The organism is Duganella sp. CT11-25 (assembly GCF_047302815.1).
Classification (GTDB): domain Bacteria; phylum Pseudomonadota; class Gammaproteobacteria; order Burkholderiales; family Burkholderiaceae_D; genus Rugamonas.
The window spans coordinates 4502872-4618214 of record NZ_JBKBFD010000001.1 but is presented as its reverse complement, the minus strand read 5'-3'; the positions used below and the strand labels follow the sequence as shown (position 1 = coordinate 4618214).

99 protein-coding genes and 1 tRNA gene (2 of these 100 only partly in view) are annotated in these 115343 nt (G+C 64.7%); 42 read left to right on the top strand and 58 right to left on the bottom strand.

The window, feature by feature from the left end; all coding sequences use genetic code 11:
* A protein-coding gene (locus ACEN9F_RS19800; RefSeq protein WP_413422546.1) for a DUF4214 domain-containing protein crosses the window boundary here: on the top strand, nt 1-757 show its 3' portion. It extends 740 nt beyond the left edge of the window; 757 of the gene's 1497 nt are visible here — the last part of the coding sequence; its start codon lies beyond the left edge, outside the window; its stop codon occupies nt 755-757.
* Here the strand turns inward: ACEN9F_RS19800 and ACEN9F_RS19795 are convergent.
* Genes ACEN9F_RS19795 through ACEN9F_RS19780 form a run of 4 tightly spaced genes read right to left on the bottom strand, consistent with a single transcriptional unit; the run spans nt 748 to nt 4605 of the window.
* Nucleotides 748-1041, bottom strand: coding sequence for a 2Fe-2S iron-sulfur cluster-binding protein (locus ACEN9F_RS19795; RefSeq protein WP_413422544.1), 294 nt, complete (start codon nt 1039-1041; stop codon nt 748-750). The two genes, ACEN9F_RS19800 and ACEN9F_RS19795, sit on opposite strands and share 10 nt — an antisense overlap.
* Nucleotides 1042-1050: 9 nt before the next feature.
* Nucleotides 1051-1977, bottom strand: coding sequence for an ABC transporter permease (locus ACEN9F_RS19790; RefSeq protein WP_413422542.1), 927 nt, complete (start codon nt 1975-1977; stop codon nt 1051-1053).
* On the bottom strand, nt 1974-3065 hold the full coding sequence (locus ACEN9F_RS19785; protein WP_413422540.1) for an ABC transporter permease: 1092 nt from the start codon (nt 3063-3065) through the stop codon (nt 1974-1976). The genes ACEN9F_RS19790 and ACEN9F_RS19785 overlap by 4 nt, the downstream gene beginning before the upstream one ends.
* Nucleotides 3052-4605: an ABC transporter ATP-binding protein gene (locus tag ACEN9F_RS19780; protein WP_413422538.1), complete on the bottom strand. Its 1554-nt coding sequence runs from the start codon at nt 4603-4605 to the stop codon at nt 3052-3054. The genes ACEN9F_RS19785 and ACEN9F_RS19780 overlap by 14 nt, the downstream gene beginning before the upstream one ends.
* Before the next feature lie 271 nt (nt 4606-4876).
* Between ACEN9F_RS19780 and ACEN9F_RS19775 the strand changes: the two genes are divergently transcribed.
* The 7 genes from ACEN9F_RS19775 (at nt 4877) to ACEN9F_RS19745 (ending at nt 11279) form a co-directional block, all read left to right on the top strand.
* The gene (locus ACEN9F_RS19775; protein WP_413422536.1) at nt 4877-5641 is read left to right on the top strand and encodes a GntR family transcriptional regulator; all 765 of its coding nucleotides are present in this window, start codon (nt 4877-4879) and stop codon (nt 5639-5641) included.
* Between the two features lie 134 nt (nt 5642-5775).
* A complete protein-coding gene (locus tag ACEN9F_RS19770) occupies nt 5776-6630 on the top strand; it encodes an outer envelope protein (protein WP_413422534.1) in 855 nt (284 codons plus the stop codon).
* A gap of 29 nt (nt 6631-6659) precedes the next feature.
* Complete coding sequence (locus tag ACEN9F_RS19765) at nt 6660-7736, top strand: BMP family ABC transporter substrate-binding protein (RefSeq protein ID WP_413422532.1); 1077 nt, start codon at nt 6660-6662, stop codon at nt 7734-7736.
* Between the two features lie 2 nt (nt 7737-7738).
* Nucleotides 7739-8731 (top strand): Rieske 2Fe-2S domain-containing protein, encoded by a 993-nt coding sequence (locus tag ACEN9F_RS19760; protein ID WP_413422530.1) that lies wholly within the window; start codon nt 7739-7741, stop codon nt 8729-8731.
* Nucleotides 8728-9204 carry a nucleoside deaminase gene (locus ACEN9F_RS19755; RefSeq protein WP_413422529.1) on the top strand — a complete coding sequence of 159 codons (477 nt, stop codon included), beginning with the start codon at nt 8728-8730 and terminating at the stop codon, nt 9202-9204. Before ACEN9F_RS19760 ends, ACEN9F_RS19755 begins: the two co-directional genes overlap by 4 nt.
* A 58-nt stretch (nt 9205-9262) precedes the next feature.
* Nucleotides 9263-10846 (top strand): S10 family peptidase, encoded by a 1584-nt coding sequence (locus ACEN9F_RS19750; protein ID WP_413422527.1) that lies wholly within the window; start codon nt 9263-9265, stop codon nt 10844-10846.
* A gap of 40 nt (nt 10847-10886) precedes the next feature.
* Nucleotides 10887-11279 (top strand): EF-hand domain-containing protein, encoded by a 393-nt coding sequence (locus ACEN9F_RS19745; protein ID WP_413422525.1) that lies wholly within the window; start codon nt 10887-10889, stop codon nt 11277-11279.
* Nucleotides 11280-11294: 15 nt separating this feature from the next.
* Here ACEN9F_RS19745 and ACEN9F_RS19740 read toward each other — a convergent pair whose 3' ends face one another.
* From ACEN9F_RS19740 to ACEN9F_RS19725, 4 genes are read right to left on the bottom strand one after another with little or no spacing between them, the layout of a single operon-like run.
* Nucleotides 11295-12494 carry an ATP-binding protein gene (locus tag ACEN9F_RS19740; protein WP_413422523.1) on the bottom strand — a complete coding sequence of 400 codons (1200 nt, stop codon included), beginning with the start codon at nt 12492-12494 and terminating at the stop codon, nt 11295-11297.
* On the bottom strand, nt 12494-13096 hold the full coding sequence (locus tag ACEN9F_RS19735; protein WP_413422521.1) for a chemotaxis protein CheB: 603 nt from the start codon (nt 13094-13096) through the stop codon (nt 12494-12496). Before ACEN9F_RS19735 ends, ACEN9F_RS19740 begins: the two co-directional genes overlap by 1 nt.
* Nucleotides 13097-13098: 2 nt before the next feature.
* A complete protein-coding gene (locus ACEN9F_RS19730; protein ID WP_413422519.1) occupies nt 13099-13917 on the bottom strand; it encodes a CheR family methyltransferase in 819 nt (272 codons plus the stop codon).
* Nucleotides 13918-13935: 18 nt separating this feature from the next.
* Complete coding sequence (locus ACEN9F_RS19725) at nt 13936-17442, bottom strand: response regulator (protein ID WP_413422517.1); 3507 nt, start codon at nt 17440-17442, stop codon at nt 13936-13938.
* 310 nt (nt 17443-17752) lie between these two features.
* On the opposite strand from ACEN9F_RS19725, the gene ACEN9F_RS19720 reads away from it, so the two are divergent.
* Nucleotides 17753-18037 (top strand): LysR substrate-binding domain-containing protein, encoded by a 285-nt coding sequence (locus ACEN9F_RS19720; protein ID WP_413422515.1) that lies wholly within the window; start codon nt 17753-17755, stop codon nt 18035-18037.
* A gap of 19 nt (nt 18038-18056) precedes the next feature.
* Here the strand turns inward: ACEN9F_RS19720 and ACEN9F_RS19715 are convergent, their stop codons facing one another.
* From ACEN9F_RS19715 to ACEN9F_RS19680, 8 genes are all read right to left on the bottom strand, one after another.
* Nucleotides 18057-19400: a cytochrome c gene (locus tag ACEN9F_RS19715; RefSeq protein ID WP_413422513.1), complete on the bottom strand. Its 1344-nt coding sequence runs from the start codon at nt 19398-19400 to the stop codon at nt 18057-18059.
* Between the two features lie 9 nt (nt 19401-19409).
* On the bottom strand, nt 19410-21185 hold the full coding sequence (locus tag ACEN9F_RS19710; RefSeq protein WP_413422511.1) for a GMC family oxidoreductase: 1776 nt from the start codon (nt 21183-21185) through the stop codon (nt 19410-19412).
* Between the two features lie 5 nt (nt 21186-21190).
* Complete coding sequence (locus ACEN9F_RS19705; protein WP_413422509.1) at nt 21191-21925, bottom strand: gluconate 2-dehydrogenase subunit 3 family protein; 735 nt, start codon at nt 21923-21925, stop codon at nt 21191-21193.
* 30 nt (nt 21926-21955) lie between these two features.
* Nucleotides 21956-22636, bottom strand: a complete 681-nt coding sequence (locus ACEN9F_RS19700; protein ID WP_413422508.1) for a response regulator — start codon at nt 22634-22636, stop codon at nt 21956-21958.
* Nucleotides 22633-24036: an ATP-binding protein gene (locus ACEN9F_RS19695; RefSeq protein WP_413422506.1), complete on the bottom strand. Its 1404-nt coding sequence runs from the start codon at nt 24034-24036 to the stop codon at nt 22633-22635. Before ACEN9F_RS19695 ends, ACEN9F_RS19700 begins: the two co-directional genes overlap by 4 nt.
* A 119-nt stretch (nt 24037-24155) precedes the next feature.
* Entirely contained in the window at nt 24156-26879 is a 2724-nt protein-coding gene (locus tag ACEN9F_RS19690) for a TonB-dependent receptor (RefSeq protein ID WP_413422504.1), read from the bottom strand.
* 54 nt (nt 26880-26933) lie between these two features.
* Nucleotides 26934-28301: a glycoside hydrolase family 5 protein gene (locus tag ACEN9F_RS19685; RefSeq protein WP_413422502.1), complete on the bottom strand. Its 1368-nt coding sequence runs from the start codon at nt 28299-28301 to the stop codon at nt 26934-26936.
* Nucleotides 28302-28385: 84 nt separating this feature from the next.
* Complete coding sequence (locus ACEN9F_RS19680; protein ID WP_413422500.1) at nt 28386-29780, bottom strand: glycoside hydrolase family 30 protein; 1395 nt, start codon at nt 29778-29780, stop codon at nt 28386-28388.
* A 390-nt stretch (nt 29781-30170) separates the two neighbouring features.
* Between ACEN9F_RS19680 and ACEN9F_RS19675 the strand changes: the two genes are divergently transcribed.
* Nucleotides 30171-30806, top strand: a complete 636-nt coding sequence (locus ACEN9F_RS19675; RefSeq protein ID WP_413422498.1) for a hypothetical protein — start codon at nt 30171-30173, stop codon at nt 30804-30806.
* 12 nt (nt 30807-30818) lie between these two features.
* Nucleotides 30819-31685, top strand: a complete 867-nt coding sequence (locus tag ACEN9F_RS19670; RefSeq protein ID WP_413422496.1) for a hypothetical protein — start codon at nt 30819-30821, stop codon at nt 31683-31685.
* Nucleotides 31686-31698: 13 nt separating this feature from the next.
* Here the strand turns inward: ACEN9F_RS19670 and rtcR are convergent, their stop codons facing one another.
* A complete protein-coding gene (gene rtcR, locus ACEN9F_RS19665; protein WP_413427115.1) occupies nt 31699-33303 on the bottom strand; it encodes an RNA repair transcriptional activator RtcR in 1605 nt (534 codons plus the stop codon).
* Between the two features lie 185 nt (nt 33304-33488).
* Between rtcR and ACEN9F_RS19660 the strand changes: the two genes are divergently transcribed.
* The 4 genes from ACEN9F_RS19660 (at nt 33489) to rtcA (ending at nt 37793) form a co-directional block, all read left to right on the top strand.
* The gene (locus ACEN9F_RS19660; protein ID WP_413422494.1) at nt 33489-35027 is read left to right on the top strand and encodes a vWA domain-containing protein; all 1539 of its coding nucleotides are present in this window, start codon (nt 33489-33491) and stop codon (nt 35025-35027) included.
* Between the two features lie 9 nt (nt 35028-35036).
* Nucleotides 35037-35237, top strand: coding sequence for a hypothetical protein (locus ACEN9F_RS19655; protein ID WP_413422492.1), 201 nt, complete (start codon nt 35037-35039; stop codon nt 35235-35237).
* A 289-nt stretch (nt 35238-35526) separates the two neighbouring features.
* Nucleotides 35527-36762, top strand: coding sequence for an RtcB family protein (locus ACEN9F_RS19650; protein ID WP_413422490.1), 1236 nt, complete (start codon nt 35527-35529; stop codon nt 36760-36762).
* A gap of 5 nt (nt 36763-36767) precedes the next feature.
* Entirely contained in the window at nt 36768-37793 is a 1026-nt protein-coding gene (gene rtcA / locus ACEN9F_RS19645) for an RNA 3'-terminal phosphate cyclase (RefSeq protein WP_413422488.1), read from the top strand.
* Between the two features lies 1 nt (nt 37794).
* Here the strand turns inward: rtcA and ACEN9F_RS19640 are convergent, their stop codons facing one another.
* The 4 genes from ACEN9F_RS19640 to ACEN9F_RS19625 form a co-directional block, all read right to left on the bottom strand.
* A complete protein-coding gene (locus ACEN9F_RS19640; RefSeq protein ID WP_413422486.1) occupies nt 37795-39192 on the bottom strand; it encodes an efflux transporter outer membrane subunit in 1398 nt (465 codons plus the stop codon).
* Nucleotides 39189-42485: an efflux RND transporter permease subunit gene (locus ACEN9F_RS19635; RefSeq protein ID WP_413422484.1), complete on the bottom strand. Its 3297-nt coding sequence runs from the start codon at nt 42483-42485 to the stop codon at nt 39189-39191. Before ACEN9F_RS19635 ends, ACEN9F_RS19640 begins: the two co-directional genes overlap by 4 nt.
* 10 nt (nt 42486-42495) lie before the next feature.
* Entirely contained in the window at nt 42496-43704 is a 1209-nt protein-coding gene (locus ACEN9F_RS19630; RefSeq protein ID WP_413422482.1) for an efflux RND transporter periplasmic adaptor subunit, read from the bottom strand.
* A 431-nt stretch (nt 43705-44135) separates the two neighbouring features.
* A tRNA-Arg gene (locus tag ACEN9F_RS19625) sits at nt 44136-44211 on the bottom strand.
* A gap of 203 nt (nt 44212-44414) precedes the next feature.
* On the opposite strand from ACEN9F_RS19625, the gene ACEN9F_RS19620 reads away from it, so the two are divergent.
* Nucleotides 44415-44966 (top strand): c-type cytochrome, encoded by a 552-nt coding sequence (locus tag ACEN9F_RS19620; protein ID WP_413422481.1) that lies wholly within the window; start codon nt 44415-44417, stop codon nt 44964-44966.
* 73 nt (nt 44967-45039) lie between these two features.
* On the opposite strand, the gene ACEN9F_RS19615 is transcribed toward ACEN9F_RS19620, so the two are convergent.
* The 6 genes from ACEN9F_RS19615 to ACEN9F_RS19590 form a co-directional block, all read right to left on the bottom strand.
* Nucleotides 45040-46365, bottom strand: coding sequence for a sigma-54-dependent transcriptional regulator (locus tag ACEN9F_RS19615; protein WP_413422479.1), 1326 nt, complete (start codon nt 46363-46365; stop codon nt 45040-45042).
* Nucleotide 46366: 1 nt separating this feature from the next.
* Nucleotides 46367-48142: a sensor histidine kinase gene (locus tag ACEN9F_RS19610; RefSeq protein WP_413422477.1), complete on the bottom strand. Its 1776-nt coding sequence runs from the start codon at nt 48140-48142 to the stop codon at nt 46367-46369.
* A 33-nt stretch (nt 48143-48175) separates the two neighbouring features.
* Entirely contained in the window at nt 48176-48973 is a 798-nt protein-coding gene (locus ACEN9F_RS19605; protein WP_413422475.1) for an ABC transporter ATP-binding protein, read from the bottom strand.
* A 1-nt stretch (nt 48974) separates the two neighbouring features.
* On the bottom strand, nt 48975-49796 hold the full coding sequence (locus tag ACEN9F_RS19600; protein WP_413422473.1) for an ABC transporter permease: 822 nt from the start codon (nt 49794-49796) through the stop codon (nt 48975-48977).
* A 28-nt stretch (nt 49797-49824) separates the two neighbouring features.
* Nucleotides 49825-50799, bottom strand: coding sequence for an ABC transporter substrate-binding protein (locus ACEN9F_RS19595; RefSeq protein WP_413422471.1), 975 nt, complete (start codon nt 50797-50799; stop codon nt 49825-49827).
* A 162-nt stretch (nt 50800-50961) separates the two neighbouring features.
* Nucleotides 50962-51519 (bottom strand): hypothetical protein, encoded by a 558-nt coding sequence (locus tag ACEN9F_RS19590; RefSeq protein WP_413422469.1) that lies wholly within the window; start codon nt 51517-51519, stop codon nt 50962-50964.
* 129 nt (nt 51520-51648) lie between these two features.
* Between ACEN9F_RS19590 and ACEN9F_RS19585 the strand changes: the two genes are divergently transcribed.
* Both ACEN9F_RS19585 and ACEN9F_RS19580 read left to right on the top strand, forming a co-directional pair.
* A complete protein-coding gene (locus ACEN9F_RS19585; RefSeq protein WP_413422467.1) occupies nt 51649-51858 on the top strand; it encodes a hypothetical protein in 210 nt (69 codons plus the stop codon).
* A gap of 115 nt (nt 51859-51973) precedes the next feature.
* A complete protein-coding gene (locus tag ACEN9F_RS19580; protein ID WP_413422465.1) occupies nt 51974-52420 on the top strand; it encodes a PIN domain-containing protein in 447 nt (148 codons plus the stop codon).
* Nucleotides 52421-52458: 38 nt separating this feature from the next.
* On the opposite strand, the gene ACEN9F_RS19575 is transcribed toward ACEN9F_RS19580, so the two are convergent.
* The 4 genes from ACEN9F_RS19575 to ACEN9F_RS19560 form a co-directional block, all read right to left on the bottom strand.
* Nucleotides 52459-54555: a M13 family metallopeptidase gene (locus ACEN9F_RS19575; protein WP_413422463.1), complete on the bottom strand. Its 2097-nt coding sequence runs from the start codon at nt 54553-54555 to the stop codon at nt 52459-52461.
* Nucleotides 54556-54602: 47 nt separating this feature from the next.
* Nucleotides 54603-56603, bottom strand: coding sequence for a M13 family metallopeptidase (locus tag ACEN9F_RS19570; RefSeq protein ID WP_413427113.1), 2001 nt, complete (start codon nt 56601-56603; stop codon nt 54603-54605).
* A 112-nt stretch (nt 56604-56715) separates the two neighbouring features.
* Entirely contained in the window at nt 56716-58707 is a 1992-nt protein-coding gene (locus ACEN9F_RS19565; RefSeq protein WP_413427111.1) for a M13 family metallopeptidase, read from the bottom strand.
* A 159-nt stretch (nt 58708-58866) separates the two neighbouring features.
* A complete protein-coding gene (locus ACEN9F_RS19560) occupies nt 58867-59472 on the bottom strand; it encodes a hypothetical protein (RefSeq protein WP_413422462.1) in 606 nt (201 codons plus the stop codon).
* 354 nt (nt 59473-59826) lie between these two features.
* Between ACEN9F_RS19560 and ACEN9F_RS19555 the strand changes: the two genes are divergently transcribed.
* Nucleotides 59827-61272, top strand: a complete 1446-nt coding sequence (locus ACEN9F_RS19555) for a S41 family peptidase (RefSeq protein ID WP_413422460.1) — start codon at nt 59827-59829, stop codon at nt 61270-61272.
* 139 nt (nt 61273-61411) lie between these two features.
* Complete coding sequence (locus ACEN9F_RS19550; RefSeq protein WP_413422458.1) at nt 61412-62533, top strand: beta-ketoacyl-ACP synthase III; 1122 nt, start codon at nt 61412-61414, stop codon at nt 62531-62533.
* Here ACEN9F_RS19550 and ACEN9F_RS19545 read toward each other — a convergent pair.
* Both ACEN9F_RS19545 and ACEN9F_RS19540 read right to left on the bottom strand, forming a co-directional pair.
* Nucleotides 62530-63141, bottom strand: a complete 612-nt coding sequence (locus ACEN9F_RS19545; RefSeq protein ID WP_413422456.1) for an FMN-dependent NADH-azoreductase — start codon at nt 63139-63141, stop codon at nt 62530-62532. The two genes, ACEN9F_RS19550 and ACEN9F_RS19545, sit on opposite strands and share 4 nt — an antisense overlap.
* Complete coding sequence (locus ACEN9F_RS19540; protein WP_413422454.1) at nt 63138-63593, bottom strand: GNAT family N-acetyltransferase; 456 nt, start codon at nt 63591-63593, stop codon at nt 63138-63140. The genes ACEN9F_RS19545 and ACEN9F_RS19540 overlap by 4 nt, the downstream gene beginning before the upstream one ends.
* A gap of 82 nt (nt 63594-63675) precedes the next feature.
* On the opposite strand from ACEN9F_RS19540, the gene ACEN9F_RS19535 reads away from it, so the two are divergent.
* Nucleotides 63676-65088, top strand: a complete 1413-nt coding sequence (locus ACEN9F_RS19535) for a PLP-dependent aminotransferase family protein (RefSeq protein WP_413422452.1) — start codon at nt 63676-63678, stop codon at nt 65086-65088.
* Nucleotides 65089-65154: 66 nt separating this feature from the next.
* Nucleotides 65155-66885 carry a YbaL family putative K(+) efflux transporter gene (gene ybaL / locus ACEN9F_RS19530; protein WP_413422450.1) on the top strand — a complete coding sequence of 577 codons (1731 nt, stop codon included), beginning with the start codon at nt 65155-65157 and terminating at the stop codon, nt 66883-66885.
* Nucleotides 66886-66887: 2 nt separating this feature from the next.
* Here ybaL and ACEN9F_RS19525 read toward each other — a convergent pair whose 3' ends face one another.
* On the bottom strand, nt 66888-68933 hold the full coding sequence (locus ACEN9F_RS19525) for an FAD-dependent oxidoreductase (RefSeq protein WP_413422448.1): 2046 nt from the start codon (nt 68931-68933) through the stop codon (nt 66888-66890).
* A gap of 161 nt (nt 68934-69094) precedes the next feature.
* Between ACEN9F_RS19525 and ACEN9F_RS19520 the strand changes: the two genes are divergently transcribed.
* Nucleotides 69095-69691, top strand: a complete 597-nt coding sequence (locus ACEN9F_RS19520) for an SRPBCC family protein (protein WP_413422446.1) — start codon at nt 69095-69097, stop codon at nt 69689-69691.
* Between the two features lie 28 nt (nt 69692-69719).
* On the opposite strand, the gene ACEN9F_RS19515 is transcribed toward ACEN9F_RS19520, so the two are convergent.
* From ACEN9F_RS19515 to ACEN9F_RS19490, 6 genes are all read right to left on the bottom strand, one after another.
* Nucleotides 69720-70172 carry a hypothetical protein gene (locus tag ACEN9F_RS19515; protein WP_413422444.1) on the bottom strand — a complete coding sequence of 151 codons (453 nt, stop codon included), beginning with the start codon at nt 70170-70172 and terminating at the stop codon, nt 69720-69722.
* Between the two features lie 22 nt (nt 70173-70194).
* Entirely contained in the window at nt 70195-70638 is a 444-nt protein-coding gene (locus tag ACEN9F_RS19510; protein ID WP_413422442.1) for a DUF2721 domain-containing protein, read from the bottom strand.
* A gap of 87 nt (nt 70639-70725) precedes the next feature.
* Nucleotides 70726-71682: a prolyl aminopeptidase gene (gene pip, locus ACEN9F_RS19505; protein ID WP_413422440.1), complete on the bottom strand. Its 957-nt coding sequence runs from the start codon at nt 71680-71682 to the stop codon at nt 70726-70728.
* A gap of 90 nt (nt 71683-71772) precedes the next feature.
* On the bottom strand, nt 71773-72513 hold the full coding sequence (gene phbB / locus ACEN9F_RS19500; protein WP_413422438.1) for an acetoacetyl-CoA reductase: 741 nt from the start codon (nt 72511-72513) through the stop codon (nt 71773-71775).
* A 78-nt stretch (nt 72514-72591) separates the two neighbouring features.
* On the bottom strand, nt 72592-73770 hold the full coding sequence (locus tag ACEN9F_RS19495; RefSeq protein ID WP_413422436.1) for an acetyl-CoA C-acetyltransferase: 1179 nt from the start codon (nt 73768-73770) through the stop codon (nt 72592-72594).
* A 254-nt stretch (nt 73771-74024) separates the two neighbouring features.
* Entirely contained in the window at nt 74025-74933 is a 909-nt protein-coding gene (locus ACEN9F_RS19490; protein ID WP_413422434.1) for a LysR family transcriptional regulator, read from the bottom strand.
* A gap of 107 nt (nt 74934-75040) precedes the next feature.
* On the opposite strand from ACEN9F_RS19490, the gene metE reads away from it, so the two are divergent.
* The 4 genes from metE (at nt 75041) to minE (ending at nt 79410) form a co-directional block, all read left to right on the top strand.
* Complete coding sequence (metE, locus tag ACEN9F_RS19485; RefSeq protein ID WP_413422432.1) at nt 75041-77395, top strand: 5-methyltetrahydropteroyltriglutamate--homocysteine S-methyltransferase; 2355 nt, start codon at nt 75041-75043, stop codon at nt 77393-77395.
* A gap of 151 nt (nt 77396-77546) precedes the next feature.
* Nucleotides 77547-78314, top strand: coding sequence for a septum site-determining protein MinC (minC, locus tag ACEN9F_RS19480; protein WP_413422429.1), 768 nt, complete (start codon nt 77547-77549; stop codon nt 78312-78314).
* 26 nt (nt 78315-78340) lie between these two features.
* Nucleotides 78341-79156, top strand: coding sequence for a septum site-determining protein MinD (gene minD / locus ACEN9F_RS19475; RefSeq protein ID WP_413422427.1), 816 nt, complete (start codon nt 78341-78343; stop codon nt 79154-79156).
* Between the two features lie 2 nt (nt 79157-79158).
* Entirely contained in the window at nt 79159-79410 is a 252-nt protein-coding gene (minE, locus tag ACEN9F_RS19470; RefSeq protein ID WP_166098948.1) for a cell division topological specificity factor MinE, read from the top strand.
* A 75-nt stretch (nt 79411-79485) separates the two neighbouring features.
* Here minE and ACEN9F_RS19465 read toward each other — a convergent pair whose 3' ends face one another.
* Entirely contained in the window at nt 79486-80007 is a 522-nt protein-coding gene (locus ACEN9F_RS19465) for a hypothetical protein (RefSeq protein ID WP_413422425.1), read from the bottom strand.
* 235 nt (nt 80008-80242) lie between these two features.
* Between ACEN9F_RS19465 and ACEN9F_RS19460 the strand changes: the two genes are divergently transcribed.
* The 7 genes from ACEN9F_RS19460 (at nt 80243) to ACEN9F_RS19430 (ending at nt 87733) form a co-directional block, all read left to right on the top strand.
* On the top strand, nt 80243-80932 hold the full coding sequence (locus ACEN9F_RS19460) for a response regulator transcription factor (RefSeq protein ID WP_413422423.1): 690 nt from the start codon (nt 80243-80245) through the stop codon (nt 80930-80932).
* 104 nt (nt 80933-81036) lie between these two features.
* On the top strand, nt 81037-82311 hold the full coding sequence (gene hemA / locus ACEN9F_RS19455; protein ID WP_413422421.1) for a glutamyl-tRNA reductase: 1275 nt from the start codon (nt 81037-81039) through the stop codon (nt 82309-82311).
* Between the two features lie 74 nt (nt 82312-82385).
* Complete coding sequence (gene prfA, locus ACEN9F_RS19450; RefSeq protein WP_413422418.1) at nt 82386-83462, top strand: peptide chain release factor 1; 1077 nt, start codon at nt 82386-82388, stop codon at nt 83460-83462.
* A 113-nt stretch (nt 83463-83575) separates the two neighbouring features.
* A complete protein-coding gene (locus ACEN9F_RS19445; protein WP_413422416.1) occupies nt 83576-84046 on the top strand; it encodes a disulfide bond formation protein B in 471 nt (156 codons plus the stop codon).
* Nucleotides 84043-84888, top strand: coding sequence for a peptide chain release factor N(5)-glutamine methyltransferase (gene prmC / locus ACEN9F_RS19440; protein ID WP_413422414.1), 846 nt, complete (start codon nt 84043-84045; stop codon nt 84886-84888). The genes ACEN9F_RS19445 and prmC overlap by 4 nt, the downstream gene beginning before the upstream one ends.
* 170 nt (nt 84889-85058) lie before the next feature.
* A complete protein-coding gene (gene gshA / locus ACEN9F_RS19435) occupies nt 85059-86657 on the top strand; it encodes a glutamate--cysteine ligase (RefSeq protein ID WP_413422412.1) in 1599 nt (532 codons plus the stop codon).
* Between the two features lie 32 nt (nt 86658-86689).
* Nucleotides 86690-87733, top strand: coding sequence for a histone deacetylase family protein (locus ACEN9F_RS19430; protein ID WP_413422411.1), 1044 nt, complete (start codon nt 86690-86692; stop codon nt 87731-87733).
* Nucleotide 87734: 1 nt separating this feature from the next.
* On the opposite strand, the gene ACEN9F_RS19425 is transcribed toward ACEN9F_RS19430, so the two are convergent.
* The 3 genes from ACEN9F_RS19425 to ACEN9F_RS19415 are packed head-to-tail and all read right to left on the bottom strand — an operon-like array spanning nt 87735 to nt 93336.
* The gene (locus ACEN9F_RS19425; RefSeq protein ID WP_413422410.1) at nt 87735-88823 is read right to left on the bottom strand and encodes a serine hydrolase domain-containing protein; all 1089 of its coding nucleotides are present in this window, start codon (nt 88821-88823) and stop codon (nt 87735-87737) included.
* Nucleotides 88824-88849: 26 nt separating this feature from the next.
* A complete protein-coding gene (locus ACEN9F_RS19420; RefSeq protein WP_413422408.1) occupies nt 88850-91249 on the bottom strand; it encodes a PepSY domain-containing protein in 2400 nt (799 codons plus the stop codon).
* On the bottom strand, nt 91246-93336 hold the full coding sequence (locus ACEN9F_RS19415) for a TonB-dependent siderophore receptor (RefSeq protein WP_413422406.1): 2091 nt from the start codon (nt 93334-93336) through the stop codon (nt 91246-91248). Before ACEN9F_RS19415 ends, ACEN9F_RS19420 begins: the two co-directional genes overlap by 4 nt.
* Before the next feature lie 253 nt (nt 93337-93589).
* On the opposite strand from ACEN9F_RS19415, the gene ACEN9F_RS19410 reads away from it, so the two are divergent.
* Both ACEN9F_RS19410 and ACEN9F_RS19405 read left to right on the top strand, forming a co-directional pair.
* A complete protein-coding gene (locus ACEN9F_RS19410) occupies nt 93590-94015 on the top strand; it encodes an organic hydroperoxide resistance protein (RefSeq protein WP_413422404.1) in 426 nt (141 codons plus the stop codon).
* 95 nt (nt 94016-94110) lie between these two features.
* Entirely contained in the window at nt 94111-94563 is a 453-nt protein-coding gene (locus tag ACEN9F_RS19405; RefSeq protein WP_413422402.1) for a GNAT family N-acetyltransferase, read from the top strand.
* Here the strand turns inward: ACEN9F_RS19405 and ACEN9F_RS19400 are convergent.
* Nucleotides 94560-95822 carry a sensor histidine kinase gene (locus tag ACEN9F_RS19400; RefSeq protein WP_413422400.1) on the bottom strand — a complete coding sequence of 421 codons (1263 nt, stop codon included), beginning with the start codon at nt 95820-95822 and terminating at the stop codon, nt 94560-94562. The two genes, ACEN9F_RS19405 and ACEN9F_RS19400, sit on opposite strands and share 4 nt — an antisense overlap.
* Nucleotides 95812-97173 carry a sigma-54-dependent transcriptional regulator gene (locus ACEN9F_RS19395; protein WP_413422398.1) on the bottom strand — a complete coding sequence of 454 codons (1362 nt, stop codon included), beginning with the start codon at nt 97171-97173 and terminating at the stop codon, nt 95812-95814. The genes ACEN9F_RS19400 and ACEN9F_RS19395 overlap by 11 nt, the downstream gene beginning before the upstream one ends.
* A gap of 169 nt (nt 97174-97342) precedes the next feature.
* Between ACEN9F_RS19395 and ACEN9F_RS19390 the strand changes: the two genes are divergently transcribed.
* Genes ACEN9F_RS19390 through ACEN9F_RS19380 form a run of 3 tightly spaced genes read left to right on the top strand, consistent with a single transcriptional unit; the run spans nt 97343 to nt 101758 of the window.
* On the top strand, nt 97343-98626 hold the full coding sequence (locus ACEN9F_RS19390) for an efflux RND transporter periplasmic adaptor subunit (RefSeq protein WP_413422396.1): 1284 nt from the start codon (nt 97343-97345) through the stop codon (nt 98624-98626).
* 29 nt (nt 98627-98655) lie between these two features.
* Nucleotides 98656-99336 carry an ABC transporter ATP-binding protein gene (locus ACEN9F_RS19385; protein ID WP_413422394.1) on the top strand — a complete coding sequence of 227 codons (681 nt, stop codon included), beginning with the start codon at nt 98656-98658 and terminating at the stop codon, nt 99334-99336.
* A gap of 7 nt (nt 99337-99343) precedes the next feature.
* A complete protein-coding gene (locus tag ACEN9F_RS19380) occupies nt 99344-101758 on the top strand; it encodes an ABC transporter permease (RefSeq protein ID WP_413422392.1) in 2415 nt (804 codons plus the stop codon).
* 42 nt (nt 101759-101800) lie between these two features.
* Here the strand turns inward: ACEN9F_RS19380 and ACEN9F_RS19375 are convergent, their stop codons facing one another.
* Both ACEN9F_RS19375 and ACEN9F_RS19370 read right to left on the bottom strand, forming a co-directional pair.
* Nucleotides 101801-102643, bottom strand: a complete 843-nt coding sequence (locus ACEN9F_RS19375; RefSeq protein ID WP_413422390.1) for an FKBP-type peptidyl-prolyl cis-trans isomerase — start codon at nt 102641-102643, stop codon at nt 101801-101803.
* A gap of 129 nt (nt 102644-102772) precedes the next feature.
* Complete coding sequence (locus ACEN9F_RS19370; protein ID WP_413422388.1) at nt 102773-104653, bottom strand: potassium transporter Kup; 1881 nt, start codon at nt 104651-104653, stop codon at nt 102773-102775.
* Between the two features lie 197 nt (nt 104654-104850).
* On the opposite strand from ACEN9F_RS19370, the gene rarD reads away from it, so the two are divergent.
* A complete protein-coding gene (gene rarD, locus ACEN9F_RS19365) occupies nt 104851-105726 on the top strand; it encodes an EamA family transporter RarD (protein WP_413422386.1) in 876 nt (291 codons plus the stop codon).
* A gap of 82 nt (nt 105727-105808) precedes the next feature.
* Entirely contained in the window at nt 105809-107476 is a 1668-nt protein-coding gene (gene ettA, locus ACEN9F_RS19360) for an energy-dependent translational throttle protein EttA (protein ID WP_413422384.1), read from the top strand.
* Between the two features lie 35 nt (nt 107477-107511).
* Here ettA and ACEN9F_RS19355 read toward each other — a convergent pair whose 3' ends face one another.
* From ACEN9F_RS19355 to ACEN9F_RS19345, 3 genes are all read right to left on the bottom strand, one after another.
* Entirely contained in the window at nt 107512-108165 is a 654-nt protein-coding gene (locus ACEN9F_RS19355) for a hydrolase (RefSeq protein WP_413422382.1), read from the bottom strand.
* A gap of 200 nt (nt 108166-108365) precedes the next feature.
* Nucleotides 108366-108956 (bottom strand): outer membrane beta-barrel protein, encoded by a 591-nt coding sequence (locus ACEN9F_RS19350; RefSeq protein WP_413422380.1) that lies wholly within the window; start codon nt 108954-108956, stop codon nt 108366-108368.
* Nucleotides 108957-109142: 186 nt separating this feature from the next.
* The gene (locus ACEN9F_RS19345) at nt 109143-109748 is read right to left on the bottom strand and encodes an alpha-ketoglutarate-dependent dioxygenase AlkB family protein (protein ID WP_413422378.1); all 606 of its coding nucleotides are present in this window, start codon (nt 109746-109748) and stop codon (nt 109143-109145) included.
* A gap of 43 nt (nt 109749-109791) precedes the next feature.
* On the opposite strand from ACEN9F_RS19345, the gene ACEN9F_RS19340 reads away from it, so the two are divergent.
* Nucleotides 109792-110373, top strand: coding sequence for a molybdopterin-dependent oxidoreductase (locus ACEN9F_RS19340; protein ID WP_413422376.1), 582 nt, complete (start codon nt 109792-109794; stop codon nt 110371-110373).
* 1 nt (nt 110374) lies between these two features.
* Here ACEN9F_RS19340 and ACEN9F_RS19335 read toward each other — a convergent pair whose 3' ends face one another.
* The 7 genes from ACEN9F_RS19335 to ACEN9F_RS19305 form a co-directional block, all read right to left on the bottom strand.
* Complete coding sequence (locus ACEN9F_RS19335) at nt 110375-110737, bottom strand: hypothetical protein (protein ID WP_413422374.1); 363 nt, start codon at nt 110735-110737, stop codon at nt 110375-110377.
* Between the two features lie 238 nt (nt 110738-110975).
* A complete protein-coding gene (locus tag ACEN9F_RS19330) occupies nt 110976-111803 on the bottom strand; it encodes a Rossmann-like and DUF2520 domain-containing protein (RefSeq protein WP_413422372.1) in 828 nt (275 codons plus the stop codon).
* Nucleotides 111803-112414 (bottom strand): DUF924 family protein, encoded by a 612-nt coding sequence (locus tag ACEN9F_RS19325; RefSeq protein ID WP_413422370.1) that lies wholly within the window; start codon nt 112412-112414, stop codon nt 111803-111805. The genes ACEN9F_RS19330 and ACEN9F_RS19325 overlap by 1 nt, the downstream gene beginning before the upstream one ends.
* A 4-nt stretch (nt 112415-112418) precedes the next feature.
* Nucleotides 112419-113165, bottom strand: coding sequence for an MgtC/SapB family protein (locus ACEN9F_RS19320; protein WP_413422368.1), 747 nt, complete (start codon nt 113163-113165; stop codon nt 112419-112421).
* A 13-nt stretch (nt 113166-113178) separates the two neighbouring features.
* Entirely contained in the window at nt 113179-113430 is a 252-nt protein-coding gene (locus tag ACEN9F_RS19315; protein WP_413422366.1) for a hypothetical protein, read from the bottom strand.
* Complete coding sequence (locus ACEN9F_RS19310; RefSeq protein WP_413422364.1) at nt 113427-115241, bottom strand: aminopeptidase P family protein; 1815 nt, start codon at nt 115239-115241, stop codon at nt 113427-113429. Before ACEN9F_RS19310 ends, ACEN9F_RS19315 begins: the two co-directional genes overlap by 4 nt.
* A 65-nt stretch (nt 115242-115306) precedes the next feature.
* Nucleotides 115307-115343: the 3' portion of a hypothetical protein gene (locus ACEN9F_RS19305; protein WP_413422362.1), read on the bottom strand. 701 nt of this gene lie beyond the right edge of the window; only the last 37 of its 738 coding nucleotides appear in the window; its start codon lies off the right edge, out of view — the gene reads right to left on this strand; its stop codon occupies nt 115307-115309.

The window sequence follows — 115343 nt, the reverse complement described above, 5'->3', positions numbered from 1 at the left end:
CGACGGCGCCAACCTGCCATCCGACGACATCATCAACATCACGCTGGCGACCAGCCTGGCCACGCCGTGGGCGCTGGCCAGCGGCGCCGGCAACGACTCGGTGATGATCACCGGCGGCGGCGCCACGCTGTCGGTCAACGCCGGCACAGGCAACGACTTCATCAGGCTAGGCGACGACGGCCACAGCGTCGACGGCGGCGAAGGCATCGACACGATGCAATTCAGCGGCGGCCGCGCCGCCTACAAGCTGACCAAGGCCGGCGCCGGCTACACTCTGCAGGACCAGGCACCGGGCGGTGCTGTGGACACGCTGGTCAACGTGGAGCGCCTGAAGTTTATCGACAGCATCTCCGTGGCGCTGGATACCGGCGGCGACGGCATCGCCGGCCAGGCTTACCGGCTGTACCAGGCCGCGTTCAACCGTACCCCGGACGCCGAGGGCGTGGGCTTCTGGATGCACTATATGGACGGCGGCATGTCGCTCAACCAGGTGGCCGGTTTCTTCGTCACCAGTCCGGAATTCATCGGATTGTACGGCGCCAACCTGAGCAACGCCGACATGATCGACAAGCTGTATCACAACGTGCTGCACCGCGCCGGCGATGCAGACGGCGTCAAATTCTGGACCCACTATATGGAAGTGGATGGCGGCACGCAGGCCAAGATGCTGGCCTTCTTCGGCCAAAGCCCGGAAAACCAGGCCGCCCTGGTCGGCGTCATCGGCAACGGCTTCGAATACATTCCGTCTCAGGGCTGAATGAGTTTGGCGGCCGGGACCGCGATGACGAGATCGGATTCGGCGATGGCCACGCAGGGCAGGATGTAGCCCTCGCGCTTTTCGTCCAGGCTCAGGCCCGGCCACTCGATCTTGTAGCGCACCGTGCCGCTGGTCTTCATGCAGATGCAGGTGCGGCAGGTGCCGTTGCGGCAGGAACTGGGCAGCGACACGCCGCCCTGCTCCGCGGCCGCCAGCAGCGTTTGCGAACCATCGGCCGCAAACGACAGTCCCTTGGGTTCCACACGCACGCTGAAATTTGTCATGCGCGTATTTTAATCCGGCTTGAAGTTCTGCCCCAGCGACATCGGCTTGTTCAGCAAAATCGTCTGCGGATTGCGGCAGATAATCACCAGCACCACGATCGTGGCGACATACGGCAGCATCGACAGGAACTCCGACGGTATCGCCAGCCCCATGCCCTGGCCGTGGAACTGCAGCACCGTCACGCCGCCGAACAGATACGCGCCGACCAGCACGCCGCGCGGCTTCCACGTCGCGAACACCACCTGCGCCAGCGCGATCCAGCCGCGTCCCGCCGTCATTCCCTCGACCCACATCGGCGTCAGCGCCAGCGACAGGTAGGCGCCGCCCAGGCCGGCCAGCGCGCCGCCGAACAGCACCGTGCCGTAGCGCAGCGCGATCACCGGAAAGCCGATCGCATGGGCGCTGTGCGGCGACTCGCCGACCGCGCGTATCACCAGTCCCAGGCGCGTGCGCGCCAGCATCCAGCCGATCGCCAGCACCAGCGCCACCGACGCATACACCATCGCATCGAAGCGGAACAGCAGCGGCCCGATGAACGGAATGTCGGACAGCAGCGGGAAGCTCAGGTTCGGCATGCGCTCCACCGTCTGGCCGACAAAGCCGCGCCCCAGGAAGGCGGAGACGCCGATGCCGAACAAGGTCAGCGCCAGCCCGGTCGCGACCTGGTTGGTCTGCAGCGTCAGCACCAGGAAGCCGAAGATCAGCGACATCAGCATCCCCGCCACCATCGCCGCCAACAGCCCAAGCCACATCTGCCCGGTGCCCAGCGTGACGCCGAAGCCGACCACCGCGCCCACCAGCATCATGCCCTCCATGCCGAGATTGAGCACGCCGGAGCGCTCGGTCACCAGCTCCCCCATCGAGGCCACCACCAGCGGCGTGGCGGCGCCCGCCGTGCTGGCGAGGAAGGCGATCAACAGTTCGGTGGTCATCATGCGGCGGCTCCTGCGGCAAGGTCGCGAACCGCGCGCTTGCGCGGCTTGAATCGATAGTGGATAAACAGGTCGGCGGCCAGCAGGTAGAACAGCAGCAGCCCCTGGAACATGCCGGTGATCGCCGACGGCACCTGCAGTTCGATCTGCGCGGTCTCGCCGCCGATGTACAGCAGCGACATCAGCACGGCCGACAGCACCACGCCCAGCGGATGCAGGCGTCCGACATAGGCGACGATGATGGCGGCAAAGCCGTAGCCGGCCGACACCGAAGGCTGCATCTGTCCCAGCGGACCGGCCACTTCGCCGACGCCGGCGACGCCCGCCAGCGCGCCGCTGACCATGAAGGCCAGCCACACGTTGCGCGGTTCGCTGAAGCCCGCGTACAGCGCGGCGGCCGGCGCCATGCCGCTGACCTGCATGCGGTAGCCGGCGAAGGTGTGCCGGCAAAAGAACCAAGCGGCGGCGGCGAACAGCAGCGACAGGATCAGCGCGGCGTTGACGCGCAAGCCCTCCACCAGCAGCGGCAAGGTGGCCGACTCGCTGAACATCTTCGATTGCGGGAAGTTGAAGCCGTCCGGATCGCGCATCGGCCCGTGCACCAGGTAGCTCAGCAGATGGTACGCGACATACACCAGCATCAGGCTGACCAGGATTTCGCTGGTGTTGAAGCGCGTGCGCAGCAGCGCGGGAATCGCCGCCCACAGCATGCCGCCGACGGCGCCGGCCAGCAGCATCAGCGGCAGCACCCACCACGCCTGCACTTCCTGGAAGTACAGCGCCACGGCGCCGCCGGCGATCGCGCCTATCGTCAGCTGGCCGTCGGCGCCGATGTTGTTGACGTTGGCGCGGAAGCCGATCGCCAGGCCGACGCCGCACAGTATCAGCGGCGTCGCCTTCAGCAGCAGCTCGCCGACGCCGTACAGCGTGGTCCAGGGCTTGATGAAATACACATGGAAGGCATGCAGCGGCTCCTGCCCCAGGAAGAAGAACAGCACGGAGCCGGTCAGCAGCATGGCCAGCGCCGCGATCAGCGGCGACGCCAGCATCATGCGGCGCGAAGGTTCGGGACGTCGTTCAAGCCGTGACATGGTCTGCTGCTCCGTGTTTGCTGGTGGATGCGAAATCGCCGCTCATCCACACGCCGATCTGGTTGATGCTGGTGCCGGCCGCCTGCACGGCGCGCGACAGGCGGCCATCCGCCAGCACGGCGATGCGGTCGCTCATCATGAACAACTCGTCGAGTTCCTCCGACAGCACCAGCACCGCCACGCCCTGGTCGCGCATGTCGATGATGGCCTGGCGTATCAGCATGGCGGCGCCGATGTCCACGCCCCATGTCGGCTGCGCGAACACCATCACCTTGGGCGCCAGCGCGATCTCGCGGCCGACGATGAATTTTTGCAGATTGCCGCCGGACAGGCTGGCCGCCGCCGACTGTTCGCCGCCGCACTTGACGTTGAAGCGTTCGATCACCTTGCGCGCAAACGCGCCCACCGCGCCGCGCCGTATCAGGCCGTTCCCGACCATGCCGGTATTGGCGGCGGGCAGGTAGCCGGTCAGCAGCGCGTTATCCGCCAGCGACAGGTCGGGCACGGCGCCGCGTCCAAGCCGTTCTTCCGGCACGAAGCCCAGCCCCAGCTGGCGCCGCTGCGCCGCATCCAGCGCGCCCACGTCCTGCTTGCAGAGGTGGATCGCGCCGTCGCGCGCGCCCAGCGGCCGCTCGCCAGAAATCGCCTTCAACAACTCCTGCTGGCCGTTGCCGGAAATGCCGGCGATGCCGACGATCTCGCCGCTGCGCAGCGCCAGGCTGACGTCCTTCAACCGGGTGCCGAACGGATCGTCGCTTTGCACATTCAGCTTGTCCAGCGACAGCAGCACTTCGCCCGGCTCGCGCGGCTGGTGCACGCACACAGGCAGCTCGCGGCCTATCATCAGCTCCGCCAGCGACCTGGCGCTTTCCTGTTTCGGGTTCGCGGTGCCGGACACGCGCCCGCCGCGCAGCACCGTGGCCTTGTCGCACAGCGACTGGATCTCATCGAGCTTGTGGCTGATATATAGGATGCTGACGCCTTCCGACGCCAGCCGCCGGAGCGATTCGAACAGCTTGAGCACCGCATCGGGCGTCAGCACCGAGGTCGGCTCGTCCATGATCAGCAGGCGCGGCGACTGCAGCAGGCAGCGCACGATCTCCACGCGCTGGCGCTCGCCCACCGACATGCTGTGCACCAGCCGCTGCGGATCGAGCGGCAGTCCGTATTGTTCGGACACGGCGCGGATGCGCGGCGCCAGTTGGGCCGGCGAGATCTTCTCGTCCAGCGCCAGCGCGATGTTCTCCGCCACCGTCAGCGTCTCGAACAGCGCGAAGTGCTGGAACACCATGCCGATGCCCAGCTTGCGCGCATCGTGCGGCGAGTGGATGTGGACCTGCTTCCCTTCCCACATCACCTGGCCCTCGTCCGGCTTGACGACGCCGTAGATGATCTTCATCAGCGTGCTCTTGCCGGCGCCGTTCTCACCCAGCACGGCGTGTATCTCGCCGGGCATCACGGTCAGGTCGACGTCGGCGTTGGCCACCACGGAAGGGTAGATCTTGGAGATGCCGAGCATCTGCAAACGCGGTTCCTTCATCAGCGCATTCCTTCATCGTATACAAATTTGATGGAAAAACAGACGCAATTAGCATGCCACGCAAGCACCGCCATAGGTGCGATGTTTTGGCGGTGCCACGCACCAAATATGACACAGGTGCTCACCAAAGACGTGCAAACCGCTCGAAAATGAAGACAAAACAAAGTGGTTTCGTACACAATAAGCATCAGCCTTAAGGTATCCGCCGTGTACACGAGTTAGCACGCTTCCTGCTAGAGAAGACAGCACCACTCAAACGGAGAACCAAACAATGCCATCCACTGGTCCCGCGCGCCCACAAGGCAAGCGCACATCCATCAGCAAGGCCGAACCTGCCGGCCAGCCCGCCGCCGCGCTGAAACGCGGCACCACCGCGGTCGACCTGCGCATCTACCGCGCCGTCGTCAACGCCGTCATGAGCCACCGCCTGCCGCCCGGCACCCACTTGGGCGAGGCCGATTTCTGCGAGCTGTACCAGGTCAGCCGCACCACCGTGCGCAAGGCGCTGCAACGGCTCGCGCACGACCACATCATCGAGCTGCGGCCCAATCGCGGCGCGGTCATCGCCTCGCCCACGCCGGAGGAAGCGCGCGATATTTTCGCCGCGCGCCGCGCCATCGAACGGGAGATCGTGCCGCTGGTGATACGCAACGCCACGCCGGCGTCGCTGCAGCAGATCCGCGCCGCGCTGGAAGCCGAGGACCAGGCGCGCCGCACCGGCGACCGCGCCGGCTGGATACGATTGGGCGGCGAGTTCCACATCCTGCTGGCGGAGCTGGCCGGCAACCAGGTGCTGCAGCGCTTCATGGCGGAGCTGGTGTCGCGCTGCTCGCTGATCATCGCGCTGTACGAGACGCCCGGTTCCGCCATGTGCGAGAACGACGAGCACCAGGACCTGGCCACGCTGATCGAGCAAGGCAAGGTGGCCGAAGCCACGCATCTGATCGAACACCACCTGCTGGAAATCGAGGCGCGCCTGCGTCTCGGCGACCAGGACAGGAAAGTCAACCTGGCGGAAGCCTTGTCCGGGTTTTAGGCCTTGGCCCCGGGTTGGCCCGCTACTTGCTAGAGATGTGACCGAGATTGAATCCAATCGACAAACAGGATTGGATACAAAAGAAGTTCTTTCATACCGTGCAGTCCCCTCATCCAACCGACTGGAGTTCGCATATGCCACATCTCGTACGCCGTACCGCCGCCCTTGCCGTTCTCGCCTGCTGCGCTTGCGCATCCCAGGCCGCCGACTGGAGCGACACCTCGCTCAGCTACCGCTACGGCACCAAGTTCGCCGAGCCGTTCAACGACAACGACATCACCAAGAACATCGTCAACCTGAGCAGCGTGTCCGGCTACAAGTACGGCAAGAACTTCTTCAGCGTCGACCTGCTGATGTCGTCCGAGCTCGATCCTTCGGCGGCCGGCTCCAACAGCGGCGCGCACGAAGCCTATGTGGTGTACCGCCACACGCTGGACCTGGGCAAGGTCACCGGCGGCAACTTCGCCTTCGGCCCGGTGCGCGGCCTGGGCGCCACGCTGGGCTTCGACTACAACAGCAAGACCGACGCCGGCTACAACTCCAAGAAGCGCATGGTGGTGGCCGGCCCGACGCTGATGCTGGACGTGCCTGGCTTCCTCGACGTCAGCCTGCTGGCCCTGTGGGAATCGAACGCGCCGTACAACACCTTCACCAACCAGGCCACGCCGCGCTACTCGTACAAGACGCACGCGATGCTGACCGCCGCCTGGGGCATCCCCTTCAACCTCGGCATCCCGCTGTCGTTCGAGGGTTACGCCAACTTCATCACGGCCAAGGGCACCAATGAATTCGGCGGCGGCACCGCGCCGGAAACCAACATCGACATGCAGGTCATGTACGACTTGAGCGGCGCCGTCGGCGCGCAAAAGAACACCTTCAAGGTCGGCGTCGAATACCAGTACTGGAAAAACAAGTTCGGCAACTCCGACAAGAACAACCCCGGCGCGACGGCGAAGACGCCGATGCTGCGCGCTGAATACCACTTCTGATCCGCTGCTTACCTTTAAAGGAAAACCGTATGATGAATCGTCGTAAAGTACTGGCCCTGTCCGCACTGGCCGCCATCCTCGCCGCCGCTCCTTCGTTTGCAGCGGACCCGCTGAAGATCGGCTTCGTCTACGTCGGCCCGGTCGGCGACGCCGGCTGGACCTACGCCCACGACCAGGCCCGCCTGGCGATGGAGAAGGAGCTCGGCGCGAAAGTAAAAACCACCTATGTCGAAAACGTGCCGGAAGGCGCGGACGCCGAGCGCGTGATCCGCAAGCTGGTCGCCGAAGGCAACAAGCTGATTTTCACCACTTCGTTCGGCTACATGAATCCGACCGAAAAGGTCGCCAAGACCACGCCCGGCGTGACCTTCCTGCACGCCACCGGCTTCAAGACCGGCAAGAACCTGGGCACCTATGAATCGCGCTTGTACGAAGGCGCCTACCTGAACGGCATCCTGGCCGGCAAGATGACCAAGTCGAACACGCTGGGCTTCATCGCCTCCTTCCCGGTGCCCGAGGTGATCCGCAACATCAACGCCTACACGCTCGGCGCGCAAAGCGTGAACCCGAAGATCAAGACCAAGGTGATCTGGGTGAACTCGTGGTACGACCCGGCCAAGGAACGCCAGGCGGCGGAAACCCTGGTGGCGCAAGGCGCCGACGTGATGGCGCAGAACACCGACTCGCCGGCCACGCTGCAAGTGGCGCAGGAAAAAGGCGTGTACGCGTTCGGCTGGGATTCGGACATGTCCAAGTTCGCGCCGAAGGCGCACCTGACCGCCGCCACCAACGACTGGTCCGGCTACTACACCGACACCGCCAAGGCCGTTCTGGCCGGCACCTGGAAAACCGGCGACTACCGCGGCGGCCTGAAGGAAGGCATGGTCAAGATGTCGAAGGTGAACGCGGTGGTGCCGGCCGACGCGGCCAAGGTCTTTGACGAGAAGAAGGCCGCGCTCACCGCCGGCACCTTCGCGCCGTTCACCGGCCCGATCAAGGACCAGTCGGGCGCCGTCAAGTACGCGGCCGGCGTCGCCGTGCCGCTGAAAGACCTGCTGTCGATGAACTTCTACGTGCAGGGCGTGGAAGGCACGATTCCAAAGTGAGCATGGATCCAGTCCTGCTGAACGACTGGCACCCGGTCGCGATCTCGCAGCGGATCGCGGCCGGAGCGATGCTGGCCGCCGACCTGCTGGACACGCGCCTGGTGCTGTGGCGCGACAGCGGCGGCGCGCTGCACGCGTGGGAGGACCGCTGCCCGCATCGCGGCACGCGGCTGTCGATGGGCGCGCTGCAGGGCGATACGCTGCGCTGCGCCTATCACGGCTGGACCTTCGGCAGCGATGGCCGCTGCAAGCACATCCCCGCCCTGCCGGCGCTGGGCGCGGCCAAGCTGAAGGCGCAGGTCGCCGTCTACCGCGTGCAGGAGCGCTACGGCATGGCGTGGGTCTGCCTCGGCACGCCGGGAGAGGCCGGGCCGCCGCGCTTTCCCGAGTTTGCCAACCAGGCCCTGCGCAAAGTCTGGTGCGGTCACTACGACGTGCAAAGCAGCGCGCCGCGCATCGTCGAGAACTTCCTCGACATGGCGCACTTCGCCTTTGTGCACGAGGGCGTACTGGGCGTGCAGGAGCACGCGGCGATACCCGACTACACGGTCGAGACCTTCGACGATGCCGAATACGGCAGCGGGGTCTGGGCCAGGCAATGCCGCGCATGGCAGCCGCAGGCCAGCAAGGCCGCCACCTCCGGCAGCGACATCGAATACACCTACCGCGTGGTGCGGCCATTGACGGCGATACTGACCAAGCATCCGCCGGGCGCGGTGCGCGAGGCGATCGCGCTGTTCCTGCAGCCGCTGACCGAAACCACCACCCGCGTGCGCATCATCATGGCGCTGGACGATTTCACGTCCAGCGACGAATCGCTGCGCGCCTTCCAGGACACGATCTTCCTGCAGGACCTGCCGATACTGGAAAGCCAGCATCCGGCGCGCCTGCCGCTGATCCCCGGCGCCGAAGTCTCGGTGGCCTGCGACCGCATGTCGCTGGCCTATCGCGCCTATCTGAAACAGCAAAACCTGCACTACGGAGTCATACGATGAGCGCCACCCCGCAAGACCACGAATTCCTCACCCGCGTGCTGGCGCTGGCGCAGCGCTCGCGCGACGAAGGCCACCATCCGTTCGCCGCGATGGTGGTCGCCGCCGACGGCACCGTCATTGCCGAGGCGATGAACGCATCGAGCAGCGACCGCACCGCGCACGCCGAGATGAACGCGCTGCGCAAGGCCTCGCAAAGCTACAGCCCGGAGCAACTGGCCGGCGCCACGCTGTACGCCAACGCCGAGCCGTGCGCCATGTGCTCGGGCGGCACCTACTGGAGCGGCGTGGGACGGGTGGTGTATGCGATGTCCGAAGCCAGCCTGCTGGAGCTGACCGGCAGCGATCCCGAAAACCCGACGCTGTCGCTGCCCTGCCGCGACGTCTTCGCGCGCGGCCAGCGTCCGACCGAGGTCATCGGCCCGTTGCGCGAAGACGAGGCCCGACTCGCGCACGCTGGCTTTTGGCGCAAATAGACAGTGCAATCCGGGCTGGACGGGATCATAATCATGACTCATCCTCACGGAGTGCGGCGTGGCATTTTGCATAAAATTGCAATGGCGGCGAACTGACTGGCGCGGCGCGCTTGCCGCCGCCTGCGTATCGCTACTGGCCGCGTGCGGCGGCGGAGGAGGTGGCGGCGGCACCGCCGCCGTGCCGCCGACCACACCCACGACGCCGACCACGCCCCCGGTGGCCGGATCGTATGCCGATACCCTGGCCTATTCCAGCGCCGCCACCGGCTCCCTGACCACGCCGAACGAAAACGCCGCCGTCATCGCCAGCCATATCCAGCTGAACGGCCAGCAGTTCAACTACACCGCCACCACCGGCCACCTGACAGCGACCGACGCCAGGACCGGCCAGGCCAGCGCTTCGTTCTTCTATGTCGCCTACACCCTGCCCGGCGCCGACCTGGCCAAGCGCCCGGTCACCTTCTTCTACAACGGCGGCCCGGGATCGGCATCGACCTACCTGCACCTCGGTTCCTTCGGGCCGCGCCGGCTGGTCAGCGCCATCCCCAGTGCCACCATCCCCGCGGTGCAGCTGGTGGACAACCAGGAAACCTTGCTCGCGACCTCGGACCTGGTCTTCGTGGACGCCATCGGCACCGGCTACTCGCAAGCCATCGCGCCCAACGCTAACCAGGACTTCTGGGGCGTGGACCGGGACGCCGCCGCCTTCCGCGACTTCGTGCAGCGCTACGTCGCCGTGAACCAGCGCGCCGCCTCGCCCAAGTTCCTGTTCGGCGAATCCTACGGCGCGCCGCGCACGGCGGTGCTGGCCAACCTGCTGGAGACGGCCGGCGTGCAGATCGCCGGCCTGGTGCTGCAATCAGCCATCATGGACTACAACAGCAACTGCGGCGTGCTCGATCCGGGCACCGTCAGTTGCGAAGGCTATATACCGACCTACGCCGCCACCAGCGCCTACCACCAGCGCGCCGCGCCGGCGCCGGTCGACCAGGTGCGCGGCTTCGCCGCCGGCGCCTACCGCAGCGCCATCGCCGCCTGGCTGGCCGGCAACGTGGCGCCGCCGCAGGCCGTGCTGTCGCAGCTGTCCGCCTATACCGGCCTGGCGACGCTGACCTGGCAGCAGAACTTCAACATGGGGCCGGGCTACTACCAGCAGAACGCCGTGCCCGGCCAGCTGGTGGGCCGCTACGACGCGCGCGTGATCGCGCCCGCCGGCAGCGCGCTGACGGTGGACGGCGATCCGTCGCTGACGGTGGTCAACGCCGCCTTCTCCAGCAGCATCGTCAGCTACATGGCGGGCGAGTTGCACTACAGCGCCCGTTCGGCCTATGCCAGCTTCATCGACATCGTCAACCGCTGGAACTTCAGCCATGACGGCAAGCAGCTGCCGGACACCATCCCGGACTTGGCCGCCGCCATGACGCTGAACCCGAGTCTGAAGATATTGGCCATCAACGGCTACCACGACCTGGCCACGCCGTTCCACCAGACCGAGCTGGATCTGGCCCGCCTTGGTGAGAATCAATCAATCATATTGAAATATTACGCAAGTGGCCATATGACGTATCTGGACGACACCGCGCGCCGCGCGCAGCAAATGGATTTGATTAATTTCTACAATGGGATCACAGTGTCACACTAAGCCGTGCATCGGGCTCAAATGCGGTGCGGGGGAGACAACCATGAAGATGTTTGCCGTATTGGCCGCCGTGGCGGCCATGAGCACCGCCGGCGCCCAGGCGCCGCAGCCTGAATCGGCCACGCCGCCCGCCGTGCGGTCGGCCCCCGCGCATCCCGAACCCTACGTGCCGCCGTCCTTGCGCAGGCCGCTGCGCGACGCCTCGTCCGGCCCCATCCTGCTGCGCTACCAGGCCATGCAAAAACTCAAGAAGCGCTTCGACGACGCCGACCTCGACGGCAGCGGCACGCTGAGCCGCGACGAGGCGCGCAAGGCCGGCCTCGGCTTCATCGACAAGAATTTCGACCACATCGACAGCGCCCAGCGCGGCAGCGTCAATTTCGAAGACCTGAAAGCCTGGCTGATCCAGCGCCGCGAAGAAGCGCGCTCGCGCTAGCATCGACGCCAGCAACTACATCGGCGGCGCGTCGCGGCGCGGCAGCGCCAGGCTGAACACCGCGCCCTCGCCCGGCATGCTGCGCAGCGTCAGGCTGCCCTCGTGCACCTCGGCCAGCTGGCGCGAGATATACAAGCCCAGGCCCAGCCCGGACGGCACCTCGTTGCCGACGCCCCGTTCATACGGCTCGAAGATCTTGTCCTGCTGCTCGGGCGCGATGCCCGGCCCATGGTCGCGCACCTCGATGCGCACCCAGTCCTGCTCCACCACCAGCGCCACCTCGACCGGCTGCTGGCCGCCGTAGCGCAACGCGTTGGTCAGCAGGTTGACGACGATCTGCTCGATGCGGAACTCGTCCCACCAGCCGCTGACCGGCGTGCTGGCGTCCAGCGCCAGGGTGCTGCCGGCGGTGGTCGCCTGCGGCGTCAGGTCGTGCACCAGCCGGCGCAACAGGCCGGACAGCTCGACCCAACCCGGCCGCAGGGACAGCTTGCCGCTGCGGATGCGCGACACGTCCAGCATGTCGTCGATCAGGCGGATGATGCTCTGGATCTGGCGGTCGTCGCGCGCCACCATGCGCTGCAGCTGCTCGGCGCCGAAGGCCGCCATGTTGCCTCGCTCCAGCTGCATCTTGCGCAGCTGGGTTTCCAGGTACAAGGTATTGAGCGGCGTGCGCATCTCGTGCGACACCATCGACATGAATTCGTCGCGCATCGCCAGCGCCCGCTGCAGCTCGGCCTGCGCCGCGTTCAGCTCGGCCAGCGTGGCTTCCTGCTGCTGGCGCGCCAGCTCCAGCGCCTCGAGCTGGCGCCGCGTCGCCTCGCGCTGCTCGTACAGCGCGACGAACACCTGCACCTTGCCCTTGACGGCGCGCGCATCGAGCGGCTTGTACAGCACGTCGACCGCGCCCGCCTCGTAACCCTTGAACGAGTAATTGAGTTCCTTGCCGGCCGCCGTCACAAACACGATGGGAATCTGGCGCGTCTTGTCGGTGCCGCGCATCAGCTCGGCCAGCTCGAAGCCGTCCATGCCCGGCATCTGCACGTCGAGGAAGGCCATCGCGAAGTCGTGCTGCAGCAGCAAGGCCAGCGCCTCCTCGCCGGAACCGGCCTGGAATACCTCGCGGCCCTCGCCGCGTATCACCGCGTTGAGCGCTTGCAGGTTTTCCGGCAGATCGTCGACGATCAGCAGTTTGGTGGGGTGCTCGACTTGCATTAATTATTCTCCAGCATCAACAGCAGTGTGTGTATGTCGTCCAGCGGCAGGATCAGATCCGGCGTCCGCAAGTGGATCGCCTCGCGCGGCATGGTGGCCACTTCCGCCTCGTCCGGGTCCTGCACCACGGTCAACCCGCCGGCCGCGCCGATGGCGGCCAGGCCGGCCGCGCCGTCCTGGTTGGCGCCGGTCAGCAGGATGCCCAGCAGCCCCGGCCCGTAGGCGTCGGCCGCCGATTCCATCAGGTAATCAATTGCCGGCCTGGCAAAATGCAGCGGCGCCTCGCAACTCAGCGAAAAACTACGATCCTGCTCTACAGACAAATGGTAGCCGGAACCGGCAAAATACAGCGTTCCGGATGACACGGGTTCCTTGTCCTCCGCCTCGCGCACCGGCAAGCCCATGCGCTGCCGGAACACATCGGCCAGCTGGCTCTGGCGCCCCTCCGGCAGGTGCAGCAGCGCCACCACGGCGCGGCCGTAGCCGGACGGCAGGCCGGGCAGCAAACGCAGCAGCGCGCCGACGCCGCCGGCCGAGGCGCCGATCACCACCGCCTCGATGCTGCGGCCGGCCAGCGCCGCCTGGATACGGGACAGGTTCATGGTCAGCGCTTGCGGAACAGGCGGTCGCGCTTGGCCACCGCTTCGAAGCTCGGCGCATAGGCGGAAAAATCGATGCTCTCCTTGCTGCCCAGTCCGAGGAAGCCGCGATGGCACAGCGATTCATGGAACAGGCCGAAGGCGCGCTCCTGCAGCTTCTTCTTAAAATAGATCATCACGTTGCGGCAGCTGATCAGATGCGTCTCGGCGAACACGGCGTCGGTGGCCAGGCTGTGGTCGGCGAAGGTGACGTTGTCGCACAGCGCGCGCTCGAACAGCGCGGCGTTGTAGGCCGCCGTGTAGTAGTCGGAAAAGCTGCGCGTGCCGCCGGCCAGCTGGTAGTTTTCCGTGTACTCGCGCATCGCCTCCAGCGGGAACACGCCCTTGCGTGCCTTCTCCAGCGATTGCGGATTGATGTCGGTGGCGTAGATCATCGTGCGTTCCAGCAAACCCTCTTCCTTGAGCAGGATCGCCATCGAATACACTTCCTCGCCGGTGCTGCAGCCGGCGATCCAGATCTTCAGCGACGGGTAGGTGCGCAGCACCGGCACCACGTGCTCGCGCAGCGCCTTGAAGTAGCTCGGGTCGCGGAACATCGACGTCACCGGGATCGTCAGGTATTGCAGCAGCTGGCTGAAGGCCGCCGGCTCGTGCATGATGCGCGCCTGCAGCGCCGAGATGCTGTCGCAGTCCATCTCGCGCACCGCGTGCATCACGCGGCGCTTTTGCGAGGCGCCGGTGTAGTCGCGGAAATCGTAGCTGTACTTCAGGTAGATGGCTTCCATCAGCATCTTCAGCTCGATGTCGGTATCGCTATGCTGCATGCTTTATTCCTTGCATCCTTAGCTCCGTTCGCCGTTCGGCATCCACACCCGCAGCAGCGAGTACAGGCGCGACAGGTCGATCGGCTTGGCCAGGTAATCGCTGGCGCCGGCCGCCAGGCATTGCTCCTGGTCGTCCTTCATCGCCTTGGCGGTGATGGCGATGATGGGCAGGCGGGTGAAGCGGGCGTCGGCGCGGATGCGGCGGGTCGCTTCCAGGCCGTCCATGCCCGGCATCATCACGTCCATCAGCACCAGGTCGATGTCGGCCACGGCGTCCAGTTTTTCCAGCGCTTCGAAGCCGTTGCGGCCCACTTCCACCAGCACGCCCTTCTGCTCCAGCGCGCTGGTCAGCGCGAAGATGTTGCGCACGTCGTCGTCCACCAGCAGGATGCGGCGGCCTTCGAACACACGGTCGCGCGAGCGCACCGTCTTCAGCATGCGCTGGCGCTCGCTCGACAGGTCGGCTTCCACCTTGTGCAGGAACAGCGTCACTTCATCCAGCAGGCGTTCCGGCGAGCGCGCGCCCTTGATGATGATGGAGCGCGAATACTTGTGCAGGTCGGCCTCCTCGGCGCGCGACAGGTTGCGGCCGGTGTAGACGATCACCGGCGGGAACGCCGCCAGCGATTCGCCGGCCATGCGCTGCAGCAGCTCGTTGCCCTGCATGTCGGGCAGCTTGAGGTCGATGATCATGCAATCGAAGACGGTGGTGCGCAGCAGCGCCAACGCTTCCTCGCCGCTGCCGACCGCGACGATCTCGACATCGTCGTCGGAGATCAGCTGCACCACGCTGTCGCGCTGGCGGTCGTCGTCCTCCACCAGCAGCACGCGCTTGATCTTCTGCGTCAACTTGGTCTCGATGCGGCGGAACACTTCCATCAGCTGCTCGCGCGTGGTCGGCTTCAGCGCGAAGCCGATCGCGCCCAGGTGCAGCGCCGCCTCGCCGTTGTCGGAGCCGGACACCACGTGCACCGGGATGTGGCGGGTGCCGGCATCGTCCTTCAGCAGCTGCAGCACCGACAGGCCGGAACGGTCCGGCAGGCGGATGTCGAGCAGCACGGCGTCGGGGCGGAACTCGCGCGCCAGCGCCAGCCCCTCGTCGGCGTCGAAGGCGACCAGGCAGCGGTATTGTTTTTCGTGCGCCAGCTCGTACAGGATGCGCGCAAACGCCGCATCGTCCTCGACCACCAGCACCAGGCGGCGGCGGGCGCCGTCGTCGGTGCCGAGCAGGTCGCGGTCGTCGGCGAAGGCGCGCACGCGCGGCGCGGCCGGCGGCGGCGCCGGGATGGGGGCCGGCACGATATGCGCCAGGCCCAGCGGCGCGGCGTTGCCGGCAGGCGCAGGCGCGCTGGCGCTGCCGGCGCGCGGCCCCGGCTCCGGCGCGCTCCAGGCCAGCGGCAGCGTCAATGTAAAGCAGCTTCCCTTGCCCGGTTCGCTGACCAGGCTGATGGCGCCGCCCAGCAACTGCGCCAGGTCGCGCGAGATCGACAGGCCCAGGCCGGTGCCGCCGTACTTGCGGCTGGTGGTGCCGTCGGCCTGCTGGAAGGCGTTGAAGATGCCCTGCTGGTCTTCCGGGCGGATGCCGATGCCGGTATCCTGCACCGAGAAGCTGACCGCGTCCGCCCCGGCGGCCTGCGCGGCCAGCACGATCTGGCCGCCGCTGGTGAACTTGAGCGCGTTGGACAGCAGGTTCTTGAGGATCTGCTCCAGGCGCTGGCGGTCGGTGACCAGGTGCGACGCCAGGTCGTCGGCGATCCGCACCTGGAACGCCAGTTTCTTTTGCTGGGCCAGCGGCTCGAACACCATCGCCATGCCCTCGACCAGATGGCGCACCGGCAGCTGTTCCGGCACCAGGTCCAGCTTGCCGGCCTCGACCTTGGAGATATCGAGGATGTCGTTGATCAGGTTCAGCAGGTCGTTGCCGGCCGAGTAAATCGTGTTGGCGAAGCGCACCTGCTCTTCGTTCAGGTTGCCGGGCGCGTTTTCCGACAGCAGCTTGGCCAGGATCAGCGAGCTGTTGAGCGGCGTGCGCAGCTCGTGCGACATATTCGCCAGGAACTGCGACTTGTACTGGCTGGCGCGCTCCAGCTGGCCGGCGCGCTCTTCCAGTTCCTGTTGCGCCTGGCTCAGCGCGGCGTTCTTCTGGTCCAGCGCGTTGCCCTGCTCGGCCAGCTGCTCGTTGGTCTGCTCCAGCTCGGCCTTCTGGTTTTCCAGGCTGGCCTGCGATTCTTCCAGCACGCGCGACTGTTCTTCCAGTTCCTCGTTGGCGGTGCGCAGTTCCTCCTGCTGCACCTGCAGTTCCTCGTTGAGCTGCTGGGTCTCGGCCAGCACTTCCTGCAGGCGCTGGCGCGACGCACTGGCTTCGATGGCGTTGCCGATATTGCCCTTCACCAGCGTCAGGAAATCGAGATCGCGCTGCACGATCGGGCGCAGCAGGCCCAGTTCGATGACGCCGTTGATCTCGCCGTCGTTGTCGAGCGGCGCCAGCATCACGCTGGCCGGCGTGCCGGCGCCCAGGCCGGAGGCGACCTGGATGTAGTCGGCCGGCACCCGGTCCAGGCGGATCAGGCGCCGTTCCAGCGCGGCCTGGGCCACCAGGCTCTCGGCCGGCTTCAACTGCTGGTCGCGCTGCTCCCACGCCGCACTGAAGCCGTAGGACGCCACGCGGCGGAAGCTGCCGTCGGGATTGCGCAGGTACAGCGCGCCGACCACCGCGTCGAGGTAGCGCGCCATGAATTGCAGCAAAGCCGAAGACAGGCGCGGCAGCGCCAGCTGGCCGATGCCCTGCTGTGCCAGTTCGCTCTGGCCGGTGCGCAGCCACGCCTGCTGCGCCAGGATCTCGGCGTGTTCGGTATGCTGGCGCAGCACCGCGTTATAAACGCCGGACAGGCCCAGCAGCTCGCGCCGGCCGAACCAGGCCAGCGCGCCGCCCACGCCCAGCGTCAGGATCAGGTAGATCACCGCCACCCAGGTCGTCACGCTGCGGGCGTCGGCATTGCGCTCCTGGCGCATGCGCATTTCATAGGTGACAAAGTCCTCCAGCTGGCGCCGGACTTCGTCGAACTGCGTCTTGCCGCGCCCCGTCTTGACCGCTCCGGTGACGTCGCCGTTGGCGGCGCGCAGCTTGATCATTTCCTGCGCATAGAGGTCCCACTGCAATTGCTGGGCCTGGATATTGTGCAGGCGGCCGACCTGCAGCGGGCTGTCCTCGACCAGTTTCACCAGCGAGGCCAGTCCTGCGGCGACCTTGGGCTTGGACAACACGTACGGTTCCAGGAAGGACTCGTCGCCGGCCAGCATATAGCCGCGCATGCCGGTTTCCATGTCGACCATCTGCTTGCTGATCTCGTTGGCGCTGCCGATCACGCGCTCGCTGTGCTCGACCCAGTTCATAGTGTTGATCAGGTAGGCCAGGAGGACGACGAACACACCCGCGCTGACCACCCCGGCGGCCAGCGGCAAGGTAATGTTGCGCAACAAGATGCGGCGGAAACCGCTGTCGTCCATCGACGATTGAATAGGCATGGTGCGGGCCAAGGTAGCTTGAGAAGCAAGAAGTTTAGCTCAATTACAAGCTTTACAAGCCCACCAGATCAATCGTGCGTTAGGGAAATAACATATTCTCTCTAGGCAAATGGCGGCCGGCCCGATGCCGCCGACGCGAGATTGCCTCCGGAGTAACTATCGACCACCGCATCCCCCCGGGTAAAGACATAGGTGCCCTTGTTGAGCAGGTCACCTCCGGGGTTAAATTCGTAAGCCCGATTAAATAGATCATACTGATCCCTTGCGAGTTCCGCTTCCCGTTTAGCAAGTTGCGCTTCCAAGTCGCGGGGTGGACGACGGACTGGCGCAAGAAATCGAGGTGCGCGGCAAGCTGCATGTGAACAACGCGGAGATGTTGCGCCAGGCGGCGCTGGGTGGAATGGGACTGGCGTTGCTGCCGGGCTGGCTGGTGCAGCAGGACCTGGACGCCGGCGCGCTGGTGCCGGTGCTGGACGGCTATCAAGCCAATCCGGGGGAGATGGATGTGGGAATTTACGCGGTGTATGCGGCCAACCGGCGCGGATCGTCAAAGATCCGCGCCCTCACCGATATGCTGGCGGAGGCGCTCGGCTAGCACCGGGCGCCCCGGAGGCTTAGTGCGCCTCAGCCTTCACTAGCTTGCGGATCTTGGCCACCTGGCCGGCATCGGCGGCCGAGGCCTGGTTGCCCCAGCTCTGGCGCACGAAAGTCACCAGCTGCGCTGCTTCCTCGTCCGACAGGCGCCATGCGAAGCCCGGCATGCCGAGATTCGACGGCGCCGCCTTGGTCGACGGCAGCGAGCTGCCTTCCAGCACCAGGCGGATCAGCGAGGTCGGGTCGTCCGACAGCACGCTTGGATTGCCCGCCAGCGCAGGGAACACCTTGCCGTTGGAATGCGCATCCGAGCGGTGGCAGGCGGCGCAGTTGTCCAGGTACAGCTGCGCGCCGCGCCCATCCTCATGCCCCGCCTTCAGCGCCTTGGCCGTCGCATCGTTGACGGCATAGCGCGATTTCTCCTCCGCGCCCGGCGTCAGCGATTTCAGGTAGACGGCGATGGCTTTCAGGTCGTCCGGCGTCATGTCCTGCGTGCTGTGCTTGACCACGTCGGCCATCGGACTGCCGACCACCGCCGAATGCGCATTGCGTGCCTTGCTCAGCGTATCGACGATGTCCTGCTCCGACCAGCGACCGAGGCCGCCCGCCGGATTGCCGCGCAGGTTGACCGCCAGCCAGCCGTCGATCACCGGACCGCCGCCCAGGAAGGCCGGATGCGATTCATCCTGCGCCAGTTCCTGCATGGTGGCCGCGCGTGGCGTGTGGCAGGCGCCGCAGTGGCCCAGGCCTTGCACCAGGTAGGCGCCGCGCGCCAGCGCCGCGCTCTGGTACTTGCTCAGCACCAGCGGTTCGACCGCCGGCGCGTACGTCTTGCGCCAGATCGCCAGCGGCCAGTTCATCGACAGCGGCCAGTGGATGTCGCTGGCCCGGTCGGCCTGCGACACCGGCTCGACGCCATGCATGAAGTAGGCGTACAGCGCGCGCATGTCGTCGTCGGTGATCTTGGCGTAGGACGGATACGGCATCGCCGGATACAGCGTGTCGCCGTTCTTGCGGATGCCGTGGCGCACCGCGCGGTCGAAGTCGTTCAGGCTGTAGTTGCCGATGCCTGTCGCCTGGTCCGGCGTGATGTTCGAACTGTACAAAGCGCCGATCGGCGTCGCCATCGACAGGCCGCCGGCGAACGCCTTGCCGCCGCCGGTCGAGTGGCAGGCGATGCAGTCGGACGCGGTCGCGATGTAGCGGCCCTTCTCGATCAGCGCCGCGCCCGGCGCCGCCAGGTTTTCGGCGCCGGGGCCGATGTCCCTGGTGGCGGTCGCTTGCGATGCGTAGGCGAACGCGCCCACGACACCGGCCACCGCAACGCCGGCGACGACCAGGATTGCTTTTTTCAGATTGCTCATATCGTCTCCTTAAGCCTGGACCAGCGGGCCGGGGTTCTTCAAATACAGCTCGCGGATGGCTTTCGCGGTCCAGTAGGTCAGCGCGCCGACCATGCCGGTCGGGTTGTAGCCGTTGTTTTGCGGGAAGGCGTTGGCGCCCGGCGCGAACACGTTCGACACATCCCACGACTGCAGGTAGCGGTTCAGCGCCGAGGTCTTCGGATCGCTGCCCATGATGGCGCCGCCGCAGGTGTGGGTCGACTGGTACTGGGTCACGTTGTAATGGTCGCCGTCCTTCTTGGCGTCGCCCTTCATGGCCTTGGGACCGAGCACCTTGCACATATCGGTGGCTTTCTCGACCAGGTACTGCGAGGCCTTGATCTCGTTGTCGTGCCAGTCGAAGGTCATGCGCAGCAGCGGACGGCCGAAGGCGTCCTGGTAGGTCGGGTCCAGGCTCAGGTAGGCGTCCTGGTAGGACATGCACGAACCCTGCACCTCGTAGTAGAACGAATGGCGGAAGGCTTCCTTGACGCCCTTCTTCCATGCGCTGCCCCAGTTCGGCACGCCCGGCGGCGTGGCGATGCCGCGCACCGGACCGCCGCCCGGCTGGCGCGCCCAGACCAGGCCGCCGCCGATGTAGCCGGACTTGGTGCTGTCGTTGCGGTTGCCGTTCAGGTCGTCGATGGTGGTGCCGCCGCCGCCGATGCCCATGAACTGGTTGGCGTGCACGGTTTCATCGAAGAACAGCGAGACGCGGTTCAGGTTCTGGTACGAGTAATTGCGACCGATGGTGCCGGTGTTGCCGACCGGGTCATACGGCACGCCGATGCCGGACAACAGCATCAAATGCACATTGAACAGCGAGAACGCGCACAGCAGCACGATGTCGGCCGGCTGCTCGGTCTCGCGGCCCTGGGCGTCGAGGTAGGTGACGCCGGTGGCCTTCTTCTTGTCGGCGCTCAGGTTCACCTTCAGCACCTGCGCCAGCGTGCGCAGCTCGAAACCCTTGCGGCCGCGCAGCACCGGCATGATGCAGGCGTTCGGACTGGCCTTGGAATAGTTCAGGCAACCATAATCGCTGCAAAAGCCGCAGAAGTTGCACGGCCCCATCTGGCAGCCATACGGGTTGGTGTAGGGCGCGGACGCGTTCGAGGCCGGAATCGGATACGGGTGGTAACCCATCTCGCGCGCGGCCTTGTAGAACAGTTCGCCGCCCAGGTAGTTGGGATTCGGCGCCAGCGCGAATTCGCGCGAGCGCGAACCCTCGAACGGATTGCCGCCTTCGACCACCTTGCCGTTGAGGACGCCGGCCTTGCCGGAGGTGCCGCAAACGTATTCGAAATGGTCGAAGTGCGGTTCCAGGTCTTCATACGAGATCGGGAAATCCTGGATCGTCATGTCCTTCGGGATGAACTTCTTGCCGTAGCGTTGCTCGACATTGCTGCGCACCTTGAAGTCTTCCGGCAGCGCGCGGAAGTGGCAGCCCGACCAGTGGCTGCCGGCGCCGCCGACGCCGGTGCCCGGCTTGAACGAGCCCATCTGGCGATACGGCACGGCGTTGTCGTTGACGCCGTGACGGATGGTCACGGTTTCCTTCGACAGCGCCTGCAGGTATTTGCGGTGCACCGAGCCTTCCAGCTCGTCGACCACGCGCGGGTAGGAAAAATCGGGTTGCGTGTCGCGGTCCGGGCCGCGTTCCAGGCACACCACGTTGAGGCCGGCGTCGGTCAATTCCTTGGCCATGATGGCGCCGGTCCAGCCCATGCCGACAATCACGGCGTCTACTTTGTTTTTTACGATAGTCATTATTGTTATCCTCTGCGTCCGGCCAGATCGACGGGGCCGATCGGGTACGGTTTGTCGCGAACTTCCACCCAGTCCAGGTAATCGGCGCGCATGCCGGGGTAGCCGATCATCTTCCATGCGCCCATGCCCTTGTTGCCGCCGTGCTTGGGGTCGGCGAAGTAGCCGTTGCGCACTTCGTTCAGCAGGTTGGTGAAGAACAGCTTGGCCGAGATATCGTCCAGCTTGAGTTTGCCGCCTTCGGCCGCCTTCAGCAGTTCTTCCTGCTTCTTGTGGTCCAGGTCGGCGAACAGCTTGCCGCCGAACTGGCTGGCGCAGTACGCGTCCAGGTTCTTGATGCCGACGCGCAGGATGTCGCGCAGCGCCAGCTTGCCCTGGTAGCCGAACTCCGGCGCGGCGCTGACGAACGGTCCCTGCATGTACCAGATGTCGCCGGCCGCGAACGGCGTCTGCATGTGGCGGTCGAGGAACTCCAGCACGCCCAGCTCGACGGCGCCCGGACCATGCTCGTCGTGCGGGATCAGGCGGTCGACCGCGAAGGTCAGGAAGCGCCATTCGGCGGCGTTGAAGAAGGCCGGCGCGTAGGCGTCCGGCTTGCCTTCCGGCGCGGCGGCGTCGGCGGCGTTGGCTTGCGACGGCTGCAGGGCGCGCACCGCGCCCGCCGCACCGGCGACGCCGATCGGGATGAACACCATGCTTTTGATAATGCTCCGCCGCGACGGCGATTGTGTGTCGTCAGACATTTCTTTCTCCTTGTTTGACTGCTTGACTGCTCAGGGTTGCTGCGCGCTGCGCGCCTCCCAGCGGTAGCCGACCCCGTAGACGGCTGAAATCGCTTCAGCCAGGCCAGCCTCTTCCAGTTTCCGGCGCAGGTTCTTCACATGCGTATCGATCGTGCGGTCATGCACGATGCGCCGGTCCTCATACACCCAGGTGCGCAAGTCATCGCGTGACAAGGCCTTGCCGGGTGCGTCGCGCAATATCTTGAGCAGGCGGAACTCGACCGGCGTCAACGCCAGCTCCCTGCCGTGGACGAAAGCGCGCAAGCCCTGGTCGTCGATCTGCAAGCCCGGCTGCGGCGTGCCGGCCGGGCGCCGGCGCAGCACGGCGCGCACCCTGGCCACCACTTCGCGCGGGCTGAAGGGCTTGCAGATGTAATCGTCGGCGCCGCTGTCCAGGCCGTCGAGACGGTCTTCCTCCTGGGCGCGGGCGGTCATCATGATGATCGGGATGTCGCCGCCGGCGCGCAGCGCGCGGCACAGCGTCAGGCCATCCATGCCGGGCAGCATCCAGTCCAGCAGGATCAGGTCGACATCCCCCGCCGCCACGGTGGATTGCACCGCCAGGCCGTCATGCTGGGCGCTGGCGCGGTAGCCGGCCGCCTTCAGATAGCTGACCAGCAGGCGCGCCAGGCGCTGCTCGTCCTCCACCACCAGGATGTGCGGCGTCGTCATGCGTCGCCCCCCAGCACCGGCAGCGTCAGCAGCACGGACAGGCCGTTCGGTTCCGCGTGGCTGGCGCTGATGGCGCCGCCGTGCGCCTCGGCGATGCTGCGGCAGATCGCCAGGCCCAGGCCGCTGCCGCCGGTGGCGCGGCTGCGCGCGCGGTCGCCGCGCCAGAAGCGGTCGAACAACATGGGCAGGGCGGCGTCGGCCACGCCGTTGCCGTTGTCGGTGACGGTCAGCGCGACATGCTGCTGATGCACCTGCAGCCGCACGTTGAGCGCGCTCGCGCCGTCCGCATGGCGCAGCACGTTGTTGAACAGGTTGCGCAGCAGCTGGCGCAAACGCACCGTGTCGCCCTCCACCGTCAGCGCCGCCGGGCTGTCGAGCCGCAGCGCGACGCCGACCTGCGCCAGCGGCTCGCGCCACTTGTTCGCTTCGCTGGCCAGCAGGACCGCCAGGTCCAGCGCCTCGCGCCGGTAATCGAAGGCGCCCACTTCGGACAGCGTGATCTGGCGCATGTCCTCGACCAGGCGGCTCAAGGTCGCCACCTCGTCCATCAGCAGGGTCAGGCTGTTGGCGTCGGTCGGCTCGATGCCGTCCTCCATCGCCTCCAGCTGCGCCTGCAGCACGGACAGCGGCGTGCGCAACTCGTGCGAGATGTCGGCCATGAAATGGCGGCGCAGCGCCTCGTTGCTCTCCAGCGTGGCGGCCATGATGTTGAAGTTGTGCGCCAGCGCGCCGAGTTCGTCGCGATGGCCGTGCGGCACGCGCACGCCGTAGTCGCCGGCCGCCACTTTCGCGGCGGCGGCGATCAGGCGCCGGGTCGGCGCCACGAAGCTGCGCGCCAGCAGCATCGCCGCCAGCGCGGCCAGCACCAGCGTCGCCAGGCCGATGCCCAGGCTGTCGCGCTGCTGCTGCAGCTGGAAGCCCTGCTCCGCCTCTTCCTGCAGGCCGCGCAACGGCGCGCCGCTCAGGGTGCCGACCACGACGCCGTCGACCACGATTTGCTGATACCGCAGGTCCGGGCCGTCCTGCAGGTTGCCGGCCAGGTGCCGGCCCTGCATGTCGTACAGGCCGAGGCGGCGCGGCGCCTTGCCGGGCACCGCGTAATAGATGGAGTCGCCGCCGGGACGGGCCGAGGTGGCGTGCTCGCGGCCGATGGCGCCGGTATAGCGCTCCCACGCGGCGCGGTTGCCGCGGATGAAATCCCAGTTGTTGCCGTTCTCGGCGTAGGCCTGCGCGAACTCGAAGGCCATCGCCTCCATGCGGCGCGCCTCGACTTCGTTCAGATAGCCCTGGAAGCCGCGCTGGAAACTCCAGCGCGTGCCCAGCCCGACACCGACCGCCGTCAGCACGCTGACGATCAGCAGTGAAAGGAACAGCCGCGCGGTGATACCGATCTTAACCATCCGGCCATTTAGCCACGACGATGGGTGCGGTTCAAGCGGCTAATGTAAAAGCACCGTAATTCTTCACAGAAACTCCACATTTGCGTGGTCGTTTCCACAAGATTACGGTGCCGGGGGTGTTACAGCTTGTAGTTCAGGCCCAGCAGGTACTGGCGGCCGTAGGTGGTGTAGCGCTCGGGCGCATACGAGCCGCCCGAGAAGGCGTCGCCCTGACGGGTCTGGTAGGGCGAGTTGTTCAGGTTATTCACCTGGAACAGGAAGGACAGGCCCTTGAAGGTCCCCTCCTCGATCGCATAGCCCAGCTGCAGGTCGATCTGGCGCTCGGCCAGGATCTCGCTGAAGGCGCGCTGCGCGAACAAGCCCGTCACCTCGCCGCGATACGCCGAGCGGTAGCGGCGGCTGGCGCGCGCCGAGTAGCCGTCCTTCTCGTAGTAGACGGTGAAGTTGGACACCACGCCCGACAGGCCCGGCAGCTTTTCCTTGGTGCCGGGGCCGTTGGGATGGATCGAGCTCTCGGTGCCGGACATGCTGCCGGTGACGCCGAAGCCCTCCAGCGGATCCCACAGCAGGGCGCCGTCCAGCGCGCCCGATAGTTCGACACCCTTGACCAGGCCGCCGGTGCCGTTGGCCGGACGGTTCAGCGTGCCGATGTCCTGGATCGGCACCACGGCCGACGGGTTCGGGAAGCCGGCGAAGCTGAACGCGGTCTGCTGGTTGTAGATGTAGCTTTGCAGTTTCTTGTACCACAGCGCGCCGGCGATGTAGCTGCGCTTGCCGATGTATTTTTCCATCGACAGGTCATACGAATTGGCGCGCCATGGCTCCAGGTTCGGGTTGCCGCCGCTGCCGTTCCACATGCGGGTGGTGGCGTCGACGCCGCCCGAGATGCCGGCGCGCATGTCCGACATCTGCGGCCGCGCCACCGTCTTGGCCGCACCGAAGCGCAGGTTGGTGGTGCTCAGGTATTTGTCGAGGTCGAAGTTCAGGTTCACGCTCGGCAGGATGTCGGTGTAGTTGGCGCCGCCGGTGATGCTGCCCAGCTTGCCCGCGTTGACGGTGGCGCCGCGCGATTTCTGGTCGACGTTGACCGCCTGCAGGCCAATGTTGCCGCGCAGCGGGAAGGGACCGACATCCGCGTCCAGGCCCACGCGGGCGTAGGCGGTGGTGACCTTCTCGGTCACGCCCCAGTCCTGCAGCGCCTGGTCGTCCGGACGGGCCGGCTGCTTGTCGTAGTATTTGTTGAGCACGCCCAGCACGTCGTAGCTCAGCACCGACGGAATGCCGGCGAAGGCCAGCGAGGTCGACGGCTGCAGCAGGTCCGAGGAGACGGTGGCCGGCGTGCGGCCGTTCTTCAGGAACCAGTAGTTGTTGGTGTCGGCGTGGGTCTTCTCGCGCTTGCTGAAGTTGACGCCGCCCTCGACGCTGCGGAAGATGCCGTCCAGTTCGCGCTTGGCCGAGAACTTGGCCGAGCCTAGCTTGTCCTCGACGATGGGATGGTGCATGTCCGCATCCTTGCCCCAGCCGCCGACATCGGTCAGCTTGATGATCTTGGGATCGGCGTAGTTGAAGCTCGGCGTAAAGGTCGGCAGGCCGCTGGCGACCGGGATGCTGAAGCCGAAGTTATTGTCGGTGACGTGCGAACCGGCGGGCCCCAGGCCTGCGTAGGTTTCCAGCACTTCCTCGCGGCGCTTGGCGTTCGAGTACGACAGGTCGCCGATCAGGGTCCAGCCGTCCTTCTTGAACGTGTTGTTCCAGCCGAGCGCGCCCATCTTGTCCTTGCGCTGGTTGTAGTCGTTGCGGACGATAGGCTCCAGGTTGACCAGCGCGCCGCCCACCAGCAGGCGCGTGCCGCCGATGGTTTCGACCTTCGGATTGCTGTAGGTGACGTCGCTCCACTGGTGCGAGTTCCACATCATGCCGCGCATCGTGGTGTTCTGCTTGAACTCGGAGTAGTACAGGTCCAGCGTGGTGCGGAATTCCTTGGTCGGACGGTACTCCAGCACGCCCATCAGGCCGTCGCGCTTTTGCTCGCGCGACGAGGCGGTGACTTCGGCGCCCTTCAGCGCCACCACGTCCGACATGCCGGCCGGCAGCTTGTTGTCGGTGCCCCACCACCACGATTTGTATTCCTGCTGCTGGCCCGGCGAATCCAGGTGCGCATAGCCGATCGCCACGCCCAGCGTGTTGTTGAGGAACTGGTCGACGTAGGAAGCGCTCACGCGGTTGCCGTTGGCCGAGGTGTTGGAATTGAGCTTGCCGTTGGAATTGTGCTCGCCGCGCGCGTTGAACACGAAGGTGCGCTGGCGGACGTCCAGCGGACGCACGGTCTGCAGATCGACGGTGCCCGACAGGCCGCTGGCCGAGAGCGAGGCATCCGGTGTCTTGTAGACGATCACGCCGTTGATCAGCTCGGAAGGATACTGGTCGTATTCGGCGCCGCGGTTGTTGCTGGTCGAGACTTGCTCGCGGCCGTTCAGCAGCGTGGCGGAAAAGTCCGGCGCCAGGCCGCGGATCGAGATCGACTGCGCGCGGCCTTCGACGCGCTGGGCGGTCAAGCCGGCCAGGCGGGCGATCGATTCGGCGATCGAGACGTCGGGCAGCTTGCCGATGTCTTCGGCAGTCACCGCCTCGACGATGGAATCGGAATCGCGCTTGATCGCCATCGAGGTTTCGATGCTGCGGCGGATGCCGGTGACGACCACGGCCTGCACTTCCTTGTCGTCGGCGCCGGCGGCCTGGGCGCCGCCGGATTGCTGCGCCACCGCAGGGGTGGCGGTGAAGAACAGTGCCGCGCAGGCGGCGGCGATGGGTGTCATCTTGATTGTGTAGTGCTGAGTACTCATGTCATCTCTCTCTTATAGTTTTGATGCGCCTCCGGCGCGGGCTTGTGCTGCGGACTAACGGAAAGGCTGTGGTGCGGTGCTGCTGGTCATCCAGTCCTGCAGCGGCTGATGGACGTCATACGCCTGGCTGCCGAAGGACTTGAAGAGGGTTTCGATGTCGCCGATCGGCGCCGTGGTGAAATCCAGTTTGGGCACGGGCGCGGCCGTGGCGTTGGTGACAAAGCCCCAGGTGCCGTTGCCCTGGCCGCCGCCGTTGGTCACCACCTTCCAGCTCCAGGCGGTCGCGGCCCAGCCGTAGCCGGCGTAGGTATCGAAGGAGGCGCGGGCGATCTGGCCGCCGAGGTCCAGGCCCTGGCCGGTCCATGGCTGCATCTCGCCGATGAAGAAGGCGGTGTCGACGGCGCGGATGCGCTGGTCCCATTCACACACGCCGCTGTTGCCGCCGGCGCCGCAGGTCAGCCAATCCTTGTGCACCTGCAGGCCGATCTGGCCCCAGCCGAACAGGCCGGGATAGAAGTGCATCTCGAAGGCGACATTGCTCATGCCCTGTTCGGCCGGCTTGCCATAGGCGGCGATGCCGCTGTCGTGGCCAGGCAGGATGACGACGTGATTCGGGTCGACCGCGCGGATCGCCGTGTACAACTGCTTGACCACGGCGGCCAGGTTGGCGGCGGTGGTGCCCCATGGTTCGTTGAGCACGCTGTAGCCGGCGACGGCGGCGCGGTCCTTGTAGCGGCCGGCGACCTGCTGCCACAGCCAGACGGTGCGCTGCTGGTATTCCGGCGTATCCCAATACTGGTTCTTGCCGGCGCAGCCGCTGTGCTGTTCCCAGCCCTGGCTGCCGACCACGCCGTGCAGGTCGAGGACCACATACATGCCGCGCTTTTCCGCTTGCGCGATGGCCTCGTCCAGATAACGCCAGGCATCGGCGCGCAAGGTGCGCGGATTTTTCTCATCCTCGACGACGCTGTAGATGAACGGCAGCCGCACCACGTTCAGGCCGAACTTCTGCATCTGGTCCCAGTCGCGGGTGGTAATCCAGTTGTCTCGGAACAGCTGCATCAGGCGCTGGCGCTCGGCGTAGCCGAAGCGGGTGTCCAGGCTGGCCTCCAGCCTGCACTCGTCGTCGATTCCGTTGCCGCCCTGGCCCATCATCCAGAATTCGTTGATCAGCCAGTTGCCGAGGTTGGCGCCTTTCAGCGTGACCTGGCTGCCGTCGGCCTTCAGCCACTTGGTGCCTTGCGTGCGCAGCATGGTCACCGGCAGCACCGGGACCGGCGTCACCGGCGTCGGCTTGATGGCGGCCACCACGGGCGGTGGCGGTGCCACCGGCGGCGGGGTCGATGCGCCGCCTCCGCTTCCACCGCAGCCCGCAACCACCGCCGCGATCAGCACACCATGCAATGCAGTCCGATACGACATCCGTATTCTCCTCAGTGGAAGCGCTTCCATTTTTACTCTGAAAAAACTGCCGCAGGCTATGCGGCAGTGCTGCGTTTGTTCTGATTACTTCCAGGTAAAGGTCGCGACGCTGGCGGCCGGCAGCTTATAGCTGAAACTGCGCTGGCCGACGCGCACGGCAAAGCTGCGCGGCTCCTGGGCGGAATTGACGACCAGCAGGGCCACCGAACCATCGTCGGCATTGCGGAAGGCGACCGTGTCGAGCTGGTCATAGCCGCTGCTGGAGTAGATGCGGCGGGCGCCCTGGCGCACGAAGCGGCTGGCATGGGCCAGCGCGTAATACTCTTCGTTGCGGGTCACCGTGCCGTCGCGGCTGTCGATGGTGACCACGCCGCGGCAATCGTTGCAGCCGCCCAGGTGCGGGCCGTCTTTTTCATCCAGCGCCAGGTTCCACAGCAGCACGCCCTTGGCCCAGCCGCGCGTAGTGCCGATCACCAGCGTGCGCGCGAAGTGCTGCAGATTGTCCGACCATACCGGCGCCCACTTGCCGCCCGAGCATTCGGTGAAGAAGGTTTCCTTGTCCGGCCAGCGGTCGTGCAGCGCGGCCTGCACGCGCACATCGCCGCCGTAGCAATGCCAGGCCACGCCGTTGACGTACTTGTTGGCCACAGGATCGTTCAGCACGGCGGCCGGCGAGCCCGGCTCATCCCAGTTGTGGTCCCAGTCGAGGATGCGGGTTTGCGGATGTTCCTTCGCCAGCACCGGGCCCAGATGGCCGCCGATGAAGGCCGCGCGCTTGGCCGGATCGACGCGCATGCCGGGATAATCCTTGGGCTCGAAGTGCGGCTCGTTCTGCAGGGTCAGCGCATAGATCGGCACGCCTTCCTTTTCATACGCGCCGACGTAGCGCGACAGGTAGTTGGCGAACGGCGCGAAGGCTTCCGGCTTCAGCGTGCCCTGGATCAGGCTGTCGTTGGATTTCATCCAGCCCGGCGCGCTCCATGGCGAGGCCATCACGCGCAGCTTCGGATTGATCGCCAGCGCGGCCTTGGTCACCGGCAGCACGTCGGCGCGGTTGGGTTCGATGGAGAAGTGCGCCAGCGTCGGATCGGTCTGCCCAGCAGGCATGTCGTCGAAGCTGTAATGGTGGCGCGAGAAATCGGAGGCGCCGATGGTCAGGCGCGTGAAGCTGAAGCCCAGGCCGGGCGCCTTACCGAACAGCTCGTTGAGCAGGGCGTCGCGCTGCTGCGGGTTCATCTTGTTTTGCATCAGCCAGGCGGAAGCGTCGGTGATGGCGGCGCCGAAGCCCACCATCTCCTGATAGCGCTGCTTCGGATCGACTTCGATGATGGTGACAGCCTTGGCGCCCGGCTTGAACGCCGTGTCGGCGCCGCGCGCCAGCAACTGCGTCTTGTCGCCGGTGGTGATCCAGGCCTGCACGGCGGTCTGCGCGACGGCGGCGCCGTGCACGGACAGCAGCAAGGCAGGAATTGCCAGCAATCTGAACAAGCGTTTTGAGGCGGAAGGCAAAGACGATGGGCGCAAAATTCCATCGCCCGGCAGTGCGGGGCTGGCTGTCAACATGCTGTCTCCGTGCAGAAGGATCGTTGCCCTTCCGTCTATCGTTTATTCACTAATAAAATGAATGGAAGCGTTTCCATTTATTGAAGAAACTATAGCACCGGCAAATCTTTGATGTCAACGAGCGCGCCACAGTTGTGGCTGATACGACGCATTATTGCCGTCGCCTGCCTAAAAAGGACAAAATTACAACAAAAAATATCAAAAGTGAAGATTGGATAGAATTGTCGACTTTGCAATGCGTTAAATTTGTAGGACTTGTCCTACATTCATGAGAATTTTCCGCAAATCAACTACAAAGAGGAAGCCATGTTTTCACTCAAAAAGCTTGCCGCGCTGTTTTTCCTGATGACCGTTGCCCACAGCTGTCTTGCCATCACCCTGTCGACGACCATAGAAACCGCCAGACAGCGGTTGGACAACGACCGCTCAGCCAAGGATGCTTTTTTCTCTGAGAAAAAAGTGGCGGATGATAACGGCACGCTGTCGGATACCGACAAAGTGAATGTCGAGAAAGCGATACTGGACCGCCGCCGCAACGTCCAGGCGTTCTGCGGCTTGCAGCGGGTTGCCCTGGTCAACAAAAAGGCGGCCGGTGAAAAGAAGGAATCCCACATCAATGCCTGGGGCGCGCTGGTCACGCTGATCGGCGGCGTAACCGGATATGCCCCGGCGAAGACCGTGCTGATGGGCATTGGCATCTCTGCGAATGGCGGTGAAAATTCCGTACTCGGTGGCTTGGCCACCTCTGTCCAGGAAGGCAATGATTTGACCCAGGCGCAACTGGACCAGCTCGGCAAGAACTTTGACGAAGCCACCAAGAACTTCAAGGACATCGACCCGGCAAGCGATCCATCGGGCTACAAACGCTACAACGCGCTGGAAGACATCACGGCAGCCTGTCTCTTCTTGTTTGCAGGCGAAGAACCGGCAGCCAAGCCATAAGCGGGGTGCGCGATGAAGCCCTGCGCTCCCGCCATCTGCCTGCTGATTGCGAGCTTGAGCAGCCATGCAGCCGAATCGGAAGAACCATACTTCCAGCCGCGCTTTGCGGCCTATGAGCCGAGCTACGCCGTCTACAGGAAAGCGGACAACGATGAAAATGCCATCACCGCGCGCTATTCGTTTCAATACATCCTGTGGGGGAAAAACAAGTTCGGACCATGTGCGTATGCGGACAGGGGCTGTCACTACTTCTACCTGAGCTATACCGGCGAATTCGATTTTTACGTGGGTTCGCGAGATTCCTCGCCCGTCATCAACAGGGTAAGCAACCCGGCCTTCCATTGGCGCCATATGCGGGACGGGAAATACTGGATTGATGTCGGGGTGGAACACCGGTCAAATGGCCAATCGACGGAAATCACCTCGCCAGAGGACGCCGCCAGGGCGCAGGAGGCGTATCTCAAACGAGACCATGCCTATTTCGACGGCATCAGCCGGGGCTCGAACTATGTGTCGGTCCAGGGCGGCAACTCGCCAAAGGAATCGACCCATGCCAACGTCAAACTCAAGTTCTATTTTTCGAAAGACAGCGCCATCACATGGGGACCATGGGTCAATCGCAACACCAGCATTGCCGACTACGACCTGGCACGCTTCTACGTCGAACAGCATCTCCCGGCGGCCTTCGGCAAAGGCAGCGTCGGCGTTGAATGGATAGTCGGCAAGCGCGGCCTGCAGACCGATTCCGCCAATATCGACCTGTTGCTGAGCCAAGTCGTCCCCCTCTACATCAGGGTACACCGCGGACCACTGCGCACCCTGTCGGACTATACCCGGCCACAAAACTCCATCGGCATCGGCCTGAAGTTTTCCAACTAGCCCGCAGCTTTGTTCAGCGGATGACGCGCTCCCAATCCAGGTCAAAGCGCGCGAGAAATTTTTTCAGGCGGTCGGCATCATTGGGCTTGGCTTTGGCGTCGCGCGAGACGGCGTACAGCTTGCGGCCGGCGTCCGATAGCGTGCGCGAGGCGCGGCATACTTTGACGACAGCACGTAGTTGCATGGCGTCGAATAAGTCCAGGCCAGCAGCGGCTTGCGGCGACATCAGCGTGTCGAGGTCGATTTCCACCGTATCCGCCGGCGCGACCTGATGACGCCACAAGCGCTGCAGGCGGGCGACTTCGCCAATGACGATGTCATCGTTGATGCGGCCCGCTTCGGCAAGCGTCGCCATGCGCGTGACCGAGGCCGACAGGTCGCGGAAATTGCCAGTCCATAATGCATCGGGCGAGGCGGCGAAACGCATGTAGCGCTCGCGCGCTTCACGGTTGAAGCGGGATATCTGGCCTTGCTCCGCGCCGGCCTGTTCCAGCAGGAAGTCGATATTGGGCTCGATGTCTTCAGGCCGATCAATCAAACCGGGCAGCTGATAAGTCCACAAGTTAATGCGCGCGAACAGATCTTCACGGAAGCGCCCCGCCACGACTTCCCGCGCCAGGTCGCGGTTGGTGCCGGCGATCAACTGAAAATCGCTTTGCACTTCGTTGTCGCCGCCGACCGGCAGGAAGCGTTTCTCTTCCACGGCCTTGAGCAGCATCGCCTGCTCATCCAGGCCAAGCTCGCCGATTTCATCAAGGAACAGCAGGCCCTTGTGCGCCGCGCGCAGCAATCCCGGCCGGTCCGACGAGGCACCGGTGAACGATCCCTTGATGTGGCCGAACAGCGTCGAGCCCGCGCCATCGCCCTGCAGCGTGGCGCAATTGATTTCGACAAAACGGCCATCGATCTGATGCCGCGTTTTTTTTAATTCGTACACTCGGCGCGCAAGGAAGGACTTGCCGGCACCAGTCGGCCCCATCAACAGCATCGGCGCCTTGGACTTGATGGCAACGCGCTCGATCTCGTCGATCATCGTATTGAAGCGCGCATTGCGCGTGGCGATGCCCGACTTCAGGAAGGCCACGCCCTCCTCCTGCTCGCGCGAGAAACGCTGCGCCAGCTGATCGTATCGCGACAGGTCCAGATCAATCAACACATGGCTGCCGGGATCGCCGGGCCCTTGGCGGCGTGGCGGCGACGCTTGCAGCAAGCGGCCAGGGAAATAAAACGCCTCCGTCATCAGGAACAGACAGATCTGCACCACGTGAGTGCCGGTGGTGATGTGGATCCAGTACTCCTCGTTATCGGTGTCGAAACGATAGGACTTGGCGAAGTCGAACAGCGCGGCATAGACCTGCTCGAAGTCCCACGGATCGTCCATCGGCACGTTCTGCAACACGACATTAGTTTCCGGCGACACCGTGCCGATATCCGCCGCCACCGCCTGCGCCAGTTTCTGGAAGCGTCCGCTGTAGAGCAGTTCGAAGCGGTCGATCACGATATCCGGGTATTGCGTGATGGCCACGCTCGGCCGCCAGCGTTCCCAGCGCGCGGCAGCCTGGCCGCTATCCAGCTGGGTGCCGACAAAGCCAATGACAACGATGCGTTTCTTCTTCATTTTCATATAAATTTTTATCTATTAAGATAATTTATCACAAAACACAAAAGCAGTCGAATTTATCAATATTGAAATTTTCCCTTTACTATCAATGCATTAGTTAATTCATACCAATCTGGCACAGCGCTTGCAATAGATGAGATAGAAACCAGATAAATGAGGAAATGAAAATGGCAAACGTCCAATTGTTCCAGTCGCTGAAAAACAAGTTCCTGCCGGTGGCAGCCGCAATCAATGAAGAAAGCGCACCGGCCTATGCGTTGTCGCCCAAACACCAGCTGGCGCAATACGCCGCCACCGGCTGCCTGAACGCGACCTTCTACGCCAGCGCCGAAGCGCAGCTGGAGCAGGTACTGGAACTGTGCCAGGACATGGATGCGCGCTTCATTGCCCAAACCGCCGTGTACTGCCGCGAGCGCGGCTACATGAAAGACATGCCGGTGCTGCTGACCGCCGTCCTGGCAGCGCAGGGCCGCGCCGAACTGACTCCGGTGTTCAACCGCGTCATCGACAACGGAAAGATGCTGCGCACCTTTGTACAGATCATCCGCTCCGGTGCCGCGGGCCGTAAGTCGCTGGGCTCGCGTCCGAAAAAGCTTGTTCAGGCCTGGCTGAACAACGCCAGCGAAAAAGCGCTGCTGTCGGCTGCCATCGGCAATACACCGTCGCTGGCGGACGTGGTGAAGATGGTCCACCCGAAACCGGCGGAAGCTTGGCGCGCAGCCTTCTTCGCCTGGTTGATTGGCAAGCCGTATCAGGCCGAGGCGCTGCCGCCAACGCTGGCCGCTTTCGAAACGTACAAGCAGGATCGCACGCTGCCATTGCCGGAGGTGCCGTTCCAGATGCTGACCGCGCTGGAGTTATCGGCCGGGGCTTGGGCGCAGATAGCGCGGCATGGTGGCTGGCAAATGGTGCGCATGAACCTGAACACTTTTGCGCGCCATGGCGTGTACGCGATGCCCGGCATGGTAGACGCCATCGCAACCAAGCTGCGCGATGCGGCACTGATCGAGAAGGCCCGCGTCTTTCCGTACCAGTTGCTGTCGGCCTACTTGGCGGCCAGCGACGAAGTACCGCTGGCGATCCGCGACGCGTTGCAGGATGCATTGGAAATAGCGCTGCAAAACGTGCCGCAGATTGAAGGCCGCGTGGTCGTGTGTCCGGACGTCTCGGGATCGATGGCATCGCCGGTGACTGGCTACCGCCACGGAGCCACGAGCAAGGTGCGCTGCATCGATGTGGCGGGGCTGATGGCGGCGGCGATACTGCGCAAGAATCCCGATGCAATGGTGATTCCGTTCGCGGTCGACGTCGTGAAGTGTCCGCTGAATCACCGCGATACGGTCATGACTAACGCCGGCAAGCTGGCGGCGATAGGTGGCGGCGGCACCAACTGTAGCGCGCCGCTTGCGCGCATGAACAAGGACAAGGTGAACGCGGACCTGGTGGTGTATGTGTCGGATAACGAATCGTGGGTAGACGCCAAGCGGCAACTGGCCACGGAGACCATGCTGCAGTGGGATCTGTTCAAGCGACGCAATCCGCAGGCCAAGCTGGTGTGCATCGATATCACGCCGCACGCTACCACCCAGGCAGCTGAACGCGCCGACGTGCTGAACGTCGGCGGCTTTTCAGATGATGTATTCAAGATCGTCGCAGCCTTTGCAACCGGCCAATTGGGCGCCGCTCACTGGCTGGGCGAAATCGAAGCGATAGACATTTAGGAGGCCATCATGGGATGGACGCTCAGTATCAGCAGCAAGAATTTTGAGAAGGCCGGCAGCGCGAGCGGAAACACTCGCATCAAGGGCACTCAATGGAGCTTTACCCCGAATGCAGACAGGACTACATCTGGTGACGCCGGTTCGATTCCGGCCTGGCAGGCACAACGTGTTTGCCAGCATGTCCTGTCGACCCTAGTCGGGATTGATTGAAGCCTGGCGCGCGAATACATAAGAAAATACATCTGTCCCCGGTTCGAGCCCGGGCGGTTGCCAAAACAACCGTAGCTCAGTTGGTAGAGTCATATATATTTCTTAGCCTTCCTGGTCGCGCGCAAGGCTTATTTTTTGATGGCGAATGCCGGTGAAACTACATCGCACCTAACGAGGAGGTTGCGGGTTCGACTCCCGCCGGTGGCAGATATAGGCCACCGTAGCTCAATGGCAGAGCACCTGTTTCACCAACTTAGTCGCCAATTTTTTAGTTAATATGGAAGATATGATGAAAAACCAAGAATACGAACTACTCGATGTCGAAGGTGGCAGCCCAGTCAAAATGTGGACCCGCGGCGTGCCGGTAGAAGCCGAGGCCAAGCAGCAGTTGTCCAACATGGCCAAGATGCCCTTCATTTACAAGCACGTCGCGGTCATGCCGGACGTGCACGTCGGTAAAGGCTCGACCATCGGCAGCGTGATTCCGACGCTAGGCGCGATCATCCCGGCTGCCGTTGGCGTCGATATCGGCTGCGGTATGATGGCCGCCAAGACCACGCTGAGCGCCAACGACCTGCCGGACAACCTGGGGCCGCTGCGCAGCGCGATCGAAAAAGCCGTGCCGCACGGCTCCTCGCCGCAACTACGCGGCAAGCGTGGCCGCGACGAAGGTTCGTGGCACACGCCTCCGCAACCGGTTGACGTGGCCTGGGCTACGCTGCACGATGAATTCGACGCCATCTGCGCCAAGACCCCAAAGCTGAAGAACACCAACAACTACCGCCACCTCGGTACCCTGGGCAGCGGTAACCACTTCATCGAAATCTGCCTCGACGAAGCGGGCGCGGTGTGGTTCATGCTGCATTCCGGTTCGCGCGGCGTGGGTAACGCCATCGGTACCTACTTCATCGAACTGGCGAAGAAGGACATGCGTACCCACTTCGTCAATCTGCCGGACCAGGACCTGGCCTACCTGTCGGAAGGTACTCAGCACTACGATGATTACATCGAGGCGGTCGGTTGGGCGCAGAAATTCGCCCGCACCAACCGCGAGGTGATGATGCACAACCTGATCGCCGCCGTCCGCACGGTGATCGCCAAGCCGTTCGAGACGCACGTGGAAGCGGTCAACTGCCACCACAATTATGTGCAGCAGGAGCGCCACTTCGGCAAGGATGTGCTGATCACCCGCAAGGGTGCAGTCTCGGCTCGCGAGGGTGAGCTGGGCATCATCCCGGGATCGATGGGCGCCAAGAGTTTTATTGTGCGCGGACGCGGCAATCCTGAAAGCTTTAACAGCTGCAGCCACGGCGCCGGCCGCACCATGAGCCGTACCGAGGCCAAGCGTCGCTATACGCTGGAAGACCAGGTCAAGGCCACCGAAGGCGTGGAGTGCCGCAAGGATGCCAACGTCATCGACGAGATCCCGATGGCCTACAAAGACATCGACGCCGTGATGCTGGCGCAGCGCGAACTGGTGGACGTGGTCCACGTGTTGAAACAAGTCGTCTGCGTAAAGGGTTAGACAAGATGATAGAGCTGGATGGAGCGCAAGGCGAAGGCGGAGGCCAGATACTGCGGACCGCGCTGACGCTGTCCATGATCACCGGTCAGCCCTTCCGCATGACGAATATCCGCGCTAACCGACCCAAGCCGGGTTTGATGCGGCAGCACTTGGCGGCGGTACAGGCGTCCGGCCGTATCTGCGGCGCCGATACGTCGCAAGCGCAGACTGGCGCGCAAACATTGACATTCAATCCTGGTCCGATCAAGGGCGGCGACTATGCCTTTGCCATCGGCACCGCCGGCAGCTGCACGCTGGTGCTGCAAACGCTACTGCCGGCGCTGCTGTTTGCCGAGGCGCCATCGACCGTCAAGGTCAGCGGCGGCACGCACAATTCGATGGCGCCGCCGGTGCACTTCCTGCAACGTGCCTACGGCCGCGTGCTACACCAAATGGGGGCGGAGGTCGATATCGCGCTGAAGCGCTTCGGCTTCTACCCAGCCGGCGGCGGCGAAGTTCTCGCCTCCATCGAACCGTGCGCGCAACTGCGCCATATCGATCTAATGGCACGCGGCGAACGACGCGACGGTTATGCCGAAAGCTTTGTCGCCGGCGTACCGGCCAACATAGCCGAGCGCGAACTATCGGTGATCGGCGCCGGCATGGGCTGGAGCGATCAACAGTTGCGGCACTGCACTCTGCCCGGCGAGCAAGGGCCGGGCAATGCATTGCTGGTCACGCTAGAGAACGAATATGTGACGGAAGTATTCGTCGGCTTCGGCGAAAAAGCCGTGCGCGCCGAAACGGTGGCCAAGCATGTACTGGACGACGTGCGCGCGTACATCGCATCCGGTGCGGCCGTGGGGGAGCATCTGGCCGACCAGCTGATGGTGCCGATGGCGCTGGCCGGTGGCGGCGGTTTCACCGCCACCAAGCTATCGCAGCATGCACTGACCAACGCGTCCGTCATCGCCCGCTTCCTGCCGGTCATGTTCGACCTCCAAACCGGTGAGCAGATGAGCACCTGCACGATCACCGGTTCACAGTCATGACCTACTGCGCCGGTACCTCCCAGCCGCCGGCCAGCGCTTTGTAGACCGCCACCAGCGAGGTGGCGGCGCCGGCTTGGGCTTGTGCCAGCCGGTCGCGCGCGGACAGCAGTTCGCGCTCGGCGTCCAGCACCGTCAGGAAGTCGGTCGAGCCGACGGCGAAGCGCTCGCGCGCGATGACGGCGGCCTGCTCCGACGAGCGCGCCGATTCAAACAGCAGCTCCGTCTGCCGCTGCGTGCGCGTGTAGGTGGCGAGCGCGCCCTCGGTCTCTTCCAGCGCGCCCAGCACCGCACGCTCGTAGGCGATCATCACCGCGTCGTTGCGCGCGTCGGCGGCGGCGATCTGCGCACGGATGCGGCCGAAGTCCAGCAGGTTCCACGTCAGCTGCGCGCCCAGGTTGTAGACATACGATGCCCCCTTGCCCAGGTCGCTGAACTGCACCGAGTTCTGGCCTATCGTTCCGCCCAAGGTCAGCTGTGGAAACAAGGCGCTGCGCGCGACGCCGACCTGCGCCGCCGCTGCCGCCGCCTGCGCTTCGGCCAGCTGGATGTCGGGCCGGCGCCGCAGCAGATCGGCCGGCGATCCGATGCCGGCCAGCGCCACCGATTTCAATCCCGGCAAGGGCTGGAACGGCGCCAGCTCCGCGTCCAGCGCGGTCGGCTGCAGGCCGCACAGCACCGCCAGGCGATAGCGCGTGCGTATCAGCGCCGCTTCCAGCGCCGGGATGTTGGCCGCCGTCGACGTCACCAGTGCGCGGGCGCGCTCGGTGTCGAGCGCCGTGCCGCGGCCGACTTCGAAGCGCGCGTCCACCAGTTCCAGCGCGGCCTTCTGCGTTTCCAGCGAGGCTACCGCCACCCTCAGCTGCTCCTGCAAGCCGCGCAGGTCGAAGTAATTGCGCGCCACTTCCGCGCTGACGCTGACCTGCGACGCCCGCACGCCGGCCGCGCCGGCCAGCACATTGGCCTGCGCCGCGCGCCGCGCATCGCCGAGGCGGCCGAACAGGTCGGCCTCCCAGGCGACATCGAAGCCGACCGCGTAGTTGTTGTTGGTGCTCTGCACGCCAAGGTCGTTGGTGCCGCGTATGCGCGATACGCCGGCGTTGACGCCCACGTTCGGCAGCATGTTGGCGTCGGCGTAGCGGTTCAGCGCCCTCACCTCGCGCAGGCTGGCGGCGGCGCTGCGCACGTCGGTGTTAGCCTTCAAGGCGCGCTGCACCAGCGAGTCCAGCAGCGGATCGTGGAAGCCGCGCCAGAACTCGCTGACCGGTTCACCGGCCGCGGCGGTCGGCGCGTTGGCGAAGCTGCCGCCCAGCTCAGGCTGGTACAGCCTGACCGGCGGGGCGCTGGAACAGCCGGCCAGCGCCAGCGTCACGGCGAGCGCCGGCAGTAGATGGTTGCTCATACATCCCCCTTTTTGCGCGGCGGATCGGCATCGTCGATGCCGGCGTGGAATGGATGGGCGGCGGCCTCGATCTGGTGCCGCAGCTCGACCGCATGCGCGCGGCGCTTCTCGGTGCCTTTGCGCAGCAGGCTGTAGAACACCGGCGTCAGGAAGATGCCGAACAAGGTCACCCCCACCATGCCGGAGAACACGGCGACGCCCATCGCGCGCCGCATTTCGCTGCCGGCGCCGCTGCCCAGGATCAGCGGGATCACGCCGGCGCAGAAGGCGATCGAGGTCATCAGGATAGGCCGCAGCCGCAGGTGGCAGGCGTTGATGACGGCCTCCATCATCGGCTGGCCCTGTTCTTCCAGGTCCTTGGCGAACTCGACGATCAGGATCGCGTTCTTGCACGCCAGGCCGACCAGCACCACCAGCGCCACCTGCGTGAACAGGTTCAAGTCCCCGCCCTGCGAGAACGGCGGGAAGTGCGACAGCCATACCCCGAACAGCGCCGACAGGATACACATCGGCACGATCATGATGATGGCCAGCGGCAGGCTCCAGCTTTCATACTGCGCGGTCAGCACCAGCACCACCAGCACCACGGACAGGAACAGCACCGCCGCCAGCGTCGGGATCTTGAGGTTCAGGCCCGGGATCGTGATGTCGCGCGTCAACCGGTCCTGGTAGGTCAGGTCGGTCCACTCGTAGGACATGCCGCGCGGCAGCTGCTTGACGATGCGTTCGATCTCCGTCTCGGCCTGGCCGCTGGAGAAGCCCGGCTTGGCCGCGCCGTTGATGTCGGCCGACGGGAAGCCGTTGTAGCGCGTCACCCGCGTCGGGCCGAAGGTCGGATTGACCTGCATGACCGAGCCGAGCGGCACCATCTGGCCGGCCGAATTGCGCGTCTCCAGGTTGGTGATGCTGTCGGCCTGCGAGCGGAACGGCGCGTCGGCCTGCACCACCACCTGGTAGGTCTTGCCGAAGCGCGTGAAGTCGTTGACGTACAGCGAGCCGAGGTTGATCTGCAAGGTGTCGTAGATTTCCTGCAGCGGCAGGCCCATCTGCTTGGCCTTGGTGCGGTCGACGTCGGCGAACAGCTGCGGCACGTTGATGTCGTAGTTGGAGTACGGCGTGCCGATGCCCGACTTGGGATTGCCGTAGATCGGCCCCAGAATGCCGCCCCAGACCGCGCCATACAGCGCCTGCTCGCCCTGCCCGCTGCGGTCCTGCACCTGCAGCTTGAAGCCACCGGCGTTGCCGAGGCCGTCCACGGCGGGCGGCGGCACGACGAACATGCGCGCGCCCTGGATCGCCTGGATCGCGCCGTTGACCTTGCCCAGGATGGCGTCCTTGGACAGGTCGCGCGAAGTGCGTTTCTCGAACGGCGCCAGGCCGAAGAAGACGATGCCTTCGTTCGGCGACGACGAGAAGCCGGCGATCGACAAGCCCGGGAAGGCGATCGAATCGACGATGCCCGGCACCTTGAGCGCGATGTCGCTCATGTCGCGGATCACCTTTTCCGTGCGGCCGAGCGAGGAGCCGGCCGGCAGTTGGGCGATGCCGATCAGGTATTGCTTGTCCGGCGCCGGCACGAAACCGCTCGGGATGCGCGTGAACAGCAGCCCGGTCAGCAGCAGCAGGATGCCGTAGACCACCAGCGCCAGCGACTTGCGGTGCAGCAGTCCGGTCACGCCCCGGCTGTAGTCCGCGCTGCGGCGCTGGAACATGCAGTTAAACCAGTGGAAGAAGCGGCCGAACAGCTTGTCCATCACCAGCATGATCTTGTCTTTGGGCGCATCGTGCGGGCGCAGCAGCAACGCCGCCAGCGCCGGCGACAAGGTCAGCGAGTTGAAGGCCGAGATCACCGTCGAGATCGCGATGGTGGCGGCGAACTGCTTGTAGAACTGGCCCGACAGGCCGGGCACGAACGTCAGCGGGATGAACACCGCGCACAGCACCAGCGCGATGGCGATGATCGGCCCGCTGACCTCCTGCATCGCCTTCACGGTGGCCTCGTGCGGCGTCAGGCCGTCGGCGATGTTGCGCTCGACGTTCTCCACCACCACGATGGCGTCGTCGACCACGATGCCGATCGCCAGCACCAGCCCGAACAGGGTCAGCGTGTTGATCGAATAGCCCAGCAACAGCAGCACGGCGAAGGTGCCGATGATGGACACCGGCACCGCCAGCAGCGGAATCACCGAGGCGCGCCAGGTCTGCAGGAAGATGATCACCACCAGCACCACCAGCAGCACGGCCTCGATCAGCGTGTGCACCACTTTCTCGATCGAGGTCTGCACGAAGCGCGTCGGATCGTAGACGATGTCGTAGTCCACGCCCTTGGGGAAGTTCTTCTTGGCGTTCTCCATCGTCGCCCGCACGTCGTTCGACAGCTTCAGCGCGTTCGAGCCGGGCGACTGGAAGATACCGATCGCCGCCGCCTCCTTGTTGTTGAGCAGGCTGCGCAGCGAGTAGGAGTTGGCGCTGATCTCGACCCGTCCGACATCCTTGATGCGCACCAGCGCGCCGGTCTTGGGATCGCTGCGGATGATGATGTTGGCGAAGTCCTCCTCCTTGATCAATCGTCCCTGGGCATTGACCTGCAGCTGGAAGTCGGTATCGTTGGGCGCGGGCGGCGAGCCGACCACGCCGGCCGCCACCTGCGCGTTCTGCTCGCGGATCGCCGTCACCACGTCGCCGGCGGTCATGTTGCGCGCCGCCAGCAGGCGCGGATTGATCCAGATGCGCATCGCGTAATCGCCCGAGCCGAACAACAGCACCGAGCCCATGCCCGGCACCCGCAGCAGGTCGTCGCGCACGTTCAGGCTGGCATAGTTGCGCAGATACAGCGCATCATGGCTGTTGTCCGGCGAAACCATGTGCACCACCATGGTCAGGTTGGGCGACTGCTTCTCGGTCGTCACGCCGATCTGGCGCACGATGTCGGGCAGGCGCGGCAGCGCGCGGTTGATGCGGTTCTGCACCGCCGTCTCGGCCTGCTCGGGCACCGTGCCGATCTTGAAGGTCACGGTCAGCGTCATGCTGCCGTCGGCGGTGGCCTGGCTTTCAAAGTACAGCATGCCTTCCAGGCCGTTGATCTGCTCCTCCAGCGGCGCGGCGACGGTCTCCGAAATCACGCGCGGATTGGCGCCGGGGAACTGCGCCCGGACCACGATCTGCGGCGGCGCCACTTCCGGATATTCGGAAATCGGCAGCTGGAAGATCGCCAGCAGGCCGACCATGAAAATGAATATCGACAGGACAGTGGCGAAGCGCGGGCGATCGATGAAAAATCGTGAGATATCCATGCGATGCTCCTCAGCCCTTGGCCGCAGGCGCAGCACCCGGCGGCGGCGCCGGGATAGGCTTGCCATGCTCGTCGACCTTCAGCACCTGCGGCGTGACGGGCGCGCCGGGGAAGGCGCGCAGCAGGCCGTCGACGATCACCAGCTCGCCGGGATTGATGCCGCCGACCACGCGCATGCCGTCGATCAGCGCGCCGGGCTTGACCTCGCGCTGCTCGACGATGTTGTTCTTGCCGACGATCAGCACCACCTTGCGGGTCTGGTCGGTGGTGATGGCGCGGTCCGAGACCAGGGTCGCGCTGTAGTTGCCGCTGCCGACCAGCTGCAGGCGCGCGAACAGGCCCGGCGTGTACAGTCCCTCCTTGTTGTCGAACACGGCGCGGCCGCGCATCGAGGCGGTGGCGGGATTCAGGCGATTGTCGACAAAGTCCATCTTGCCTTCGTGCGGGTAGCCGTCCTCGTTGGCCAGGCCGAGGCGCACGGCGTTAGGCGTATCGCGCGACGATGGGCGGCTGCCGTCGCGGGCGGCGCGCATGTATTTGAGATAGAGGGCTTCGCTGGCGTCGAAGTAGGCGTAGATGCGGTCGCTGGACACCACGGTGGTCAGGATCGGATCGCCGACGTTGACCAGGTTGCCGGCCGTGACATTGGCGCGCGAGGTGCGGCCGCTGACCGGCGCCGTGATGCGGGTAAATTCCAGATTCAATTTGGCTTGCACCAGCGCCGCCTCGTTGGCCTTGACGCTGGACTGGGCGGTCGCCAGCGCCGCGCGCAGCTGATCCAGCTCCTGCTGGCTGACGCCGCGCACGGCGACCAGTTTTTCCGCGCGCGCCAGTTCGATCTTGTTCAACTCACCCTGCGTACGGGCGGACGCCAACTGCGCCTCGGCCCGCGCGGCCTCGGCGGCGAACGGACGCGGATCGATGGTGAACAGCGGATCGCCCTTTTTCACCAGCTGGCCTTCGCGGAAATGCACCTGCACCAGCGTGCCGCCCACGCGCGAGCGGATATCGACGGTGTCGGGGGCCTCCAGGCGGGCGGTGAATTCGTCGAACTCCTGCACGTCGCGCTTGACGGCCGGCGCCACCGACACGGCGGGCGGCCCGCCGCCATGCGCGCCGGGCTCCTCCTGCTTGCCGCAGCCGGCCAGGGCCGCGATCGCCCCCAGCACCAAAGTCAGTTTCAGCGAACGTGAAGACGCGAGCGCCGCCAGGATATCCATAGTGAACCCCTCAAGAACGGTGTTACGAAAGTCGGAAACAGTGGAAAACTGCGTGAGACGGTGTAAACGCTACGGGAAATGCACTTGAAAAAACAAAGGAACAGGCGGCGTACTGACTTGGATCAATTAACTTACTTTCATTCTGACAAAAAATACATGCCCTGTCATTAACGAAATGGAGGTAGGCGATGGATGCGCAAGACAGAAAAAAGATAGTAGTCTATCTTTTTAAGAGAAAAAGATAGAAAGCTATCCTTATGAAAACAATACTGGAGATAGGCGCCAAGCTGCAGGAAACCCGTCGGGACAAGAAATTGCGCCTAATTGACCTGGTTGAGAAGACCGGTCTGACAGCAGTGACATTGCGTGGGCTCCGGACTTCGGAGGGAAAAGCCCTTAGTCGGCATACTTGAAGTCACGTTGAGGAATTCTGGTGCGGCTGGCGGGGATCGAACCCACGACCCTTGGCTTCGGAGGCCAATACTCTATCCACTGAGCTACAGCCGCGCTGGGGGGAATTTCCGAGGTGTGCCGTAGCATACCTTTTTTATCAACTTTCGTCCCGCAAAAGTGTCGTTTTGAGCACCATTGCGTTTCCATGCAGGCATTTTTGAGTCTATAATCGCCCGTTTGGTGAAGGTTTTACAAGGCAGCTGCTTGATCAATAATTCGCATGCCACCCGGCTTGAAATTTGTCTGTTAAGGAAATCATGAGCGACGCACACAACGAACACGAATCAGCCATTAGAACGCCTAAGCAACTCGTTGCCGCAGTTATCGGCTTCTTTGCAGTTACTGTCCTTGGTATCATCCTGCTGGTCCAGTACGTGACCGCAGACAAACTGACCGGCCGCGGCTCCAACAGCCAGGCGCCAGAAGAAGTCGCTGCCCGTATCGCCCCAGTCGCCGATGCCGGTTTCACCCTGAAAGACGCCAACGCACCGAAAGTGCTGCAGACCGGCGAAGCCATCTATACCTCGACCTGCGCGGCCTGCCATGGCGCCGGCGTTGCCGGTGCGCCGAAGTTCGGCGAAGCCAGCGCCTGGAGCGCACGTATCGCCCAGGGCTACGACACCGTCATCAAGCACGCCATCGAAGGCCTGCGCGCCATGCCTGCCAAAGGCGGCAATCCCGACCTGGACGATGTGGAAGTGGCCCGCGCCGTGGTCTACATGGCCAACAAGGCCGGCGCCAAGTTCAAGGAACCGGAAGTGCCGGCAGCTCCTGCCGCTGCGCCAGCCGCACCGGAAGCCGCCAAGTAAAACGGCGCCGGTCACGGCGTCGCCACGAAAACCGACCTGCCGGGTCGGTTTTTTTACGTCCGCGCTATCCGCATTATTTGCGGCCGGTGCCGATCTGGTATTTCTTGAGCTTGTCGTACAGCGTCTTGCGCGGCACCATGAGATTGTCGGCAGCCAGGGCGACGTTGCCATCGACGGCGGCCAGCGCCTGCACGATCAACTCGCGCTCGTGATGATCGACCTGCTGCGGCAGCGACAGCGGCTCGCCGGCCTGCGCCGGGGGCACAACGCCGATGCCGGCACCGGCAATGCCCAGCACCAGCCGTTCGGCGAAGTTGCGCAACTCACGTACATTGCCCGGCCATTCCGCCGCCTGCCATAACGCCATCTGCTGCGGACTCCACGCGGGCAGCGGGCGGTGGTAGCGCACTGCGGCGTCGGCGGTAAAATGCGCCAGCAGCAGCGGGATATCGTCGCGCCGCTCGTTCAGGCGCGGCAGGTCGATACTGACCACGCCGATGCGGTAGTACAAGTCTTCACGGAACTGTCCCTGCGCGCTCAACTGCAGCAAATCGACCTTGGTGGCGGCGACGATCGTGCAGTCCAAGGCCACCGATTCGTTCGCGCCCAGCCGTTCCAGCCGCCGCTCCTGCAGTACGCGCAACAGCTTGACCTGCAGCGCCATCGGCATGCTTTCTATCTCATCGAGAAACACGGTGCCGCCGTGCGCGAACTCCAGCTTGCCGATGCGGCGCTTTTGCGCGCCGGTGAAGGCGCCCGCTTCATGGCCGAAGATTTCGCTCTCAAACACCGATTCCGGCAAGGCGCCGCAATTGATCGCCACAAAATTGCCCTTGCGACCGCTCGCCGCGTGCAGCAGCCGCGCCACCACTTCCTTGCCGGTGCCGGTCTGGCCGTTGATCAGCACATCGACGCCGGCCGGGGCGACGTTGCGTATCATGACTTTGAGCTGCTCGATGGCGGCCGAGCTGCCGACCAGGTCCGGCATGTCCGGATGCTGGGCCCGGGCTGTGCGCAGCTGGCGGTTTTCCAGCACCAGCCGGCGCCGCTCCTGCGCACGCCGCACCGATTCCAGCAGGCGCTCGCTGGCGAACGGCTTCTCGATGAAATCGTAGGCGCCGCCGCGCATGGCGGCCACCGCCATGTCGACGTCGCCATGGCCGGTGACGACGATGACCGGCAATTCGGCATCGAGCGCGGCCGCCTGCGCCAGCAACTCCAGGCCGGAACGGCCCGGCAGGCGCACGTCGGTGACCACCACGCCGGGATAATCGGCGCGCAGCAACGCCAGCGCTTCTTCCGCGCTGGCGCAGGCCTGCACGCTGAAGCCGCCCAATTCCAGCGTCTGGCTGGTGGCCAGGCGCAGCGCGGCTTCGTCTTCGATCAGTATCGCCTGCACATCATGCTCCTTGTGGTTTTTCTTGCAATGGCAGCCGCAGCTCGAAGCGCGCGCCGCCGCCGGCTTGATTATGCGCCGTCAGCTGGCCGTTCATGGCCTGCACGATGGACGACGAGATCGCCAGCCCCAGGCCCAGTCCCTTGCCGGACGGCTTGGTGGTGAAAAACGGTTCGAACAGATGCGCGGCCACCTGGTCCGGAATGCCGGCGCCGCTGTCGCTGATGCTGACCAGCGCACTGTCGCCATCGCGCGCCAGGCGGATGGCGACTTCGCGACGCTCGCCCGCCTCCACCGCATCGAGCGCGTTGCGCAACAGGTTGATCAGCACTTGCTCGATACGCACGCTGTCGCCAGTGACCTTCAGGCCGTCCGACGCGTCGATGTCCAGCCTGACGGCGTGACGGCGGAATTCGCTTTCCAGCAAAAACGCCGAGGCCCGCACCGAGGCCGCCAGATCGACCGGCGCCACCGTCTCATCCTTGCGCGCGAAACCCTTGAGCTGGCCGATGATGGCGCCCATGCGCGCGCTCGCTTCGCTGATGTGGCCAAGATTGCCCGCCACCTGCTCGCCCTGCCCGCGTTCCAGGAACACGCGGGCGTTTTCGGCAAAGGCGCGGATCGCCGCCAGCGGCTGGTTCAGTTCGTGCGTGATGCCGGTGGCCATCTGTCCCAGCATCGCCAGCTTGCCGGCCTGGACCAGTTCGTTTTGCGTGGAGCGCAGCAGGTGTTCGGTTTCCTGCAGCTTGGCGTATTTGCTTTCCAGATGCTGGTTGGTGGTGCGCAGTTGCTGCGTACGCTCGACGATCTTGTCGTCCAGTTCGGCAGCGGCTTTTTGCAGCGCGGCGCGCGATGCGCTGCGTTCCTCCAGGCGGCGCCGGCGCTGGTGCAAGGCCCAGCCGGACAGCCCGGCGCAGGCCAGCAGCAACGCGGCCGCCGACGCCCATTGCAGGCCGGTGCGCAACACCCGGGTCTGGCGCGGGAACAGCATCAGCTGCCAGCCCAACTGGCCGACCGCCTGCGTCACGAACAGGTCCGGGTGCCCGGCCAGCGGCGTGACCCGTTGTCCCATGTATTGCTGCGTATGCGCCAGCTGCCGCTCGGTGGCGGCGTCCAGCGGCTGCAGGCTGCGATAGATCCAGTCGGGACGGTTGCTGAGGAAGATCACGCCGCTGCGGTCGGCCAGCACGATGGCGTCGTCGCTGCTGCGCCAGGTGCGCTCGAAGTCGGCCAGGCTGATCTTCACCGCCACCACCCCGGTGACCGGGCCGCCGGCGCTGCCGTTGCGGTAGACCGGCTGGGCGATGAAGTAGCCGGCCTCGCTGGTGCTGGTGCCGATGCCGTAGAAGCGCCCCGCCCTGCCGTGCAGCGCGGCGTCGAAGTACGGGCGGTAGGAAAAATTTTTGCCGACAAAGCCCAGCGGCTGGTCCCAGTTGCTGGCGCCGATGGTCAGGCCGTCGCGGTCCATCACATAAATCGCGCCGACCTTGGCCTGTTGCTGGATGGTTTGCAGCGTGCTGTTGAGGCGGGTGATGGCCGGCGCGTGCGACGGATGCGCCAGCGCTTCGATCAGGTCCGGCTGGAAGCCCAGCACGAACGGCAGCGTCTCATATTTCTGCAACAGCGATTGCAGGTCCGGCGCCATCAGCTGAAGCTGGCGCTGGCCCTGATGCTGCAGTTCCGCGCGTGCGCGCCAGGTGCCCGCCAGATAAGAGCCGGCAATCACGCCCAGCGCGCACAGCAGTGCTAACAGCAGGAGCAGGGGGTTTTTGGCGCGCATACGCTGATTCTACTGCACCGTGCGGAGGCCGCCTTAATCCACCGCCGCCATGCGCATTTCGTCGTTGTGGTGGCGCTGCTGCTCTTCCATCACCAGCTGGCCCAGTTCGCGCTTGAGCGCGTTGAACTCGCTGGCGGACGGATCGCGCAGGCGCGGCAGGTCGACCATCATGTCGCGCTTGACGGTGCCGGGGCGGTAGGTCATCACGACGATGCGGTCGGCCAGGTAGATCGCCTCCTCGATGCTGTGGGTGACGAAGATGATGGTCTTTTTCAGCTCGGCCCAGATACGCAGCAATTCGTCCTGCAGGTTGCGGCGGGTGAGCGCGTCGAGCGCGCCGAACGGCTCGTCCATCAGCATGATGGGCGAATCGAGCGCCAGCACACGGGCGATGGCGACGCGCTGTCGCATGCCGCCGGACAGGTCTTTCGGGAAGCGGTGCTTGAAGTCGCTCAACGACAGCATGCCCAGCAGCTGGTCGACCTTGGCGGCAATCTCCGCTTGCGCCATGCCTTTGATTTCCAGGCCGAAGGCGATGTTCTTTTCCACCGTCATCCACGGGAACAGCGCGTATTCCTGGAACACCATGCCGCGCTCCGGGCCGGGGCCGGTCACCAGCTTGCTGTCGGCGGTGATGGTGCCGGACGATGGCAGCGAGAAGCCGGCGATCGCGTTCAGCAAGGTCGACTTGCCGCAGCCGGAAGGCCCCAGCAGGCAGACGAACTGGCCTTGCGGGATGTCGAGGTTGATGTCCTGCAGCGCGACGACGTCGCGCTCGGCGGTCTTGAAGACCTTGTTGACGCCTTGGACTTGGATATGGGTTGCGTTCATGTCAGTTCTCCAGGCCGCGATGCCAGCGCAGCAAATGATTGTTCAGTTTGTTCATGCCGACGTCGATGATCAGGCCCAGCATGCCGATGCTGATCATGCCGGCGATGATCTTGTCGGACCAGAAGTATTCGCGCGCCTCCAGGATGCGGAAGCCGAGGCCGTTGCTGACGGCGATCATCTCGGAAACGATGACGACGATGAAAGCGGTGCCGATGCCGATCCGCACACCGGACAGGATGTACGGCACCGCGGCCGGCAGCATGACGCGCACAAACATCGTGTGCTGGCTGACGCCGAGGTTGCGCGCGGCGCGGATATAGATGCCGTCGACCTGGCGCACGCCGGCGATGGTGTTGACCAACACCGGGAAGAAGGCGCCCAGCGCGATCAGGAACAAGGCCGGCGCATTGCCCAGGCCGAACCACAGGATGGCCAGCGGAATGTAGGCGATCGGCGGGATCGGGCGCAGCACCTGCATCAGCGGATTGAACCATGCGTAGATGCGCTTGCTCGATCCCATCAGCAGCCCCAGCGGCAACGCCAGGCCGGCGCCGATCGCGAAGCCGACCACCACGCGGTACATGCTGCCCAGGGTATCGCCCAGCAGCTCGCCGGACATCGCCCAGCTCAGCCACGAACCGGCGGCCGGGTCGTAGGCGGTCAGCGGCAGCAGGTATTCAAACCACTTCTGCACCACCGCCACCGGCGACGGCAGCACCTGCGGGTTGACCCAGCCGAGCATGGCGCTGGCTTGCCACAGCGCGACAATGATGATGGGCACGACGGCGCCCGAGGCGGTTTCCCGCCAGTTTTGCTTGTTCATGATGCGTGTCTCCGTTTATTGAACGCGGTTACTGAATGCTCAGGCTCTTCTTGGCCGCTTCCAGCAGGTCGGTCTTGACCCAGTCCCTGGCCACCGGCGGCGTGCGCATCTTGCCGGTACCGTGCTTGGCCATGACATCGGTGGTGACCTGGATGTGCTCGGTAGTGATGTCGTAGGTGTACGGCGAGTTGCTGATGGCGTCCTCGAAATCGTCCTTGGTGATCTGGTTTTTGAACAGCACTTCGCGCACGTATTTCTCGGCCACGGCCTGGTTGTCGATGAACAGCTTGGTCGCCTGCACAAAGCAGGTCATGAACTTGGCGGCCGTGGCGCGGCGCTCCTTGTAGAACTTCTCGCTCATCACCATGGTGCGGACCGGTGCGCCGATCGGCGTGTCGTACGGCTTCATCACCTCGACGCCGAAGCCCTTGTTGATCGCCTGCGACGACTGCGGTTCGCTTTGCATGATGGCGTCGATATTCTTGCCCATCAGTGCCTGGTTCAGATCGGCGAACGCCAGGAACACCAGCTGCACGTCCTTGCCCGGCTGGTCGGACGAAGTCAGGCCGGCCTGCGCCAGTTCGGCGATCAGCAGCACTTCATGAATGCCGCCGCGCGTGACGCCGACTTTCTTGCCTTTCAAATCCTTGATCGACTTGATGTTGCCGTCGGGACGGGCGACCAGCCGGGCGCCGCCCTTGGCGAAGCCGGCCACGACGTAGATCGGCGCGCCGTTGGCGCGGCCGGAAATCGCCGCTTCGGACGCGGTGGCGCCAACGTCCAGCTCGCCGGCCAGGATGGCCTGCATGACATCCGGCCCCTTGGCGAAGACGTGCTCCTCGACCTTGATGCCGCACTTCGGCGCGATTTCCTTGATGTACGAAACGGCGCCGTAGTGGGCGAATTTGAGGTTGCCGAGGCGGACCACTTCCTGGGCCTGCGCGCCCGAGGCGGCGGCCAGGGCGATGGCGGCGGTCAGCGATAACAGACGGAACTTGGACATGCGTGTCTCCTTTGTGGTTGTAGTTACCGGAGACATTGCAGCTTCCGTGCCAAGCTTCTGGCACGGGTCAAGTCATTGATTCTTAAGGAATCGCGAAATTCCGATCAGGCGGAATCAGGCGGAAGTCCGCATGCGCGGGAACGCGCTTATGCGGATTTCCGCTCAGCTGCACAGGCCGAAGGCCTTGCGTTCGGGGAAGTAGCGGTAGGTGAAGGTGCGCATCGGGTACTTCTTCAGCGCGATCTCGAACGCCGGCGGCGTGACGTCGAAACGTTCCGGCAGCTTGTCCTTGACGCGCAGGCGCACGCGCCAGATGGTCTCGTCGCCGGTGGCGCCGGCGATCAGCATGTCGGGCACCTTGGGGATTTCTTCGACGATTTCCGGGCGCGAGGTGGTGGTGCGCTGGTAGAACGACACCAGCTCGGCCTTGGCCAGCACCGGCCCCTTGGGCGCGGCGACGTTGTAGTCGCGGGTCTGGAACAGCGCGCGCTCGCCGCGCGGCACGATGTAGACGAAGGTGAATTCGGCGCCGCCGTCCGGCAGCGTGACCGGCGGCGTGGTGGAGACGCTGATTCCGCGCGGCAGGTCGAAGCGCGAGCCCTCCTGCCAGGCCTTGCATTCGGGCGTGGCCGCCAGGTACAGGTTGGCGGGCGTGTACGAGTCGCCGCAGGCGCTCAGCAGCAGCGGCAAAACGAGGAGTGCGGGATAACGCAGGCGCATGGAATTGGGCTTCTTGAAATTCGAAGCCCGTAGTTTACTCTGAAATAGGAATAGCCTGATGCTGATCTAAGTCAACGCCGTTTTGAAAGACCGCTCTAGATTGAAGGGCCTGCGAACAGGAGAATCATCATGTCGAGTACGCTATTGGAAGACGAAGTGAAACTTGCGCAGGCAGCGCGCTATTTAAATGTCACGCCCCGGTATCTTCTACATCTGCTGGAGCAGCGTCGGCTAACGCTCGATAGTCTGACCATGTACAAGGAAGAGCGGCAAAAAATCTCTCAGCAAGCGCTCCAGAAACTCGTGGATCAAGCTCAGGAGCTGAATATGGGGTATTGATGGCAACGAATCGATATGTAGCGGTGCTGGACGCCTACGTGCTTACCCCGCTCCACTACGCGATCTGCTGCTCAGCCTGGCCTCCGCCGGCATCTATCAAGCACGTTGGACCCGCATGATCCAAGATGAATGGATCCATAACCTTCTGCTGCGCAGGCCCGATCTTCAGCCTGAAGCGCTGGCCCGCACTGCGGTGCTGATGAACGAGGCGATTGAAGACAGCTTGATCGAGAATTTTGAACACCTGATTGACTCGATGACGCTACCGGATCCCGGCGACCGTCATGTTCTTGCAGCTGCGGTCGCCAGTCAATCAGACGCCATTGTCACATTTAATATCAAAGACTTTGCCTCTGTTCCTGGTGTCGATGTATGGCACCCAGACGACTTTTTGGTATCCCGATATGCTTACGATGCGATTGGCACGCTGAACTCCATCAGCGCGCTGCGGCAGCGATTAAAAAATCCGCCCAAGACGGCACATCAACTAATAGCGACATACGAGCGACAGGGGCTGCCCCTGTTCAGTCGATTTTTGCAGAAAAAAATCGACCTCATCTAGCAAAAAAGGCCGCATCGCTGCGGCCCCTTCCTAGCTGGTTACCACATGATGACGCGGTCTTTAGGCGCCAGATACATCTTGTCGCCCGGCTTGACGCCGAAGGCGTCGTAGAAGCCCGGCTGGTTGCGCATGGTGCCGTTGGCGCGGAACTGGCCCGGCGAGTGCGGGTCGGTCTTGATCTGCACGATCTGCTGCGCTTCACGCATCTTCATGCGCCACACTTGCGCGAAGCCCATGTAGAAGCGCTGGTCGCCCGTCAAGCCGTCGATCACCGGCGCTTTCTTGCCCTTCAGCGACAGCTTGTAGGCCTTGTACGCGATGGCGACGCCGCTGTTGTCGGCGATGTTCTCGCCCAGGGTCAGCTCGCCGTTGACGTGGTAACCGGGCAGCGGGCTGAACTGGTTGTACTGCTCGACCAGCATCTTGGTCTTGGCCGCGAAGTTCTTGTGGTCCGCGGCGGTCCACCAGTCGCGCAAGTTGCCGTCGCCGTCGTACTGGGCGCCCTGGTCGTCGAAGCCGTGGCTGATTTCGTGGCCGATCACGCCGCCGATGGCGCCGTAGTTGACCGCGTCATCCGCGTCGGCGTTGAAGAACGGCGCCTGCAGGATCGCCGCCGGGAACACGATCTCGTTCATTTCCGGGTTGTAGTAGGCGTTGATGGTCTGCGGCGTCATGCCCCACTCTTCGCGGTCGATCGGCTTGCCCAGCTTGTTCAATTCCTTGTTGTAGTCGAACTGGCGCGAGCGGATCACGTTGCCAACCAGGTCGTCCTTGCTGACGGTCAGCTTGGCGTAGTCGCGCCACTTGTTCGGATAGCCGATCTTGGTGGTGAACTTGGCCAGCTTGGCTTGCGCCTGCTTCTTGGTGACCGGGCTCATCCAGTCCAGCTTGTCGATGCTGGTCTTGTACGAGGCCAGCAGGTTTTTCACCAGCGCTTCCATGCGGGCTTTGCGTTCGGCCGGGAAGTGCGCCTCGACGTACAGCTTGCCGACCGCTTCGCCCAGCGCGCCTTCGGTGACGGTGACGCCGCGTTTCCAGCGTGGACGCTGCTCGGTCACGCCGCTCAGCACGGTGCCGTAGAAGGCGAAGTTTTCATCGACGAAGGCCTTGCTCAGGTAAGGCGCATTCGCGCGCACCAGCTGCCAGTTGAAGTAAGCCTTGATGGTGTCCAGCGGCGTGCTTTGCAGCAGCGCGGTCATGCCCTTGAGGTAGCTCGGCTGGCTGACGATCACGTAGCTGACCTTGCCCGCGACGCCGGTGTCGGCCAGGTAGGCGTTCCAGTCGTAGCCCGGCGCCACGTCGCCCAGCTTGGCGATGTCGACCTTGTTGTAGGCCTTGACCGGGTCGCGCAGTTCGACCTTGGTCCACTGCAGCTTGGCCAGTTCCGTTTCGAAGGCGACGATGGCTTTCGCGGTGGCGGCGGCCTTGGCGTCTCCCGCCAGGGTCAGCATCTTGGCGACGTGCAGCTCATACTTGGCCAGCGCGTCGGCCAGCTTGGCGTCGTCGGCTTTCAGGTAGTAGTCGCGGTCGGGCAGGCCCAGGCCGTCCTGGTACAGGTCGGCCACGTATTTGGTCGAATCCTTGTTGTCCTGGTGGATGCCGTAGTTGTACGGCGCGCTCACGCCGATCTGGTTGAAGTGCGAGATCAGCGCCGGCAGTTGTTTCTTGTCGCTGATGGCGGCGATCCTGGCCAGTTCCGCGTTCAGCGGGGTCAGGCCCAGTTGTTCCAGCCTGGCTTCATCCATGAAGCTGGCGTAGAAGTCGCCGATGCGCTGGGCTTCCGGACCGCCGGCCTTGTTCGAGGCGGCGCCTTCGATGATGGCGCGCAGTTGCGGCTGGATGTCGTCGCGCAGTTTTGCGAAGCTGCCCCAGCTGGCTTTGTCGGCCGGGATTTCCGTGGTGGCCAGCCATTTGCCGTTCATGTGGGTAAACAGGTCGTCCTGGGCGCGTACCGCAGGGTCGACGTATTCGACGGCAATGCCGGATGCCAGCTTGCTGCTTGCTACTTTTGCGCTGGCCGGGGCGACACTTTTGGTGTTGTCGGCGGCGCCGGCAAAGCCCGCGATCAGGCTCAGGGTCAATGCACTTAACAGATGACGTTTCACGAGGTTTATCCTTCTTAATGAGAAAAACATGAAAGGCCCAATCGCTCAATTGGACCATATCGCTTTATATCACAGCGTCACCACATGATGACGCGGTCTTTGGGCGCCAGATACATCTTGTCGCCCGGCTTGACGCCGAAAGCCTGGTAGTAGCCAGGCTGGTTGCGCACCGTGCCGTTGGCGCGGAACTGGTCCGGCGAATGCGGATCGGTTTTCAGGGCGACGATTTGCTGCGCTTCGCGGATCTTGCTGCGCCAGACCTGGCCAAAACCCATGTAGAAGCGCTGCTCGCCGGTCAGGCCGTCGATCACCGGCGCCGGCCGGCCGCCCAGCGAGATCCGGTAGGCCTTGTAGGCGATCGCCGCGCCGCTGTTGTCGGCGATGTTCTCGCCCAGGGTCAGCTCGCCGTTGACGAAGTAGCCCTTGACCGGGCTATAGCCGTTGTACTGCTTGACCAGCATCCTGGTCTTGGCCGCGAAGTTCTTGTGGTCGGCCTTGGTCCACCAGTCGCGCAGGTTGCCGTCGCCGTCGTACTGCGCGCCCTGGTCGTCGAAGCCGTGGCTGATCTCGTGGCCGATCACGGCGCCGATGCCGCCGTAGTTGGCCGCGTCGTCGGCGTTGGCGTCAAAGAACGGCGGTTGCAAAATCGCGGCCGGGAACACGATCTCGTTCAGCTCCGGGTTGTAATAGGCGTTGACGGTTTGCGGCGTCATGCCCCATTCGTCACGGTCGATCGGCTTGCCCAGCTTGTTCAATTCCTTCTCGTATTCGAAGGCGTGCGAACGGTGGATATTGCCGACCAGGTCGTCCTTCGCCACCGCCAGCTTCGCATAGTCGCGCCACTTGTCCGGATAGCCGATCTTGGTGGTGAACTTGGCCAGCTTGGCTTGCGCCTGCAACTTGGTTTCCGGGCTCATCCAGTCCAGCGTGTCGATGCTTTGCTTGAACGCTTCCAGCAGGTTCTTGACCAGCGCTTCCATGCGCGCCTTGCGCTCGGCCGGGAAGTGCTGCTCGACGTACAGCTTGCCCAGGCTCTCGCCCAGCGCGCCGTCGGTGGCGTTGACCGCGCGCTTCCAGCGCGGCTGCTGTTCCTTGATGCCGCTGAGCACGGTGCTGTAGAAGGCGAAGTTTTCCAGCGCGAAGTCCTGGTTCAGGTAGGCCGCGTTGGCATGGATCAGCTGCCACTGGAAGTAAGCCTTCCAGGTCGCCAGCGGCGTCCTGGCCAGCAGCTTGTCGACGCCGGTGATGAAGCTCGGCTGGCTGACGATGACGTAGTCGACCTTGCCGGCGATGCCGGTGTCCCGCAGCCAGGTGCCCCAGTCGTAGCCGGGCGCCAGCTTGGACAACCGGTCCAGCGGCACCTTGTTGTAAGCCTTGAGCGGATCGCGCAACTGCACCTTGGTCCACTGGATTTTCGCGATCTCGGTTTCCAGCGCGACGATGGCCTTGGCGTCCGCCGCGGCGTTGGCATTGCCGGCCAGCGTCAGCATGCTGGCGACGTGCCGCTGGTACTTGGCCAGCGTGTCGGCCATCTTCTTGTCGGTCTTCCTCAGGTAGTAGTCGCGGTCCGGCAGGCTCAGGCCGTCCTGCACCAGGTCGGCCACATACCTGGTCGAATCCTTGTTGTCCTGGTGGATGCCGAAGGCGTAGGGCGTGGTCACGCCGTAGCGGTTGAAGTGGGCGATCAGCGCCGGGATCTCTTGCTTGTCCTGCAGCGCCGCAACGCGGTCCAGCTCGGCCTTCAGTGGTGTCAGGCGCAGTTCTTCCAGCTTGGCCTCGTCCATGTAGCTGGCGAAGAAGTCGCCGATGCGCTGGGCGTCGGTGCCGGCCGCCTTGTTCGGGTTGGCGGCGGCCGCTTCGATGATGGCGCGCAGCTGCGGCTTGGTGTCGTCGTCCAGTTTTTCAAACGAGCCCCAGCTGGACTTGTCCGACGGGATCTCGGTATTGGCCAGCCACTTGCCGTTCAGGTTGACGAAGAAGTCGTCCTGCGGACGCACGCTGGCGTCGATATTGGCCAGGTCCACGCCCGGGTTTTTTGTCTCGGCCTGGACGCCGGCCGAGGCCAGCAGCGCCAGCATCAGCGCGCTTAACAGATGTGCTTTCAAGTCTATCTCTCCGATTTGTATAGCCAAGTCTCAGAACAATAGCAAAAAGGCCACACAGGGTGGCCTTTTTATGAAAATTAAACGCTTACCAGATGATGACGCGCTGTTCCGGCGCAACATACATCCTGTCGCCCGGCTTGACGCCGAAGGCGTCGTAGAAGCCCGGCTGGTTGCCCAGCGTGCCGTTGGTGCGGAACTGGCCCGGCGAATGCGGGTCGGTCTTGATCAGCAGGATCTGCTGTTCGTCGCGCGTCTTGCTGCGCCATACCTGGCCCCAGCCCATGAAGAAGCGCTGGTCGCCCGTCAGGCCGTCGATCACCGGCGCTTCCTTGCCGCCCAGCGACAGCTTGTAGGCCTTGTAGGCGATCGCCGCGCCGCTGTTGTCGGCGATGTTCTCGCCCAGGGTCAGCTCGCCGTTGACGTGGTAGCCCGGCAGCGGGCTGTAGCCGTTGTATTGCTTGACCAGCGCGTCGGTCTTGGTCTTGAAGTTGGCGCGGTCCTGCTTGGTCCACCAGTCGCGCAGGTTGCCGTCGCCGTCGGACTGGCTGCCGCCGTCGTCGAAGCCGTGGCTGATTTCGTGGCCGATCACGGCGCCGATGGCGCCGTAGTTGACGGCGTCGTCGGCCTTGGCGTCAAAGAACGGCGGCTGCAGGATCGCGGCCGGGAACACGATCTCGTTCATCGTCGAGTTGTAGTAGGCGTTGATGGTCTGCGGCGTCATGCCCCACTCTTCGCGGTCGATCGGCTTGCCCAGCTTGTTGATCATGCGCTGGTGCGCGTAGCTCTCGGCGCGCAGCACGTTGCCGACCAGGTCGCCCTTGAGGATGGCCAGCGCCGAGTAGTCGCGCCATTTGTTCGGATAGCCGATCTTCGGCGTGAACTTGGCCAGCTTGGCTTGCGCTTCCTTCTTGGTTTCCGGGCTCATCCAGTCGAGGTTGTCGATGCTGGTCTTGTACGAGGCCAGCACGTTCTTGACCAGCTCGTCCATGCGCGCCTTGCGCTCGGGCGGGAAGTACTGCGCCACGTACAGCTTGCCCAGCACTTCGCCCAGCGAGCGCTCTTCCAGCGCCACCGCCTGCTTCCAGCGTGGCGGCTTGACGGCCACGCCGGTCAGCACGGTGCTGTAGAAATCGAAATGGGCGTCGGCAAACGCCTTCGACAGATACGGCGAGGCGCTGCGCAGCAGCTGCCATTCGAAATAGGCTTTCCAGGTCGTCAGGTCGGTCTTGTCCAGCGCGGCGTTGAAGCCGGTCAGGTAGCTCGGCTGGTTGACGATGACGTAGTCGGCCTTGTTGGCGATGCCGGCGGCGGCCAGCGCGTGGCCCCAGTCGTAGCCCGGCGCCAGCTCGGACAGCTTGCCGATCGGGGTCTTGTTGTAGCGCTTGACCGGGTCGCGGTTCTGCACCTTGGTCCATTGCGCCTCGGCCAGCGCGGTTTCCAGCGCGACGATGGCCTTGGCGTTGCCGCCCGGGTTCTTGTCGCCGGCCAAGGTCAGGATCCTGGTGATGTGTGCTTCGTACTTGGCCAGCGCGGCGGCCATCTTGGCGTCGTCTTTTTTCAGGTAGTAGTCGCGGTCCGGCAGGCCCAGGCCGCTCTGGCCGATATACACCGCGTACCTGGTCGATTCGCGCGCATCCTGGCGCACCGACACGCTGTACGGCGTGGCGACGCCGATCTTCGACAAGCGCGCCACCAGCAGCGGGAAGCCCTTCTTGTCCTTGATCGCGCGGATGGCGTTGAGTTCGCCGGTCAGCGGCTTGATGCCCAGCGATTCCAGCTTTTGCTCGTCCATGAAGCTGGCGTACAGGTCGCCGATTTTCTGGGCGTCGCTGCCGGCCTTGCGGGTCTTGTCGGCTTCGGCCGCCTCGATGATGCCGCGCAGTTCAGGCAGCACGTCGTCGCGCAGCTTGGCGAAGGTGCCCCAGCTGGATTTTTCGGCCGGGATCTCGGTGTTCTTCAGCCAGCCGCCGTTCAGGTGGACAAAGAAATCATCCTGCGGACGCACGCTGGCGTCGATGTAGTTGACGTCGATGCCGGAAACGGGCGCGGTGTCGGCGGCGCCGGCATAGGCGGTCATCAGGCTCAGGGCCAGTGTGGTCAGCAGAATACGTTTCAAGGCATGTCCTTTGGGTTAGAACCTGGTTTCGTTATAGGCGCGGATCTCGCGCAAATATTCTACCGTCAGCCCTGCCCGCAAACTGGCCTGAGACTAAATTTTTACTTTACGATACACAACTTAGCCGCCGCCGCCCGGCAGGTTGATGCTGGCGCCGCCGGCGCCCACGCCGATGCCGCCCGCGCCGCCGCCCATGCCGCCCCGGCCCCCCTTGCCGCCGCGGTGCTCGCCGCCGCCCTCTTCCTTGCGTTCGGGGCGCGCGCTGCCGCCGTTGTCCGGCACGCGCAGCAGCTGTTCGCTGACCAGGTTGACGACGATCTGGCGCTGGCTTTCGCTCAAGGCATCGTTGACGGTCAGCCACCATTCGCGCAGCAGCTTCTCCTCATTGGCGCTGGCGGTGGTTTCTTCGTCAACGGCCTTGGCCAGGTCGCGCAGTTCGACATTGGCGCCCTGCGTGCCGGCCTGGGTGGCGGCCTGCAGGCGGTCGCGGCGGGCTTTGCGGTCGCGCAGCACGGTGCGGGTCTTGCTCTCGACCTGCTGCCACAGCGTTTGCTGGTTGGCGTTCAGGTTCAGCGATTTTTTCAACTCCGCCGCCATCGGCAGAAAGTCTTCGGCGCGCATCTCCATCACCGGCAGCGCAAACGCCGGCGCCAATAGCGCCGACAGGGCCAGCGCGGCGCTGACGCGGCGCAAGGCGGACGAAGAAGGAAGTGACAAAAATCGCATGTATGCTCCATAGATAAAAAAAAGCCTGCGCTTGGGGCGCAGGCAAAAAACCACTTCAGGGTAGAGAGAAATACGAGTTCAGTTTAGGACGCGAAATCGGCCGTTACAGAACTTCTTACAATTACTTACTGACGTGAACGTGAGGGATACACTGCATACAAAACAGCAAACTTGGCCTTTCACCAAGCGGGCTCTGGTGCGCTTTAAAAGTCAACGGCGAGCGTTGTAAAACCTCGTAAAGGTATAAATCATTTCGTGACGGCTACTACGTTTGCCGGAAATCAGGTTTATACTCAACTCATGCATGCTGCGGGGCCGCAGCGGCTATTGGAATATCGCTTCGACAGGTGAAACATGGGCAAGAAACTAAAGAATTCCGGATTGATCGGACTCGGCGTCGTCGCCGGCATCGCTGTCTCCCTGCAGTTTTCCGCCATGGCGCAAAAACCGGTGGACCCGCCGCTGCCGCTGGAAGAGCTGCGCCAGCTGGCCGACGTGTTCGGCCTGATCAAGTCCGACTACGTCGAACCGGTCGAAGACAAGAAGCTGCTGACGGAAGCCATTTCCGGCATGGTGGCCTCGCTCGACCCGCATTCCGCCTACCTGGACAAGAAAGCCTACGCCGAGCTGCGCGAGGGTTCGCAGGGCAAGTTCGTCGGCCTCGGCATCGAGATCGGCCAGAGCGAGGACGGCTACATCAAGATCGTGGCGCCGATCGAAGACTCGCCGGCCTGGCGCGCCGGCATCAAGGCGGGCGACCTGATCAGCCGCCTCGACAGCACGCCGGTCAAGGGCATGACGCTGGACGAATCGGTCAAGAAAATGCGCGGCGAGCCGCACAGCAAGGTCAGCCTGACGGTGCTGCGCAAGGGCGAGGCCGAGCCGCTGGTGTTCAACATCACGCGCGAGGAAATCCACCAGAAGAGCGTCAAGGGCAAGCTGATCGAGCCGGGCTACGCCTGGCTGCGCATCTCGCAGTTCCAGGAGCCGACCGTCGATGACATGGCCGCCAAGATTGTCGAACTGTACAAGCAGGACCCGAACATCAAGGGCCTGGTGCTGGACCTGCGCAACGACCCGGGCGGCGTGCTGCAGGGCGCGATCGGCGTCGCCGCCGCCTTCCTGCCCAAGGATGCGGCCATCGTCTCGACCAACGGCCAGCTGCCGGACCAGAAGCAGATCTTCTACGGCCGTCCCGAATACTATGCGCTGCGCAACGAGAGCGACGCGCTGGCCAAGCTGCCGTCCGCCGTCAAGCAGGTCAAGATGGTGGTGCTGGTCAATACCGGTTCCGCCTCGGCCTCGGAAATCGTCGCCGGCGCGCTGCAGGACTACAAGCGCGCCGACATCATCGGCTCGCAAACCTTCGGCAAGGGCTCGGTGCAGACCATCCGCCAGCTGACGGCCGACACCGCCGTCAAGCTGACCACGGCGCGCTACTACACACCGAACGGCCGCTCGATCCAGGCCAAGGGCATCACGCCGGACGTGCCGGTGGATGAAAACGCCGACGGCGACGGCCTGAACGCGCTGCGCACCCGCGAGGCCGACCTGGACAAGCACCTGTCCAACGACCGCGACCAGGAAGGCGCCAAGAGCAAGCGCGACGAGCTGGAAGAGCAGCTGCGCATCGTGGCGCTGGAAAAGAAACGCAAGCCGCTGGAATACGGCAGCACCGAGGACTTCCAGCTGTCGCAGGCGCTGAACCACCTGAAGGGCTTGCCGGTCCAGCTGGCCAAGCCGGAAACCACGGTGGTGCAGGTGGATGCGGCCCTGAAGAAGGATTTGGCCAAGAAATAACTCTATTTTTTGTAGCGGACACAGCGGCGCCCTAGGGCGCCGCTTCTATTTCGCGCTTTATTTTCGCCTAACGTGTACGCATTGTGTAGAATTTGCCTCATTACTGGCGCCAGCCATTGCTTAATTTGAAAGTTTAATCATGAAACAAGCCGTCATCAGCGGTACCGGCCTCTATACGCCGACGCAATCGATCTCCAACGAAGAGCTGGTCGAGTGCTTCAACGCCTACGCCGAACAGTTCAACGCCGACCACGCCGCCGCCATCGCGGAAGGCACTGTCACGGCGCTGGAAATGTCGAGCGTGGCCTTCATCGAAAAAGCTTCCGGCATCAAGTCGCGCTACGTGATGGAAAAAACCGGCATCCTCGATCCGCAGCGCATGGTGTCGCGCATCCCCGAGCGCGCCGACGAGGAGTTGTCGCTGCAGGCGGAAATCTGCGTCGCCGCCGCCCGGCAGGCGATGGACCGCGCCGGCCGCACGGCCGCCGATATCGACATGGTGCTGGTGGCCTGCTCCAACATGCAGCGCGGCTACCCGGCGATGGCGGTCGAGGTGCAAGACGCGCTGGGCATCGAGGGCTACGGCTTCGACATGAACGTGGCCTGCTCGTCGGCCACCTTCGGCATCCAGCAGGCGGTGGCGGCGGTGCAAAGCGGCCAGGCGCGCGCGGTGCTGGTGCTCAATCCTGAAATCACCAGCGGCCACCTGAACTGGCGCGACCGCGACAGCCACTTCATCTTCGGCGACGCCTGCACCGCGATGATCATCGAAGCGGCCGACACGGCCAAGGGTTCGCACCGCTGGGAAATCCTGGAGACCAAGCTGAAGACCAGCTTCTCCAACAACATCCGCAACAACTTCGGTTTCCTCAACCGCTTCGACGAAGCGGGCGTCGGCCAGCCGGACAAGCTGTTCCGCCAGCAGGGCCGCAAGGTGTTCAAGGACGTGTGCCCGATGGCCGCCGAAATGATCAAGACCACCATCGCCGGCGCCGGCCTGGAAGTGCCACAGGTCAGCCGCTACTGGCTGCACCAGGCCAACCTGAACATGAACCTGCTGATCAGCCGCATGGTGCTGGGCCGCGACGCCGAGCCGGGCGAAGCGCCGGTGATCCTGGACGAATACGCCAACACCTCGTCGGCCGGCTCGATCATCGCCTTCCACAAGCATTCCGCCGACCTGGCCGCCGGCCAGCTGGGCGTGATCTGCTCCTTCGGCGCCGGCTATTCGATCGGCTGCGTGGTGGTGCGCCGCATCTAGGCGAAGTGCGCGCCTAGCTCCCGCTCGACGGCCGCGTATGCGGCCGTTGTTGCGTCCGGGCCGGCGGCGGTGGGCTGCACCGACAGGAAGCGGAGGTTCTTCAGGCCGATCGTGGCGAGGATGGCGCGCAGGTAGGGTTCGAGGAAGTCGGGCTGGCGGGCGCGCTCGCCGTTGCGGTAGCCGCCGGAGCTGACGGCGACAACCACCGGCCGGTCGGCCAAGGTGCCGATCTTGCCTTCCGGCGTGGCGTCGAAGGTGACGCCGATCCGCACCACGTGGTCGATCCACGCCTTCAGCACCGACGGCACTGTGAAGTTGTGCATGGGCGTGCCGATCACCACGTAATCGGCCTGCCGCAGCTCGGCGATCAGCAAATCCGACCACGCCAGCGACGACAGGCCCTGCGCCTGCGGCGCACCGCCGGCCGAGCGGCCCAGGGCGCTGGCATACTGGCCGTCCACGTGCGGCAGCGGTTCCGCCGACAAATCGCGCGACATGACCTGCGCCGCCGGATGCTGCGCCAGCAGCCGCTCGATTACGCGCCGCGACAGTTGGTGGCTGACCGAGCCGCCGCCGCGCGGGCTGGTGGTGATGTGCAAAATCTTCATGCCGCTTCCTTGAGCAGTTTACCGAACCGCAGGGCGCCCGGCAGCAGGCCCTCGCGGAAGTAGAAACGCTGCGCCAGCCCGTTCGTCAGGCCGGTATCCAGCACCAGCTTGACGCAATCCGCCTGTTCCGCATAGCCGCTCAGGCGCTCCAGCAGCTGCGCCCCCCAGCGCCGGCTGCGGTGCTTCTCGCCGGAGACCAGGTCGTCGACATACAGGAACTTCCCGTACACCAGGCTCTCCTGCAGCCGGTAGCCGGCCAGCGCCACCACCTCGCCATGCTCCCATGCGGCCAGGATGCGGTAGCCCTGCTCGCGCTGGCGCGTCACTTGCGCCACAAAATCGTCTTCGCTGTCCAGATGCGGACGCAGCTCCTTCATCACCGGGTAGCAGGCGCGCAGCTGCTCTGCGGTTTGCACATCGCGCAAGGCGGTGCCGTGCAGTTTGTCGTTCATGGTCGGTCCTTTCAAAACGCCATCGTAGGACAGTGATGGCATAATCCATAGAGCCATAAAATGACATCCAGAGCAGGCCATAATGACCAAACCCGATTTCCTCCAGCTCGACGCCGGCGCCGCCGAGCCGCTGTACCGCCAGATCTACACCCGGTTCCGCAATGCGATCGCGGAGGGCCTGCTGCGGCCCGGCGCCCGCATTCCCGCCGCCCGCGCGCTGGCGCTGGAACTGGGCCTGGCGCGCGGCACGGTGGAATCGGCCTATGCGCTGCTGACGGCCGAAGGCTACGTCGAGACGCGCGGCCAGGCCGGCACCATCGTCACGCCGGCGCTGGTGACGCATGCTGCGGTGGCTACGGTTGCGCCGCAGCCGGACCCGGTGCGCGCGCTGGCCGGCTCGCCCACCTCGTCCAGCCGCCCGTTCCAAATGGGGCTGCCGGCGCTGGACGCCTTCCCGCGCAAGGTCTGGGCGCGGCTGGCGGCGCGCGCCGTGCGCGCCACCCAGGCCGAGGACATGGTCTACCCGCCCTACGGCGGCGTGCCCGAGCTGCGCACCGCCATCGCCACCTACCTGCAGCTGTCGCGCGGGATCAGCTGCGCGCCGTCGCAGGTGTTCGTCACCAGCGGCTACCGCAACACGATGGAGCTGATCACCCGCGCCCTGCTCCAGCCGGGCGACGGCGTGTGGGTCGAGGATCCCGGCTATCCGCCCACCGGCGCGCTGCTGACGGAAGCCGGCATGAAGACGGTGCCGGTGGCGGTCGATGCCGACGGCCTGGTGGTCTCGCACGGCATCGCCAGCGCGCCCGGCGCCCGCGCCGCCGTGGTCACGCCCGCGCATCAAAGCCCGCTGTGCGTCTCGCTGTCGCTGCCGCGCCGCCTGGCGCTGCTGGAGTGGGCGGCGCAGGCCAAGGCCTGGATCGTCGAGGACGACTACGACGGCGAATACCGCTACGTCAGCCGCCCGCTGCCGGCGCTGCAAAGCCTGGACCGCGATGGCCGCGTGCTGTATGCCGGCACCTTCAGCAAGGTGCTGATGCCGGCGGCGCGGCTGGCCTACCTGGTGGTGCCGGAGGCGCAGGTCGAGCGCTTCGAATACATCAGCCAGACCTTCGCCGGCAGCGGCCCGACGCTGATGCAGCACATCGTCAGCGATTTCATGAACGAGGGCCATTTCGCGCGCCACATCCAGCGCATGCGGCGCCTGTACGCCGAACGCAGGCGGATCGCCGCCGACGCCCTGACCGACGTGCTGGGCCGGCACTTCCACATCGATCCGCAGCCCGGCGGCATGCACATGGTGCTGCGCATGGAGGGCCGCCACACCGACCGGGCGCTGGCCGCGCGCATGCAGCAGGACGGCATGGCCGCGCATGCGCTGTCGGCTTTCACGGTGCTGCCGGATGCGGCGTCCGGGCTGCTGCTGAGCTTTACCAATATCGGCACGCCGGAGCAGGCGCGCGAACTGGGCCGGCGCATCCTCAGCTTGCTCTAAGCCTGCCCGCGCGCGAGTGTGCTACGCTAAGGCTCCTCCACCACCCTTCTCAGGAGCCCCGCACGCATGCCCCACAATATCAGCCTGATCACCACTATCGCCGCCGCACTGGGCTTCGGCCTCCTGTTCGGCTATCTTGCAACGCGCCTCAAACTACCGGCGCTGGTGGGCTATCTCGCTGCGGGCATCATCATCGGACCTGCAACGCCGGGCTTTGTGGCCGATACGGCGCTGGCCGGCCAGCTGGCGGAAATCGGCGTGATGCTGATGATGTTCGGCGTCGGCCTGCACTTCTCGCTTGACGATCTATGGCAGGTGCGCAAAGTCGCGCTGCCCGGCGCCATCCTGCAGATCGCCGTCGCCACGGCGCTCGGCATGGCGCTGGCCCACTTCTGGGGCTGGAGCATCGGCGGCGGGCTGGTATTCGGCCTGGCGCTGTCCGTGGCCAGCACGGTGGTGCTGCTGCGGGCGCTGGAAGAGCGCGGGATACTCGATAGCTTCAACGGCCGCATCGCGGTCGGCTGGCTGGTGGTCGAAGACCTGGTCACCGTGCTGGTGCTGGTGCTGCTGCCGGCGCTGGCCGGTTCGCTGGGCGGCGTGGCCGTCGACAGCCACGGCGCGCCGGTCGCCGCCGGCGACGTCAACCTGTGGGCCACGCTGGCCATCACGCTGGGCCAGGTCGGCGCCTTCATCGCGCTGATGCTGGTGGTCGGCCGCAAGCTGTTCCCGTGGATCCTGTGGCAGGTGGCGCGCACCGGCTCGCGTGAGCTGTTCACGCTGTGCGTGATCGCCGCCGCCGTCGGCATCGCCTACGCTTCCACCCACTACTTCGGCGTGTCGTTCGCGCTGGGTTCCTTCTTTGCCGGCATGGTGCTGCGCGAATCCGAACTGGCGCACCGCGCCGCCGAGGAATCGCTGCCGCTGCGCGACGCGTTCGCAGTGCTGTTCTTCGTCTCGGTGGGCATGCTGTTCGAGCCGGCCATCATCGTCGAGCAGCCGCTCAAGCTGCTGGCCGTGGTGGCGATTATCGTGGTCGGAAAATCGGTCGCGGCCTTCCTGCTGGTGCTGGTGCTGCGCTACCCGGCCAAGACGGCGCTGATGGTGTCGGCCAGCCTGGCGCAGATCGGCGAGTTTTCATTCATCCTGGCGGCGCTGGGATTGTCGCTCGGCCTGATGCCGGCCGAAGGCCAAAGCCTGATACTGGCCGGCGCGATCATCTCGATCGCGCTCAACCCGGTGGTGTTCAAGGTCACCGCCCCGCTGGAGCGCTGGTTCGGCAAGAACCAGTCGCTGGCGGCCAGGTTCGAGCGCCCGGCCGATCCGCTGGCGGAACTGCCGATGTCGGTGCCGCATGAGCACCTGAGGGGGCAAGTGGTGCTGGTCGGTTACGGCCGCGTGGGCCGCCGCATCGCCGAGGTACTGACGAAACACGGCATCCCGTTCGTGGTGGCGGAACAGAACCGCGAAGTGGTCGACCAGCTGCGCAAGGATGGCGTGCATGCTGTGGCCGGCAATGCGGGCGAGCCGGCGGTGCTGATCCAGGCGCACATCGCGCACGCCAGCATGCTGGTGATCGCGACGCCGGACACCTTCCACGTGCGGGCGATGATCGAGACCGCGCGCGCGCTCAATCCGAACATCAAAACCGTGGTGCGCACGCACAGCGATGCGGAAGCCGAGCTGCTGCGCTCGGAGCGCGCCGGCCAGATCTTCATGGGCGAGCAGGAGCTGGCCAAGGGCATGACGGAATACGTGCTGGCCAATGTCGGCAAGGACAAAAGCCAGCACGCGCACTAGCGCTACAGGCTGACCGCCAGCTCCGCGCCTTCCTTGATGGCGCGCTTGGCGTCCAGTTCCGCCGCCAGCGCGGCGCCGCCGATCTTGTGGAAGCGCGGCCACCGGGCATGCGCTTTCACTTCCTCTTCCGACGGCATCAACTCCGTCAGGCTGTCCTGGCCCGCGCAGACCACCACGTTATCCACCGACAGCAAGCGCTGCTCGCCGCCGACGGTGATGTGCAGGCCCTGGTCGTCGATGCGGTCGTACTGTACGCCGGCCAGCATCACCACGCCGTTGCGCGCCAATACCGCGCGGTGCACCCAGCCCGAAGTCTTGCCCAAGCCGGCGCCCAGCTTGGAGGTCTTGCGCTGCAGCAGATACAGCTGGCGCACCGGTTCCGGATCCGACGCCGGCACCAGGCCGCCCGGCGTATCGCCCTTCATGCTCACGCCCCACTCCTTGGCCCAGACATCCAGCGCCAGCGGCAGCGGATGCTTGGGATCGTGCAGCAGGAATTCGCCGACGTCGAAGCCGATGCCGCCGGCGCCGATGATGGCCACGCGCTTGCCCACCGGCGCCTTGTTCTGCAGGACGTCGATATACGACAGCACTTTCGGATGATCGATGCCGTCGATCGGCGGCTTGCGCACCTTGATGCCGGTGGCGACGATGACGTCGTCATAGCCTTCCGCGATCAGCTGCTCGCGCGTCACGCGCACGCCCAGCCTGAGCTTCACGCCGGTCAGTTCCAGCTGGCGGCGGAAGTAGCGGATGGTCTCGGCGAATTCTTCCTTGCCCGGGATCTGCATGGCGATCTTGAACTGGCCGCCGACGCTGTCGCTGGAATCGAACAGCGTCACATCGTGGCCGCATTCCGCCGCCACCGTCGCCGCCGACAACCCGGCCGGGCCGGCACCCACCACCGCCACGCGGCGCGGCTTGACGGCCGGCTTGTAGACCAGCTCCGTCTCATGGCAGGCGCGCGGATTCACCAGGCAGCTGGCGCGCTTGTTGGAGAAAGTGTGATCCAGGCAGGCCTGGTTGCAGCCGATGCAGGTGTTGATCTCGTCGGCACGGCCTTGCGCGGCCTTGACCACGAAATGCGAATCGGCCAGGAACGGCCGCGCCATCGAGATCATGTCGGCGTCGCCGCGCTGCAAAATGCCTTCCGCTTCGGCCGGCATGTTGATGCGGTTGGACGCCACCACCGGTATCGTCACTTCCAGACGCAGGCGTCCCGCCAGGCTGGCGAAGGCGCCGCGCGGCACCGAGGTGACGATGGTCGGCACCCGCGCTTCATGCCAGCCGTAGCCGGTATTCAGGATCGATACGCCGGCCTGCTGCAGTGCCTTGGCCACGGCCACCACGTCTTCCCAGGTATTGCCGCCATCGACCAGGTCCAGCAGCGAGTGGCGGTACATGATAATGAAATCGCTGCCCACTTCCGCGCGGATGCGCTTGATGATCTCCACCGGCAGGCGCATGCGGTTCTCGATGCTGCCGCCCCAGCGGTCGGTGCGCAGGTTGGTGCGCGCGCACAGGAACTGGTTGAGCAGGTAGCCTTCGCTGCCCATCACCTCGATGCCGTCGTAGCCGGCGTCACGCGCCAGCTTCGCGCAGCGCGCGTAGTCGCGGATGGTCGCCTCGATGCCGGCCTCGGTCAGCGCGCGCGGCTTGAACGGCGAGATCGGCGATTTCTTCTCCGACGCCGACACCACGAAGGGCTGGTAACCATAGCGGCCCGAGTGCAGGATCTGCATCAGGATCTTGCCGCCCTCTTCATGCACGGCGCTGGTGACGCGGCGGTGATTGAGCACGTCGCCCTTGAAGTTGAGCGTACCTCCAAAGGGGAGCAGCCATCCCGAGCGGTTGGGAGAGATACCGCCGGTGACAATCAAACCCACGCCTCCGCGCGCGCGTTCACGATAGAATGCGGCGAGTTTGCCGTAATTGTAGAAGCGGTCCTCAAGACCGGTGTGCATGGATCCCATGACGACGCGGTTGCGCAGCGTCGTGAAGCCAAGATCGAGTGGGGCCAGCAGGTGTGGGTATGGTGAAGTTGTCATTATGGTTTTTAGAGTCAGACCTTGGGTGGGGCGTCACGATGCCCGCATTAAAACTGAATTCTCTAGACCTGGGCTTCTAAAGTCCCCGCCCCTGCGCTTGAATTTTGTAACCGGAGGGTGCTTCTCTTGTATTCTGCCACCCTTTCCCTTACGCTGGAAAGATGATGCGATTCCTTCTGTTTTTGTTGTTAGGTGTGACCGCCCAAGTGGGGTTGGCGCAAGCACCTAGGCTTGAATTGCCCAAGCTGGAGGTGTCCGTCAACCGCGTCAATCTCGATGCGGTGCACATGTACGAAGTGGACGCCACCGGCACGGTGGCGGCGCCACTGCCGAAGGTATGGCGCATCCTGACCAGCTACGAGCGCATGGCCGAATTCGTGCCGGATATGGAGTCGTGCAAGATCCTGTCGCGCAACGGCAATGAAGTCATCCTCGAACAATTCGGCGTCGCCCGCTTTTTGTTCATGTCCAAGACCATCCACCTGATCGTGCGCGCCACCGAGCAGCCGATGTCATCGATCGACATCGCGCTGATTTCGGGCGATATGAAGCACTATGAGTCGCATTGGGAATTGATCCCGGTGCCCGAGACGGGCGGCACCAAGATCGTCTACAGCGGCAAGATGATACCGAACTTCTACGTGCCCGGCATCCTCGGATCGAAGATGATACGCAGCGATATCGAGCGCATGATGAACGCCGTGCTGACGCGCATCGACCGCCGCGACGAGCCCAGGGTGGAAGCTATTCCGAAGTGAGCCCGGCCCCCACACAAATGAAGCAGCTTCAGGCTAAATAAGTGTCGCGGTCGCGTAGCTCGGCGAAGTTTTCCAGGCTGCCGATCTTGACCAGCACCGGATTCAGACTCAGTTTGCTCTGCATCGCGCGCCAGGCGAACTGCCACTCGTGTTCCTGCGCTTCGGCCGCGGTCTTGGTGAAGGCCGCGCCCAAGGCCGCGCGGGTGCCGTATTCGACGGCGCCGTCGATCCCGGCCCAGCTGGGCAGCGTGCGCTGCACCGCGCGGTGCAGGCGCTCGCCGAATTCCTCGGTGTTGTGGATGATCAGGCAGCTGTCGGCGTTGAACAGCTCGAACAGCTTGCGGTCCCACACCTGCGAGAAGCTCAGCGTCAGGCAGCTGGAGGCGGGCGTCAGGATGAATTGTCCCTGGGTCAGCGCCAGTTCCAGGTCTTCGCGCACGCCGTAGCGGTGCAGGGTCGGAGGGCGTTGGTAGTCGTGCATGATGGTACTCAATCTTTACAAGTTATTTAAGCGGGCGGCGCACATGACGATGTGAACGCATCGACGCCGAGGCGATGAAAATCTCGCGCAGCAGGTAGCAGAAGCTGCCGATCAACGCCATCATCGCCACGACGAACATGCCGGCGATGTACTTATCCAGCGAAATATTCGTGATATCGCCCAGGAACAGCATCGCGATCACCAGGCAAATCAGCAGCCCGCAGGCGGTCGACAAGGTGATCGAAGCGTTGATCAGGTGCGATCTTCGGTATAGCACATCCAGTTCGTTCAGATAGACATCGCTGTAGCCGATGTCCAGCCTGTCCTCCAGCACCCGCGAACGGTCGATGATGCGCGCCAGGCGGTTGGTCAGCACCATCAGGTTGGTGCACACGCCGGTCAGCAGGAAGACTGGCGCGATGGCCAGCTGGATGATGTGGCCGATATCGCCGATCTGAATATTCATGGATGCGCTAGACAGGTTGTTACTCAAGCCATAGTGTAGCAGCCCGCGCCGCCGCCGGGCCGAATCCCGGACTGCGGCGCGTGGTCTTTATGCAAACGTGCGGGTCCGCTTGAACTGTTCGGTGGCCGCCACCAGCGCGCGCGAGATGCCTTTTTCCATCGCGCCGTGACCGGCGTCCGGGATCATGTTCATCACCGCGCCCGGCCAGGCCTGCTGCAGGCGCCAGGCCGATACCGGCGGGCAGATCACGTCGTAGCGGCCCTGCACGATCACCGCCGGCAGGTGGGCGATGCGGCCCATGTCGCGGATCAGCTGGTCGTCGCCGAAGAAGCCCAGGTTGGCCATGTAATGCGATTCCAGGCGGCCGACGCCCAGGTCCAGCGCGTCCGACGGCGGATCTTCCGCCTGCGGCAGCAGGAACACGCGGCGGCCCTCGAAACGGCTCCAGGCGCGCACCGCCGGCCAGTGCACGGCCGGATCGTCGCTCATGATGCGGCTCACATAGGCTTGCAGCAGGTTGCCGCGCTCCGCTTCCGGTATCGGCGCGATGAATTCGGCGTGCACCTCGGGATGGAACCACTTGGCGCCGTCCAGGAACCAGTCGATTTCCGCTTGCGTGCACAGGAAGATGCCGCGCAGGACGAAACCGAGGCAGCGCTCCGGGTGCGCCTGGCCGTAGGCCAGCGCCAGCGTCGAACCCCAGGAGCCGCCGAACACCAGCCACTGCCCGATACCGAACAGGTCGCGCAGGCGCTCGATATCGTCGACCAGCAGCTGGGTGGTGTTGTTGCGGCACTCGCCCAGCGGCAGCGACTTGCCGGCGCCGCGCTGGTCGAACAGGATCACGCGGTACTGGTCGGGATCGAAGAAGCGGCGGTGCTGCGGCGACAGGCCGGCGCCGGGGCCGCCGTGCAGGAAGATCACCGGGATGCCGTTCGGATTGCCGACTTCTTCCCAGTAGATGGTGTGCAGGTCGTCGACCGCCAGCATGCCGTGCCGGGTCGGTGCGATGGGCGGGAACAGGGGAGAAGAGGAGTCGAACATGGCTATCCTTTGAGCATCGATAGCAGATTGTACGAAAAAAAAGCCAGGATCGCGAACGAACCTGGCTCTACAGCGGGCGAGCGATGCCGGTCAGGACATGTGCTGGCCGCCGTTGATGGCGATATTGGCGCCGGTGACGAAGGCCGCCTCGTCCGACGACAGGTAGGCCACCAAACCCGCGACTTCTTCAGGCTTGCCCAGGCGCGCCATCGGAATTTGCGGAATGATCTTGGTGTCGAGCACGTCCTGCGGGATCTCCATCACCATCTTGGTGCCGATGTAGCCCGGCGAGATGGTGTTGACGGTCACGCCCTTGCGCGCCACTTCCAGCGCCAGCGCCTTGGTGAAGCCGTGCATGCCGGCCTTGGCGGCCGAGTAGTTGGTCTGGCCGAAGGCGCCCTTCTGGCCGTTGACCGACGAGATGTTGATGATGCGGCCCCAGCCGCGCTCGACCATGCCGTCGCATACCGGCTTGGTCATGTTGAATACGGAGTCCAGGTTGGTCGCCATGACGGCGTCCCAGTTCGGCTTGTCCATCTTCTTGAAGGTCATGTCGCGGGTAATGCCGGCGTTGTTCACCAGCACATCGACCGGGCCGATGTCTTTTTCAATCGCGGCCACGCAGGCCTGGGCGGACTCGTAGTCCGCCACGTCGCACGGATAAGCGCGGAAATTGAAACCCTGGTCGCGGGTAGTGGCGAGCCACTGCTCGACCTTCGGATTGCCAGGGGAATATGTGGTGACCACGCAATAGCCCAACGCCGACAGTTTGAAACACACTGCTTCGCCCAGACCACCCATGCCACCGGTTACTAATGCAACTCTTGCCATTTTCGTCCCCTCTTTTAATTGACGCCAAAAATCGGTTTCAGCGCCGGGCCGCAACCCGGCGCCGCTCATGCTAAATAATTACGCGCGTTCGATCGCCAGCGCCACGCCCATGCCGCCGCCGATGCACAGCGAGGCCAGGCCTTTCTTGGCGTCGCGGCGTATCATTTCGTGGATCAGGGTGACCAGGATGCGGGCGCCGGACGCGCCGATCGGGTGGCCGATGGCGATCGCACCGCCATTGACATTGATCTTGCTGGTATCCCAACCCATTTCCTTGTTGACCGCCACCGCTTGCGCGGCGAAGGCTTCGTTGATTTCCAGCAGGTCCAGGTCGTCCGGGGTCCAGCCGGCCTTTTTCAGGCACAGCTTGGTGGCCGAGACCGGGCCCATGCCCATGAAGGCCGGGTCCAGGCCGGACGAAGCGTAGGCCTTGATCTTGGCCAGCACCGGCAGGCCCAGTTCCTTGGCCTGCGTGGCGGACATCATGATGACGGCGGCGGCGCCGTCGTTCAGGCCGGAAGCGTTGCCGGCGGTGACCGAACCATCCTTGGCGAACGCAGGGCGCAGGCCGGCCAGCGCTTCGATGGTCGAGCCTGGCTTGACGTATTCGTCGGTCTCGAAGACGATGCTGCCCTTCTTCTGGACGATTTCCAGCGGCAGGATCTCATCCTTGAACTTGCCGGCTTTTTGCGCGGCTTCGGCCTTCAGCTGCGAATTCAGCGCGAACTCGTCTTGCTCGGTGCGCGAGATGTCGTATTTTTTCGCGACGTTTTCCGCCGTGGTGCCCATGTGGTACTGGTTGTAGACGTCCCACAGGCCATCGACGATCATGCTGTCGACCGCCTTGAAGTCGCCCATGCGGAAGCCGTCGCGCGAACCGTTGATCACGTGCGGCGAGGCGCTCATGTTTTCCTGGCCGCCGGCGATGACGATTTGCGCGTCGCCGGCCTTGATCGCTTGCGCCGCCAGGTGGGTGGCCTTCAGGCCGCTGCCGCAGACGTGGTTGATGGTGAAGCCGGGAATGCTGTTCGGCAGGCCGGACTTGATGACGGCCTGGCGGGCCGGATTCTGGCCGACGCCGGCGGTCAGCACCTGGCCCAGGATGGCTTCGCTGATCAGGTTGGGATCGATGCCGGTCTTGGCCAGCAGGCCCTTGATCACATGGGCGCCCAGTTCGGACGCGGGAACCTTGGCGAGGCTGCCGCCGAATTTGCCCACACCAGTACGGCCAGCGGCCACGATAACTACATCATCCATATGACTCTCCAATGCGCCGGCCGCAGCCGGCTTAGTTTAAGCAACAACGCGAACTTTTATCATACGCTGCCGACGGGTAGCCCGTCAGGGGTTTCGATTGTGCGTCGCCGCGAGAAATTGCCAGGATTTCTCTAGCAGCATCCGTGCCAGCGGCAAGCAAGCACTGGGGACCCATCGTAAGCGGCGGATTGGTCGCCGACTTTGATCCGCATCAAAACCCTTCAACTACATTCTGAAGAAACAGTGTCAATTTGTCACGATAATAATTTGATACCATCGAGCGTGGCGGCGCACTGCTCGCGTATCACATTGACGAAGTCGAGGACGTAGGCTTTTTGCTTTTGCGACTCGGGCACGGAGACGAACAGGTCGCTCCACAAGCCGTGGTCGCCGATCGGCTTGGCGATCACGTAGTCGTAGTCGACGTAGTTCTTGATGGCCCAGTTGGGCAGCGCGGCGATGCCGCGGCGGCTGGCCACCAGCTGCAGCACGGCCACCGTCAGCTCGGCGGTGCGTCGCTGGTAGTGGATGTCGGCGGGCAGCAGCACTTCGCGGATCAGGTCGATGCGGGTTTCCGGCACCGGGTAGGTGATCAGCGTTTCCCCTTCAAAATCAACGGCCTGCAGGCGGCGCTGCGCCGCCAGGCGGTGCTTTTGCGCCATCACGACCAGGATCTCGAAGCGGAACAGCGGGAAGGTGGCGAATTCCGGGCCGTATGGCGAACCGATCACCAGATCGGCGTCGCCGCTGCGCAGCAATTCCGCCGGCTCGCTGTGGAAGCCCGAGACCAGGTCGATCTCCACTTCCGGCCAACGTTTGCGGAATTCATCCATGACCGGCATCAGCCAGTCGAAGCAGGTGTGGCATTCCAGCGCGACGCGCAGCTGGCCGGTGTCGCCCTGGGTCAAACGGGCCACTTCGCGCTCGGCGGTTTCGATTTCCGGCAGCAGCAAATCGGCCAGTTTGAGCAGCCGCGCACCGGTGGCGGTAAAGCCGATCGGCACGGATTTTCGCTCAAAAAGCGGCCCGCCGTAGCGATCTTCCAGCAATTTGATTTGATGAGACAGGGCCGACTGCGTCAGGTTCAACAGTTGCGCAGCACGGACGAGACTGCCGGCGGAGCGCAGCGCGCTCAGGGTGCGGAGGTGGCGTATCTCTAGCATGGTCTATTAATAATTTTCATGTGAAGCCGCAAAATCTTTCGTTTTGATTATAGACCGGTTTGCCGCACACTTTATAGCATCAATATTAAATGCGGATGACACACATCATGACTATCTCGAATAACGCCATACACAGCCACATCCCCGGCTTCCCGCGCATCGGCGCGGCCCGTGAATTGAAGTTCGCGCTGGAGGCGAACTGGCGCGGCGAACTGCCGGAAGCCCAGCTGGAAGCGGTCGGCCGCGACCTGCGCGCCCGCCACTGGGCGCTGCAGCAGCAGGCCGGGCTGGACTTCGTCACCGTCGGCGATTTCGCCTACTACGACCAGGTCGCCAACCACATCCAGCTGCTCGGCTGCGAGCCGGCGCGCTACGGCTTCAGCGCGGAGCAATCGCAGCTGAGCCGCTACTTCACCATGGCGCGCGGCAACAGCAGCAGGCAGCACGATCACGCTGCATGCGGCCACGACCATTCCAACGACGGCGGCCTGCACGCCTCGGCCGCGCTGGAAATGACCAAGTGGTTCGACACCAACTACCACTACCTGGTGCCGGAATTCACGCCGGAAACCGCATTCTCGCTGGCTTGCGAGCGCCTGTTCGATGAGGTGGCCGAAGCGCAGGCGCTGGGCCATGCGGTCAAGGCCGTGCTGCTGGGACCGCTGAGCTTCCTGTGGCTGGGCAAGACCAAGACCGATTTCGACCGCCTCGGCCTGCTGGACAAGCTGCTGCCGGTCTACGGCCAGGTGCTGGACCGCCTGAAGGCGCAAGGCGTGCAATGGGTGCAGGTGGACGAGCCCATCCTCGGCCTCGACCTGCCGGCGCCATGGCGCAGCGCGTTCGAGCATACCTACTGGCAGCTGAACCAGGTCGGCGTGCCGCTGCTGCTGGCCACCTACTTCTCGCCGCTGGAGGAAAACCTCAGCCTGGCCTGCCGCCTGCCGGTGGCCGGACTGCACGTGGACGGCGTGCGCGCCCCGCACGAGCTGACCAGCATCGCCGACTGGCTGCCGGTGCACAAGGTGCTGTCGGTCGGCATCGTCGACGGCCGCAACATCTGGCGCACCGACCTCGACGCGGCGCTGGCCGTGCTGGCGCCGATCGTTGAAAAACGCGCCGGCAAACTGTGGCTGTCGTCGTCGTGCTCGCTGCTGCACGTGCCGTTCACGCTGGCGGCGGAAACCGCGCTGGACGGCGAGATCCGTTCCTGGCTGGCCTTCGCCACCGACAAGCTGGACGAGCTGTACGTGCTCAAGCGCGCACTGCAAGGCGAGTACGACGCCGCCACCAGCGAAGCGCTGGAGCGCTCGCGCGCCGCCATCGCCAGCCGCCGCGCCAGCGCCCGCGTGCACCAGCCCGCCGTGCGCAGCCGCATCGCGGCGCTGCCGGGCGACGCCGACCAGCGCCGCTCCGGTTTCACGCAGCGCCAGGCCGAGCAGCGCGCACGCTTCAAGCTGCCGGCGTTCCCGACCACCACCATCGGTTCCTTCCCGCAAACGCAGGCGATCCGCGCCGCGCGCGCCGGCTTCAAGCGCGGCGAGTTGAACGCCGCCGACTATGAGATCAGGATGCGCGAAGAAATCGCCTTCGCCGTGCAACGCCAGGAAGAATTGGGACTGGACGTGCTGGTGCACGGCGAGGCCGAGCGCAACGACATGGTCGAGTATTTCGGCGAACAGCTGGACGGCTTCGTCTTCACGCAACTGGGCTGGGTGCAGTCGTATGGCTCGCGCTGCGTCAAGCCGCCCATCATTTTCGGCGACGTCAGCCGTCCGAAGGCGATGACGGTGGACTGGACCGTGCACGCGCAAAGCCTGACCGGCAAGCCGATGAAGGGCATGCTGACCGGCCCGATCACGATCCTGCAATGGTCGTTCGTGCGCGACGACCAGCCGCGCTCGGCCACCGCGCTGCAGATCGCGCTGGCGATCCGCGACGAGGTGGCGGACCTGGAGCAGGCCGGCATCGGCATCATCCAGATCGACGAGCCGGCCGTGCGCGAAGGCTTGCCGCTGCGCCGCAGCCGCTGGGACGAGTACCTGGACTGGGCCACGCGCGCCTTCCGCGTCTCGGCCAGCGCGGTGGCGGACGGCACGCAGATCCATACGCATATGTGCTACGCCGAGTTCAACGACATCCTGCCGCAGATCGCGGCCATGGATGCGGACGTGATCACGATCGAGACCAGCCGTTCGGACATGGAGCTGCTCAACGGCTTCGGCCAGTTCCGCTATCCGAACGAGATCGGGCCGGGCGTGTACGACATCCACTCGCCGCGCGTGCCCGGCAAGGAGGAGATGGTGCGCCTGCTGCAGAAAGCCAGCGCGGTGATTCCGCCGGCCAACCTGTGGGTCAATCCGGATTGCGGCCTGAAGACGCGCGGCTGGGCGGAAACCGAAACCGCGCTGCGCAACATGGTGGCCGCCGCCAAGCAACTGCGCAGCGAGCACGCGATCTACTAGGCCCGTTCACGCCGTCCCCGCACCGCAGGGACGGCGATCCCGCATATTTGCTGGCTCAGTACGGTGCCAGCCCTCCCCTTCCGTGCTTTTTGACAGTAAAATGCTGTTGCCTGCGCATGCGCGCGAGGTTAACCCTCTAATACTGTCGCCCATGTCCAAGAGCCTGTTTCAAAAGCCCATAGAAATCAAGATTTCCACCGTAGTCGCAGTCTCCGCCATCCTGTCCACGGCGGACCGCCTGGCCCTCGACGCCGCGCTGGCCGAAATGACCGGCGGCACCAGCGACTTCTTTGAAGACGACCTGACCGTGATCGACGTCGCCGCGCTGCCGGAAGGCTGCGGCCAGATCGACTGGGCCGGCATCATCGCCGTGCTGGCCAAATACCGTTTGAAGCCGGTCGCCGTGCGCAATGCCGCGCCGGCGCTGCATGCGGAAATCGCCGCCCACGGCCTGAGCCTGGAAGCGGCGACCAAGCCGCGCGACGACGAAGCGGCCCCGGCCAAACCGGCGCCCGCGCCGGCGGCCGCGCCAGCCCCGGCCGCGCCCGCCGCCGAAGGCCAGCCCGGCAACGCCGGCGTGATGATCATCGACACCCCGGTGCGCGCCGGCCAGCGCATCTACGCGCGCGGCTGCGACCTGATCGTCACCGCCGTGGTCAACAACGGCGCCGAGATCATCGCCGACGGCAGCATCCACGTCTACAACACGCTGAACGGCCGCGCGCTGGCCGGCGCCTCCGGCAATCCCGAGGCGCGCATCTTTGCTTTGAACATGTCGCCGGAGTTGGTGTCAATTGCCGGCGTTTACCGCACTTTTGAAGACGGATTTCCGAAGGAATATGCACGTTCTCCTGCGCAAATTCGCTTGGTGGGCGACCGAATCGATATACTATCTGTCAATTCGGCAACCCGCGCTTGACATCACCTCTCTGAAAAGGATTATTTGTGGCGAGAATTATTGTTGTAACGTCCGGTAAGGGCGGTGTCGGTAAGACGACTTCCAGCGCCAGCTTCTCCACCGGCCTGGCCATGCGCGGCCATAAGACCGCGGTGATCGACTTCGACGTCGGCCTGCGTAACCTGGACCTGATCATGGGCTGCGAACGCCGCGTGGTCTACGACCTGATCAATGTGATCAATAAAGAGGCATCGCTGACCCAGGCGCTGATCAAGGACAAGCATTGCGACAACCTGTTCATCCTGCCGGCGTCGCAGACGCGCGACAAGGACGCGCTGTCCGAAGACGGCGTGGAAGTCGTGCTGCACGAGCTGATCAACATGGGCTTCGAGTTCATCATCTGCGATTCGCCGGCCGGTATCGAGCACGGCGCGCTGATGGCGCTGACCTTCGCCGATGAAGCCATCATCGTCACCAACCCGGAAGTCTCGTCGGTGCGCGACTCGGACCGCATCCTCGGCATCATCCAGGCCAAGTCGCGCCGCGCGCAGACCGGCGGCGAGCCGGTCAAGGAACACCTGTTGATCACCCGCTACTCGCCGAAACGCGTGGACGCGGACGAAATGCTGTCGTACGAAGATGTGCAGGAAATCCTGCGCATTCCGCTGATCGGCATCATTCCGGAATCGGAATCGGTGCTGCATGCATCGAACCAGGGCAATCCGGCGATTCACTTCAAGGGCACCGATGTTGCGGAAGCCTACGAAGATGTGGTGTCGCGCTTCCTCGGCCAGGAACTGCCGTTGCGCTTTACCAACTATGAAAAGCCTGGCCTGCTGCAGCGTATCTTTGGGAGCAAGTAACTATGGCCCTGCTTTCTTTCCTGTTCCCGCCTAAACCGAAAACCGCGACCGCGGCCAAGGAGCGGCTGCAGATCATCATCGCGCGCGAGCGCAACGGCCGCAGCGGTCCGGACTTCCTGCCGGCGCTGCACAAGGAATTGATCGAGGTGATTTCGAAGTACACCAAGGTCAACGCCGACGACATCAAGATCTCGCTGGACCGCCAGGGCAACCTGGAAGTGCTCGACGTCAACGTGGTGCTGCCGGACGCTTAGGTTGCTTCAAAAGGACCGCGGCTTCGTTGCGGTTCCTCCTCGTGCAGGCGCTCGCTGCGCTCATTTTGAAACAACCTAAAGATTATGCAACGGCCGGTGCACGCCGGCCGTGATCAGTTCCTGCGCCACCCTGGCGCACGCCTCGACGTGCTGGTAGCCGATCTGGCGGAAGGCCACGAAGCCGATGCCGGCCGAGGCCAGCTGCCCGGCCAGCGGCACCAGCCTGGTCGCCTGCCGCGCCACGGTCTTGAAGCCGGTACGGCGCAAGACATGCATCACCACTTCCCGCGTCACCAACTTCCCCACCAGCATGCCGCCGACGCCGATCGCCGCTTCGTAGGCGATCAGCTTGAAGCGCGGCTGCAGGCGCTCGATCTGCTGCTGCGACAGGCCGAATTCCTGGTTGATGTCGTCGATCAGCAGCGAAAACAGGCGCAGGTCCGACACCACGTCCAGGCCCGGGATCGGCACCGCCGCCACGCCGGCCGACACCATCGCGCGCCGCCGCACCAGCCGCCGGCAGCGCTCGCGCACCGCCTCGATATCACGCGCGGATGCGGGTACCAGCGTCCAATTTGTGTCTTTTTTGAAGCTCATGGCGCCTCCTGGCGTCAACTGTGCGTTCTTGCCAATTTTCAACTTCTTCATTGAATTCAGCGTTTTTCCAGTGTACCGTGTAATGAATAGTCAGGCGCGCACAATGAAACCAAGTGTTACAAGAAGCTCAACATTAGTGTCTATAAAAAAATAGTTGGCCATTTTGCTAATTTTTTTGTAAATCTCTGTTATATTTGAAGTGACTTCTCCTTAACATTTTCCAACGGGCAGTAGTATGAGAATCGCCGTACTTGACAATGACCGTAGCCAAGCCGACTTGATCTGCCAGGTGTTGACCTCCGCAGGCCATATTTGCCACAGCTTCCAGACCGCCAAGGACGTGCTGGCGCAGCTGCGCAAGGACAGCTACGACATGCTGATACTCGACTGGCAGGTGGTCGACCTGGGCGCCGCCGAAGTGCTGCGCCGCGCCCGCGAAAAGCTGCCCGACAGCGCGCCCGTGCTGTTCCTGACCACCAGTTCCGGCGAGGACGACATCGTTGCCGGCCTGGGCGCCGGCGCCGACGATTACATGATCAAGCCGCTGCGCCGGAGCGAAATGGTGGCCCGCGTGCAAGCCCTGCTGCGCCGCGCCTACCCGGCCCAGAACGGCGCCGAACAATTGCAATTCGGTCAATATGTGTTTGAAACCCGTCCCGGCCGCCTGCTGATGGATGGCATAGTGTTGGATGTGACCCACAAAGAGTTCTACCTGGCACTGTTATTTTTCCGCAACATCGGCCGCCCGCTGTCGCGCGCCTACATCCATGAAGCGGTGTGGATACGCGAGACCGCCGTGCCGTCGCGCACGATGGACACCCACGTTTCGCGCGTGCGCAACAAGTTGCAATTAAAGCCAGAAAACGGCTTCCGCCTGGTGCCGGTCTACAGCTACGGCTACCGCCTGGAAAAGCTGGGCGCCTGAAACATCCGCCGCAGTAGATACCTGCTATAACTTTAGGCAGTCCCGCCGGGCAACATAGGGGTAGTCACGGTATAATGTCCGCACATTCACGCTCCGGACCCGAAATGCAGCTGCTTGCCGTCGGCCTCAACCACAACACCGCACCGGTCTCGCTACGCGAGCAGCTGGCGTTCGCCCCCGAGCAATTGGGGCAGGCGGTGGTGGCGGCGCGGTCGTGGTTCGAGCGCATCGACCATCGCGGCTCCGACGAGGCGGCGATCCTGTCGACCTGCAACCGCACCGAGCTCTATGCGGCCAGCCAGGTGCCCGACCCGCTCGACGCCGGCGCCCATTTCCTGGCCGATTTCCACCAGCTCAATTACGCCGAACTGCGCCCGCACCTGTACCTGTTGCCGCAGCACGACGCCGTGCGCCACACCTTCCGCGTCGCCTCCGGGCTCGACTCGATGGTGCTGGGCGAGACCCAGATCCTGGGCCAGATCAAGGACGCGATCCGCACCGCCGACGAAGCGGGCGGCCTGGGCACCTATCTGCACCAGCTGTTCCAGCGCTCGTTCTCGGTCGCCAAGGAAGTGCGCAGCACCACCGAGATCGGCGCCCACAGCGTGTCGATGGCGGCGGCCGCCGTGCGCCTGTCGCAGCGCATCTTCGACAAGATCTCCGAGCAGAACGTGCTGTTCATCGGCGCCGGCGAAATGATCGAGCTGTGCGCCACGCACTTCGCGGCGCAGAATCCGAAATCCATCACCATCGCCAACCGCACGCTGGAACGCGGCGAAATCCTGGCGCACCGCTTCGGCGGCCGCGCCATCCGCCTGGCCGATCTGCAGGACAAGCTGCACCAGTACGACATCGTCATCTCGTGCACCGCCTCGTCGCTGCCGCTGATCGGCCTGGGCATGGTCGAGCGCGCGATCAAGGCGCGCCGCCACAAGCCGATGTTCATGGTCGACCTGGCCGTGCCGCGCGATATCGAACCCGAAGTGGCGCGCCTGAACGACGCCTTCCTGTACACCGTCGACGACCTGGGCAAAGTGGTCCAGACCGGGATGGAAAACCGCCAGGCCGCCGTGGCGCAGGCCGAAGCGATCATCGAGACCCGCGTGCAGTCCTTCATGCACTGGATCGACGACCGCGCCGTGGTGCCGGTGATCCAGAGTTTGCAGGAAAACGGCGAAGCGCTGCGCCAGCTGGAGCTGGAACGCGCCCGCAAGATGCTGGCCCGCGGCGAAGACGTCGACGCCGTGCTGGAAGCCCTGTCCAAGGGCCTGACCGCGAAATTCATGCACGGTCCGCAGCAGGCGCTGCACCGTGCGCAGGGCGACGAGCGCGCCCACCTGGCCGAGCTGCTGCCGCAGCTGTTCCGCGGCCGCCGTTAGCGGCACCGCCTCCCCGCCATACCTCCTTCGCCGCCACCTGCGCGGCGCACGTCCTACCTTTCAAAGAATACGCTATGAAACCATCCATGCTGGCCAAGCTCGATCAACTGGCGAACCGCCTGGTCGAACTCGATGAATTGCTGATGTCCGAAGGCGCGACCAATAATATGGACGCCTATCGCAAGATGACCCGCGAGCACGCCGAACTCGGTCCGCTGGTCGCGCTGTACAAGTCCTACCAGGACGCGATCGGCGACCTGGCCGCCGCGCAGGAGATGCTGTCCGATCCGGAGATGAAGGATTTCGCGCAGGACGAGATCGAAGCGGCCAAGGCCCGCCTGGCGGAACTGGAAATCGAGCTGCAGAAAATGCTGCTGCCGAAGGACGCCAACGACGAGCGCAACATCTTCCTCGAGATCCGCGCCGGCACCGGCGGCGACGAATCGGCTTTGTTCGCGGGCGACCTGCTGCGCATGTACACCCGCTTCGCCGAGCGCAATCGCTGGCAGGTGGAAGTGGTGTCGGAATCGGCGTCGGACCTGGGCGGCTACCGCGAGGTGATCGTGCGCCTGATCGGCAACAGCGTCTACTCCAAGCTGAAGTTCGAGTCCGGCGGCCACCGCGTGCAGCGCGTGCCGGCCACCGAGACCCAGGGCCGCATCCACACCTCCGCCTGCACGGTGGCGGTGATGCCGGAGGCGGACGAAGTCGAGGACGTCAACATCAACCCGGCCGACCTGCGCATCGACACCTACCGCGCTTCCGGCGCCGGCGGCCAGCACATCAACAAGACCGATTCCGCCGTCCGCATCACCCACCTGCCGACCGGGATCGTGGTCGAGTGCCAGGACGACCGCTCGCAGCACAAGAACAAGGCGCAGGCCATGAAGGTGCTGGCGGCGCGCATCAAGGACGTGCAAATGCGCGAGCAGCAGTCGAAGGAGGCGGCCACCCGCAAGAGCCTGATCGGCTCCGGCGACCGCAGCGAACGTATCCGCACCTACAACTACCCGCAGGGCCGCATGACCGACCACCGCATCAACCTGACCTTGTACAAGCTGGACTTCATCATGGACGGCGACCTGGTGGAGCTGACCAATGCGCTGGCCGCCGAACACCAGGCCGAGTTGCTGGCGGCGCTGGGCGACTAAGGCCCGTCGTCCGCGCGTGCGCGAGGACGGCGCTTAATCGCTGGTTAAGGTTAATCGAACAACTTTGTGCGAGAATTGCCCGCTAATCTACCCGCACAACTGAACGGATCACCATGATACATACACGCTCCCTGCTGCTATCCATCGCCATCGGCGCCTTTGGCCTGATCGGCGTCGCCCTGTATCTGCAGCACGGGCTGGACATGCTGCCTTGCCCATTGTGCGTGATCCAGCGCTACCTGTTCATCGCCATCGGCGTGGCCGCGCTGATCGGCGCCTACACCAATCCGAAGATCGGCGCGGGCGTCGGCCTGCTGGCCGCGCTGGGCGGCCTGTACACCGCCGGCAAGCACCTGTACGTGCTGGCCCATCCCGGCCTGTCCTGCGGCATCGATCCGGTTGAAACCTTCCTCAACAAGATCCCGACCGCGACCTACCTGCCCTTCCTGTTCCGGGCCGACGGCCTGTGCGAAGACGCGCTGGCGCCCTGGTTCGGCCTGTCGATTCCGCAGTGGTCCTTCCTGTGGTTTGGCCTGTTCACGCTGTCGCTGGGCTGGCTGCTGATCCGCCGCGCGCGCCGATGATCTCGCATCCCGGCGCCATCGCGGCAGGCGTCAGCATCGGCGCGCTGCAAGTGCAGTCCCTGCTGGACGCCGTGGACAACCGCATCCTGCTGTGCCACGCGCTGGGCCTGTCGCGCGTCAGCCTGATCACGCAATCGGAACGCGCCTTGAACGCCGGCGAAGCGCAGCGCTTCGCCGCGCTGGTGCGGCGCCGGCTGGACGGCGAGCCGGTCGCCTACATCATCGGCCAGCGCGAATTTTTCGGCCTGCCGTTTGAAGTCAGCGGCGCCGTGCTGATCCCCCGGCCCGACACCGAACTGCTGGTCGAGCTGACGCTGGAACGCCTGCCGCCGCAAGGCCGCGTGCTGGACATGGGCACCGGCAGCGGCGCCATCGCCGTGGCGCTGGCGCATACGCGGCGCGACGCCGACGTCAGCGCGCTCGACGTCAGCCCGGCGGCGCTGGAAGTCGCGCGGCGCAACGCCGCCGCCAACGGCGCCCGCGTGACCTTCCTGCACAGCGACTGGTACGCGGCGCTGCAGGCCGGCGGCCTGCAGCCGTTCGACGTCATCGCCTCCAATCCGCCCTACATCGCCAGCGGCGACCGCCACCTGTCCGAAGGCGACCTGCGCTTCGAGCCAACCGGCGCGCTGACCGACCACGCCGACGGCCTGTCGGCGCTGCGCACCATCATCGCCGGCGCGCAACAGCATCTGAAACCGCAGGGCTGGCTGCTGATGGAGCACGGCTACGACCAGGCCGCCGCCGTGCGCGACTTGTTAACCGCACAAGGTTACACAGATGTCCAGAGCTGGACCGACCTGGCCGGCATCGAGCGCGTCAGCGGTGCGCGAACGCACTGACCAGCGCCCCGCCGCTGCGTAAACTGGCTTTTCGCCACCCTCCCCAGTATTTGATAAACTAGCAAGCGATCTGCGGCGCCGGCCGGACTTTGAGCCGACGCCGACGCGTTTTGCCGTTTTCGGTTAATCTCGCACCTCACCGTTTGATGCAACACGAAAGGAAGATCCAATTGTCCAATCTACTGACTCGCCGCCTGGCCTTGCTGGCCAAGCCTGAGCACCGTCCGGTGCTGGGCGGCTTGCGTGGCATCGAGCGCGAAACGCTGCGGGTGGATCCGCGCGGCCACCTGGCCGCGACCCCGCATCCGGCCGCGATGGGCTCGGCCCTGACGCATCCGCAGATCACCACCGATTACGCTGAGACCCTGCTGGAGTTCATCACCCCGGCCGAATCCGACATCGCCACCACCATCGAGAAGCTGGAAGGCATCCACCGCTACGCCTACACCAAGCTGGGCGACGAACTGCTGTGGAGCCAGTCCATGCCCTGCCAGCTGCCGGGCGAGGAAGACATCGAGATCGCCTGGTACGGCAGCTCCAACCTGGGCACGCTCAAGCATGTGTACCGCCGCGGCCTGGCGCTGCGCTACGGCAAGGCGATGCAATGCATCGCCGGCATCCACTACAACTACTCGCTGGACGAGCGCCTGTGGCGCGTGCTGGCCGAGCATGAAGCCGGCGACAAGCGCCTGTCGGCCAAGTCCTTCCAGTCCGAAGCCTACCTGGCGACGATCCGCAACTTCCGCCGCTACAGCTGGCTGCTGATGTATCTGTTCGGCGCCTCGCCGGTACTGTCGAGCAGCTTCCTGCGCGGCCGTCCGCACAAGCTGGAAACGCTGTCCGACGACACGCTGTACCTGCCGTACGCCACCAGCCTGCGCATGAGCGACCTCGGTTACCAGAACGATGCGCAGTCGGGCCTGAGCCCGCACGAGAACTGCCTGGACAGCTACGTCGCGGCGCTGACCAAGGCCGTCAACCAGCCTTACGAACCGTATGCGGCGCTGGGCACCAAGCGCGATGGCGAGTGGATACAACTGAGCACCAACGTGCTGCAGATCGAGAACGAGTACTACGCCACCATCCGCCCGAAGCGGGTGATCCAGACCGGCGAACGGCCGATCCAGGCGCTGTGCTCGCGCGGCGTGCAGTACATCGAAGTGCGCTGCATGGACGTCGATCCGTTCGAGCCGGTCGGCATCAGCCTGCAGACCGGCCGCTTCCTCGACGCCTTCCTGCTGTTCTGCGCACTGGAGGATAGCCCGGCCATCTCGCCGGAAGAAGGCGCGCGCCATACCGAAAACTTCGCCCGCACCGTCAAGGAAGGCCGTCGTCCGGGCCTGACGCTGAATAACGGCGACGCCGAAGTCTCGCTGCAAAGCTGGGGCGCGGAACTGCTGGAGCGTATCCGCCCGGTGGCCGCGCTGCTCGACACGCTGCGCGGCGACAGCCAGCATGCGGACTCGCTGGCCGCGCAATCGGCCAAGCTGGCCAACGCCGAGCTGACGCCGTCGGCCAGGGTGCTGGCGGCGCTGCGCGCCAACGGCAAGTCGTTCGGCGCCTTCGCGCTGGCGCAAAGCGAGCGGCATGCGGCGCATTTCCGCAGCCATCCGCCGAGCGCCGGCGAAGCGGCCTACTTCGACGGCCTGGCCGCCGTCTCGCTGGCCGAGCAGGCGGAGATGGAAGCGGCGCCGCAGATCAACTTCGACGACTATGTTGCCGCCTACCGCGCCAGCAATCTCTGCCACTCGCGCCAGGATTGCGACTAAACTGAGGGTTCCAACCATCGCGCGAGGCCCCTTTGCTCACCTTCTACAACGAACTGCACGCTCAACACCGGGGCCGCTTCGAGATTTTTCGCGGCGAGATGGTGCCCTGCTTTGAAAAGCCGGAGCGCGTGGACTCGGTGCTGGCGGAGCTGGGGCGGCGCGGCCTGGGCAAGATCGTCACCCCGCACGGCGTGCCCCTGATGTCGCTGGAGCGCATCCACACGCCGCGCTACCTGCACTTCCTGCGCAACGCCTGGAGCGAATGGCTGGCGCTCGATCCGGCCAACGCGGACAAGGATGCCTTCCCCGCCGTCTGGCCGGTGCGCACGCTGCGCGACGACATCGAGCCGGACAACTTCTGCGCCAAGCTGGGTTTGTACTCGATGGACAGCGGCACGCCGCTGACGGCGGGCACCTGGACGGCGGCCAAGACCGGCGCCGATTGCGCGGTCAACGCCGCGCATGCGCTGCGCCTGGGCCAGCGCGGCGCGTTCGTCCTGAGCCGCCCGCCCGGCCACCACGCGGGCGCCGATTTCTTCGGCGGCTACTGCTTCCTGAACAACGCCGCGCTGGCGGCCCAGCACATGCTGGACGACGGCGCCAAGCGGGTCGCCATCATCGACATCGACTACCACCACGGCAACGGCACGCAGAGCATCTTCTACGGCCGCGACGACGTGCTGTTCATCTCCATCCACGCCGATCCGCGCAGCGAGTATCCGTTCTACCTCGGGCACGCCGACGAGCGCGGCGAAGGCGCGGGGACGGGCTACAACATGAACCTGCCGCTGCCGGCCGGCACCACGGCCAAGGCCTGGTTCGCGGCGCTGGAGACGGCCTGCATCCGCCTCGGCAGCTTTGCGCCGGACGCGCTGGTGGTGTCGCTGGGCGTGGACACCTTCGCCGGCGATCCGCTGTCGCGCTTCGCGCTGCAAAGCGCCGACTACCTGAAGATCGGCGAACGCCTGGCCTACCTCGGCCTGCCGACCGCCTTCATCTTCGAAGGCGGCTACGCCGTCAAGGAACTGGGCACCAACGTGGTCAACGTCCTCGAAGGCTACGAGACCGCGCTGTAATTCAGGGCAGCGCCTTGAAGATGTAATCGGCCAGCAGCTTCTCGCTGACCGCATGCGGCTGGCGCACCTGGAAGTTGGTGGTCGTGATGACCGCCACCAGGTGCTGCTCCGGCATCACCACCACCTTGTTGCCGCCGCTGCCGGACATCATGACGGTGCGGTAGGTCTTGCCATCCTGCGCGAAGCGCTTGATCCACCATAGATAACCGTACTCGGTCTGCTCGTCGACCTGCGAATGCGGCGCCATCGATTGCTGAACCCAGCCGGCCGAGACGATACGCTGCCCGCGCCACACACCGCCGTCCAGATACAGCTGGCCGAGCTTCAGCAGGTCGCGGCTGCGCAGGCCAAGGCCGCCGCCGGTCATGGCCGTACCAGCGGGTGTGTACTGCCATTTCAATTTGTTGATGCCCAGAGGGTTGAACAGCGTACGCGCCGCGAACTGGTCGATCTTCTCGCCGGTGGCTTTTTCCAGCAAAGGACCAAGCAGTGTCGGGCCGGCGGTGCAGTAGGAGAAACTGCGTCCGTAGGGCGAATCCTGCGGCTTGGCCACCCAGTCCGGAAAGCCGCGTATCGGCAGGTCGAGCGCGAACTGGGTCCAGTCCTCCAGCAGGTACATGCTTTCCTCGTTGCCGCGCGAGTACTGGTTTTGATCGTCGCACTCCAGCAGTGAACTCATGCTGAGCAGATCTTCGACGGTGATCTTTTCCTTGCGCGGATCGGGATAGCGCACCGGGTGCTTCTCGGGGAAGAACGCAAACACCGGCGCCTTGACGCCGGCCAGCTTGCCCTGGTCGATCGCGATGCCGACCAGCATATCGGTGACGCTCTTGGTCACCGAGCGCGTGTTGCGCAAGCCGCCTTCGCCATCGGCGTCGAAGTACGCCTCGTGTACCAGCTTGCCGTCCTTGGCGATCAGGATGCTGGTGATCTGCTTGAAGTCGCCCTTGCGGATGGCCGCATCCATCGCCTCCAGCGGCTGCGGCTGCAATCCAGCGGCGGCAGCCGCAGCCTGTGGCCATTCGGCTTCGGCCGCGGCCGCGGTCATGCACATGCCTGTCAATACCAAGGTGAGAAGCTTGCTTGCCATGTCCGCTCCGATCAATTCAGATCGCCCTAGTATACATCGCGCCGGTAGCGGCCTTCCTCCACCAGCTGGTCGAGCGCTGCGCGGCCGATGATATCGGTCAGCGCCGCATCGACGCCGGCGGCCATGCCTTGCAGGCTGCCGCAGACGTACAGCACGGCGCCGTCGGCGATCCAGGCGCGCAGCATGTCGGCCTTGGCGCGCATGCGGTCCTGCACGTATTCGCCGCCGGCCACGTCGCGCGAGAACACCAGGTCCAGCTCCGGCAGGAAACCGCCGTCGCGCCAGCGCCGGATTTCTTCCGCGCAGATGCTGTCGAATGCGCGCTGGCGCTCGCCGAAGATCAGCCAGTTGCGCTGCTCGCCTTCGCTGACGCGTGCGCGCAGGTGCGAACGCAGGCCGGCCATGCCGGAACCGTTGCCGATGTAGATGGACGGCAGCGGCTGCGGATGCGCGTCGAACGATGGATTGTCGATCAAGCGCACGCGCACCTCGTCGCCGATGGCCGCCTGCGCCGTCAGCCAGCCGGACGCCAGTCCCATGCCCTGCCCATGCCGCATCTGGCGCACGATCAGCTGCATGCCGCCATCTTGCGGCAGGGAAGCCAGCGAATAGCGGCGCGGCGTTTCCTGCGCGCCGTAGTGGCCTGGCCAGATGTCGACCAGCGCGCCCGGTTTCCAGCCTGCGGAAGCGTCGCCGCACAGGGTGATGTCGTACAGCGGATCGCCGATGCCGCCTTCGTTCAGCAACACGCGCTCCGTCATGCGCCAGCTGCCGTAGTCGGTATCCGGCGCGGCGGCCGACAGCGACATATCCGCCGCTTCGGCGCCGCTCAGTTCACGCAGCGCGTGCGACCAGCGGCCCAGTGCCACCGGATCGCCGTTGTCGACTTCGATGATCGGATGCAGCGGCTGCGCGCCCAGCACCCGCAGGCGCTGGTCCAGCGTCTGGCCGAAGCCGCAGAACTGCGCATAGTTCTTGTCGCCCAGCGCCAGCACCGCGTACTGCATGTGCGCCAGCGCTTCGCTCCGGTCGTGCAGCATGCGGCTGAAGCGGCGCGCCGGATCCGGCGGCTCGCCTTCGCCGAAGCTGCTGGCGACGAACAGCGCGCGGCGGTATTTGCCCAGCTGCGGCGGCGTGATTTTTTCCAGCGAGTGCACGTGCACGGCGACGCCGGCCTTCTGCAGCGCGGCGGCGCTTTGCAGCGCCAGGCGCTCGGCCTGGCCGGTCTGGCTGGCGTAGGCCAGCAGCACGGGATCGTCGGCATCGGCGGCGGCGCCAGCGGCCGCGGCCAGCTGCTTGCGTTCGGCCAGCGCGCTGCGCTTGGCCTTGCGGCGGTTCAGGTACAGCATCCAGCCGGTGATACCGAAGCCGGGCAGCGCCAGCGCGGCGATGAAGACGATGATCTGTCCCGTCAGGCCGAAGTAGGTGCCGATGTGCAGCGGATAGATGGTCGATTGCAGGCGCGAGCCCAACGGCATGTCGGCATAGGGTTCGTTCTTGAGCATCTCGCCGGTCTGCTGGTTGATCGACATGCGGCCTCGCGCGCGCACGTGCGGCGCGTCTTTCGCTACCCACAAGATCTGGATAGGCTGACCGGCGCGCTCCGGCGGGCGCAGGAAGGCCATCTGCCAGTTCGGCGCGGCCTGCTGGAAGGTGGCCCAGCTCAACGTCAGGTCGGCGGTTTCCGCAGTCTGGGCTTTCGGCGGCTTGGCTGTCTTCGGCTTCTGCGCGGTGGCTACGCGCGGCGGGCGGGTCGTGCCCAGCCAGCCGTCCACCATATCGCGGACCGGATCGAAGGCCCAGTACACGCCGGACGCGGTAAACATCAGGAACACCACCATCACCCAGGTGCCCGCCACGGAGTGCAATCCCCACAGGAAGGAGCGGCCCTTCATGCGCGTATCGAAGGTCAGCCAGGTGCGCCAGTCGAACACGCGGCGCGGCCAGCGCAGATACAGGCCGCTGAGGGCAAGGCCCATCAGGCAGAACGCCAGCGTGCCGCTCACCAGCTTGCCCGGCTCGCGCGGCAGCAGCAGGAAGCGGTGCAGCGACTCGATCCATTCGAAGAAGCCTTCGTAGCGCAACTCCGGCAGCTGCGCGCCGGTGTAAGGATTGAGATAAATCGTTTCGCCGCGCCGCTCGCCCGGAGGCGGCGCCAGGCCGACGCGCGCGCTTGAACCCGGCGTGTCGTACAGGATGATGCTGACGACGCGCTCGTCGGGATGCAGCAGCTTGGCCGTTTGGGCGATCTGCTGCGGCGCCAGCACCGGCGCGCTTTGCAGCGCGACATTGCGCACGCCTGGGTTCAGCCAGTCCAGCACTTCTTCGCGGAAGGCCAGGATGGCGCCGGTCAGGCCGATCACGATCAACACCGTGCCGGCCGTGATGCCGATGAACCAGTGCAGCTGGAACCAGAGCTTTTTCACAGGTCTACCTTCACGCTCAGTTTAATCAGGCGCGGTGCGCCGGACGCCAGGCGGGTGCCGGCGCCGGCCCAGTACTGCTTGTCGGCGGCATTGTCGATGTTGGCCTGCCAGGTGGTGCGCTTGCCCATGACGGTCGTCACGTAGCGGCCGCCGACGCTGAACAGCGTGACGCCGCCGAGGAAGGCCTGGTTCAAGTCGTTGACCGGGCGGCGGCCGGTGTAGTACGTGCCGCCGTTGAAGGACAGGCCCGGCACCGCATCGAGTTCATAGGACAGGAAGGCGCTGCCGGTCTGCTTCGATGCGTTCTCCGGCAGCTTGCCGTCGTAGGCCGCGCCGATGTTGTGGAATTCAGGATCGAGGAACTGCGCCGAACTTTGCCACGACAGCTGGCGCGTCAGCTTGCCCTGCGCCGACAGTTCCAGGCCGCGATAGCGCTGCTCGCCGTCGGCGGTGAAGATATTGGCGCTGTTGGTGTAGTAGCCCGGACGGCTGATATCGAATACCGCCGCCTGCAGCAGCGTGCCGCCCGGCACGCGCCAGCGCGCGCCCAGTTCCTTCTGGCGGCTGACGCCCGGCGCCATGCGCTCGCCGACGTTGGCGCTGCCGGTCGGCGCGGTCTCGCCCTCCTCCAGCCCCTGCGATCCCGATGCGTAGAACGACAGGTCGCCGCTCAGCTTGTAGATCAGCGCCGCCATCGGCGTGGTCTTGCTGACGTCATAGTGGCTCGTGCCCTGGTCGCTGTTGTACTTCACGCTGCGCACGCCGGCCACCGCCTGCCACTGCGGCGAGAAGGTCAGGCGGTCGATCGCATAGATGCCCGAGTCGCGCGAGTCCAGCGCGGCGGTGGTCGGCGTGGCCGGGTAGGCGCTGACGGTGTAGTTGGTCACCGGCGTCGGGTTGTACAGGTTTTGCGACGGGATCGTGTAGGTGGCCTGGTAGATCGGATCCTGGCCCTTATCGGTGCGCACCGCGCCGAAGGTCAGCTCGTGCTTGACCGGGCCGGTGGTCACGGCACCCGCCAGTTCCGCGCGCAGCATGTTCGAATCGACCACGCTGTGCTGCAGGTTGCCGGTGATGCGGCCGGCGCCGGTGGCCAGCGCCGCCGCATTGGTCAGGCGGAAGATCGCCAGGCTGCGGTCGCGCGCCGTTTCGGAGCGGCCGCCTTCCACCGTCAGCGCCCAGTCGTCGCTCAGCGCGTAGTCGGCGCGCAGCAGGACGTTCCTGGATTGCGCGTCGAACTTGGCCCAGTCCGGGCCGATCAAGCGCCTCGGGTCCACTGCGGCCGGCAGCGTGATGACGCCGCCGACGGCGGTCGGCAGCGCGATGCCGGCCTGCTCGGTCACGCGGCGGCTGTCGTATTCCAGGTCGGCCTTCAGCAGCAGGCGCGAATTGACGCGCCAGTCCAGCGCCGCCGAAACGAATTTGCGGTTGCCGTTACCGACATCGTCCATATAGGAACCCAGCGTGCCGCCGGCGGCGTTGACGCGCACGCCCACCTGCTGCTGCTCGCCGAAGCGGCGCGCCACGTCCGCCGTGGCGACCGCGCTGCCGTTCTGGTCGACCATCATGCCGACCGTGCCGACCGGCGTGGCGCCGGCGCGCTTGGTGACGAAGTTGACCACGCCGGCCGGCGAGGTGAAGCCGTAGTACAGCGCGGTGGCGCCCTTGAGCACTTCGACGCGCTCCTTGTCCTCCATCGGCACCTGCGAGAAGTTCATCACCGGCAGCGAGCCGTTAAGGCGGTAGTTGGTGCGGTTCTCGACGGCCAGGCCCCGGATCACCAACTGGTCCCAGGTCTCGCCGCCGTTTTGCTGGCGGGTGACGCCGGCGGTATTGCGCAGCGCGTCGTACAAACCGCCGGCCGCCTGCAATTCCAGCACCTCGCGCGTGACGACGTTGACGGTGGACGGCACGTCCATGATGTCCGCCCCACGGAAGCTGCCCGCCTCCACGGTCTTCGGCTCGAAGCCGTCGGCGCGCGCGGCCGTCACCTTGACGGCTTGCAGGACTTTGTCGTCGCCCTCCTGCGCCATCGCGACGATAGGAAAAAGGGCGAGGTACAGCGGCAGCAGGCGGAACTGGGACATGGAAAGGCCAAATAAGAGGAATGCGGTACATTCTATAGATAATGCGAATCATTATCAATTACGAAGATCACTTAAAATATTTATAGAAATAGCTTGCTATTGAATAGTGCACGATGTATAGTTCGTACATGGGCGCTGCAAACAACGCCAGACAGTAGTAAATTAGCAAGCTGCTTACAGCACCATGTAGATAGCGAGCTATTAAATAGTTTCCAAACTTTAATGTAGTTCCACTCACTGAAAAGGAATCATCATGTCGATCCAACAAGTTCTGTACCGCGCAAACGCAAAAGCAACCGGTGGCCGCGAAGGCCGTGCTGTTTCCTCCGACGGCGTGCTGGACGTGAAACTGACCACCCCGAAAGAACTGGGCGGCGCCGGCGCCGTCGGCACCAACCCTGAGCAGCTGTTCGCTGCCGGCTACTCGGCCTGCTTCCTGGGCGCGATGAAATTCGTCGGCGGCCGCGACAAGATCGCCGTCCCGGCTGACGTCTCGATCGAAGGCACGGTCGGCATCGGCCCGATCCCTACCGGTTTCGGCATCGAAGTCGAACTGAAAATCTCGCTGCCAGGCCTGGACCGCGAAACCGCCGAGAAGCTGGTCGCCGCCGCCCACATCGTTTGCCCTTACTCGAACGCCACCCGTGGCAACATCGACGTGACCCTGACCATCGTTTAATCGATCTGGTCCCTCGCTGAAAAGGCCGGCGCCCGCAAAGGCGCCGGCCTTTTTCGCATACAATCATCGCTTCCGTTCCTGAACCGAGATACGCAATGATTGAGTGGCACTGGCTGGCTTTCGACGACATTCCCCGCAACGACTGGTATGAAGTACTGCTGCAGCGCCAGCAGGTATTCATCCTCGAGCAGACCTGTCTGTACCCCGATATCGACGGCGCCGATCCGCAGTGCCATCACCTGATGGCGTGGCGCGAGATCGACGGCAAGCGCACGCTGGTCGCCTACCTGCGCTGCGTGCCGCCGGGCCTGAAGTTTGACGAGATGTCGCTGGGCCGCGTACTGACCACGCAGGCCGCGCGCGGCAGCGGCATCGGCCGCGAACTGCTGGCCAAGGCGATTCCGCTGGCGGAGAAGCTGCATCCGGGCCACCGCTTCCGCATCGGCGCGCAGGCGCACCTGGAAAAGTTCTACGCCAGCTTCGGCTTCCAGACAGTGACCGAGCCGTATGACGAAGACGGCATCATGCACATCGATATGGTGCGCTAGAACGTCAGCATGAAGCGCGCGCCGGCGCTGACCGAGCGCGCATGGCGCACCGTGCCGCCGTTGGCGTGCACCAGATGGCGCACCATCGCCAGGCCGATGCCCCTGCCCTGCTTTTTAGTCGAGAAGAACGGCGTGAAGATATGCGCGGCCAACGCGTCCGGCACGCCGGGCCCGTTGTCGGCCACTTCGATGCGCAGGCGGCCGCCCCGGCTCAGGCGCGCGCTGACCTGCGCCTGCGGTGCCGGCGTCGAGGCGGCGGCCAATGCTTCGGCGGCGTTCTTCAACAGATTGATCAGCGCCTGCTCCAGCTGGCCCGGATCGATCATCACTTCCAGCGACGCCGGTTCCACCGAAAACTTCAGATTGCCGCCCATCGCCTGCCACTGCGGTGCCAGCAGCGCGGCCAGGCGATCGAATAATGCTTCCAGCATCACGCGCTGCGGCTGCGCTTGCGGTACCGTCGACAGGCTGCGGTAGCTGCCGACAAATTCCACCAGGCTGGCGGCGCGACGGCTGATCGCGTCCAGCGCGGTGCCGAGATCGGCGTGGATGTCGGCCGGCAGGTTGGCGGCGGCTTCGTCCAGCAAGCCGCAGGCGGTGCGCGACAGCGAAGCCACCGGCGTCAGGGAGTTCATGATTTCATGGGTCAGCACCTGCACCAGTTCGCGCCATGCGTTCAGGGCTTCGGCTTCCAGTTCGCTTTCCACCGGCATCAGCGCGGCAAGGCGCTGCGGCATGCCTTGCAGCGTCAGGGCGGAGACGGCGACCAGTGCACGCTCGACGCCGCGCTCGGTGTCGAAGCCGATCAGGCGGCGTTGGCCGGCGGCTTGCGCGGCCAGTTGCTGGTGCAGATCCTGCGGCGCGCTGGCGCGGCCCGGCGCCATCAGCCGGCGCGCGCTGGCGTTCAGCGGCGCCACCGCGCCGGCACCGGTGGAGTTCTGGATGCGGAATAGCGCGATCGGGGCGTGTTCAAGGCGGGCTTCCAGGGCTTGCATGGCGTCGGCAAGCTCGCGCTGACGGGCGAAGGTAGGGCCGGCACCCGCCTCCGCGCGCTCGTCCCGTTCGTCGCGCGGCGTGCGCGGCGCGAGGCGGCGCAGGCATTGCCATAGCAGCGTTGCCGGCGCGAGGGCGAGCAGGCAACATAGCACGATGCGGCGTGGTTCCGGCGCGGGTGACAAGACGTCCGCAGCCACGGCCAGCACCGCCAAGCCGGCGGCACCGGCAACGATGCCCAGCTTCAGCGCGCGTTCAGATGCCATGCTTGCCCAGCTTGCGGTACAAGGCCGCGCGGCTGATGCCCAGCGTTTTGGCGGCGTGGCTGATGTTGCCGTTGAATTGCGTAAGCGTCGCAGCGATCGCCTCGCGCTCCAGCGCATCGAGCGTCATGTCGTTTGGCACCGCGCCGGCGGCAGGCGCCGGCAGGCTCGCTACGGCTGCCGGGGCGCTGCTCGCCACCGCTGTGCCCAGCGCGAAATCGGCCAAGCCGTATTCCGCGCCCTGCCCGAGTATCACCGCGCGCTCGCAAGCATGCCGCAGCGCGCGCACATTACCCGGCCATTCATGCCTCACCAGCGCAGCCATCGCCGCTGCGCCCACATTGCGCGCCGGCCTTTGATACTGCAGCTCGTACAGCTTGAGATAGTGTGCGGCCAGCAGCGGGATATCCTCGCGCCGCTCACGCAACGGCGGCACGCGGATCACGATGGTATTCAAGCGGAACAGCAAGTCCGGCCGGAATACCGCCGGATCGAACAAGCGCGCCTCATCCAGGTTGGTCGCGCTGACGATGCGCACATCGATGGCTTCCGGCTTGTCCGCGCCCAACGGTGTGACCTCGCGCCGCTCCAGCGCCGTCAGCAGCTTGGCCTGCGCGGCCAAAGGCATATTGCCGATTTCATCCAGGAACAGCGAACCGCCGCGCGCGGCCTGGAAGCGCCCCGCCCGGTCCGCGCGCGCATCGGTGAACGAGCCTTTGCGATGGCCGAACAACTCGCTCTCGAACGTCGATTCCGGCAGCGCGCCCATGTCCACCGCCAGCAGCGTGCCCGCCGCGCGGCGCGACAGCGCGTGGATCGCGCGCGCCACCAGCTCCTTGCCGACGCCGTTCTCGCCCAGCACCATGACGTTGGCCTCGGTCGGCGCCACGCTGGCGATCAGCGCCTTCAGTTCGCGCATCGCCGCCGACTCGCCCATCAGCTCCGGCGACGCGGACGACGAGCCATGCAAGGCGGCCCGCCGCGCCAGCGCCTGGTCGACCGCCGCCACTAGCCGCGCGTTATCCCACGGCTTGGTGATGAAATCGCCGGCGCCGCGCTTGAGCGCCTCCACGGCCAGCGGCACGTCGGCATACGCCGTCATCGCGATCACCGCCGGCGGACGCGCTTGCGCGCGCAGCGTGTCGAGCAACGCCAGCCCTTCGGCACCATCGATGCAGCCCGGGGTGAAGTTCAGGTCCAGCAGCACAACGTCCGGCACGCCTTGGGCCAACAGCGCCGGCAAGCCGGCCGGATCGCACAGCGTGGCGACCTGGCCATAGCGGCGGCGCAGCAGCAACTGCGCGGCAGTGGCGACATCGGCGTCATCATCAAGTATCAGTACGTAGGCGGACATGAACGCATTCTAGCAGCAGGCAAGCCGCTGTCGAGATGCCGCCGGCCACCGCGCAAGACGACTGTTCGCTTGCGAACATCGGCCACTGTTCGGAAATGAACACTCGCTGGCGGCGAGCCCCGAAAAGCCCCGCTTTCCGGCTTGGCACAGCGTTTGCTGTATGGCCTGCATGCACATCAAAAAAAATATTCCCGCCAGCGGCGCAGCGATGGATACCGTGGTGCCGCGCCGGCGCGGCAAAACCGTCGCCACCGCGCTCGCCGTGCTGGCGGCAACCACGCTCGCCGGCTACGCGCTGTGGGCCTGGATGCCGCACGGCCTGCAGATCGACGGCGCCGGCCTGCGCATCGGCCAGGCGGCACGAGGCGTGTTCGTCGACGAGATTGTGGTGCGCGCCAGCGCCGAGCCGCTCAACTCCGTGATCCTCGACGCGGTGGAGTCGGGCCGTGTGGAAGAAGTCTTCGCGACCGACGGCGCGCTGGTGCAAAAAGGCCAGCTGCTGTTCCGCATCTCCAACCCGCAGCGTAACCTGGAACTGCTGGCGCGCCAGTCCGAGCATGCGGTCAGCATCTTCAACCTCTCCAATCTGCGCGTGGCGCAGGAATCCAGCGTCAGCGATCACCGGCGACGGCTGGACGATTTGCAGTTCGCGCTCGACCAGGTGCGCAAACAACATGCGCGCAACGCCAAGCTGGCGGCGCAAGGTTATATCTCGGCCGTCGCGCTGGAGGAATCGGCGGACAAACTCGCGCAGCAGCAACGCGCGCTGGCGCAGGAACAACAGGCTGCCGCCGCCGAGACAGGCGTGCGGCGCGACGCCGAGCAGCAGTTGGAAACGGCGATACGGGGCCTGAGCTCCGGCTTGAAGCTGGTCTCCGCCACCGTCGATGCGCTGGCCGTTCGTGCGCCGGTCGATGGACGGTTGACCAACTTCCGCCTGCAGGTCGGTGAATCCATCGCCACCGGAAAAAACATCGGTCGCATCGACGACCCGCAGCGCTTCAAGCTCTCCGCCAGCGTCGATGAGTACTACCTGAATCGCATGGCGGTCGGCCGTACCGGCAGCGTCAAGCAGGACGAACGCGGCTACGCCGTCGCCATAGCCGCCATCTACCCACAGATCAAGGAAGGCCGCTTCGCGGTCGAACTGGTGTTCAGGGACGGCCAGCCGCCGGTGCTCAATCCTGGCCAGAGCCTCGATGCGCGCATCACCTTGGGCGAGCCGGCGCGGGCGCTGTTGCTGCCCAATGGTGCCTTCATCAACGACAGCGGCGGTTCGTGGGTGTATGTGATCGACGCCACGGGCCGCGGCGCCCAGCGGCGCGCGGTGCGCATCGGCCGCCGCAGCAACAGCCAGATCGAGGTGCTGGAAGGCCTGGCGGCCGGCGACAAGGTCATCCTGTCCAGCTACGCGGCATACGGAAATTCACCCAGGCTGCAGATTACGCAGTAAATTCTCACTACAACGCAAAAAGGACGCACATGCTCAAACTCGTCGGCATCAGCAAAATCCATCAGGCAGGGGAAATCCAGACCACGGCACTGGATCGCATCGACCTGGAGATCGAAGCGGGCGAATACGTCGCCATCACCGGCCCGTCCGGCTGCGGCAAATCGACCATGCTCGGCATCCTCGGATTGCTTGACGTGCCGAATCATGGCGAGTACTGGTTCGAAGGCCAGAACGTGGCCGGCTGGAGCGAGGCCAAATTGAACAAGCTGCGGCGCGGACGCATCGGCTTCATCTTCCAGAGCTTCAACCTGATCGAAGAGCTGACCGTGTTCGAGAATGTCGAACTGGCACTGGAATACAACGGCACGCCGGCGCGCGAACGGCGCGAGCGCGTGACCGCGATGCTGGACAAACTCGGCGTCGGCCACCGCGCCGCGCACCGGCCGTCGCAGCTGTCGGGCGGCCAGCAGCAGCGCGTGGCGATCGCGCGCGCGCTGGTGGCCGGTCCCGCCGTGCTGCTGGCCGACGAACCGACTGGCAACCTGGACAGCGCCCATGGCGACGAAGTCATGCGCCTGCTGCGCGAGATCAACGCCGAAGGCACCACCGTGGTGATGGTCACGCACTCGCCGGATCACGCGGCGCAGGCCTCGCGCACGCTGAACCTGCTGGACGGCCGCATCATGGTCGACGCGCTGCAAGCGGCGTAGGCGCGCCATGAATCCGCGCGACTTCCGCATCGGCTGGCGCCTGCTGCTGCGCCAGCCCTTACACTCCGCAGTGGAGATCCTTGGCCTGGCGACCGGCTTTGCCGTCTGCTTCCTGCTGCTGGTTTTTGTCCACCACTCCTTCGGCTACGACGGCGACGTGCCAGAGCGTGAGCGCGTGTTCGTCGTCAAGCACCGGATCAACTTCATCCCGCAGCCGCAATGGCTGGAATACACGCCGTTCGCGCTGCGGGGCGTGGCGCTGCAAAGCGGACTGCCGCTGGAAGTCAGCGCCTGGTGGCCGCGCAAGACCACACTGCAATTGCAGGGCCATCAGCAGCAGCTGGAAATCACCGCCGTCGATCCGGCATTCCAGCGCATCATCGGCCTGCAAGCAGCGGAAGGCGATCTGCAGCAAGCCCTGACACAGCCCGACGGCCTGGCCCTGACACGGCAAACCGCGCGCCGCCTGTTCGGCGACGCCCCCGCATTGGGACGCACTGTGGAGATCAACAAGCAGGTGCTGCAAGTGCGCGCCGTGCTGGCGGACCGTCCATCCAACAGCACCCTGCAGTTCGCCGCGCTGGCCGGCACCGGCAGCGCGCTGTGGCCGGAGCAGGAACGCCGGGCCGACCTGGCCAACTGGATGGGCATCAGTGGCCGCATCTACATCAAGACGGGAGCCGGCGTCACGCCGCAAGCCCTGCAGGCCGTGCTGCAGGACGCGGTCGACCGCGCACCGTGGCAAGCGTTGGCGACGCCGGAAATGAAGGCCGCGCTGGGCCAGCGCAAGATGGTCGACATCGGCCTCGGTCCCTTGGCAGACGCCTATTTCGACCGCAGCGTCGCCAACACCATGGGCACCGGCCCACGCGGCGACATGCGCATGGTGCTGGCGATCGGCGCCGCCGGGTTGCTGATCCTGCTGCTGGCGGTGGTCAACTACGTCAACCTGGCGACCGTGCGCACCTTGCGGCGCCAGCGCGAGATCGCCGTGCGTCGCGTGCTCGGCGCCACCACCAGCCAGTTGCTGCGGCAATTCATGGCGGAGGCGATGTTGCTGTCGCTGGCCGCCGCCGCGCTCGGCGTGCTGATGGCGTGGCTGCTGCTGCCGCTGTCCTCCGATCTGCTGCAACGCCGCCTGGACGGCATGTTCACGCCGGCGGCGATCGCCGCGTGCCTGCTGTTCGGCGCCTTGGTCGGCGCGGCGGCCGGCTTGTATCCAGGCTGGATGGCGCGCGGCGTCGACATGGGCGAGGCGCTGGCGCACCGCAGCGGCGAAACCAGCGGCGGCGCCTGGATGCGGCGCCTGCTGACGGCCACGCAGTTCGCCACCGCGATGGCGATGGGCAGCGTGGCGCTGGCGATCCTGTGGCAGACGCAGTTCGCCGCCGCCGCGCCGCCCGGCTTCGATCCGTCGCCGCTGCTGGTGTTGGAACTGCCGGAAGGCATGGACCAGCCGGCGGCGGCCGCGTTCCGCGACGCGCTGGCGCAACTGCCGGGGGTCGAAGGCGTGGCGGACAGCCAGGAAGCGCCTGGGCGCGACAACGGCACCGGCACGCACGGCAGCGAGATCGCCAAGCGTGTCGACGGCAGCGAAGCGGCGCTGTCGGTGCAGATGGTCGGGCCGGACTTCTTCCGCGTCTACGGCCTGCAGGCCATCGCCGGGCGCAGCTTCGATCCGGCGATGGACAAGCTGGTGGACAACGGCGAGCAGAATGTGATGCTCAACATGGCGGCGCTGCGCGCGTTGGGCTGGCAGTCGGCACAGCAGGCGCTGGGCCAGCGCATCAACGGCACGCAGCAGCGCATCATCGGCATCGCGCCGGACCTGCGCTGGGAAACGTTGCGCGATCCGGTGCGCCCGACCGTCTACGACCTGGCGCGCGGCGGCCGGCTGCTGACCGTGCGCATGCGCGCCGACGCACCGGCCTCGCTGGAACGGGATATCGCCGCGACGTGGAGCCGCTACTATCCGGCGCAAGAGCCGGTGATGCGGTCCGCAGCAAGCTACTACCGGCAGGCGTACGCCGACGATGTGCGGTTGGCCAGGCTGCTGGCCTGTGCGACGGCGGTGGTGTTTGTGTTGGCGGCGTTCGGCGTCTACGTGCTGGCGGCGCACAGCGTGCAGCGGCGCGCGCGCGAGATCGTGCTGCGCAAGCTGCATGGCGCGGGCCGGGGCGCCATCGCGGCGCTGGTTGGCCGCGAGTTCCTGCTGCTGACGGCTGCGGCGGCGATGGCCGCACTGCCGCTGGCCTGGCTGGCGATACAGCGCTACCTGGCGCCGTTCGCCGAACGCTCGCCGCTGGGCGGGTGGGCGCCGGCCGCCGCGCTGGGGCTGACACTGCTGGTGGTGGCGGCAGCCACCGCGCGCCACACGCTGGCAGCGATGCGCATGACGCCGGTGCGCGCGCTACGTGAATAAAAAAAGGGCAGCTTAAGCTGCCCTTTTTTCGATGCCGCTATCTTACTTTACCGCGGTCAGCTCGAGATCGAAGACCAGAATGGAATTCGCAGGGATCGTCACCGCGCCGGCGCTGTCGTACTTGACCGTCAAGCCGTAGCCTTGGTAAGGCGGGATGACAATGGTACGCTTGCCGCCGACTTTCATGCCCTTGACACCGATATTGAAGCCGGTGATGACCTGTAGCGGGCTGGTGTCGACCACGATGTCGAGGGTGGTGGCTGCCGACACATTGCTGTCGAATTGCTTGCCCTTGCCGCCGGTGCTGGCGTCATACAGCCAGCCGGTGTATTTCACCGACGCGGTCTTGCCGGCGACGGCTTCAGCACCGGTACCGACCTGCAAGTCGGTAATCATCGTCGAAGGGATGATCACAGCCTTGACCACGCTGACCATTTCAAAGTCGTACACCATAGGCGAGTAGGCCGGAATCGCCGGATAGGTGACGCCGTTGATGGTGCGCGCGGCAATCGCGCTGGCGTTGTTGTAGGTCAGGCTGGTTGGCAGGATGGCCGTGCGCGTGCCGCCAGCCCGCATGCCGAGCAAGGCCCGGTCCCAACCGGGACGAACGGCGCCGACGCCGACGGTGAAGGTCACGGTCGGGCTCTCGCTGACGTCCGCCTTGGCACCCTTGCCCTTGGTGGCCGAGTCATACAGGTAGCCGACGTACTTGATCACCACCGTGTCACCCGCCTCCGCCACCAGCGCGCCGGTGCCGACCTGCTCGGTCATGCTGTAGTCCGGCTGCGGCGGGATCACCACGGCCGTGCTCTTGGGGCCGCCACCGCAGGCCGTCAGGACCGCTGCGCACACCGCAACAGCAATAAATTGAAACATCGATTTCATGATTACCTTTGATGGAATGTTCGTATTCGCGTGTCTTGGCGCCGCTTGCGGCAGCCTTTTCGGAGCAGAAGTTTAGCAGACCGGACAACTTCCGCTCCAGGCACTACATTCAGTTACATTTTTTTGTAGTCAAATTTCCACTTGCGTGCCAAGTTCGATCACCCGGTTCGGTGGAATCTGGTAGTAGTCGGCGGCGCCGCGCGCATTGCGCGACATGGTGACGAACAAGTGCTCGCGCCAGGTCGCCATGCCGGAACCCGGCGCCGAGATCACCGTCTGGCGGGCGATGAAGAAGGACGTCTCCATCATCTCGAACGGCAGGCCGAGGCACTCGCACAGGGCCAGTGCCTTCGGAATGTCCGGTTCATCCTTGAAGCCGTAGTAGACGCTGAGCTGGTAGCACTGGTGGCCCAGGTCCGTCACCTTGACCTGCTCGGCCTCCGGCACGTACGGCTCCTCGATCACGTGCACGGTGAAGAACACCACGCGCTCATGCAGCACCTTGTTGTGCGACAGGTTGTGCAGCAGCGCGTGCGGCACGCCGTCGCTTTCGCCGCGCAGGAAGATGGCGGTGCCGTAGACCCGCGTCGGCGGCGCCACGAACAGCGAGGACAGGAACTCCTCCAGCGGAATCGCATGCTTTTGCAGGTTTTCGAACACCAGTTCGCGGCCGCGCTTCCAGGTCAGCATGATGGTGAACAGCACGGAGCCCAGCAGCAGCGGGAACCAGCCGCCGTGGAACAGCTTGAGCGTGCTGGCCGAGAACAGCAGGATGTCGATGACGATGAAGAAGCCGGTCGCCCCAAAGCACAGCCACAGCGGCAGGTTCCAGCGGTAGCGGATCACGAAGAAGGTCAGCACGGTGGTGGCCAGCATGGTGGCGGTGACCGCGATGCCGTAGGCGCCCGCCAGCTTGTCCGACGAGCCGAAACCGATCACCGCCAGCAGCACCACGATCAGCTGGATCCAGTTGACGGCCGGGATGTAGATCTGGCCGATTTCGCTGGCCGAGGTGTGCATGACGCGCATGCGCGGCAGCAGGCCCAGTGCGATGGCCTGCTTGGTCATCGAGAAGGTGCCGGAAATGGTGGCCTGCGAGGCGATCACCGCCGCCAGCGTCGACAGCACCACCAGCGGATAGACGCTCCACGCGCCCAGCTGCTGGAAGAAGGGATTGGAAATCGCGTCCGGATGCATCATCAGCAGCGCGCCCTGGCCCAGGTAGTTCAGCGCCAGCGACGGGAACACGATCATGAACCAGGCCGCGCGGATCGGCTTCTTGCCGAAGTGGCCCATGTCGGCGTATAGCGCCTCGGCGCCGGTGAAGGCCAGCACCACCGCGCCCAGCGCGACGAAGGCGATCATGCGGTTCTCATACATGAAGCGCAGCGCGTGCAGCGGATTAAGCGCCCACAGGATCTGCGGCGCTTCGATGATGTTCACCACGCCCATCGCCGCCAGCGCGGCAAACCAGATCACCATGATCGGCCCGAACCAGCGGCCGATGCCGGCCGTGCCATGGCGCTGCACCGCGTACAGCGTGATCAGCACGATGATGGTCAGCGGCACGATGTACTGCTCCAGGCCCGGCGCGGCCACTTCCAGGCCCTCGATCGCGCCCAGCACCGAGATCGCCGGCGTGATGACGCTGTCGCCGTAGAACATGGTGGCGCCGAACACGCCCAGCAGCATCAGCGGATAATGCCAGCCCTGCGCGAACTTGCTGACCGAATTGAGCGCCAGGGCCATCAGCGCCATGATGCCGCCCTCGCCGCGGTTATCGGCGCGCAACACCAGGCTGACGTATTTGAGTGAGACGATGAACGACAGGCCCCAGAAAATCAGCGAAATAATGCCCTGCAGGTTGGCCTCGGTCAGCGCCAGCCCGTGCTCGGGGTCGAAAATGGTTTTGAGTGTGTAGAGAGGGCTGGTGCCGATGTCGCCATAGACGATGCCGACAGCCGCCAGCGTGAGTGCCGCGAGACTGCTTTTCTTGTGTTGCTCGGTCAAGATTGCACCTGTTGTTGTTTTGGTGCATTGCACAATAGGATAAGTATTTGCAAAAGGCAAGGAGATTTTGGCATACGCACACATTCCAAACAGTCAATAACGCCAGTGTACGCCGCTGCGGCCGGGAGCGCGAGAGCGCCGCTGTGCCGGATCGGGGATAATGGCAGACCTTGTATCCTTTTTAGGCGTCCCGCCCCATGAACATCGGTATGTTGTACGCCACCTTCGCGTTCTTTTGCTGGGGCCTGTTCCCGCTGTACTTCCACGCCATCGGCGAAGTGCCGGCGATGGAAATCCTCGCGCACCGCATGCTGTGGTCGCTGTTGTTCCTGGTGCTGGTGCTGACCGCGCGCAGCCAGTGGAAATGGCTGCCGCAGGTGCTGCGCCAGCCGCGCGTCCTGTTCAGCTTTGTCGCCAGCGCGGTGCTGTTGACGGCCAACTGGTTCGTCTACATCTGGTCGGTCAACAACGGCCACGTGATCGACGCCAGCCTGGGCTACTTCATCAATCCGCTGGTCAATGTGTTGCTGGGCCTGGTCGTACTGAAGGAAAAACTGCGGCGCGGACAGTGGATCGCCATCGGCGTGGCGGCCGGCGGCGTCGCCTGGCTGACCTGGCAGGCCGGCCAGCTGCCGTGGATTGCCTTAATTTTAGGCATCACCTTCGGCGCCTACGGCCTGCTGCGCAAGACCGCGGCGCTGGCCGCGCTGGAAGGCCTGTCGCTGGAAACCATGATCCTGTTCCCGCTGGCGCTGGTGTATGTGCTGTGGCTGACCCTGCACGGCCAGAACACCTTCATCAACAGCGCGTTCGACAGCACCCGCTGGCTGCTGGCGGCGGCCGGGCCGATCACCGCCATCCCGCTGCTGCTGTTCGCGGCCGGCGCGCGCAAGATCCCGATGGCGGTGCTGGGCCTGCTGCAATACCTGTCGCCGACCATGCAGGCGCTGCTGGGGGTGTGGGTGTTCCATGAAGCGTTCCCGACGCCGCGTTTGATCGGCTTCATCGTCATCTGGGCGGCGCTGGCGTTGTACGTGCTGGAAGGGCTGTGGGCGAGCAAACGCGCTAAATAGTGGGAAGATGGCGGGATTTATCGTATCCTGTCGTCCTTCCTTGCATTTTCTACCGCATTTTCAAATTTCACTGAGATTCTCAATGGCAAATTACGTCTATACCATGAACCGCGTGGGCAAAATCGTCCCGCCCAAGCGCCAGATTCTGAAAGATATTTCGCTGTCCTTCTTCCCGGGCGCAAAGATCGGCGTGCTGGGCCTGAACGGCTCCGGTAAGTCGACCTTGCTGAAAATTATGGCAGGCCTCGACACCGACATCCAGGGCGAAGCCGTGCCGATGCCGGGCCTGAACATCGGCTACCTGCCGCAGGAACCGCAACTGGACCCGGAAAAAACCGTGCGCCAGGAAGTCGAGTCCGGCCTGGGCGAAGCGTTCGAAGCGCAAGCCAAGCTGGAAGCCGTGTACGCCGCCTACGCCGAGGAAGACGCCGACTTCGACGCGCTGGCCACCGAGCAGGCACGCCTGGAAGCGATCATCTCGACCTCCGACGGCGGCAACCTGAACCTGCAACTGGAAATGGCCGCCGACGCGCTGCGCCTGCCGCCTTGGGACGCCAAGATCGGCGTGCTGTCCGGCGGTGAAAAGCGCCGCGTGGCGCTGTGCAAGCTGCTGCTGTCCAAGCCGGACATGCTGCTGCTCGACGAACCGACCAATCACCTGGACGCCGAGTCCGTCGAATGGCTCGAACAATTCCTGCTGCGCTTCCCGGGCACCGTGGTCGGCATCACCCACGATCGCTACTTCCTCGACAACGCGGCGGAATGGATCCTGGAACTGGACCGCGGCCACGGCATCCCTTGGAAAGGCAACTATTCGTCGTGGCTGGACCAGAAGTCCAACCGCCTGAAGCAGGAAGAAGCCACCGAATCCGCGCGCCAGAAAGCGCTGGCCAAGGAATTGGAATGGTCGCGCCAGAATCCGAAAGCGCGCCAGGCCAAGTCGAAGGCCCGTCTGGCCCGCTTCAACGAGCTGAGCGAGTACGAATACCAGAAACGCAACGAGACCCAGGAGATCTTCATCCCTGTGGCCGAGCGTCTGGGCAACGAAGTGATCGAGTTCAAGAACGTCTCGAAAGCGTTTGGCGACCGCCTGCTGATCGACAATGTCTCGTTCACCATTCCGGCGGGCGCGATCGTCGGCATCATCGGCCCGAACGGCGCCGGTAAGTCGACGCTGTTCAAGATGATCGCCGGCCTCGATACGCCGGACAGCGGCGAAGTGGCGATCGGCCAGACCGCGCGCATCTCGCTGGTCGACCAGAGCCGCGACACGCTGGGCGACGCGAAGACCGTGTTTGAAGACGTGTCCGGCGGCGCCGACATGCTCAGCGTCGGCCGCTTCGACATGCCGTCGCGCGCCTACCTGGGCCGCTTCAACTTCAAGGGTTCGGACCAGCAAAAAATCGTCGGCAACCTGTCCGGCGGTGAGCGCGGCCGCCTGCACCTGGCCAAGACGCTGCTCAAGGGCGGCAACGTGCTGCTGCTGGATGAACCGTCGAACGATCTGGACGTGGAAACCCTGCGCGCGCTGGAAGATGCGCTGCTCGAATTCGCCGGCTCCGTGCTGGTGATCTCGCACGATCGCTGGTTCCTGGACCGTATCGCCACGCACATCCTGGCGTTCGAAGGCAACTCGCAAGTCACCTTCTTCGATGGCAACTATCAGGAATACGAAGCCGACAAGAAGAAACGCCTGGGTGAAGAGGGCGCCAAACCCAAGCGCATCCGCTACAAGCCGCTGACGGTATAACGAGCAAGGCCACCGCAAGGTGGCCTTTTTTTGTCTTAATGGCCTTCGCCGGCGTTGAACATGGTCTTGGCGTAGATCAGGCCCAGGCCGTAGCCGCCGCCGTGGGCGATCGAGGTGGCGACCGTTTCGTTGTAGGTGTCGCCGCGCGCCCAGTCGCGTTGCAGTTCGAGCAGGTATTGCAACGAGGTCATCGGACGGGCGCCGAGTTGCACCATCCGTTCGACGGCGCGCTCGTGCGCTTCGTCGGAGACGTCGCCGCTGGCGTCGGTGATGACATACACTTCAAAACCCTGGTCCAGGGCAGACAGCGCGGGGCCGACGATACAGACCGAGGTCCACAGCCCGGCCAGCACGATCTTGCCTTTGCCGATGGCGTTGACGCGCTCGGCGATGCGCGGATCCTCCCAGGTGTTCATGGTGGTGCGGTCGATGGCGACTTCGTCAGGGAACACCGATTTGATTTCGTCGAAGATCGGGCCGGAGAACGATTTTTCCGCCACCGTAGTCAAGATCGTCGAAACCTTGAATTCCTTGGCGGCCTTGGCGACCAGCGCCACATTGTTGCGCAGCAGGACAGGGTCGATCGACTTGGTGGCGAACGACATCTGCGACTGGTGATCGATCATGATCAGCGTGTGGTTGCTTGGGTCCAGCAGGGTGCTACCTGGTTTGGCGATTGCGGTTGGCATGATATTCTCCTAGATAATGTTCAACAATTTCGATTGGTCGTTTCGCTTATTTCGCGATGTTTTCTCTGCTGAAATGAAGTATGCGCGCGCTTCAGCAAAAAGAAAAACGGAAAAATTACCACTTTATATTCGAAATTTTCGATCAAAGAATCCAAACGCAAAAAAGCCGCCCGCAGGCGGCTTTTCCATGCAGCTACAGCTTAGAAGTTGTAGCGCAGGCCGGCAGTGACCGCGCCGGATTTACGGCCCTGGTCGATGTCGTTCTTGCCGTAGTTTTCATACTCCAGCGAGACCTTGACGTTCTTGTTGATCGCGTATTCCGCGCCCACCGAAGCGTACAGGGCGGTCTTGTTGTCGCTACCGCTCACCGCGGCGAGGCCGGTGGTGTCGACTTCGTTATGGTTGCGTGCCACGCCCAGCTTGCCGAACAGCGCAATCTGCTGGTTCACAGGCCACGTGCCCTTGCCGGCGACATAGTAGGAATGCGCGTCGGTGTGCAGACCGCCAGGCACGCCGCCGACCGAGTAGTTGTAGTCCTTCTTACCGAAGTCGGCATAGCCGGCTTCAACCGCCCAGGTGCTGTCGATGTTGTAGCCGCCGTAGACCTTGCCACCGGCCTTGTAGCCGCTGTGGTTGTCGGCGCTCAATGCGCCGCTTGGCGCATTGAATTCATAACGGCTGCCGACCACACCGGCGCCAATGTAGGCGGTGCCGGCGTCGTCGGCGGCGTATGCGGAAGAACCTGCCAGAGCGGCAGCGGAAGCAGCGATTGCGAACAGAATTTTTTTCATGATTTTGGATCTTTCAGCAAAAAGTTAAAGCAGGGACTTGCTTGGGATCGCAGTTCTCTGAATTGCGATGTATCCAAGATAGCACTCCCGCCAACTGCCGTCCGCACCGATTTAGTAAGAAGTGTTACAGGGTGTAAGCCAAATAATTAGTGGCTTTATTCAGATTGTGCCAAACTTAAGCGAAGCTTAAAGAACGGCCAGAATTTGCCTGAAAGTGAGGTTGATGCGCGGTCCGCGCGCCGCGCGTTCCTTGTTGATGCCGTGCACCCAGTGCGACTGCAGCGCACCCGCCATCAGCAGCAGGCAACCGTCGCCCAGCGCCAGCCGGGTCGTCAGCGGCTTGGTCCGGTGCTTGAGGATGAAGGTGCGCGGCGCGCCGAAGCTGACCGAGGCGATGGCCGGCTCCGGCCCCAGCTCGCGCTCGTCGTCGGCATGGAAGCCCATGCTGTCGCGCTCGTCGCGGTAGTAGTTGAGCAGCACGCTGTTGAAGCGGCGCCCGGTGGCCTGTTCGACGGCCTGTTTGATGTGCAGTTGCAGCGGCGTGAACGGTTGCGGATGGAAGGTCTTGCCGGAATAACGGTAGCGCGCTTCGCCATGCCAGGCCGTCAGGCGCGGCTGCATGTGCAGCTTGCCCCACACCTGGACCTGCTCGTGGCGCCAGTCGGTTTCCGCCAGCAGGCGCTGCATGATCGCGCCCGGCGCGCCGTCCAGCGCCAGCCGCTGCTGGAACCATAATTCGCCATCCTCGATGGGGATGGGCATCAAGCTTGTGTCGTCGGCAAACAGGTCCATGCGCGGTATGATACCGGCACTACGTCACACAGGAGAATCCCGCATGAAAAAACGCCAGTTCCTGGGCTCCGCCGCGCTTGCCGGCATCGCCGCCGCCGTCGCCATACCGGCCCGTGCCGCCGTCCAAGGCGCCGGTCCGGCGCTGCTGACGATCACCGGCGCGATCAGCAAGCCCAATCGCGGCAAGCTCGATCCCGTGCGGGACCAGATGATGTACAAGCAGAAGGTCAGCTTCGAACAGGCGCATGCGCTCGACTTCGCCGCGATCGCCGCCCTGCCCGCGATCACCATCAAGCCGACGCTGGAATACGACGGCAAGGTCCATACGCTGAGCGGCCCGCTGCTGCTGGACGTGGTGAAGGCGGCCGGCGGCAAGCCCGGCGACAACGGCAAGCTGCTGCTGCGCGCGGTGGACGGCTATGTGGCCGGCGTGACGGTGGCGCAGGCGCGCGCGCAACGCTATATCGTCGCCACCCATCTGGATGGCGCGCCGATGGCGCTGGGCGGCCTCGGTCCGCTATGGGCGATTTACGATGCGGATAAAGTGCCCGAAATGGCAGGCAAACCGCTGCCTGAGCGGTTCGGCTCCTGCCCGTGGGCGCTGTATCACATAGAAATAACCTGAATCAGGCGTAGGCTTCGGCCAGCGTCATCACGCGCGGCGCGATGGTGATGCCGATGCCGCTGAACAGCGCGGTAATGGCGGCCATGTTCGCTTCCATCTCCTCGGCCTTCCAGCCCTGGAACAGGTCGGTGCCATCTTTTTGGAAGTGCAGGTCCAGTACCTTGCCGCGGTCCTTGTGGGTGTAGCCACCGCTATAGGTGCTCTTGAAGCCCATCGCCGCCAGCGCTGCCAGCACTTCGGTCGGCGGGTTGTCGGGATCGGTAGCCATGAACACACCGAAGGTCTTGCCTGGTGGCTTTGCGGCGATATCGACGTCGTAAATTCCAGGCGCTTTCGTGACGGTCGTACTTTTCAGAAATAACATGTTCTTACCCCTACTATCCAATTGGCGCCGGCTAAACTAGCTTGATTCTTGTAGAAAACATTCTAAGAAACAAGCTTATTGCTAATTCCGTGGTTTGTCGACTAATCCTGCGACTTATTTGTGAATTCGTACCAATAAAACTGCAACGCCAGAATGCAAGCTTGTCCCGGACAACCGCCCCATCTATCTAAAATATAGTTGTTAAGTAGTAATTTGCAAGGAGATAAGAGGGGAAGCGCTATTTCTGACGCTTTCTAGCCGCCAGCGCGACGGTCGGCGCCACCAGCGCCTGGTACAACGTCCCGGTGGCCGCATCCCACTGGCCGACGGCCTGCTGCTGGCGCGCGACCGTGGCCATGTCGCCGCGCGCGATGGGGCCGCTCAGCGCGGCGGCGGCGCCCAGCCGGAACACATTGGCCATCGATTCGCTCGCCAGCGGCTGCGCCATCTGGCGCGCCACCGGTTCAGGGATGCCGGCCGCCTGGTAGGCGCGCAAGGCGGCGTCCAGCACGGTGACCAGGTAGTTGCTGGCGAAGACGGCGGCCGCGTGATACACGGTCTTGGCCGAGGCATCGATGGGCACCGGCTGCGCGCCTATCGCCTGCAATGCGGGCGCCAGCACCGCCAGCGCGGCGGCGTCGCCTTCGATGCCGCAGAAGGTGCCTGAGAATTGCGCGGACACCGCCGCCGGATCGGCAAAACTGCGGATCGGGTGGACGCTGGCGACCAGCGCGCCGGCCTCGCGCGCGGCCTGCAAGCGGTCGGACGCCAGCGCGCCGCTGCAATGGAAGACGATGCTGTCCTTCAGCGGCACGGCCAGCGCCAATGCCTGGCACGCGGCGACGATCTGGTCGTCGCCGACGGCCAGCAGGTGCACGGCGGCGGGCCGCAGCTGATCGTAGCCGGTCACCGCGCTGCCGGCGCCGATGAAGTCCACCGCCTGCCGCGCCGACTCCGTGGAACGGGTCAGCACCTGCTGGATCTGGAAGCCGCCATGCTGCGCGAACAAGCGCCCCAGCACGCGCCCGACATGGCCGGCGCCGATCAGGTTGAGCGGCGCAGCCATCAGAACCCCGATCCCGGCTGCTTCAGGTATTCCACCTCCTCGGGCGTCGACGGGCGGCCAAGGATGGCGTTACGGTGCGGGAAGCGGCCGAAGCGGCGTATCACTTCGCGATGGCGCCGGGCGAAATCCAGCATGCCGGCGATGCCCTTGCTGGCCGCCGGCGATGCGGTGGCGCCCTCGGCGTTGGCCATGCGCGTGAACAGCGCCACGGCCCGCTCCTGCATCGCCATGTCTTCCGCATGCTCGAACGGCATATAGACAAAGGCGCGCTGCAACGACGGCAGCGCCAGGTCCTCTTCCGCGTCGACCATGTCGAGCGCCGCCTGCAAGGCCTGGTGGTCGCCGGCAAACGCCAGCGGCGTGCCGCGATAGACATTGCGGGTGAACTGGTCCAGCACCAGGATGCGCGCCAGCGCCGCTTGCGGCCCTTCGGCGTCCCACTGGTGCAGGCCGCCTTCCAGCGCCAGCGCGATCTGCGCGCCGAAACGCTCAGCGATCTCGCGGTCGAAGGCCTCGTCCTTTTTAAACCACTCGGGGCGCTGCGCGTCGGCCGCCTGTCCCGCCGCCGGCTGGAACCAGAAATCGAATACCGCCTGGGCTTGTGCGTTCATGATCTTAGTTTCGTGCGTGCGTGAGCTGGAAGCTGTGGATGCCTTCGAATTCCGCCAGCTCGGCCGACAGCACCGCCATCGGCGCGCCGCTGCGCTTGCTCAGCGCGATGGCGACGAAGCGCCATTCCTGCATGCCGCCGTCGCTGCCTATCATCAGCGAGCCGCCGGCGATTTCATAGCCGCGTTGCAGCGCCATCTGGCGCAGCGCCGGCTCCTGCGGCTTGTACCCCGCCTTGAAGCGCATGGTGATCGCGATCGCGTGCCGCGACGGCAGCCATGCCTCCACGCGGGTCAGGAAGATCATCGAACTGGCGCACAGGATCGCCAGTCCGATCGCGCCCAGGTAAAAGCCGACGCCGACCATGATGCCGATCACCGACGAGGCCCAGATCGAGGCCGCCGTGGTCAAGCCGCTGATGTTGAAACCCTCGCGCATGATGACGCCGGCGCCGAGGAAGCCGATGCCGGTGACGATGCCCTGCACGATGCGGGTCGGGTCGGAATTGACCAGGTACTGCGATACATGGCCGCCGAACCAGTGCGCCGGATAGCCGCCGATCACGGTCAGCGCGGCGGACGCCATGCACACCAGGCCATAGGTGCGCATGCCGGCGGCGCGGCCGTGGTAGGAACGCTCGTAGCCCACCATCAGGCCGAGCAACAGCGCGCCGAGTAAATTCAGCAGGATCACCGCATTGGTGGCGAGTTCGGCGTGGGACCAGTAGGCAAGCAGGAAATCGATGGCGGGCATGGGAGCCTCTTTCTTATTTTTTAATCAACTGCTTTTCGAAGGCGATATCCAGTTTGCTGACGCGCTTGGGTGCGGCGGGCGAGATGCTGTTGACGAAGGCGACGAAGTCATCGAGTTCCAGCGGCGCGCACAACGGCGGGTTGCCGGCGCCGTCGGTCAGGAAGAAGTGGCCGGCGCCGGTGCGCGACATCACATACTTGGGATTGCCGCTGCGGACTTTGAGGCGGTCGACGGCCGACGTGGCCCGGGTTGCGCGGCCGCTCATATCGCCACCGTGCGGTTTTCCAGCCAGGCCAGCGCGTCGCCGGACAGCTGCGGCAGCAGGCGCTTGCGCACCGTGGCATGGTAGTCGTTGAGCCAGCGCTTCTCGTCGTCGCGCAGCAGCTCGTGCTCAATGCAGCGGGTGTCGATCGGGCACAAGGTCAGCGTTTCAAAGTGGAGGAACTCGCCGAACTCGGTCTGGCCGGCGGGCCGGTTCAGCACCAGGTTTTCAATCCGGATGCCCCATTTACCCGGGCGGTACAAGCCCGGTTCTATCGATGTAATCATGCCTGGTTCCATGGCGGTGTGCGGCTCCGGCATCGCCGATTGCGAAATCGACTGCGGGCCTTCGTGCACGTTGAGAAAATAGCCGACGCCGTGGCCGGTGCCGTGGCCGTAATCGAGGCCCTCGGCCCACAGCGGCGCGCGGGCGATGGCGTCCAGCATCGGCGATCTTGTGCCGCGCGGGAAGCGCGCCGACGACAGCGCGATCATCGCCTTCAGCACCAGCGTAAAGTCGCGCCGCTGCTCGCCGGTGATGCGGCCGATGCCGACCACGCGGGTGATGTCGGTGGTGCCGCCCAGATACTGGCCGCCGGAGTCGATCAGCAGCAGGCCGTTGCCTTCGATGACCGCGTGGCGCGCTTCGGTGGCGCGGTAGTGCATGATCGCGCCGTTGGCCGCGAAGCCGGCGATGGTGGCGAAACTCGGGCTGATGAAGCCCGGACGGCGCGCGCGGGCGGCGGTGAGGTGGCGGTCGATCGCCACTTCGGTCAGCGGCCTGCGCTCCGGGTCGGCCAGCGTTTGTTCGAGCCAGGTGAAGAATTCGCACAGCGCGGCGCCGTCCAGCTCCATCGTGGCGCGCACGTGGCTGGCATCCTGTTCGCTCTTCTTCGACTTGGCGAAGGTGGTCGGATTGACCGCTTCGATGACTTTGACCTTGGCCGATACCGCCTGGCGGGTGCCGTGGGTGATGCGGCGCGGGTCGATCAGCAGTGCGCAATCGGCGGGCAGCGCGGCCAGCGCGGCGGCGGCCGAAGCGTATGGCGCGACATCGACGCCCTCTTCCGCCAGCACGGCGCGCAACTCGGCGGAGATCTTGCCTTCGCCGACGAACAGCGTGGCGCGGGTCGGCGTGACCAGCGCGTGGGCCAGGAACACCGGATTGAAGTTGACGTCGGCGCCGCGCAGGTTGAACAGGTAGGCGATGTCGTCCAGCGTCGAGATCAGGTGGCTTTTGGCGCCCAGCTGCTGCATCGCGCTGCGCAGGTCGGCCAGCTTGCCGCTGCGGCTTTTCGACGCGTAGGGCGGCAGGTGCTCGAACACCTTCGCGGCCGGCAGCGCGGGGCGGTCGCTCCAGACCTGGTCGAGCAGGTCGAGATCGGTGCGCAGCTTGACGTCTTTCGCCTCCAGCGCCTGTTGCAGCAGGCGCGCGATGGCCAGACCCAGCACGGCGCCGTCCACGGCCAGCGTCTGGCCGGATGTCAGGCGGCCGGCCAGCCAGTCGACGTATTGCACGCTGGCGCCGGAGGCCAGCTTCATCAGCTGGATGCCGGTCCCGGCCAGTTGCAGCTCGGCCTGGGTCCAGTAGCGGGCGTCGGTCCAGATGCCGGCAAATTCCGGCGTGATGATGAAGGTGCCGACCGAGCCGGTAAAGCCCGACACCCACTCGCGGCCCTGCCAGCGCTCCGGCAGGTACTCGGACAAGTGCGGATCGGCCGACGGCACCATCAGCGCGTCGATGTGCTGCTGACGCATGGCCGCCCGCAGCAACGCTAGGCGCTCGGCAACTTGGGAGGGGTCTGGAGTAGGCATGGATAGCTCGATAAACGGTGCGCCGCCGCTGCGGCATAGCTTGTCGCTATGATACCGCGAATGGGCTAGTTGCTCCCCGTCGACTTCGTTCCCTCTGCAACG

Bases quoted from the DNA above. Each gene is read 5' to 3' on its own strand.
- ACEN9F_RS19515 (WP_413422444.1), bottom strand. From the start codon at position 70,172: ATGCACGACTACCAACGCCCTCCGACCCTGCACCGCTACGGCGTGCGC.
- rarD (WP_413422386.1), top strand. From the start codon at position 104,851: ATGAACATCGGTATGTTGTACGCCACCTTCGCGTTCTTTTGCTGGGGC.
- ACEN9F_RS19410 (WP_413422404.1), top strand. From the start codon at position 93,590: ATGTCGATCCAACAAGTTCTGTACCGCGCAAACGCAAAAGCAACCGGT.
- ACEN9F_RS19675 (WP_413422498.1), top strand. From the start codon at position 30,171: ATGTTTTCACTCAAAAAGCTTGCCGCGCTGTTTTTCCTGATGACCGTT.
- ACEN9F_RS19405 (WP_413422402.1), top strand. From the start codon at position 94,111: ATGATTGAGTGGCACTGGCTGGCTTTCGACGACATTCCCCGCAACGAC.
- ACEN9F_RS19540 (WP_413422454.1), bottom strand. From the start codon at position 63,593: ATGAACGACAAACTGCACGGCACCGCCTTGCGCGATGTGCAAACCGCA.
- ACEN9F_RS19600 (WP_413422473.1), bottom strand. From the start codon at position 49,796: ATGAACAAGCAAAACTGGCGGGAAACCGCCTCGGGCGCCGTCGTGCCC.
- ACEN9F_RS19560 (WP_413422462.1), bottom strand. From the start codon at position 59,472: ATGCGATTTTTGTCACTTCCTTCTTCGTCCGCCTTGCGCCGCGTCAGC.
- ACEN9F_RS19700 (WP_413422508.1), bottom strand. From the start codon at position 22,636: ATGACGACGCCGCACATCCTGGTGGTGGAGGACGAGCAGCGCCTGGCG.
- ybaL (WP_413422450.1), top strand. From the start codon at position 65,155: ATGCCCCACAATATCAGCCTGATCACCACTATCGCCGCCGCACTGGGC.
- ACEN9F_RS19795 (WP_413422544.1), bottom strand. From the start codon at position 1,041: ATGACAAATTTCAGCGTGCGTGTGGAACCCAAGGGACTGTCGTTTGCG.
- ACEN9F_RS19780 (WP_413422538.1), bottom strand. From the start codon at position 4,605: ATGAAGGAACCGCGTTTGCAGATGCTCGGCATCTCCAAGATCTACCCT.
- ACEN9F_RS19785 (WP_413422540.1), bottom strand. From the start codon at position 3,065: ATGTCACGGCTTGAACGACGTCCCGAACCTTCGCGCCGCATGATGCTG.
- ACEN9F_RS19535 (WP_413422452.1), top strand. From the start codon at position 63,676: ATGACCAAACCCGATTTCCTCCAGCTCGACGCCGGCGCCGCCGAGCCG.
- ACEN9F_RS19445 (WP_413422416.1), top strand. From the start codon at position 83,576: ATGATACATACACGCTCCCTGCTGCTATCCATCGCCATCGGCGCCTTT.
- ACEN9F_RS19595 (WP_413422471.1), bottom strand. From the start codon at position 50,799: ATGTCCAAGTTCCGTCTGTTATCGCTGACCGCCGCCATCGCCCTGGCC.
- ACEN9F_RS19640 (WP_413422486.1), bottom strand. From the start codon at position 39,192: ATGAGCAACCATCTACTGCCGGCGCTCGCCGTGACGCTGGCGCTGGCC.
- ACEN9F_RS19355 (WP_413422382.1), bottom strand. From the start codon at position 108,165: ATGCCAACCGCAATCGCCAAACCAGGTAGCACCCTGCTGGACCCAAGC.
- ACEN9F_RS19670 (WP_413422496.1), top strand. From the start codon at position 30,819: ATGAAGCCCTGCGCTCCCGCCATCTGCCTGCTGATTGCGAGCTTGAGC.
- minC (WP_413422429.1), top strand. From the start codon at position 77,547: ATGTCCAAGAGCCTGTTTCAAAAGCCCATAGAAATCAAGATTTCCACC.
- ACEN9F_RS19770 (WP_413422534.1), top strand. From the start codon at position 5,776: ATGCCACATCTCGTACGCCGTACCGCCGCCCTTGCCGTTCTCGCCTGC.
- ACEN9F_RS19400 (WP_413422400.1), bottom strand. From the start codon at position 95,822: ATGGCATCTGAACGCGCGCTGAAGCTGGGCATCGTTGCCGGTGCCGCC.
- prfA (WP_413422418.1), top strand. From the start codon at position 82,386: ATGAAACCATCCATGCTGGCCAAGCTCGATCAACTGGCGAACCGCCTG.
- ACEN9F_RS19315 (WP_413422366.1), bottom strand. From the start codon at position 113,430: ATGAGCGGCCGCGCAACCCGGGCCACGTCGGCCGTCGACCGCCTCAAA.
- rtcR (WP_413427115.1), bottom strand. From the start codon at position 33,303: ATGAAGAAGAAACGCATCGTTGTCATTGGCTTTGTCGGCACCCAGCTG.
- ACEN9F_RS19655 (WP_413422492.1), top strand. From the start codon at position 35,037: ATGGGATGGACGCTCAGTATCAGCAGCAAGAATTTTGAGAAGGCCGGC.
- ACEN9F_RS19775 (WP_413422536.1), top strand. From the start codon at position 4,877: ATGCCATCCACTGGTCCCGCGCGCCCACAAGGCAAGCGCACATCCATC.
- ACEN9F_RS19495 (WP_413422436.1), bottom strand. From the start codon at position 73,770: ATGGATGATGTAGTTATCGTGGCCGCTGGCCGTACTGGTGTGGGCAAA.
- ACEN9F_RS19385 (WP_413422394.1), top strand. From the start codon at position 98,656: ATGCTCAAACTCGTCGGCATCAGCAAAATCCATCAGGCAGGGGAAATC.
- ACEN9F_RS19320 (WP_413422368.1), bottom strand. From the start codon at position 113,165: ATGCCCGCCATCGATTTCCTGCTTGCCTACTGGTCCCACGCCGAACTC.
- prmC (WP_413422414.1), top strand. From the start codon at position 84,043: ATGATCTCGCATCCCGGCGCCATCGCGGCAGGCGTCAGCATCGGCGCG.
- ACEN9F_RS19590 (WP_413422469.1), bottom strand. From the start codon at position 51,519: ATGCGCCTGCGTTATCCCGCACTCCTCGTTTTGCCGCTGCTGCTGAGC.
- ACEN9F_RS19325 (WP_413422370.1), bottom strand. From the start codon at position 112,414: ATGAACGCACAAGCCCAGGCGGTATTCGATTTCTGGTTCCAGCCGGCG.
- ACEN9F_RS19685 (WP_413422502.1), bottom strand. From the start codon at position 28,301: ATGTCGTATCGGACTGCATTGCATGGTGTGCTGATCGCGGCGGTGGTT.
- ACEN9F_RS19390 (WP_413422396.1), top strand. From the start codon at position 97,343: ATGCACATCAAAAAAAATATTCCCGCCAGCGGCGCAGCGATGGATACC.
- ACEN9F_RS19310 (WP_413422364.1), bottom strand. From the start codon at position 115,241: ATGCCTACTCCAGACCCCTCCCAAGTTGCCGAGCGCCTAGCGTTGCTG.
- pip (WP_413422440.1), bottom strand. From the start codon at position 71,682: ATGTTCGACTCCTCTTCTCCCCTGTTCCCGCCCATCGCACCGACCCGG.
- ACEN9F_RS19465 (WP_413422425.1), bottom strand. From the start codon at position 80,007: ATGAGCTTCAAAAAAGACACAAATTGGACGCTGGTACCCGCATCCGCG.
- ACEN9F_RS19715 (WP_413422513.1), bottom strand. From the start codon at position 19,400: ATGAGCAATCTGAAAAAAGCAATCCTGGTCGTCGCCGGCGTTGCGGTG.
- ACEN9F_RS19570 (WP_413427113.1), bottom strand. From the start codon at position 56,603: ATGCTGGCGCTGCTGGCCTCGGCCGGCGTCCAGGCCGAGACAAAAAAC.
- ACEN9F_RS19510 (WP_413422442.1), bottom strand. From the start codon at position 70,638: ATGAATATTCAGATCGGCGATATCGGCCACATCATCCAGCTGGCCATC.
- ACEN9F_RS19755 (WP_413422529.1), top strand. From the start codon at position 8,728: ATGAGCGCCACCCCGCAAGACCACGAATTCCTCACCCGCGTGCTGGCG.
- ACEN9F_RS19730 (WP_413422519.1), bottom strand. From the start codon at position 13,917: ATGCAGCATAGCGATACCGACATCGAGCTGAAGATGCTGATGGAAGCC.
- ACEN9F_RS19580 (WP_413422465.1), top strand. From the start codon at position 51,974: ATGATCCAAGATGAATGGATCCATAACCTTCTGCTGCGCAGGCCCGAT.
- rtcA (WP_413422488.1), top strand. From the start codon at position 36,768: ATGATAGAGCTGGATGGAGCGCAAGGCGAAGGCGGAGGCCAGATACTG.
- minE (WP_166098948.1), top strand. From the start codon at position 79,159: ATGGCCCTGCTTTCTTTCCTGTTCCCGCCTAAACCGAAAACCGCGACC.
- phbB (WP_413422438.1), bottom strand. From the start codon at position 72,513: ATGGCAAGAGTTGCATTAGTAACCGGTGGCATGGGTGGTCTGGGCGAA.
- ettA (WP_413422384.1), top strand. From the start codon at position 105,809: ATGGCAAATTACGTCTATACCATGAACCGCGTGGGCAAAATCGTCCCG.
- ACEN9F_RS19575 (WP_413422463.1), bottom strand. From the start codon at position 54,555: ATGTTTTTCTCATTAAGAAGGATAAACCTCGTGAAACGTCATCTGTTA.
- ACEN9F_RS19630 (WP_413422482.1), bottom strand. From the start codon at position 43,704: ATGGATATCCTGGCGGCGCTCGCGTCTTCACGTTCGCTGAAACTGACT.
- ACEN9F_RS19335 (WP_413422374.1), bottom strand. From the start codon at position 110,737: ATGTTATTTCTGAAAAGTACGACCGTCACGAAAGCGCCTGGAATTTAC.
- ACEN9F_RS19380 (WP_413422392.1), top strand. From the start codon at position 99,344: ATGAATCCGCGCGACTTCCGCATCGGCTGGCGCCTGCTGCTGCGCCAG.
- ACEN9F_RS19705 (WP_413422509.1), bottom strand. From the start codon at position 21,925: ATGTCTGACGACACACAATCGCCGTCGCGGCGGAGCATTATCAAAAGC.
- ACEN9F_RS19330 (WP_413422372.1), bottom strand. From the start codon at position 111,803: ATGGCTGCGCCGCTCAACCTGATCGGCGCCGGCCATGTCGGGCGCGTG.
- ACEN9F_RS19545 (WP_413422456.1), bottom strand. From the start codon at position 63,141: ATGAAGATTTTGCACATCACCACCAGCCCGCGCGGCGGCGGCTCGGTC.
- ACEN9F_RS19525 (WP_413422448.1), bottom strand. From the start codon at position 68,933: ATGACAACTTCACCATACCCACACCTGCTGGCCCCACTCGATCTTGGC.
- ACEN9F_RS19550 (WP_413422458.1), top strand. From the start codon at position 61,412: ATGAAACAAGCCGTCATCAGCGGTACCGGCCTCTATACGCCGACGCAA.
- ACEN9F_RS19745 (WP_413422525.1), top strand. From the start codon at position 10,887: ATGAAGATGTTTGCCGTATTGGCCGCCGTGGCGGCCATGAGCACCGCC.
- ACEN9F_RS19425 (WP_413422410.1), bottom strand. From the start codon at position 88,823: ATGGCAAGCAAGCTTCTCACCTTGGTATTGACAGGCATGTGCATGACC.
- ACEN9F_RS19760 (WP_413422530.1), top strand. From the start codon at position 7,739: ATGGATCCAGTCCTGCTGAACGACTGGCACCCGGTCGCGATCTCGCAG.
- ACEN9F_RS19735 (WP_413422521.1), bottom strand. From the start codon at position 13,096: ATGAACCTGTCCCGTATCCAGGCGGCGCTGGCCGGCCGCAGCATCGAG.
- ACEN9F_RS19490 (WP_413422434.1), bottom strand. From the start codon at position 74,933: ATGCTAGAGATACGCCACCTCCGCACCCTGAGCGCGCTGCGCTCCGCC.
- ACEN9F_RS19620 (WP_413422481.1), top strand. From the start codon at position 44,415: ATGAGCGACGCACACAACGAACACGAATCAGCCATTAGAACGCCTAAG.
- ACEN9F_RS19350 (WP_413422380.1), bottom strand. From the start codon at position 108,956: ATGAAAAAAATTCTGTTCGCAATCGCTGCTTCCGCTGCCGCTCTGGCA.
- ACEN9F_RS19635 (WP_413422484.1), bottom strand. From the start codon at position 42,485: ATGGATATCTCACGATTTTTCATCGATCGCCCGCGCTTCGCCACTGTC.
- ACEN9F_RS19375 (WP_413422390.1), bottom strand. From the start codon at position 102,643: ATGAAATCGATGTTTCAATTTATTGCTGTTGCGGTGTGCGCAGCGGTC.
- hemA (WP_413422421.1), top strand. From the start codon at position 81,037: ATGCAGCTGCTTGCCGTCGGCCTCAACCACAACACCGCACCGGTCTCG.
- ACEN9F_RS19690 (WP_413422504.1), bottom strand. From the start codon at position 26,879: ATGAGTACTCAGCACTACACAATCAAGATGACACCCATCGCCGCCGCC.
- ACEN9F_RS19765 (WP_413422532.1), top strand. From the start codon at position 6,660: ATGATGAATCGTCGTAAAGTACTGGCCCTGTCCGCACTGGCCGCCATC.
- ACEN9F_RS19605 (WP_413422475.1), bottom strand. From the start codon at position 48,973: ATGAACGCAACCCATATCCAAGTCCAAGGCGTCAACAAGGTCTTCAAG.
- ACEN9F_RS19695 (WP_413422506.1), bottom strand. From the start codon at position 24,036: ATGGTTAAGATCGGTATCACCGCGCGGCTGTTCCTTTCACTGCTGATC.
- ACEN9F_RS19650 (WP_413422490.1), top strand. From the start codon at position 35,527: ATGAAAAACCAAGAATACGAACTACTCGATGTCGAAGGTGGCAGCCCA.
- ACEN9F_RS19415 (WP_413422406.1), bottom strand. From the start codon at position 93,336: ATGTCCCAGTTCCGCCTGCTGCCGCTGTACCTCGCCCTTTTTCCTATC.
- ACEN9F_RS19585 (WP_413422467.1), top strand. From the start codon at position 51,649: ATGTCGAGTACGCTATTGGAAGACGAAGTGAAACTTGCGCAGGCAGCG.
- metE (WP_413422432.1), top strand. From the start codon at position 75,041: ATGACTATCTCGAATAACGCCATACACAGCCACATCCCCGGCTTCCCG.
- ACEN9F_RS19395 (WP_413422398.1), bottom strand. From the start codon at position 97,173: ATGTCCGCCTACGTACTGATACTTGATGATGACGCCGATGTCGCCACT.
- ACEN9F_RS19725 (WP_413422517.1), bottom strand. From the start codon at position 17,442: ATGCCTATTCAATCGTCGATGGACGACAGCGGTTTCCGCCGCATCTTG.
- ACEN9F_RS19340 (WP_413422376.1), top strand. From the start codon at position 109,792: ATGAAAAAACGCCAGTTCCTGGGCTCCGCCGCGCTTGCCGGCATCGCC.
- ACEN9F_RS19740 (WP_413422523.1), bottom strand. From the start codon at position 12,494: ATGCAAGTCGAGCACCCCACCAAACTGCTGATCGTCGACGATCTGCCG.
- ACEN9F_RS19555 (WP_413422460.1), top strand. From the start codon at position 59,827: ATGGGCAAGAAACTAAAGAATTCCGGATTGATCGGACTCGGCGTCGTC.
- ACEN9F_RS19460 (WP_413422423.1), top strand. From the start codon at position 80,243: ATGAGAATCGCCGTACTTGACAATGACCGTAGCCAAGCCGACTTGATC.
- ACEN9F_RS19610 (WP_413422477.1), bottom strand. From the start codon at position 48,142: ATGCGCGCCAAAAACCCCCTGCTCCTGCTGTTAGCACTGCTGTGCGCG.
- ACEN9F_RS19565 (WP_413427111.1), bottom strand. From the start codon at position 58,707: ATGACCGCCTATGCCGGCGCCGCCGACACCGCGCCCGTTTCCGGCATC.
- ACEN9F_RS19790 (WP_413422542.1), bottom strand. From the start codon at position 1,977: ATGATGACCACCGAACTGTTGATCGCCTTCCTCGCCAGCACGGCGGGC.
- ACEN9F_RS19520 (WP_413422446.1), top strand. From the start codon at position 69,095: ATGATGCGATTCCTTCTGTTTTTGTTGTTAGGTGTGACCGCCCAAGTG.
- ACEN9F_RS19710 (WP_413422511.1), bottom strand. From the start codon at position 21,185: ATGACTATCGTAAAAAACAAAGTAGACGCCGTGATTGTCGGCATGGGC.
- ACEN9F_RS19345 (WP_413422378.1), bottom strand. From the start codon at position 109,748: ATGGACCTGTTTGCCGACGACACAAGCTTGATGCCCATCCCCATCGAG.